The following is a 111,766-nucleotide window of genomic DNA, read 5'->3' as shown; positions in this document are numbered from 1 at the left end:
AAGATCCGCTACGGCAAGCTGATCGCCGCGACCGGTGCCAGCCAGTCGTACTTCGGCCGGGATGACTTCGCGGACAAGACCTTCTCGCTCAAGACCATCGACGATGCGTGCCGCCTGCGCGCCCAGATCGAGCGGGTTTTCGAGCAGGCCAAGACCGCGGATCCCGAAACCCGGCGCCGGCTGCTGAGTTTCGTCGTGGTCGGCGCGGGCGCCACCGGGGTCGAGGTCGCGGGTCAGCTCAAGGAGCTCGCCAAGCGCCACTTCCACATGGAGGATTCGGTCACCCTGGTCGAGGGCGCGCCCGTGGTGCTGCCCCCGTTCGGCGGCGGGCTGTCGGAGTACGCGCGGAAGTCGTTGACGGGCAATGGCGTCGAGGTGTTGGTTGACACCTTCGTGACGGATATCGAGCCCGGCAAGGTGACCGTCAAGAGCAAGGACGGTGTGGAGCGCGGTATCGCCGCCGAGACCGTGGTGTGGTCGGCGGGTGTGGCGGCGGGCGGTTTCGCCAAACTGCTGGCCGACGCGACCGGCTGCGAAACCGACCGTGCCGGAAGGCTTCTCATCAATGATGACTGCACTGTCGGCGGGCACGCGGACATCTTCGCCATCGGTGATATGACCTCCCTCAAGGGCTACCCCGGCCAGTCGCCGGTGGCCATGCAGGAGGGCCGCCACGTCGCGGACATCATTCGCGGCAAGAAGCAGGCGGCCACCCCGTTCGAGTACTGGGACAAGGGCAGCATGGCGGTGATCAGCACCTTCAGCGCCGTCACCAAGCTGAACGACAAGATCAAGTTCACCGGTCTGCTCGCCTGGTTCACCTGGCTGGCGGTGCACGTGTTCTACATGGTCGGCTTCCGTAACCGTTTCGCCGCGGTGGCGTCGTGGCTGGTCGCCTTCATCGGCACCGGCCGCCCCGGCTTCAAGGAAGTCCAAAAGGACGCCGCGCCAAAGACTCTGCAGCAACCACGCGCCGCGGCCTGAATTCGGCCCGATTACGAGCCGCCCGGTTCTCAACCGGGCGGCTCGTTCGCGTTAGCCTGCGAAGATGGCTGTTCCTACTACTCGATTGCTGGTGCTGGCGGTTGTCCGCATGATGCAGCCGGTGCACGGTTATGACGTGTTGCGTGAGCTGCGGAGTTGGCAGGCGGACGAATGGGCCGGCATCAAGCCCGGGTCCGTCTACGGTTCGTTGAAGACGATGCAGCGGGACGGGCTCATCGAGTTGGAGGGGGTGGGGCAGGACGGGGCGCGGCCGGAACGCACCACGTACCGGCTGACCGCCGAGGGGGAGAAGGAGTACGGCGACATGATCCGTACCGCCTTGTACTCCGCCGATCTGCCGAGGTCCCCGTATTTCGCATCGGTCGCGCTGTTTCCGACCGTGCCGCGCGATGAGGTGATCTCGGCCCTGCGGGCCCGGATCCTGAAGTTCGAGGCGGAGCTCATGCGGTTGGATCGCGAGATCGCCCGGGTGCTGGCCGGGAGTGGGAATCCGCTGGAGGCGGTGCCCTATCACGCCGCCGATGGGATGCAGCTGGGCGCGGACTACTTGCGGGCGGATCTGGAGTGGACGCGCCGGACCCTGGCCCGGATCGAGAGCGGGGAACTGGATGTGTGGACGGTCCAGTGGGGTGGTCCGCCACCCGTGAAGTAATCAAGTTTTAATAGTCAAGCTTGACTATTCGAGTGGTCGTTCCTACCGTAGGACAGGTGGAAACGACTACCCCCGTCCGCACCCAGCCCACCGATCCGGTGATCCGGGTTCGCGGGCTGGCGCGTACCTTCAAAACCAAAACCGGTGTCGTGCAAGCGGTTTCCGGTATCGACTTCGATGTGCGAGCCGGCGAGATCATGGGCCTGCTCGGCCCGAACGGCGCCGGTAAGACCACCACCCTGCGCATGATCTCCACCCTGCTCGCCCCCACCGCCGGCGAGGCCACCGTGGTCGGCGCGGATCCGCGCACCGCGCCCCGTACCGTGCGTTCCCGCATCGGCTATGTGCCGCAGGGCGGCTCCACCAATGAAGCCGAACTGGTCGGCGACGAATTGGTCTTGCAGGCCAGGCTTTTCGGGCTGTCGAAGGCCGAGGCGCAGCAGAACGCCGCCGACCTGGCCAAGGCCCTGGAATTCGACGGCCTGGAACGCCGCAAGTGCGGGCAGCTCTCCGGCGGGCAGCGACGCCGCGTGGATATCGCACTCGGCATGGTGCATCGGCCCACCCTCATCTATCTCGACGAACCCACCACTGGACTGGATCCGCAGAGCCGGGCCAACCTGTGGGACCACATCCGCCGGCTGCGTGATGAAGGCACCACCGTCGTGCTCACCACCCACTACCTGGAGGAGGCGGACGCGCTCTGTGACCGCATCCTGGTGATGGACAATGGCGTCATCGTGGCCGAGGGCACCCCGGACGAGCTCAAGCGGCGCATCTCGGGTGACGTGATCAGTCTCGAAATCGATTCCGGCAGCGCCGATCTCGCCATGGACATCGCGGGGGAGGTGCTCGAACTGCGCAGCCGCCTGCGCACCGAGGGACTCGAGAACGGCCATGCCGGAAAGAGTCTCGTGCATCTCACCGTCGAACACGGTGATGCCGCGGTGGTTCCGCTGCTGCACGCGCTCGGGGATCGGGGCATCACGCCCGGCTCGCTCACCGTCAAACGTCCCAGCCTCGACGATGTGTTCCTCACGCTCACCGGGCGTTCGCTCCGGGAAGGAGACCGGTCATGACATTCCTGCGCGATACCGGATTGATCTTCTGGTCCCAGCTGCGTTCCAATCTGCGCAACCCATTGTGGGTGATCATCGGCGTGATGCAGCCGATCATCTATCTGGTGCTGTTCGGCCCACTGGTGAAGGGCATCGCGGGGTCGCTCGGCCCGGGCGCCGACCCGTGGAAGATTCTCACTCCCGCACTGGTCATCCAGATCGGGTTGTTCGGCGCCCTGTTCGTGGGTTTCGGCATCGTGGCGGAATTGCGGGCCGGCGTGATCGAGCGGCAGCGGGTCACGCCCGCCGCGCGTGGCGCACTACTGCTCGGGCGCGTGCTCAAGGATATGACCGTGCTGGTCGTGCAGGCGCTGGTGCTGGTGGCGGTGGCTGCCGCGGCTTTCGGGTTGCGACCCGATCCGCTGGGCTTGGTGTTGTCGCTGCTGCTCATCGCGGTGATGGGGGCGGGGCTGGCCGCCGCGTCCTATGCGCTGGGGCTGTGGGCGCGTTCCGAGGACACGCTCGCCTCACTGCTGAACTCGGTGTCGGTGCCGGTCATGCTGCTGTCGGGCATCCTGTTGCCGATGACGGTCGGGCCGAAGTGGTTGCAGGACATCGCCGAGATCAATCCGTATTCGCACACCGTGAATGCCGCGCGGGCGTTGTTCCGCGGCGATTTCGGCACCCACGACGTCTACGTCGGTACCGTTGTGACCGTGGTGTTCTCCCTGATCCTGATGGCCATCGGCGCTCGCGGCTTCGCCCGCGAGAACGCCTGACCGGTTCCTGTCTTCGCTGCGGGCGAAAGACATTGACCTGAACAGAGGTTCAGGTTTAACCATGGTTATATGGAAGAAACCACGAAAACAGCCCTGGTCACCGGGGCGTCGGCCGGCTTCGGGCGGGCGGTAGCGCTCGCCCTGGCCGGCCGCGGCTGGCAGTTGATCCTCACCGCGCGCGGCGAGGATCGGCTCGGGAAGATCCGCGCGGACACCGGCGCGGTGGCGGTGGCGGGCGATATCGCCGACCCCGCGCACCGCGCCGAACTCGCTCGTATCGTCGGCGGGCGGCCGCTGGATCTGGTGCTCAACAATGCCAGCGCCCTCGGCCCCAGCCCGCTACCGGCATTGGAGCACTATCCGCTCGCCGAGCTGGCGGCGGTGCTCGACACCAATGTCCTTGCGCCCCTGGCGATCGCGCAACTGACCCTGCCGTCATTGCGTGCCGCGAACGGTGTGCTGATCGATGTCAGCTCGGATGCGGCGATCGGCGGCTACGAGGGCTGGGGCGGCTACGGCGCCTCGAAGGCGGCCCTGGATCAGTTGACGAATGTGCTCGCGGCCGAGAACCCCGCGCTGCGGATCTACAGTTTCGATCCGGGCGATATGCGCACCGAGATGCATCAGGCCGCCTTCCCCGGCGAGGACATCTCGGATCGCCCGCTCCCCGAAACCGTGGTCCCCGCACTCCTGCACCTCCTGGACACCCGTCCGGCGAGCGGCCGATACATCGCATCGGAACTGCCGGTGGCGTCATGACATTGAGCATGGACGCCATCGAGTTCACCCTCCCGGACGAGCTGTCCGCGACCAGCCCGCCGGAAGCGCGCGGACTGGCTCGTGATGAGGTCAGGCTGCTGGTGAGCGACGAATCCACCCTCACCCACGCGCGGTTCCGCGAACTACCGGACTTCCTCTACCCGGGCGATCTGGTGGTGGTCAACAACTCGGCCGTCCTCGACGCGGCCGTGGACGTCCAGTATCGGGACGAGACGGCGGTATTACACTTCTCGACCTGGCTCGACGACGGTGGCTGGGTGGTGGAATTACGGGACCCGAGGGGTGTCCCGTGGCACGGCCGAGCGCTGGAACCCGGTGCGCCCGTGTGGCTTCCGGACGGACAGACGCTCACCTTGCGCACCCCCTGGCTGCCCGGCTCCGCCCGCCTCTGGATCGCCGACCCGGCTCCGGAGGGGGACGGCGTGCGGCAATTGCTGGCGCGGTACGGCCGCCCGATCACGTATTCGTATGTGCCGGAACGCTGGTCGTCGTCCTATTACCGGACGGTGTTCGGGCGTGAGCCTGGCAGTGCCGAAATGCCCAGTGCGGGACGGCCGTTCACGGAGACGCTGGTGACCGATCTGGTGGTCGCCGGTATCGGTTCGGCGCCGATCACGCTGCATACGGGGGTCTCTTCACCGGAGACGGGGGAGCCGCCGAGTCCGGAGCGTTTCCGGGTGCCGGCCTCGACGGCCCGCCTGGTGCAGGCCACCCATGCGGCGGGCGGTCGCGTGATCGCGGTGGGCACCACCGTGACCCGTGCGCTGGAATCGGCGGTCGGCGCCGATGGTTCGGTGCATGCGGCCTCCGGCTGGACGGATCTCGTGCTGGACGGTTCGCGGCCGGCGCGGGCGGTGGACGGGATCGTCACCGGCTGGCACGCGCCCGGCGCCTCGCATCTGCAACTGCTGGAGTCGGTGGCCGGCGCGAGTGTGGTGCGTGCGGCTTACCGGGCCGCGCTGCAGAGCGGCTATCTGTGGCACGAATTCGGGGATTCGGCGCTGTTGTTCCGGGACTGACCGCTGTTTCGGTCAGTGAAAACCGTTCTACGACAGCCGAGTTACCGGTGTTAGAACGGTGGCCATGAGCACGGTGGAGTCAGAATTTCAGGAAGTACGCCGGATCGAGGCCGCTCCGGCCCCGGCACGATTCGCCCGCGGCTGGCACTGCCTGGGCCTGGTCAGCGATTTCGGGGACGGGCAACCGCATCCCGTACAGGCCTTCGGCACCAAACTCGTCGTGTTCCGCGGCGCGGGCGGCGCGTTGCACGTGCTGGATGCCTTCTGCCGGCACATGGGCGGGGATCTGTCGCAAGGCGAGGTGAAGGGTGACGAGATCGCCTGCCCTTTCCACGATTGGCGCTGGGGCGGAAACGGGCGCTGCAAGCAGATCCCGTATGCCCGGCGGGTGCCGCCGCTGGCTCGCACGCGCGCGTGGACCACGCTGGAGCAGGACGGGATGCTGTTCGTCTGGAACGATCCGGAGGGCAATCCGCCGCCGCCGGACGTGACGATCCCGCGCATCGAGGGCGCCGGCAGCGCCGAATGGACCGATTGGCACTGGTACAGCACGGTGGTGCACACCAATTGCCGGGAGATCGTCGACAATGTCGTCGACATGGCGCACTTCTATTACGTGCACGGTTCGCTGCCCACCTTCTTCAAGAACGTCTTCGAAGGGCATACGGCGACGCAGTATTTCGAGAGCGGTGCGCGCGAGGACCTGCCCGGCCCGGTCGGTCAGCCGCGGCTGCTGGGCAACAGCTCGGTCGCGTCCTATCACGGCCCGTCGTTCATGATCGACGACCTGACCTACCACTACGAGCACGGTGACCATCGCACCGTCCTGCTGAACTGCCACTATCCGATCGACGCGAATTCCTTCGTGTTGCAGTACGGCATCATCGTCGAGAAGGTGGCCGGGTTGCCCGCGGCGGCGGCCGAGCAGACGGCGATCGCGCTCGGCGACTGGGTCAAGCTCGGATTCGAGCAGGATGTGACCATCTGGAAGTCCAAGGCGCGCATCGACAATCCGCTGCTGTGCGAGGAGGACGGCCCGGTCTATCAGCTGCGGCGCTGGTACGAGCAGTTCTATGTGGACGTCGCCGATATCCGGCCGGAGATGGTGGACCGCTTCGAATACGAGCTCGACACCACTCGTGCGCTGGAGACCTGGCGCGGCGAGATTCGCGCCACCGTCGAACGTCGTGCCGCGGAAGCGGCCTCGTCCTGACGGTGGCGTTCCACTCACCGGAACCCGTGCCCGCCAGAGGGATCCGAATCCTTCCGCAGCGGCAAGCCGGTTGCTAGCGTCGAAACTGTAATCAATTTCAGTTTTGAAGGTGAGTGGCATGACCTCAGCGTTGAGTGGGCACGCCCGGTCCGTTTCCGGGCAGTCCCCGCTGCCGCCGTCGATGATCGAACGGGTCACCCTGATCATGGATCTGTTCGAGAACCCCCGCACCCGGCGCACCTTGGAGCAGATCGCCCGCAGCACGAGGCTGCCCCGGTCGACGGCCTACCGCATCATCGAGCAACTGGTGCGCCTGCAATGGCTGGACCGCGGCCCGAACGGATACCGGCTCGGGCCGCGGGCACTGGGACTGGGCGGCCGCGAGTTCGAGCATTCGGCGCTGCGCGCGGCGGCGGCGCCGGTGCTGCACGAGCTGGCGGTACGCACCGGACTGGTCATCCATCTGGCCGTACTGGACGGCGCCGAGGTGTATTACCTGGACAAGATGGGCGGCCCGGCCGCGGTCGAGGTGCCGTCCCGGGTGGGCGGCCGGGCGCCGGCGCACTGCACCGCGCTGGGCAAGGCCATGCTGGCCTGGTTGCCGCCCGAGGAGGTCGACGCGCTCTACCGGGACGGGCTGCCGCGCCGGACCCCGCGCAGCATCGGTGACGTCGCCGTCCTGCATCGCCAGCTGGTACATATTCGATCGGTCAGCGGACTGACCTTCGAGCGGGGTGAATGCGTGCCGCACATCGGTTGCGCGGGTGTCGCATTGCGCACGCCCGACGGGCCGGTGGGCGCCATCTCGGCGGTCTGCGATGTGCGCACACCGATGCGGCGCATCGCACCCGTGCTGGCCGCCGCCGCACGCACCGTCCTCCGTGAGCTGGCCGACGGTCCGCCCGGCGCGCGCTGCGGGCGGACTCCTTTCTGTCCGGACACCGAAGTCACAGTGCGGGAGGGGGAGAACGGTGCCGCGCATCGCTGAAGCGCGGCGTCCGGCCGCAGCCATCTCCGAGCGGCAGGTGGCACGGCGTGAGCGGATCCTCGACGCCGCAGCCGAACTCGGCGCGGACGCCGCCTACGAGCAGGTGCAGATGCTGGATGTGGCCCGGCGCGCGGATGTCGCCATCGCCACGCTCTATCGCTACTTTCCGTCCAAAACGCATTTGTTCGCAGCGGTATTCGAGGCGCGCATCGACCGCTTCGTCACGCGCTACTGGACCGGGTCGACCGGGGACCCCGTCGAGGACCTCGGTGAGCGGCTGGTGGCCTTGAGCCGGGATCTGCTGAGCACGCCGAAGTTGTGCGCGACCCTGATGCACGCTGCCGCCGCCTCGTATGTGGCCGGGCCGCCCGATGACGACGGCATGCCGGATCTGATGATCGTGCGCGCGATCCTGGACACCCTCGGTGATCGGGTGCCGGATCGCGCGGATCTCGCCGCCATACGGCTGCTCATCTACAGCTGGTGGGGTGTGCTGGTTTCCGGGCTCAACCACAAGCTCCCCGCGGAGCTCGCGGAATCGGACCTGCGCCTGGCCACCCGGCTCATCCTCGCGCCCTTCCGCTGAACCCGTGCCACAGCGGAACTCGCGCCGCAGCGGGTTTCGATGAGCGGAAACGGGACTCGCCCCGCGCAGGGAGAGCGCCTACCGTCGTCGGCACCCACCCGCCCCGGTGGTTGTCTCACACAGTGATTCGGAGGTGCGTGATGTCGCACGAAGTAGTGCGCCGTGTAACGGAGCTCGGCGATCGGCTGGCCGCGCACGCGGCCGAGACCGAGCGGCTCGGCCGATTGTCCGATCAGAGCGTCGCGCTGGTGCGCGAGGCGGGCGTCATGCGCATGTTGCAGCCCACCGAGTTCGGCGGATACGCCGCCCACCCACGCGATTTCGCCGAAGCGGTGATGGCGGTGTCGCAATACTGCGGTTCCACCGGCTGGGTGTGCGGCGTCGGTGGCGTGCATCCGTGGGAGATGGCGCTCATGGATCGCGAACTGCAGGACGAGGTCTGGGGCGCCGACCCGGATACCTGGATCGCGTCGCCGTACGCCGCGCAGGGCATCGCTACCCCGGTCGAGGGTGGTTACCGGCTCCGCGGCCATTGGAATTTCTCCTCCGGCACGGATCACTGCGATTGGATTTTCCTCGGCGCGCTGGTGGCCGGTCCCGATGGTGCGCCCGCGCAGCCGCCCAAGGTGCTGCACGTGGTGCTGCCGCGCGCGGATTACACGATCGTCGAGGATTCCTGGGATGTCATCGGCCTGTGCGGTACGGGCAGCAAGGATGTGATCGTCGACGACGCGTTCATTCCCGAGTACCGCACCATCGACTCCGGTGAGGTGGCCGAGGGGGAGAGCGCGGCGGCCCGCGCGGGCCGCACCGGCACCGTGTACCGGCTGCCGTTCTGGGCCATGTTCCCGCTGGGTATCACCGCGGCGGTGATCGGCATCGCGGAGGGCGCGATGGCAGCACATCTGGACTATCAGCGCGAGCGGGTCACGGCCATGCACACCCGGATCAAGGACGATCCCTATGTCCTGTACGCCATTTCGGAGGCGGCGGCGGAGATCGCGGCGTCCCGCACCCAGTTGCTGGACGGCATCAGCCGTCTTTACGACCTGGTCGAGGCCGGCGAGACGGTGAGTTTCGCGGACCGTTCGATGGTGCGCCGCAATCAGACTCGCTGCGCCTGGCGCGCCGTGACCGCGGTCGACGAGATCTTCGCCCGCTCCGGCGGCAATGCGGCGCGCAGGACCGGTGTGCTGCAACGCTTCTGGCGTGACGCGCATGTGGGGCTGCAACATGCCATCCACACGCCCGGTTCGATCTATCACTCCTCCGCGCTGACCGCGATGGGTGTCGAGGTCCCCGAAGGGCCTTTGCGCGCGCTCATCTGAGGAGGTGAAGCCCGGGTGTTCGCGCGCCCGGGGGCGGCCCGGACCGGTGCCGGATCGGCCGCCGCGGCGCATCCCGACCCCGTCGCGCGGACCGCTGTGAGCAGGCGTAGTGTTGCGTCTTCTACGCGTCGCGGCAGGCTCGATCCGGGCCGCGCGGCCCGCTGATCCAGTGTCCGATTCCCGGCTCACCGGCTATCGGATCCGGCCCGGTACCCAGCCAGAATACGAGCGTTTGTCCTGGTAGGGAACTTTCGGAGGCGGTCCGATGAACGCCGGGTGTGGTCTGCGTCGCGTTCACCCGACTGGCATCGGCAGGTCATCTGGCGGTAGCGCCAAGGCAGTCTGGGACTGGCTTGATCAAGCGTATGACCACCATGGCAGCGTCGAGCGCCAGCCTCGCCCCCGCGTCATATGTCAAGCCGGAACCGCCCCGCACGACGGGCCGGTCCCAGTACTCCTTGGTCGTCTCCTCCGACGCCGAGCATCGGGAGGCCGCCCAGCGCCTGCGCTACCAGGTATTCGCCAACGAGCCGGGTTTCACCATTCCGGACCACGGCACCGGTCTGGATTCCGACCGCTTCGATGATCACTGCGACCACCTCCTGGTGCGGGACGAGCTGACCGATCAGTTCGTCGGCTGCTACCGCATGCTGCCGCCGGACAAGGTGTCCGCGGCCGGTGGTTACTACACCGCCACCGAATTCGATTTGACCGCACTGGATCCCACCGGTCACCGGATCGTGGAGATGGGCCGCGCCTGCGTGGTGCCCGATCACCGCAACGGTTCGGTGCTCACCCTCATGTGGGCGGGCATCCTGCACTACATCCAGCTCACCGGTTACGAGTGGGTCATGGGTTGCGTCTCCGTCCCCATGCGGATGACGCCGGAGGATCAGCCGGGCGTGAACGTGCGCGGGGTTCGCGACATGCTCATGAAGAAGCACGCGCTGGACGCGGAACGCCATGTGCGCCCGTACAATCCGGTCGTGGTGGACGGCCGCGGCCTCGACGAGCTGGAGGCGCCGGCGCGCCCCAAGCTGCCGCCGCTGCTGAACGGCTACCTGCGCCTGGGCGCCGAGATCTGCGGCGAGCCCGCCCACGATCCCGAGTTCGCCGTCGCCGATTTCGTTGCCCTGCTGGGCCTGTCGACCATCAACACCCGTTATCTGGAGCGCCTGCAAGGCGCTGCCAACAGTCTCTAGGCCGGTGACGCACCCATGATGCCCGCCCTCCTCGCTCCGGACACCGCGGCCCTGTCGTGTCCTCCCGCTCAGCCGGTGCACGCCTGGATGCCCGCCAGCCCGTGCGGCCCGACCTGCGTCGACGCAGCCGCCGAGGCGGGCGCCCTGCGCGTCGCGGCGCGCGTCCTCGGCATTGTCGGCACCCTGGTCAGCTTCCCGCTCGCGCACTACGCCACCCCGCGCAGGCACCGTCCGGCCGTGCAGCGCCGCTATGCGCGAATGCTGCTGGGCTCCTGTGGAATTCGAGTTCGCATCATCGACAATCGCGGCCCGGACGACCGGTCCGGTGGCGTGCTGGTCGCGGCCCGCCACATCGGCTGGACCGATATCGTCGCCCTGACCGCCGTCGAGCCCATGGCCTTCGTGGCTCGCGCCGACATGGTCGAGTGGCCCATGCTCGGCGATATTGCCAAGCGCGTCCGGGTGATCCCCATCGAACGCGAGAAGCTGCGCACCCTGCCGGCGGTCATCGAGAGCATGGCCCGCCGCCTCACCGCCGGCGAGCACATCACCTTCTTCCCCGAGGGCACCACCTGGTGCGGTCGCGCCCACGGCCGGCTGCGGCCCGCCCTCTTCCAAGCCGCGGTCGACGCCGAAACCCCGGTCCAGCCGATCCGTTTGCGCTATGTGGACCGGCACGGCGAACTCTCCACCGTCCCCGGCTTCGTGGGCGTCGACTCCCTCGGCGACTCCATCCGCCGAGTCCTCCACGCCCGCGGCGTAACCGCCGAGATCACCCTCCAGCCCCTGGAAGCCCCCGGCACCGACCGCCACGACCTGGCCCGGCGCTGCGAAGCCGCCATGGCCGACAACGAGGCCGTGACCCGCGCCTTCACCGACGTCATCCACGGCACCGAGAATGTCGAGGCCATCGGCACCGGCGCGGTCCGCCGCGCCACCACCACTCCGCAGGCTGCCGCCACCGAGAACGCACACGCCCTCGCCTGAGGCCGGACCGTTCGATCAGGGCTGGAATGCGTTGCGTTCCAGCGTCGCCGCAGTCCGTGCGGCAACCAGGGCGGCGATGCCGTGGGGCTGTTGCGGGTCGTGGCCGGTGAGTTCGGCGATGCGGGTCAGGCGGTAGTGGACCGTGTTGCGGTGCACGTGCAGCGCCCTGGCGACGGCGCTGGTATTGAGCTGATTGTCGATCAGTGCGTCCAGGGTTTCATTCAGGAGCGGGTGTTCGGTGAGTGGAATCAGCAGGGCGGTAAGGCTTTTGCGGGCAGGGCCGGAGGCGGCTATCGCGTATTCGAGGACCATGTCCCGGTGGCGGCAGACGATTTCGGGGCGGCGCAGGCAGCGGGCGGCGTCGGCGACGATTCTGGCTTCGCTGTAGGCCTGGGGGATGGCGTCGTGCGAGGCGGCGGGGGCTATGCCTATCCATAGTTGTGGATGTGGTTCCGCCGCTGTGGTTTTCGGATGGGCCAGGCTCTGCAGCGGGTCGGGCAGGCGCTCGCCGCGCAGGGGGAGGAGGGCGGTCCAGCCGGCGCTGTCGCGATGCAGGAGGGTGCCGGGTTCGGCGGCCAGGGCCCGGCGCACGGCGGTCAGGGCGCCCGGTGCGGCGGCGCCCATCCGGATGGCGGTCACCAGATACGCGTCGGCGAGCGGGGTTTCGGGATCGCCGACCCAGCCGCCCAGTGAGCGGCCGGTCAGCAGGGCGTCGGCGATCTCGTGCTGATGTTCCAATAGTTCCCAATGTGGTTGCCGCACATCCGCGACGAGCGCCTCGGCGATGCGCGCGGTGATCAGGCCCAGGTAGCCGGTCAGCCGGGAGCCCAGTTCCTGGAGCATGGCGGGTTCCTGCTCCTCGACCAGCGGTACCAGCTGCGCCCAGAAGAAGCGGGCGCCCTCCCGATAGTTTCCCAGCGCCTCGGACACCGACATGCCGTCGCGGATCAGTTCGGTCGCGCGGTCGACCAGCGGCCGGGTCGCGGCCTCCGACGGTTCGATGCCCTCGGCGAGGTAGCGGAAGAACAGCTCGATATTGAGGTGTGCGCTGTGCACGAAGTCCGCGTCGAGGATCGACTGCGGGAGTGCGTTGAATGACAGGGTCTCCGCGGTGAAGTCCCGGATGAGGTTGTTGGCCTGCTGTTGCAGTATGTCCACGGTGGAGCTTTCCGGGCCGCTGCCGTTCGCGCCGTGCGGGGGTCGGGTCTGTTCCACGATGGCCCCTCCGGCTTCGGGTCGAACGGTCGCTAGGTCCCTTGGATCATGAAGTCGGCGATGTAGGAGCTGGCGGGCTCCGGCATGCCGTTGTTCTGCTTCTCCGCGGCCGTCACCACGTCGTAGTGGCGGTAACCCGGAATGTACTTCGCGTTGTAGGGCAGCAGTCCGGCGAGGCCCGCATTCTGCACCGGTGAATCACCGCTGAGCAAGGTCAGATTGCGTTTTCCGGCCGGCGTGCTCTGCCAGCGGTCGCCGTGCAGCAGGAAGTTCAGGATGCCGCCGGACCGGTAGGTGAGCTTGCCCAGATCCCCGTCCCGGCCCACGCCGAGTGCGAACACGGTGTCGGTGACGAGCCGCAGCGGCGTGTACTCCTCGAAGTAGCCGACCGGCTGCCAGCCCGGATTCATGGCGTGCGCGAACTGCCGGATATCGGTCACCTCGTGGTCCTGATCGGTGGCCGGGCCGTGCCCGAGCACCGGCCCGTCGATGCTCGACGGCGGCACCTGGTCGTAGTTCTTCCAGCCGCACAGCCGGGAGTGATCGGCGGGCACGTAGTTCTGCCCGTAGCCGACCCGCAGCGGAATCACGAACAATGTCGGCCCGAGAATCGGCACCGAGGCCAGCCCGTTGGGAATCGGATAGGTCTTGCCTTCCACCGGGCAGTCGTAGAACCCGAGTCCGGCCTGCAGCACGTACTCGGCCGAGTTCTGGTCGAAGTACATGCCCAGTCGCGCGGTATTGGTGACCCGGAAATCGTCCGGCAGATTCGCGCCCGTGAACAGGTCCAGGTAGTCCTTGCCGTAGAACAGCCGCATCCACGGTTCGGTCTTCAGGTCCCGCGGGACCAGGTTCCTCATATCGCTTTCGTCATCGGGCCGCTGGTCGGCCGCCATGGCGGCGAGGTAGTAGGTGTTCATCACCTCCGACGCCGAAATGACCGGCAGCTGAGCGACTCCCAGCCCGTTCTGCAGCAGCGAGTTCACGGCGTTCTTGACGACCCCGCCCGCCGCGGACAGCACCTGGTCGACCACCCCGGTACCGGAGAACCCGGCCGGATCGGTCATGGCGAAGCCGTCCTCGGGGATGATGCCGCCACCGCACAGGTTGAATCCGGCGTAATCCATGTTCGAGGCATCGCCGGCGAAGTTCCACGCCATCATCGGCCCGGTCAGGAACGCGCCCAGCGAATGCCCGCCGCAGAAGCTCTTGGTGCGCTGCGCCGGATCCGGCAGCAGATGCTCGATGACGGCCCGCCAATCGTCGAGCGTCAGCGAAAGACCGTATTCGCCTATATAATTCAGGTTCTCCGGCGTCTGATACTGATAGGTGCGCCCGTCGATCTGCGCGCCGTGGAAGTAGTAGTCGGCGGCGAGGTGATAGTCGTTCGCACGCTGCGCGGCTTCCCAGCCGGTCCGATCCTCGGCGCAGGTGGAGCGCCGCTGCAGGGAGATGTATTCGACGTGCTTGCCCTTCTCGGCCGCCTTTCGTACCACCTGCGGGCCTTGGATATCGAGATTCCCTGCACCGGAATAGGTTCCGGGTTGCACGGTGAGCACCGCATCCGCGTCGGCGCTCTCGCCGGGGCCCTGCTTCGAGCGGTACCGCACATAGCTGATCCAGTCGCACGCTTCCGGATGCGCCATGGTGGAGTACGGGCTCGGATAGTGCAGTCGCACATAGGTGGCCTCGACATCGTCACCCAATCCGGGATCGCCGGTGATGGGCGTGACGACCTCACGATCGGGCACCCCGAGCCGCACCGGATCCGCATGCGCCGCGAGCGGCAGCGCGGTACCGGCCAGAACCGTTGCGGTGCAGCAGATCACGGCTGCGAAGGCCGGGCGGATCATCCGAGCGTCCGGATGAATCGGGCGAGGGTTTCGCCGCTGTAGTCGGGGTTTCCGTCATTCTGCACGGCGGCGGCTCCAATGGTGTCGACATGGTTGTATCCGGGCAGGGTCACCACCGTCGCCGAGGCGGGCGCGGGGAAGAAGGTGCCCGCCGTGCCCTGCACGGCGCTGTCGCCGGCCCAGGCGACATAGTTCGGTTTGGTGCGGCTCATGCCGTGATAGCGGAGCCCGGCCATCTCACCGCTGCGCGCACCGCCGTATCCGGCGCCGATATCCACGACCGCGCGCAGCGGAAAGTAGGTCTCCCAGTACGCATACGGCGATCCCATGGCGAGCTGCCGGGCGGCGTCCCGGATATCGGCGACCTCGTGCGCGGGCGTGGTGAAGGGGACGCCGGCGGTGTCGTTGTAGTTGCGCCACGTGTACAGGACGCTGCGATCGGCCGGTGCGACGCGCTCCTGGGTACCGGCGCTGATCTTCAGGAAACCGCCGAAAAGCGGGAGCTGCGTGAGGGATCCGGGATTGGGGAAGGTCTTCTCCTGCACCGGCCCGCCGCTCAAGGCGCCCACACCCTGTTGGAACAACGTGAAATTCGTGGAGTTGTTGTCGATCAGCTCACCCAGCAGCGCGGTATTGGTGAACCGATAGTCGCGGATGGTGCCGGTGCCGTCCGCGCCATTGGTGGCGAACGCGCTCCAGGTCGGCGCGAACAGGTAGTTCAGGCTGGTGTCGATTTCCAGGTCGTGGGGGAGGTGTGCGAGCAGGGCGCTCTCGCCGTCCGGATCCAGGTGGGCGGCCAGGCCGGCCAGGCGCAGCAGCATGAAGGTCTTGGTGCCCAGCACCGGCATCGGGCCGAAGATGCGCGGCAGCACACCGGCGCGGAAGCCCGCCTGTACGACCGAATCCGTAGGTCCGAGGATCGCATCGGTGAGATCGTGCAGGAAGGGCGTGTTCTGGATGGCGACCGGGTCGGAGGAGATCATCGAATCCTGGGCGGCGAAGGCCGCGCACTGGTCGGCGCCCGGATGCCCGTCGAAATCCCAGTCGGAGAAGAAGCCGGTCACCAAGCCGCCCAGTGAGATTCCGGTGCAGACGAATTCCCGCTGCCGCTGTGCCTGGCCGGGCACCTCGTGCAACATGACCTCGTACTGGTCGCGGACGATGCGCTCGAGCCCCATATCGTCGAGCACCGCCAGGTCGGCCGAGGTCTCGAAACCGGGAAACACCTTGCCGTCCAGTGGTTTCCCGTTGAAGTAGTAGTCCACAGCGTCGAGGTAGTTGCCGCTCTTCAACGCGTAGTCGAAGCCCTCGGTCTCGTCCAGGCAGGCGCTGCGCCGGGCCAGCGCCCAGAACTCGATGTGCTGCCCCATCGCCCGCGCGGAGTGCACGGTGTCGAAGGCGACACTGTCCGAGTTCTCGGCTCCGCCACCGAGTCCCTGCTCCTGGACGACGATGTGGTCGGCGTCCGCGGACGCCGCCGGCCCGTCCACCGGCCGGTACCGCAGGAACCCGACGCGATCGCAGCTCGCCGGATGCGGCGGCGCATCGGCGGGCAAGGGCAGCGCCAGACTGACATACGAGGTGACGATCCCGTCGTGGGTCGACAAGACCTGTTCCCGACGGTCGCTCGCCGCGCTCACCGGTTCGGGATCGGCGGCGGCGATGCCTGGATGAGACAGTGCCGTCGTGAGCACTGCGGAGGCCATCAGGGCGACACAGCCGCGTCTGCGCACCGTCGATCGAACAACACTGTTCATGCAGTGGAGCCTTCCAGCGCTGTGACCCGGCAATCCATTCGCAGAACGCCGATATTCGGCGGGTCCGTTTGGGCAAATGCCGAGACGGTTCCGCGACGGGCCGAGACTGTCTGATACGGAGGTGCGGCCGTCCCGGGCCGCGACGGCGGTAGCGTGGGCGCAGTGGAGCGACTGGTGGTGATCGGCGCGGATGCGGCCGGCATGTCGGCGGCGTCGCAGGCGCGGCGGCAGCGCGCGGCGAGCGAACTCGAGATCGTGGTCTTCGAACGCGGAGGGTTCACTTCCTATTCGGCGTGCGGGATTCCGTACTGGGTGGGTGGCGACGTGCGCGAGCGCGACGCCCTCATCGCCCGGACGCCCGAGGAACATCGGGCCCGCGATATCGACCTGCGCATGCGCACCGAGGTGATCGAGATCGATGTGCCGGGTAACCGCGTCCGATCGCGCAACCTCGACACCGGTGTCGAATCATGGACCGGCTACGGCAAACTCGTCATCGCCACCGGCGCGGAACCGATCCGGCCGCCGCTACCGGGCATCGACGCGCCGGGCGTGCACGGCGTGCAGACCCTGGATGACGGTCAGGCGCTGATCGATTCGCTCGAGCAGACCACCGGCCGGCGCGCGGTGGTGGTGGGCGCGGGCTATATCGGCGTCGAAATGGCCGAGGCCCTGATCAATCGAGGCTTCCGGGTCACGCTGGTCAACCGTGGAGCCCAGCCGATGTCGACCCTGGACCCCGATATGGGTGCGCTGGTGGGCAAGGCGATGCGCGGGCTGGGCATCGAACTGATCGACGACGCCGAGGTGACGGAGATCCGCACCGGGCCGGACGGCCGGGCCGCCGCCGTGGTCACCGAGGACGCCGAATACCCCGCCGATGTGGTGGTGCTCGGGATCGGCGTCACGCCCGCCACCCGGTTGGCGCGGGCGGCCGGACTGCCGCTCGGCGAGTTCGGCGGCTTGCTCACCGACCCGGGGATGCGGGTGCTCGGGCACGAGAACATCTGGGCCGGTGGGGATTGCGTGGAGGTACTGGACCTGGTGTCCGGCCGCCGCCGGTACGTCCCGCTGGGCACGCACGCCAATAAGCAGGGGCAGGTGATCGGGTCCCGGGTGGGCGGCGGTCATGCCAGTTTTCCGGGCGTGGTGGGCACCGCGATCAGCAAGGTCTGCGATCTCGAGGTGGCGCGCACCGGCCTGCGCGAGCGGGATGCGCACGCCGTGGGACTGCGTTTCGTGACGGTCACCATCGAATCCACCAGCCGCGCAGGCTACTACCCCGACGCCGCGCCGATGACGGTGAAGATGCTCGCCGAATGCGAGACGGGCCGTCTGCTCGGTGTGCAGATCGTCGGACGGGAGGGCGCGGCCAAACGGGTCGATATCGCCGCCGTCGCACTCACCGCCGACTTCACGGTCGAGCAGGTCGCGCAACTGGATCTCGGCTACGCGCCGCCGTTCTCGCCGGTCTGGGATCCCATCCAGGTGGCCGCGCGCAAGGCCGTCATCGCGGTCGCCGGTACACCCTGACTCGTTCGGGCACACTGGGCGGGGTGCGATACGTGATGCGGCATCGGGTGCTGAGCCTCGGCGACGACTACTGGGTGAACGACGAAGCCGGGAACCGGGCCTTCCTGGTGGCCGGCAAGATTCTGACGTTCCGGCGATCCTTCCAGCTGCGGGGACCGGGCGGCGAGGTTTACGCCACCGCCCACAAGCGACTGATCGCCTTGCGCGACACCAGAGTTATCGAATCGGGCGGCCGGCACGCCGCCACCGTCCGCAAGAAGCTCTTCAGCCCGCTCCGGCACAGCTTCACCATCACCCTCGCCGACGGCGAACACTGGACTGCGCGCGGCGATCTGATCGAAAAGAACTACACCCTCGAAGGTCCTCGGGGCGTGGTAGCCCAAACCTCGCGCAAGTGGTTCCGCATCCGCGATACCTACGGCGTGGACATCTTCCATCCCGACGTCCCGCTGACCTTGGCGATCGTGGTCTGCATCGACGAATTCATCGCCGCCGACCGCGGCGAACGCTGACGGATACGCCCGACCCTCAACGGGATCGAGGTCGTATCCCGTCGAGGATGATCCCGCCGATGCGCGCCGCCCGCGCCGGATCGGCGTGCGCATCGGCATGCCGGATCGCCGCGAAGGCGCCGGCCACCAGTGCCATCACTTCATCGGCGGTGACGTCGTCGCGCACCAGACCGGCTGTCCGTGCGCGATCGAGCAACTCGGTGACATAGCCGGTGAGATCGGTCGCCACCTCCGGTGCGGCGGTGCGCAAGTCGAACTCGGCGGCGGTGAGTGCGCTCTTGACCGTGGAGTTCTCGGCCCCGTCGGCCATCATGCGCGACAACAGCGTGAACACGGCCGCGGGATCGCCGCCGGCCGCGAGTGCCGCCGCCTCGGCCACCAGACGCTCGAGCTGATCGATCGAAACCGCGAGGTACAGCGCTTCTTTGGACGGGAAGTGCCGATGTACCGTCCCGGGCCCGACACCGGCCCGCCGCGCGATCTCATCGAGCGAGACGCCCAGCCCCTCCTGGGCGAACAGCTGCTGAGCGGTCCGGAGGACCCGTTCACGATTGCGGCGCGCATCGGCCCGCAGCGCCCGGGCGGTGCCGTGGGCCGCGGGCGATTCGGCGGGAATGGGTTCGGGGAGTTGGTGAGACATCTCGGCCCTAGCATAACCGGGTCGCCGCCCCGTATGCTGCCTCGGTAACCGGGGCGGCGCACCGCTTAGCGGATCGCGCCGCTCACGGGATCTGAACGACCATCTCAGGAGGACACAGTCATGGCCACGGTCGACGCCGGAACCCTCGTGCGGCAACTCCAGAACTGCTTCAACACCCGGCAATTCGATGCAGCCGACGACCTGCACACCCCGGACTGCTTCAGCCATCCCCTCGGCAGCACCGGATTCGAGGCAGGCAAGAGCGCCTGGCGCAGCCTCGTCACCCAATTCCCCGATATTCGCGTGATCGCCCAGGATGTTCTGGTCGACGGCGACCGGGTGGCCGTCCGCTCGACCATCGAAGGAATCCCCATCGCGGACGACGGCCCGGAACCGACGATGATCGAGATCTTCCGCCTCGACAACGGCCGCATCGCCGAGAACTGGGGGATCGGCCAAGGGCTGCCCTACAGTGCGGAAACCCTCGCCGCCGAGGGCGCGGAAAGGGTTGCGGAGTAAGGCGATTCGCGGTCCGCCGGATCGGTCAGGCCGTGCGGAGGGTTCGGCGGGCCGCGGCCACGAAGGACGTGACCAGGGGACGATGGTCCTGTTCGTTCCAGGCCAGGACGAGATGGCTCGGGGGCGCGTCGATTACCGGGAGGCAGACCAGCCCGGGCGGAGCCGGGTCGACCAGGGAGCGGGGGAGTACTCCGATCATGCGGCCCACCGCGATCATGTGGAGTAACTGGACCACGTCGGCTACCTCGGGGCCGGTGCCATCGCCGGCGCCGGCGGGGATTCCCTTCCAGCGCGGGAGGGTTTCGCCCGCCAGTTCGGACATTCGCACTCCCTCCTGTGCGGCCAAGTGGTGGGTGGCCGGGAGGATGGCCACGCGGTCTTCGGTGTGCAGGATTTCGCAGGCCAAGCCGTCGAGGTTGTCGAAGGGGGCGTAGAGCAGGCCGACATCGGCGCGGCCGTCGCGCAGGAAGTCGGTGCGGTCCGCGGGGCCGCTGAAGAGGATGTCCACGCGCCGGGCGGCGGGCTGCTGGGAGTACTCGGCCAGGATGCCGGACAGCAGGCCGGCGTCGCCGCCGGGCTTGAGTACCAGTCGCAAATGAGGATCGAGGTCGCCGGCACGGCGGGCATTGCGGACGGCTGCGCCGACCGCGTTGAGGGCATGGCGGCCGTGCTCCCGCAACGCTTCCCCCGCCGGGGTGAGTTCGACATGCCGGCTCGAGCGGACGAAAAGCGGGACGCCGAGTCGTGTTTCGATGCGCTGGATCGCCTTCGAGAGCGCCGGCTGCGCGATCGAGAGCCGGGTGGCGGCCCGGCCGAAATGCAGCTCGTCGGCTACCGCGATGAAGTACTCGAGCTCGCGGGTCTCCAGTTCAACCATGCCTACAGGTTATCGCTGAATATCGAACGGATCTTGGACACTGCCGCGCTGTCGCATCGAGAATTGCTGCATGATCCAGCACACGATGATCGTTTCCTTCAATGAACCCCTCCCCGACGGCGAGCTGGACCGATATCTGACGGATATCGAACAGGTCATGCTCGGCAGCGGTCTGGTGCAGTCGTTCGAGGCTCGCCGGCACCTCGGCGTTCCCGGCGAGGAGGCCATTCCGGCATTGATCGGGACCGCGATCGTGCAGCTCGCCGTGTCCGACATCGACACGCTCGCAAAGGCGTTCGGCGCACCCGGCATGCACGAGGTGATCGACCGCTGGCAGTCGCGGCACCCGTACCGCGTCGCCTGGGCGAACCACGAGCCGCTGGCATGAGCGGCGAAACCCGCCGGGCGGGACTGGTCACCGGCGCCGGGAGCGGAATCGGCCGCGCGGCCGCGCTCGCGTTCGCCCGGAGCGGCGCGGCGGTCGCCGTGCTCGATATCGATGGGCGCGCGGCGGCCGAAACCACCGAGCTGATCGAGAAGGAGGGCGGCGAAGCACTGACCGTCACCGTCGACATCGGCGATGAGGACTCGGTGCGGACCGCCGTCGAGCGCACGGTCGAGGCGTTCGGTGGCCTCGATTTCGCCGTGAACAATGCCGGAATGGCCTCGCACCACAAGCAACTCGACCGGATGACCCTGGACGAGTTCGAGCGCGTGGTCCACGTCAACCTGGCCGGAACCTTCCTGTGCATGAAGTACGAGCTGCCTTTGCTCGAGGGCGGCGGCGCGATCGTCAATATCGCCTCGAACGGTGGCCTGTACGCGATCCCGAACGCTCCGGCGTACGTGGCCGCCAAGCACGGGATCGTCGGTCTCACCAAGGTCGCCGCGATCGACTACGCGCCGAAGAGCATTCGGGTCAACGCCGTCTGCCCCGGCCCGACCCTGACCCCCGGGTTCGAGAGCGTCGCGGTCGGCACCGACATGCTCGAGCGGCAGGCCGCGATCACGCCCCTCGGCCGACTCGGCCTGCCGGAAGAGGCTGCGGCAGCGGCGGTGTGGCTCTGTTCCGATGCCGCTTCTTACATCACCGGCATCGCGCTGTCGGTCGACGGCGGGCGGCGGGCATGAAAGTCATTGCGGTAGAGGAGCATATGGCCACCGAGGCGTTCCTGATCGCCGCGCACGGCCTGGATGTCGTGCCCGGTGACGAGACCGAGATGGGTCTCATGCGCACGGTCGAGGGCACTCCCGAGCTGCGTGGCAGGCTTGTGGATCTCGATGCCCGGCTGCGGGAGATGGATGCGCTCGGGCAGGACATGGCGGTGCTCAGCCTGAATCCGCCCGGTGTGCAGCCTTATTCGGCGGCCGACGCGGTGCCGCTGGCCCGGGAGTTCAATGACGCGCTGGCCGCCATCGTGCGGCGGCATCCGGACCGGTTCGGCGGATTGGCCACGGTCGCACCGCAAGATCCGATCGCCGCCGCCGCCGAGATCGAACGGGCCATGGGACCACTCGGCCTCAACGGCATCATGATCAACTCACACACCGGCGGCCGGTATCTGGACGAGCCGGAGTTCGCGCCACTGCTGGCCGCCGCCGAAGCGAACCACGCGCCGATCTATCTGCACCCGCGAGTGCCGAGCATGCTCGCCCCCTACCGCGACTACGGAATGCCCGCCGCGATCTGGGGCTACCACGCCGAGGCCGGGCTGCACGCCATGCGGCTCATTCTCGGCGGCGCCCTGGACCGCTACCCGGGGCTGACCATCGTGCTCGGCCACCTCGGCGAGGGAATCCCGTACTGGCTGCGGCGAATCGACAACCGGCACGCCTTCGCGACGCGGACGGCCGGGGCCGCCACGGACATGCCGCGCTTGTCGCTCACGCCGAGTGAGTACTTCCGCCGCAACTTCGTGATCACCACGAGCGGCATCGACGATCCGGATGTGCTCGGGCTGGCCCTGCGCGCAGTCGGCACGGACGCGATCATGTTCGCGATCGACTATCCGTACGAAGACCCGACGGCGGCAATGACATTCCTGCGGGACATACCCCTGGCCGACGATCAGCGGACGGCGATCGCCCACCGCACCGCCGAGCGTGTCTTCGGAATCGGCCGGGCCCCAACGGCTCTCGCGATCACAGCGACTTCACCCGCGCCGGAGCCGACCCCGGCATCCATCGAGTAGTAGCCGAAGGGTGAGGCGCGCGTCGTAATCCGGATCGACTCGTTCGGCGCCCGCGCAGATGTCGCCGATCGCGCGCATCAGTTGGTAGGCGCTGAAGTCGGCGGTGATCTCGCCCGCGTCGCGGCCGGCGGTGAGGAGGTCGTCGAGTACCGGCAGCAAGCGATCGAGAAACAGGGTGTGCAGGGCCGTGAAGCCGGCCGGATCGTCGCGCATGGCGGCGGCGAGGCCGTGTTTGGTGGTCAGGAAGTCGGCGAACAGGTTCACCCATTGCTGGAGTGCGGCGAACGGTGAACCGGTGGTCGCGAGCAGGGTGGGCCCGGCTTCGGCGCAGGCGTCGATCTGATGGCGGTAGACGGCGGCGACCAGGTCCGCGCGGGTGGGGAAGTGGCGGTAGATCGTGCCCATGCCGACGGAGGCTTCCGCGGCGATCCGGCGTACGGGGGCGTTCACTCCGTCGGTGACGAAAACCGCTGCGGCGGCATCGAGCAGGGCCTTCTCGTTCCTGCGTGCGTCGGCGCGTTTGGCCGGATTCGCGGTGGTCGGCTCGTCGCCTGTAGTCACGCGGCGTTCCTTTCTGACGGGTGCCCTTGTCAAGCGGAACACTGCTCCGTATATTCGGAACAGCGCTCCGTTTCAAGAGTCTATCCGGTGGCCCAGCCCATCGGAATCCGCGCCCGTCACGTTCGAAGGGAAGCTACCCATGCCCGCACCGCTCACGCTCGCCCCGAGTGCCGTCCCCGCTCTGACCACGCCGATCATCAGCGTGAAACCAGTTGTCCTGCCTGCGCCGGAGCGCGGCGCCGACCTGCAACTGCGGGTGTCGGCGCCCGCGTCCGGCACTGATCTCCCGGTGCTCGTGTTCGCGCACGGCTTCGGCCAATCGATGTCCTCCTATGACCCGCTGGTCGACTTCTGGGCCGGCAACGGCTTCGTCGTCATCCAGCCCACGTTCCTGGATTCGCAGACGCTCGGTATCACGCCCGCCGATCCTCGATACCCGGACATCTGGCGCATTCGAGTCCGGGATGTCGGGCGCGTACTCGACGAGCTCGACCATGTCGTGGCCGCCGTCCCCGGGCTCGATGCTCGCATCGATCGCGACCGTATCGCCGTCGCCGGACACTCCTGGGGCGCGCAGACCGTCGGCATGCTGCTCGGCGCGCGCGTGCTCGGCGCGGACGGGCAACCCGGCCCCGACCTGACCGATGCCCGGGTGAAAGCCGGTGTGCTGCTTGCCAATACGGGTCTCGGCGGTGACAACCTGTCGGCATTCGCCGCGGAGAACTTCTCCTTCATGAGCCCCGACTTCGACGGCCTGGCCACGCCGACCCTCGTGGTCGCGGGCGATCACGACCAATCCCTGCTCACCACCCGCGGCCCCGACTGGTTCACCGACGTGTACGCCCACGCCCCCGGTGCGCAGAGCCTGCTCACCGTGTTCGGCGCCGAGCACTCGCTCGGCGGCATCCACGGCTACAACGCGAAGGACACCACCGACGAGAGCCCCGAACGGGTCGCCCTCATCCGGCAGACCGCGTGGGCCTACCTCCGCAGCGCCCTCGGAATCGACGGCACCGCATGGAAACAACTGAAATCGGACCTCGAACAGGCTCCTGATCCGATCGCCCGCATCGACACCGAATAGGCGGAATCCCCTCGGCCACAGCGTATTCCGGTCTACAACCAGCCGAAGCGTTCGGCTTCGCGGACGGCCGCGGCGCGGGTGGTGGTGGAGGTCTTGCCGATGGCCGCGGAAAGATGGTTGCGGACCGCGCCTTCGGACAGGTGCAATCGTTCGGCGATGGCGGCGGTGCTGCCGCCGGCAGCGGCGGCGCTGAGGACTTCGCGTTCGCGGGCCGTGAACGGCGAGGCGCCGTGAGTGCGGGATTCGGCGGCCAGCGCGGGGTCGATGAGACGCAGGCCGAGGTGAACGCGCCGGACAGCGTCGGCGAGTTTGCGGGCGGGAGTGTCCTTGACGATGAAACCCGCCGCACCGGCGTCCATGGCGCGGCGCAGGTAGCCGGGGCGGCCGAAGGTGGTGACCATGAGGATGCGCACCTCGGGCCGGGTCCGATGCAGCTCGGCGGCGACGGCGATACCGTCGAGCCCGGGCATGTCGATGTCGAGCAGGACCACATCGGGCCCGGTCCGTTCGACCACGGCGAGCACCTCGTCGCCGCGGCCCGCCTCACCGACGACGGTCAAGTCGGACTCGATGTCGAGCAGCGCGGCCAGGGCGCCGCGCACCAGGGCCTGGTCGTCGGCGAGCACGAGGCGGATCGGGTCGGCCATGATCAGTCCTCTTCCGTTGTTGCGGGGTAAGGGAATTCGGCGGTCAGCCGGAAGCCGCGGCCCCGCATCGTGCCCAGGCGCAGTGTTCCGCCGAAGGCGGCCACCCGTTCGTGTAATCCGTCCAGACCCGAGCCGGCGGACACGGCCGGGTCGAGTCCCTTGCCGTCATCGAGAATGTCGATGCTCGCCGGGGCGACGGTGACGGTGCAGCGCTGCGCGCCGCTGTGGCGCACGACGTTGGTCACGGCTTCGCGCAGCACCCAGCCGCATATCTGCCGGAGATGCCGCGACACGACCGTGCCGTCGGCGGGCAGCCGCGCTTCGATGCCCGCGGCCGACAACGCGGTGCGGGCGTTGGCCAGCTCACCGTCCAGAGTGATCTCCCGGAGCCCGCCGACGGTGTCACGGACACCGGCGAGCGCCTCGCGGGCGAGTAGCTCGATATCGGTGAGCTCGGCCTGCAAGCGGTCCAGGTCGATATCGATCAGCCGTTGGGCCAGTTCGGTTTTGATGGTGATGACGGTCAGCGAGTGCCCGAGGATATCGTGCACATCGCGGGCCACCCGGTTGCGTTCCTCGGCGACCACGAGTTCGGCGCGCTGCTTGCGGAACTCGCGGTCGAGCCGGTGATTGGCCACGCCGACATGCCTGGCGACGGCGAAAACCCCTATCACCATCGCGAAGATCAGTCCCGTCACCTGCGTCATACCCATGCGGGGCACCAGTGGCGGCACCACCGCGAAGAAGACGATGCCGGTGATCGCGATCCCGAGGGCAGCGCGGTCGGGCAGGATGTAGGCCCCGATCATCACGAGATACGCCACCATGTTCAGCGCCACAAGACCTTCCACGGGCACCGACGCGGCGACGAGAACCGCCATCACGGCAAACCACAGGTAGGCCGACAGTCCGGTCACGGCCGGCCGCATTCGGCCGAACCCGTGGAACAGGAAGGGCGCGGACCCGCACAGGCAGATGAAGGCGATCGTGATGACGATGATCAGCACCGTTTCGCCGAGATTCCCCCGTCTCCAGACCTCGACGACAGGTCCGAGCAGAAAGACGGTCGAGAGACCGGTGAGCACCGCCGCGAGCCACTGCTCGCGGCGGTATATGGCCGGATGCTGGTCCGCGGGCTCGGCAGCCTGCGGACCGCGTAGCCATCGGTACCGCGCGGTCATACGCGCGCGGTGTCCCGACGGAACAGCACCATCGCGCCGATGATGAAGAAAGCCCCCCACACCACGATGTTCGCCGCTCCCGCGGCAATCTCCCCTCCGCTTTCCACGCCCAGTGGCATCCGTGCCATGCTCGCAATCCCGTAGGTCGGAACGAATTTCGACGCGACGCCGACCCAGCCGGTCATCGTGAAGAACAATCCGCCCGCGAAATCCAGGAACGCCAGCAACAATCCGAGCAGCGGCATCACACTCTCCGACGGTAGCAGGTACCCCAGAAACAGGCCGAAGGCCGCGAACACCAGCGAGCACGCCCACGCCAGCAAGCAGGAGCCGACCCAGGCCGCCGCCGTCAGCCGCGCGCCCGTCAACGCCCCGAGGAGCGAGACCGACAGCATCACCGCGAGCGGCATCACCATGGCGACAATGGTTTTGATGGCGATATAGGCGGCCGGCCGCAGCGGCGTCAGCCGCAACTGCCGACTCCAGCCGAGTCCGCGTTCCACCGCCACCAACGCCCCACCGTTGGCGGCGTTGAACAAACTGTTGAAGATGATCGCGGTCACCATGGCGTAACCTCTTGTGTTGCCGTACGACTCGGTGTGGTTGCTGCCTTGCAGAGCGATGACGAGGTAGAACACAGGCGGCAGGATCAGCGCGAACGACACTATGCGCCGATTGCGCAATAGCCGACGCAGTTCGAGGGCAAGGAATTCGGTGCTGAACCCGCCGAGCGCGGGGCGCGGCCGAGTGGCGTCGAGAGTTGTCATGAGTGAGCTCCGGTCGTGGCGAGTTCGCCGGTGTCGGTGGTGAGAGCGAGGAAGGCGTCCTCGAGGTTGTGCGAGGTGATCTCGAGATCGACTGCGTCGGTGTGTGTCAGCAGGTAACGGGCCACCGCGTCGGAGTCGCCCGCCTTGATCAGCACCCGATCGCCGCGCAACTCCACCTCGCGCACCCCCTCCACACCGAGCAGCCGGGCACGGTCGGCCGAGTGCAGCGTGGCCGAAACCAGCCGGCCCGAGGCCAGGCTCTTGATCCGCGCCGCGCTGCCGTCCGCGACCACCCGGCCCTTGCTGACCAGCACTATCCGGTCGGCGTAGGCGTCGGCCTCGTCGAGGTAGTGGGTAGCGAACAGTACGGTTCGCCCCCGCGCGGAGTCCTCGCGCATGGCGTTCCAGAAGTCCCGGCGGCCTTCCACATCCATGCCGGTGGTCGGCTCGTCGAGCACGATGAGGTCCGGGTCCGGTAGCAGCGCCAGCGCGAACCGCAGCCGCTGCTGCTGGCCGCCGGAGCACTTGCCGACCTGCCGATCGGCGATGCCGGTGATCCCCGCCCGCTCGAGCACCTCCGCCACTGGACGCGTGGCGCCGAATACGGCGGCGATCATCTCCACGGTCTCCTCGACGGTGACGTCCTCGAGCAGGCCGCCGCTCTGCAGCACGGCCGAGACCCGTCCTCCGGCGATGGCGTCGGACGGTGTACTCCCGAACAATCTCACCGACCCTTCGTCGGGCACGACCAGTCCGAGCAACATATCGATGGTGGTGGACTTGCCCGCTCCGTTGGGGCCGAGGAACGCGACGATCTCCCCGGGCTCGACAACGAGGCTCAACCCGTTGACCGCGTGCACCGGATCACCGCCCGGCCCGCGAAATCGCTTGTGCAGGTTGGTCATACTGACCGCCGGAGGGACGGTCGATGTCTGCTGGTTCATGGTGTCCACGATCCCGGCGAGGCCGGCGCGGCTCCCTCCTCGATCGTCATGCTCGGGACATGACGACTGTCATTGCTCCCCGGCGACATCGGATGATGGAGCGCTGCCACGGCTATGCTCCGACTCCCCGAATCCGCCCGAGATGACGCCCTCTTCTGAAGTCGCTGCAGCTCCCGGGGATCGTGCGCGGTATGCCCGCCGCGCGGAACCATCAGGATCTCGGTGTAGCGCGCACCACACCGGGTGATTGTCGCGGCAGCGCTGTATCCGGATGTGCGGTGCGGAGATCATCCTGGACGCAGTGTTTCGTCACGCGGTGTTTCGGATCGCTGTGCTCGAGGCCGATGACGCTCTCGAAGAACAATGCCGGCCCCCGCAATGGCGCGGGGGACCGGCACACTGCTATTCGGGCATGGGGTGATTTCATGATCACGGCGATAATTCTCATCTCCACCGATCCGGATCTCGTCATCGAGGCGGCGCAACAGGTAGCCGATATCGAGGGTGTCTCCGAGCTGTATTCCTGCGGCGGGGAGGTGGATTTGATTGCGATCGTGCGTGTCCCGCGCATGGAGCAGGTCCGCCAACTCGTCGTCGAGCGCATCGCCGAGGTCCGCGGCATTTCCCGGACCTCCACCCATATCGCGTTCCGTTCGTATTCGACCGAATTCGCGAGCGGCGCCTTCTCCATCGGATTCGCACAACAACCGATGGAGGCAGTGACGGGCTGACACGAAATGGGGTGCGCCTCACCCGTATCCAGCGCGGCACCATGCCAACGGTGCTGCGCTGGATACGTTTCCACGACCACCCTCGTCCTACGGCGATCGAGAACGAACGCATCCGAGCGCGGGACTGCCGCCTCATCTACGGCAGGAGCCCGGCGCCGAAATCGGCGCACTGCAACCGGAAAGGACTGAGGGACATGCATATTCCCGTCATGGACAGGCGCCGGCCTGACAACGCTGTACGAGCGAGGGTGCGGACGTCATGATCGTGCTGGACCTGGCTACCGAGACCGAGGCCGAGGCGCATGCCGCGTCCACCACCTTGACCGCGGAACTGGTCGAGGCCCTGCGCCGATTTCCCGGCGGGACGGTGTCCGACGACGACAGCACGCTGAGTTTCGCGGCACTGCACGAGGCGGCACTGCGGCGCAGCGGTGTACTGCGCGGCATGTTCTCGCACGGCGATCCGGCGCTGCTGCGGTCACGCAATTCGATCGATTTCGTGATCGACCTGCTCGCGTACCTGTTGACCGGGCTACAACCGGTATTGACAGTCGGCGCCACGGTGAGTTCCGCCGAGCTACACCGGATACGCGCCTGCGCCACCACGGATTCCGATGACGACCGGTCGGCGGTGGCGCTGTATCTGACCCCCGGTGTATCCACCGGCGATCCGGAATCGATCCCGCGCACACATGCCGACTGCGTGCTGACGCTCTGGCTGGCCGCCCGCAATGCCGAGCTGACCCCCTACGATTGCTACCTGGCCTCGACCCCGGTCGCGCACCACCATGTGCTCGGCTGCCCCGGCATCCTGGGCGCACTGTTGTCCGGGGCGCGGGTGGTGCTGACTCAGGCCACCGACTACGCCGGGATCGTCGCCGCGATCGCCCGCCACCGGGTGACGGTGCTACCGCTGACGCTGGCACAGGCCCGGCGCTGGTACGGCCGTGTGGCACAGGCGGACTCGCCGGTGCGCCTGGTGCAGATCGGCGGCCCGGCACCCCATTCCGCGGACGTGGATGCGCTCCGCCGGCTGTTCGGCGCCACCGTGCAGATCCTCACCCCCGACGGCCGGCTGCGCACCGCGGAACCGGCGACGGCGGTGGATGAGCGCCGCTTCGCCATGCATCCGGCAGACGGCGACATGATCAACCGCGGCGGTGAATCGGTTGCCCCGGCGGACGTGGAACACGTTGTCGCCCAGTGTCCCCTGGTCATCGAGGTGCTGGCAGTCGGCGCACCGCACACGATATTCGGCGAGATGGTCCTCGCATACGTGACCACGACAGAACCGGTACCGGGCTCCGTCGTGCTGGGCTGGCTGCTGAGGCATTGCCGGGACATCTCGGTCGTGCCGGATCGCGTGGTGACCGTGGAAAGGATCCCCCGGCCCGAGACCGCTCGATGATCGTGTGAAGTGCATCGCTCCCTGCCGTATCCGGATTCCGCCCGTCCGCCTCTTGACATCGACGGCAAATCTACGGCCAGGAGGTCTGGAACGTGATGAGCGACAACGTACTCGCGGCACGCACCGGCGTGCGGTCCGAAGCGGCGGTGGCGGTGATCGGGCTGGCGTACTGGCTGCCCGATGCCACGGACCCGGAGACCTTCTGGGATGTGCTGTGCGATGTGGCCGGGGCATTCCCGCCATTGCAGCACGGCTCGTGGCATGTGCCGCGGGATCAGCAGATCCGGGACGAATGGCTCGACGGCCCGGATGAATTCGACGCAGCGCTGTTCGGCCTCTCCACGGCCGAACTCGCCACGCTGGACCCCCATCGGCGGCTGATCCTCGAATTGAGCTGCGCCGCACTGGAAGACGCCGGGGCATCGCCGGAGATACTCCGCGCCGCCGAGGCCGCGGTATTCCTCGGCGGCGGCCGGCCGGCGGACCTGGCGTATCGGAGTCTGTGCTCCGGTGCGGCCCGGCTCGCGCTGGTCGAGGCCGCGCACCTGCCCCCGGCACTGGAGCGCACGATCGGATTCGCGTCCGGCAGTACCGGTGTGGCCGTGCTCAAACGCCTGACCGACGCCGTCCTCGACGGCGACATCGTGTACTACGTGCTGGTCGGCGGCGCGACCGGGCCCGACGGCCCGGCGCCCACGGTGCCCGACATCGAAACCCAGCAGGCATTGCTGCACGCGGCCTACTCCGATCCGCGCGTGCTGTATCCGGCCGGCCGCCACGCGCTCTTATAAGTCAGACACCGCAACGCTCCTCGGAAAAGGAAATGAACAATGACAAACACCGAAGTCGGGAATACTCACCTCGAGACCCTGCGCGAGATTGTTGCCGACATTCTCGAAATCGACCCGGCCGAGCTGACCGACACCGGTCTTTTCGTCGAGGAATACGAAGCCGATTCCCTGCGCGCCATCGAAATCCTGTCCCGCATCGACAAAGAATTCGACGTCGAGGTGCCGCAGGAGGAACTGCCGCGGATGGACAACCTGCAGCACGTCTACGACGTCGTCGCGGAGTACGCGAAATGGGCGTGAGTCATAAGGTTCTGGTGACCGGTCTCGGACCGGTCTCCAGCATCGGCATCGGCCGCGACGCTTACGACACCGCGCTTTTCGCGGGTCAGGTGGGCACCTCCACCATACGATCGTTCGACACCTCCGGATTCCGCACCGATCAGGCCGGCGAAGTACACGACTTCGTTGCCGAAGAGATCTGCAAGAACGTCGGCGCCGAACGATACGGCCGCAGCAGCCTGCTCGCCGCAGCGGCCGCACGGCTGGCCGTGGAGGACGCGGCGCTCGGGCAGACCGACCTGGACACCGCGCGCATCGCGATATGTATGGGCACGACCAGTGGTGAATCACAGGAGATGGAGCGGGCCACCGCCGAATACCTGGTGAGCACACCGGGCGTGATCTCCGCGGATGTCGCGAGCAAGCTGCCGGCACAGCGAATCGGCGAGGCTGTCGCCGACGAGCTCGGCGCGAGCCACTCCGACGACTACACCTTCTCCACCGCGTGCTCGGCCAGCAATTACAGCATCGCGTTCGGCTCGCTGCTGATCGCCTCCGGCAAGGCCGATATCGCGATCGTCGGCGGCGCCGATGCGGTATGCCGCTGGGCCCATGCCGGTTTCTACCGGCTGGGGGCCATGTCTCCCGATGTCTGCCGGCCTTTCGACGCCGACCGCGAGGGCATGCTCACCGCCGAGGGCGGAGTCGCGCTGGTACTGGAATCCGAGTCGCATGCACGGGCACGCGGCGCGACCTCCCTGGCCACCGTGCTCGGCGCCGGCATCAACTGCGACGCCGACCACATGGTGGCGCCGAACCGCGATTCGGTCGCCCGCTGTATCCGGCTGGCCCACGAACGTGCCGCCGTCACACCGGATCAGGTCGACTACATCTGCGCACACGGCACCGGCACCAAAGCCAACGACACCACCGAAAGCTCCGCGATCGCGGACGTTTTCGGCGCCGCCCCGCCGCCGGTGAGCTCGATCAAGTCGATGCTCGGCCATTCCATGGGTGCGGCCAGCGGCTTCGGTGCGGTGGCCTGCGTGCTCGGGCTCCTACGGCAGATGTGCCCGCCGACAGCGAACTTCCGGCAGCTGGGTTCGGACGTGCCGCTGACCGACGTGGTACCGAACGTGGGCCGGCCCGCGCGGCTCGACGTCGTGCAGAACCACGGATTCGCCTTCGGCGGCAATAACGCCATCGTCCTGTTCGGAAGGGTCTGAGCGAATGTGGTTCTCCTGCTCCGCAATCGGCGCAGTAACCCGATTCGGTATCGGCTACGCCGCCCAGCGTGAACCGTCCGCGTACGGCTCACCCGACCAGCTCGCGGTGCCCGAGTTCGATGTGATCACCGAACTCGGGCGCAAGGGATCGAGCACCCTCGACCGGCTCAGCGCCCTCGCGCTGCTGTCCGCGCGTGACTGTCTCGACCAGGCGCCCGCGATTCCCGCGGGCACCGGCGTCACCGTGTCCACCACCGTCGGCAGCATGCGGTCCACCCTGGACTACTCCGGCATCACCATCACGGATCCCAAACCGTGGAACGTGCCGCCGTCGCTGTTCCCGAACACCGTCATGAACGCGGCCGCCGGACTCGTCGCCATCCGCCACGGCCTGACCGGGCCGAACACCACCCTCGCCGGTGGCAAGGCGGGCGGCATCAAGGCCATGTCCTACATCGAGATGATGACCGAGACAGCGCTGCTGTCCGCATGTCTCCTCGTCTGTGCCGAGGAGCTCACCGCTCCCCGGTCGGCATGGGCCGCCGCGGCCGGAGACGGGCCGATCGGTGAGGCCGCCGTCGCATTGCTGCTGACGCCGGACGAGGTGGCCGATCGCAAGTTCCGCATCCGCGTGCGGGAGGGCGAGCGGACCACCGATCCCGCCGACGCCCTGATCGTCGCGGGCGCCTGGGGCCTCGCGGATTCCGGCGGCAGCGCCGCGGACGGCCACGTCGTGGACGCGGAGGAGATGTTCGGCGTAGTGGATGCGGCAACCTTCGGCTGCCAGATCCTGATGGCACTGCACCTGTTGCACGCCGGACAGCATGCCCGCGTGATTATCCCGTTCCCGGCCGCACGCAAACGCACCTGGGCGGAGGTCGAGCTGTGATCCACCTCTACGCCCCCGCCATGAGCAGCTGCTTCGGCGACTTCGACGAGACGCTGCGCGCCCTGCACCAAGGCCGCCGCGGGACCCGGGACCTCGTCGACATCGCCGGATTCGAGATCCCGGGAGTCGCGGTCGTCTACGCCGATCCGACCATCGACGTGCCATATGTGCAGCGCGCCGCCGAACACCTGCGGCGCGCCCTGCGCCGGACCGCGGCCGAACTACCCGCGTCCGCACCGCATCGGACAGCCGCTGTCGTCTGCACCGGACTGGGTGTCACACCCGGCGACGAAGCCGGCCCGGACGTGTCCTGGTCGGCCGCCGAGGATGTGGTCCGGGCGGAACTCGGCCCGGACGTCGATCTCTACTCGATCACCAACGCCTGCTCGGCGAGCGGCATGGGACTGGCACTCGGCGCGGACCTACTGCGGACGGGAGCCTACGACCGGGTCGTACTGGCCGCGGCCGACAGCATGACCCGCGCCATGCTGACGATGATCGGCAAGGTGGCGGCCGAACCGGCCCGGCACTGCGCACCCTTCGAGGAGAAGCACACCGGCGCCGTGCTCGGCGAAGGCGCGGCGACCTGCCTGCTCTCCCTCGACGACGCGCTGCCCGGCCTCGAGCGATTCGGCACGGTCAGCGCCATCGAATGCTCCAGCGACGCCAACCACCCGACCGCACCGGATCAGCACACCATCGAGCAGACCGTGCGCCGCGCGATCGCGCGAGCCGGCCTCACGGCAGGCGACCTCGACTTCGTCGTACCGCACGGCACCGGCACCACACTCAACGACGAGTGCGAGACCGCGGTGTACTCCGCGCTGCCCGAGCTGGTCAGCCGCGCGGTGTTCCTGCCGCTCAAGGGCGGCCTCGGCCATACCTCGGGCGCATCCTTCCTGATGTCGCTGCTGACGGCCACAGCGGTGTCGCGTGGCGCACCGCCGCCCGGATACGTCCCGGGCACCACCATCGAGGGCGCCGCCGCACTGCGGTGGCAGCCCGGCGAATCCTGGCGGCCCGCACGAGGACTGGTGTGCGCGTACGGATTCGGAGGAGCCAATGCGGTAGGGGTGATCGCGGCATGACCATGTACGTTTCCGAACCGATCGAAATCGGACCCGGGCTGGTGCCGGGCGCACAACGGGTGCCGAATACCAAGCCGGACATCGTCGCCGCGATAGGCCGCAAGGGCCTGCTGGGCCATCGCGGGCAGTCGCTGGTGGCGATCGCCGCCGCGGATCTGGCCCGCACCAACGTATTCGGTGAAGCGGCCGAGGTGGCCTCCGCGGGCGTCGTCGTGGTGGCGCCGCGAGCGTCCCGCGAGGCCGTGCACGAGGTCGACGGGCTCGCCCGGCAGGGCCGCTTCCGCATTGTGTCGATCCTGGACGCGCCCAACGTATCTCCCAATGTGGTGTCCTCGTCGGTGAGCATCCGACTCGGCGCCAAAGGACCGGCGTTCACGATCGACACCCGCGGCGGCGGCCCGAGCGCCGCGTGGCGGCTGACGACGGCCATGCTGTCGGCGGGCCGCTGCTCGCGAGTCCTGCTCGTCGTGATCCTCGACGAGCCGTCGCCGGCCGCGCAGCAGCTCCCGGTGGCGGTCGCCGTCGTCGTCTCCGCGGAACGGTCCCCGTCCACTCCGCACCCGGTCGCCGATCTCCACGACGTCCTGGGCGACTCCGTCCGGGAGACGGCGGCGTCGCAGCCGATACCGGCCGCTGCCGGGGCGGCGTCATGAAGGCGCTGTTCATCCACGGCATCGAGGATCAGGGCGCGTCCTGGCGCGAGACCTGCGCCGCGCTGGACGCGGACTTCGACTGTGCGGCACCGGATTTCCCGTGGCAGCGCGGCACCCGTTTCACGTGGTTGTGCACCCGGTCGCCGCACGACGCGGTGGTGGCCGAACTCGAGCGCGTGCATCCGGAGATCTGTGTCGCCCACTCCTTCGGTGCGCTCGCACTCATCGAGGCGCTGCTGCTCGGCCCGGAAGAGCTGCGGCCCCGCGCGATCGTGCTGATCGCACCGTTCTACCTGAACACGGCCGAACGCCTGGACTGGCGGCTGCTCGACCGCACCCGGATCGAGTTCGCCAATCTGATGCGGGACTCCATCGTGGCGCGGGCCAGGCGCGTCGGCCGGACGGTCTCCGAGGAGACGATCGACCTGATGGTCGGCAAGCTGATCAGCGGGATCAACCCGCTGGCCTTCACCGAACTGTTCGGCCACTTCGCACTGATGCAGCACCGGCCGCTCGAAGACCTCGCCATCCCCGGACGGCTACTCGGCTCGGCGGACGACCCCGGATTCGCCGGTGACCGGGCCCGCGAGCTCGGCTCCCGGCTCGGTCTGGAGACGACCCTGCTTCCCGGCCGCGACCACTTCCTGCACTACACGGCGCCGCAGACGGTCGCCGACACCATTCAGTCCATCGTCCCGAAGGTGAGCCGAGCATGATTTTCGCCTACGACACCGTCGCGTCCGGAGAGGGCGCGAACATCCGAACCTGGATCGGGTTCAAGCATTTCGAGTACGTCGTCTCCGATGCCATCCGCGAATACCTCACCGCGTCCGGAGTGGATGCGCGCCAACTGATCATCGACGGCGGCGCGTTCGAGGTCGTCGCATCCCGGGTGGCGCTCACCAGCGTGATCGAGCTCGGCGATCGGCTGACCGTCCGCATCGTCGAGCTGATCCGGGTCGCGGCCGATCGGCTCAGCGCCATCGTGGAGATCGACAACCTGCGCAGTGCCCAGCGCGCCCTCAAGGGCCGCTACCAGATCCTGCTGACCGCACCGGCCGATGACGCCGGGCGTTTCGCACCGGTCCTGGAGACCCTCGCCGAGGGACCGCTCGCGGTCGCGGCCAAACCCCGCGGCGGTACCCTGTCCGGCCCCGAGACCCCTGCCGCCGCAGATGTTTTCGCCCACGAGTGGGTCGTTCCCTACTACTACTGCGAACGCTCCGAAGTGCTGTCCTACCGGGGCTATGTACGCACGGTCGAGACCGTCGTCGACGAATACCTGGCCCATGTCGGGCTCGCCATCCCCGGCCTGCTGGCCGAGCGTGCGTGGATTCCGGTCGTGGCGAAGTACTCCTTCGAGATCCTGGCCCCCGCACCGATGGGCGTCCGCGTGCGGACCTTCTTCAAGATCGAGGATGTCGTCGGTGACGCGGTCTTCAATGCGAGCTGGGCGACCTTCGCCGAGCAGCCGGCGGGCTGGGTGTGCACCGCGCGCGGTGAGATCCAGCACGGCTACGCCATCAGCCGCGGCGCCGCCGCGGGTTCGCTGGCCCGGCTCGACGAGGCCACGATCAAGGCACTCACCCGTGGAGAGCCGCGATGACCCGCCCGCCCGCTACGCCGCGGATCTACTTCTCGCTGCGCAGCCCGTTCAGCTGGATCAGCCTGCGACTGATCGAGGCGACGCGGCCCGAGGTCTTGGCGACCAGCACCCTGCTGCCTTACTGGGATCCGGCCCCGGAAACGCTCGAGGCACTGCGGGCGCGGCGCGGCGACTACCACTACACCCAGATGAGCCGGGCCAAACACCTGTACATCCTGCAGGACACCAAGCGGCTCACCCGTCGCCTCGGCCTCACCATGGTGTGGCCGGTCGACCGGTCACCGCGCTGGGAGATCCCGCATCTCGCCTGGCTGGCGGCATCCCCCGAGAATCGGCCGGCCGTGTACCGCACCCTCATGGAGGCCCGCTGGGGGCGCGGCGAGGACATCTGCGACGAGGACCATGTCGCCGGCCTCTTCGCCGCCGCCGGGCTCGATGCCCGGCTGGCCCAGGCTCACAAGGACCCGGACACCTCGGCCCAGGGCGTCGAGGTGCTGTTGCGCGCCTACACCGATGACGTCTTCGGCATCCCCTACTTCAAGGCCGGCAGCCAGCGCTTCTGGGGCATGGAACGGGTCGGCTGGTTTCTGGCCTGCTACGACAACTGGTGCGAGACAGGCAAATTCAGCCAACCCGACGAGCCGGTCGCCGTGCCCGCGATCGACACCCTGACCGAGTCGTTCGACGCCGATACACCGGGAGGCTGCGGATGAGCCGCACACTGTCGTCACCTGTCACCGATCGGATCCATACCTCGAAGGCGGCGATCGCGGCCTCCGTGCTGGGCGTGTTCATCTGCCTGCTGGACACCAATATCGTCAATGTCGCGCTGCCGGACATCCAGCGGGCGCTCGGCGGCGGGCTCAGCCAATCCCAGTGGATCGTCAGCCTGTACGTCCTGGCCCTCGCCGCCCTGATCGTGCCCGCCGGGATCCTCGGCGACCTGCGTGACATCCGGGTGCTGTACGGCGCCGGCGGTGTGGTGTTCGGCCTCGGGTCGCTCGCCTGCGCCCTCGCCGACTCCGGCGGTGGTCATGGCGCGGCGGTGATCTTCACCGGCCGGGTCGTGCAGGGCGTCGGCGCGGCGCTGATCCTGCCGCTGTCCCTGGCGATGATCTTCGTGTTCGCCGAGCCGGCCGCGCGGACCAAACTGATCGCGCTGTGGAGCGCCGTCAGCGGCCTGTCGACCGCCGTCGGCCCGCTGGTGGGCGGGCTCATCGTCCAGCACATCGGCTGGACCTGGATCTTCCTGCTGAACCTGCCGGTGGTCGTTGTGCTGGTGGTCTTGCTGCTGCGCACGCCGGCACCGACCGGGCGGCGCCGCGAGGCACTGCCGAATCCGCTCTCCGTCGCCGCGTTCGCCCTCGCGACCTTCGCCCTGACCCTCGCGCTCATCCAGGGCCCGAGCTGGGGCTGGGCGGATGCGCGCGTGCTGGCGATGTTCGGCCTCGCGGTGGCCGGGAGCGCGTTCTTCCTGATCCGGGAAGCCAGGTCGCCACGACCGCTGGTTCCGGTGACGCTGCGGCGGGAGAAGGAGTTCCGCAGTAGCCTGCTCACCGGTTTCGTCACCGGCTTCGCCGCCTTCTCCCTGTTCTTCTTCCTGTCGTACTACCTGCAGTACGGCGCCGGCCTCGGCCCGACCGCCACCGGCCTGCGCTACCTGCCGATGAGCCTGATGCTCGTCGTGTTCGCCGGCGCCGGGCGCAAGGTCGCCGAGCGTATCGGTCAGGCCGGCACCATCGGCGCCGGGATGCTGATCTGCGGCGCCGGTCTGGCGCTGCTGTGGGTCATGCTGGCCGGTTCCCGGCCGGGCGCGCTCGCGACGATCGTGCCGACGATGGTGCTCGGCATCGGCATCGGCCTGGCCTTTCCGGCCACCTCGGCGCAGGCGTTCACGCACACGTCCGGGGACGACTACGGCACCGCGGCCAGCGTGCTGACGATGACTCGCCAGCTCGGCAACTCGGTCGGCATCGGCGTCCTCGGCCTGATCATGACCCACCACGTCGGCGCACATCTCACCGCGGACGGAGTGCGCGAGGGCCTGCGCTGGATCGGGCTGGCCGGCGCCGCGGTCGCGGTGCTGATCGGCGCGGTCAATCTGCGGGCCGCCACCGGAAGGAACCCGTCCAAACTCGAAAGTGAGCTCAGATGACCACCATTCAGCGCAGGCCGGCCGAACCGCTGTTCTTCTCGGCCTTCCTGCAGAACACCGTCTCCCATCTGCAGCACGGGGCCTGGACCCTGCCGGAGGCGGAGCAGACCCGCATGAACGAACTCGACCTATGGGTCGATCTCGCGCGCACCCTCGAGGCCGGCGGGTTCGACATGATGTTCTTCGCCGATATGACCGGTCTGGTGCACGACTTCGCCGGTGGCATAGAGAAATTCGTCACCGCGGGCCTGCACATCCCGTGCAACGACCCGATGGTGATCGTGTCGGCGATGGCCGCGGCCACTCAGCGGCTGGGACTGGCCTTCACGAGTTCGATCCTGCAGCTGCACCCGTTCGAATTCGCGCGCAAGATCTCGACCCTCGACCATGCGACGCGCGGCCGCATCGGGTGGAACGTAGTTACGGGCATGTCGGACAACGCCTCCCGCAATTTCGGCCTCGACGAGCTCATCGCTCACGACGAGCGCTACGAATGGGCCGAGGAGTACATGGAGGTCGTCTACAAGCTGTGGCAGGCGTCCTGGGACGACGAGGCGCTACTGCTGGACAAGAGTGCCGGTGTCGTCGCGGACGCCGCTCACGTGCACCGCATCGACCACAAGGGGCCGCGCTACTCGGTGCAGGGTCCGCACTTGGTGTCGCCGAGCCCGCAGCGGGTGCCGTTCCTGTTCCAGGCCGGCGCGTCGGCACGCGGGCGGGATTTCGCGGCCAAACACGCCGAGGTGGTGTTCCTGCTCGCGCCGACGCCCGCCGTCGCCGCCCGCGACGCCGCGGACGTCCGCCGCCGTGCGGAGGCCTGCGGCCGCGATCCGCGCGATATCAAGATCCTGCAGGGCCTGACCTTCGTCGTCGGCGAGACGCACGAGGCTGCCGAAGCCGAGGCCGCGCGGCTGGACGCCACCCTCGACGACGCTGCCTACGTGGCCTTCGCCGGCGGCATCATGGGTGTCGACCTCGGCTTCGCCGATCTGGACCAGCCGATAAGCGACTTGCGCCAGGCCGGAACCGAATCCGTCGTCGCCTGGCTGCAGCAGGCGATCCCCGACGGCAAGCCGACCGTGCGCGATATCGCGCGGATCCACCGCAGTGCCGGGCGGATCGTCGGCACCCCCGAGGAGATCGCGGATGCGGTCCAGGTGTGGGCCGACGCCGGAATCGACGGCATCAACATCATCAATTACACGATCCCCGGCTCCTATCAGCAGGTCATCGAGTCGGTCATGCCCGAGTTGCGGCGCCGCGGGCTCGCCCGCGACCTCGACGACGAGCCGCCGGTGACCTTCCGTGCCCGCTTCACCGGCTCCGACCGGCCCGACGAGCGGCACCCGGCGCACGCGTACCTGCGTTCGCTCGGCGCCGCCCAGGAGGAACAACGATGAGCAAGGACAGAGAGCAGGCTCGGACCGCGCTGGTATCCGGCGCGTCGCGCGGCATCGGCGCCGCGATCGCCCTGCGGCTGGCGGAGAACGGGATGCGGGTCATCGGGATTCACCGCTCGCGCAGTGACAGCGCGGACCAGGTCGGTAAGACCCTCGACGCCGTCTCGCCCGGCAGCGGGCTGCGCCTCTGTGACACCGCCGACCGCGACGCCGTGGCCGCGCTGTTCGCGGCGATCAAGGCCGACGGGCGCGTCGTCACCGACCTGGTCAACTGCGCGGGCATCACCGACGACCGCGCGGTCGCGACGATGCCCGACGATGTCTGGGATCGGGTGGTGGAGACCAACCTCACCGGGACGTTCAATCTCACCAGGGCCTTCACGCTGCCCGCGATGCGGGCCCAGTTCGGTGTGATCACGAACATCTCCAGCATCGCCGGCGTGTACGGCAACCCCGGCCAGGTCAACTACTCGGCCACCAAAGGCGGCATCGACGCGATGACCCGGACCCTGTCCAGGGAGCTGGGCCGTTCCGGTATCCGGGTCAATTCGGTGGCGCCGGGCTTCATCGAATCGGATATGACGGCCGCGTTCACGCCCGACCAGGTCAAGGCGCTGGTCAAAAAGGTGTCGCTGCGCCGGATCGGGCGACCCGAGGATGTCGCGGGGCTGGTCGGCTATCTGCACGGTGACGATGCGAGCTACATCACCGGGCAGACGATCGTGATCGACGGGGGGACCACGCTGTGAGCCACCCTCGGGCGTCGACCACCACCGCGCTGGATGTCGTCGAAATCGGTCCTGCCGGAGCAACCGCGATCAAGACCATCGGCCCGGCCGAGCCGTATCTTTCCGGGCATTACCCGGGTAATCCGGTGTATCCCGGGGTGTTTCTGCTCGACCTGTGCGAAAAGCTGGTCAGCGCATGCCCGGCCGTCGAGCGGCCGTTCGATCACCTGAATTCCCTGCGCTTCTCCGCGCCGACCCTGCCGGGTGACCGCATCCGCATCGAATTGACGCTGCGCCGGTCGCCGGCGGGACAGGTCGTCGGCGCCACGTTCCTGGGCCGCTCGGACACACCGGACGCGGAGAAGAAGTTCACAGCGAGGATGTCCTACTCATGACCGCATCGACGACCTACGACACGGCAGCGCTGCTGAATCTGCTGCCGCACCGACCGCCGATCCTGATGATCGACCGGCTCGACGTGGCCGAGGACGGCGAAACCGCCCGCGGATACAAGTCGATCGACGCCGGCGAGCCCTGCTTCCAGCAGACCGAGGCGACCGGTTCGCGGGCCTACCCCCGCGCATTGATCGTCGAATCCCTCGGTCAAGCAGCCGCCGCGCTGTGGCTGCATCGCGAGGCCGAGTCGGCGGAATCGGCCGGAACCCTCTACTTCGCCAAGGCGGAGGGCGTGACCTTCCTGCGCGATGTCTTCCCCGGTGACGACCTCGTCCATGAGATCCGATTCGACCGCAGCATCCGGGGGACGGCGTTCATGTCGGGCCGGACGCTGTTGAATGGCGAACAGATCGCGGTCGTGGAATCCATCATTGCGGCCGCTCGCTGACCGGAGGATCACTCATGACCACCAGCCCCCTCGGCCGCACCGACTACGCCGACAAGTACACCGTTGCCCTCCCGGAACCGATGGACGCACCCCGGTTCTGTGCACTGGTACTGGAGTCGGCGCCTGCCTGGCTCGAGCTGGTGCTGTCCCTGCGCGATCGGGTTGCCGGTCCGCTCGGATTCAATACCCAGGAGCGCAATTACGGTCAGCCGGTCGAGCTGGAGGTGGGCCGGAAGTTCGGGCCGCTGGTCGTCGAATCGGTCGCGCCCGAACTGGTCGTGTGTGGCAACACCGATAAGCATTTCGTGTTCCGATCGATGTTCGAGGTCGATCAGGTGCGGCTGCGCGGCAGCTTCAGCACCGAGGTCCAGTTCTCGGACCGGATCGGGCGCGCGTATTTCGCGGTGGTCAAACCCTTCCACCAGCGGATAATCCCGGCTCTCGTCTCCGCGCCGTTTCATTCCAAGGCGCGCGCCGAGTCGCCGTAGACCTCGAATCAACCAGACCGAGAGCACGATATGACTCTGACATCCGACCTGCTCACCATTTCCGAATTATCCTGTGGCACAGCCCGAACGGCCGTCCTGGCACCGGGACAGGGTGCGCAGAAACCTGGCATGCTCCTACCTTGGCTGTCCCCGGACGTCGAACGCCGGCTCGACCGCTGGTCGCGAATCTGCGGCATCGATCTGATACGGCTCGGAACCACCGCCGAAGCAGGCGAACTCGTCGATACGGCGATTACGCAACCTCTGGTGGTGGCCACCGCGCTGGTGGTCTCCGAGTCGTTGGAGGCCACCGGGATGCTGTCCGCCGATACCCTGGTCGCGGGGCATTCGGTCGGTGAACTGGCCGCGGCGGCCGTGGCAGGCGTGCTCTCCGCCGAGGATGCGATCGCCGTCGCCGCGGTCCGCGGTAAGGCCATGGCCGCGGCCTGCGAACTGGAATCGACCGGAATGTCCGCGATTGTCGGCGGCGATCCGGTCGAAGTCTGCGACCGGATCGCCCGACTCGGGCTGGTCCCGGCCAACCGCAACGGGGCCGGGCAGATCGTCGCCGCCGGCAGATCCGCTGCACTGCAAGAACTTTCGGCCGCACCGCCGGCCGGTGCGAAGGTCGTCAAGCTGCCTGTCGCGGGTGCGTTCCACACGCATTTCATGGAGCCCGCCCGGGAGGCGCTGGCGGCGGCCGCGGCGACTGTCGCGGTGGCTGATCCGATCCGCCCCTTGTTGTCCAATTCCGATGGGCGGCAGGTGCGTTCGGGCTCCGAGGCCTTGGCCAAGATCGTCGCGCAACTCACCGCGCCGGTGCGATGGGATCTGTGCATGGCGGCGATCGCCGCGGCGGAGGCGTCCGTCGTGATCGAGCTCGCTCCGGCGGGCACGCTCACCGGAATGGTGCGACGCGAACTTCCCGACGTCGCGCGGCATGCGCTGAAGACTCCGGAGAACCTCGCCGCCATGGCCGAGGCGTACGGCGGGACGGGCCGTTGACCGCGCTCGGCTCGGTTGCCGCGGCAACTCCGGTCGCCGAGGTGATTCCGGACTTCCGGGACCTGATGAAGTTGTGGCCTACCGGTGTTTCGGTGGTGACGACGCGGGTGGACGGAGTTCGGTACGGGTTCACCGCGAATTCCTTCGCCTCGGTGTCGATGGATCCGCCGATGATCTCGGTTTGTGTGGATCGCGCGGCGCGGTGCGCGGCGGCGTTCACGGCCGCGGACCGGCTCTCGGTGAACATCCTTGCCGCGCACCAGGATCGGCTGGCGAGCCGGTTCGCCTCGAAACTGGACGACAAGTTCGACGGGCTTACCGTGATCGACGGGTTCGGCGAGGCGCCGGTGCTGCCCGAGGCCCTCGGTGTGCTCGGATGCCGGCTGGATCGCGTCATTCCCGCCGGTGATCACCTGATCCTGTTGGCGCGGGTCCATGAGGTCGGCCGACCGGGTGCGGCCGAGCCGCTGGTCTATCACCGCAGCAGGTTCGCGGACGTCCGTCCCCGCGAGCAGGTGCGGTGATGGGTGTCGAGCGGGCGCTGGCCGAGCTGGCGGACGGCCGCTGTGTGCTGGTCGTCGACGACGAGGATCAGGCCAACGGCGGTGATCTGCTGGCGGCGGCGAGTCTGGTGACGGCCGGTGTCATGGCGTTCCTGGTGCGGCATACCTCGGGATTGATCGGCGTCGCACTGCCCGCCGGCGAGTGTGATCGGCTCATGTTGCCGCCGATGGTGTTTCGCAACGAGCATCCGCGGCGGACCTCCTACGCCGTCACCGTCGATGCGGCGGAAGGGATTTCCACCGGCATCTCGGCCGCCGATCGTGCGCGCACCGCACGGGTGCTCGCCGCCGCGAGCACCGAACCCGACGAGCTCTGCCGCCCCGGGCACGTGCTCCCGATCCGGGCACGATCCGGCGGGGTGCTCGAGCGCCGCGGTCACACCGAGGCAGCGGTGGATCTGACCCGCCTCGCGGGCCTGGCGCCCGCCGGGGTGATCGGGCAGCTGGTCTCGCCGGTGCGGACGGCCGCGATGGCGGATCGAAACGATCTCCGGATCTTCGCCGGGGTACACGATATCGCAATGGTGACCATCGGTGAGGTCGCCGAATTTCTCGGCTGCGCGAACAACCCGTTGCCTGCGGTAGCGCGCGCGTAATTCGTTCTCCGGAACCGCATGATCCGTCTCCGGAGCATTGTCATTCGCCGAAATACATTGTCATTCTCCGGAATACCTTCATGAGGAATCACGCGTATGTTCACTAGGATTGCCATCGTCAATCGTGGCGAGCCCGCCCGCCGGCTGATCCACGCGGTCCGCGAATTGAACGCGGGGCGGCTGCCCGGCAGGGCGCGGATCCGCACCATTGCCCTGTATACCGACGGGGAGCAGCTGGCCACCTTCGTGCGGGAGGCCGACGAGGCGTACTGCCTCGGTCCGGCATCGGCCCGGCCCTATCTGGACCTGGAGGTGCTGGCCCGGGCGCTGAGTGAGACCCGGGCGGACGCCGCGTGGGTGGGCTGGGGTTTCGTGGCCGAGGACCCGGCCTTCGCCGAGCTGTGCGCCCGGATCGGGGTCACCTTCGTGGGCCCGGACGCGGAGGCGATGCGCAAGCTGGGGGACAAGATCGGCGCCAAGCTGCTCGCCGAGGAGGTCGGCGTGCCGGTGGCGCCGTGGAGCCGGGGCCCGGTCTCGTCGGTGGAGGAGGCGGTCGCGGCGGCGGAGCGCATCGGATATCCGCTGATGCTGAAGGCCACCGCGGGTGGTGGCGGGCGCGGCATCCGGCTCGTGGAGTCCGAGGCGGAGCTGCGTGCGGCGTACGAGCGCACCGCAGCGGAGGCGTTGCGTGCCTTCGGCAGCGGCGTGATGTTCCTGGAGAAGCTGGTCACCGGCGCCCGGCATGTGGAGGTACAGGTGATCGCCGACGGCCAGGGTACGGCGTGGGCGCTGGGCGTGCGCGACTGCTCGATCCAGCGGCGCAATCAGAAGATCATCGAGGAGTCCGCCTCGCCGGTGCTGGATGCCGCGCAGACGCGGGAACTGAAACAGTCCGCGGAGCGGCTGGCGGTGTCGGTCGGCTACCGCGGCGCCTGCACGGTGGAGTTCCTGTACCACCCGGGGGAGCGGTTCTTCGCCTTCCTCGAGGTGAATACCCGTCTGCAGGTGGAACATCCGATCACCGAGGTGACCACCGGCACCGATCTGGTCAAGCTGCAACTGTCGGTGGCGTCGGGCGAAAAGCTCTCCGGCGCCAAGCCGATCGAGCGCGGCCACGCCGTGGAGGCCCGGCTCAATGCCGAGGATCCCGACCGTGATTTCGCGCCCGCCCCCGGCCGCATCAGGCTGCTGCGTTTCCCGTCTGGCCCCGGCATCCGCGTCGATACCGGTGTCGCCGAGGGAGATTCGATTCCCGCTGATTTCGATTCGATGATCGCGAAGATCATTGCGGTCGGTGCGGACCGGGACGAGGCCCTGGCTCGGCTGCGGCGCGCTGTCGCCGACACGACTGTGGTCATCGACAACGGCGCCACCAACAAGAGTTTCGTGCTCACCCTGCTCGATGCCGCCGAGGTGATCGACGGATCGGCCGATACCCGCTGGGTCGATCGCGTCCGTGATGCCGGTGGCCTGCGGGGCGTCCGGCATACCGCGCTGGCGCTGGCAGTGGCCGCGATCGACGGGTACGCGGAATCCGAAGCCGCCGAACAGTGCCGGTTGTGGGAGTCCGGCCGGGGCGGCCGGCCGCATGTGCATCATGAGGTGGGGCGCGGTATCGAATGGAAGCTGGATGAGCGCCGGTACCGGGTCGCCGCCGCCCGCATCGGATCCACCGGTTACCGGGTCCGTATTCACGACCGGGACGAACTGCTCGAGTTCGAGGTCGGAGTGCAGCGGGCCGACGCGCACCACAGCCGGATCACGGTGGCCGGCAGCACCGCTCGCGTCGTGTCCGCGAACTGCGGCCCCGTCCATCTGGTCGAGATCGATGGCGTCGCACACCGGGTGAGCCGCGACGAAGGTGGCGTGCTCCGCGCGCATGCCCCGGGCTTGGTGGTGGCCACCCCGTACGCCGAGGGCGACGAGATCGAGGCCGGTGCGCCGGTCCTCGTCGTCGAGAGCATGAAGATGGAATCGGTGCTGCGCGCGCCGTTTCCGGCGCGGCTGCGGGAGCTGTCGGTCGCGGTCGGCAGTCAGATCGAGGCGGGCGCCGCGCTGGCCCGCCTGGAACCGCGCGCGGACGCGCCCGCGGGCGGAGCCGATCCGGACGCCGATTCCGACGATGCGGTACTGATGCCTCCGGTGGCCGCCACCGTGGAGACCGAGGCGGACGATCTGCCCGGCATCGACGAAATCCGCGGGCTGCTCCTGGGTTTCGATACCTTCGACACCGACGAGGCGACGGCGCTGTCCCGCTACCTGACGCGCCGTGACGCGGTGCTGGCATATCGTCCCGCGGCCCGCGAGGCCGAGATCGCGGTCGTGAGCCTGGCCGCCGATCTGCTCGAATTGTGCCTGCCCGCCGCGTCGTCGGAGGCGCGCAGCCTACGCGAGCAGTTCCATATCTACCTGCGGTCGCTCGACGCCGACCGGGATGGGCTCTCCGCGTTGTTCCGCCGGGTGCTGGCCCGGCTGCTTGTCCATTACGACGTAGCCGGCACCGAGCGCGGCCCGGCGCTCGAAGCGGCGGTTTTCCGGCTGTTCCTGGCCGTCGGCCGTCGGCGCCGGGCGGTGGACACGGTGACCGCGCTGTTGAAGCTGTGGCTGGCCGAGTCCGGCCCGATCGCCCCGGGCGAGCAGGCCCGCGAGGTGCTCGATCGGCTGATCGTGGTCTGCCAGATCGTCGCTCCGACCGTCGCGGACCTGGCCCGCAGTGTGCTGTTCCGCTGGTATGTACGGCCGCAGGCCACGCTCGCTCGTACTCGCCTGCTCGACGATGCCGCCGCCGAGTTGCGCGGCCTCGAGCGACGGCCGGCGGCGGCGGACCGCGCCGCGCGGTTGCGGCGGATCGCCGGTATCCCGGAATCCCTCGACGATCTGCTCGCGGCCCGGATTCCGGTCGCGGGTCCGGACGAGCCGATGCTGGAGGTGACCGCGTATCGGCACTACGGCCGCCAGGCCGGGCATTCGGTGCGCACCTCGGGCCGCGGCGGCCGTCCGGTCGTGGTCTGCGATTATCAGCTGGCGTTGCGTCCCGGATCGGCCATCGCCACCACGGCCGTCGTCACGGTGGGCCGCTATGACGAACTGTCGCAACCGAGTTCGCTGATCAGCAGGCTGGTCACCGAGTTGGGAGCCGTTCCGCACGGGCACGTCGCCGTCGTCGACCTCTACCTGAACTGGCCGGACGCACCGGAATCGGCGGGCGAGCGCGCCGGCGTGCTCGCCGGGCAGTTGGCCGCGTCCGGTCTGCACCGTCACGCCCGGCGCATCTCGGTCGGAATCACCACCGGCGCAGGCGATCTGCAGTACCTCACGTTCCGTCACGACGCGAGCGGCGGCCTCCTCGAGGATCCGGTGATCCGCGGTGTACACCCGCTGACCGGCGGTCACCTGTCGCTGTGGCGGCTGAGCAACTTCCACATCACTCGCATCCCCACCCGGGAACCGCTGCTGCTGTATCACTGTGTAGGCAAGAAGGACGCCGGCGATCGGCGGCTGGTGGCGCTGGCGCAGGTCTGGCATCCGGACATCACCTATGATTCGACGGGCCGCATCACCGAGATCGCCGGTGCGGACACGGTTCTCGGCAACTGCCTGGAGGCGATCGGCCGCGCCCGGTACGAGCTGGATCCCACGGGCCGGACGCTCGACACGAACCATGTATGGCTGGATATTCGCCCGGTCGTGAACATTTCGGCGGATGCGCTGGCCGAATGGCAGCGCACCACCGCCCCGCGGGTGGCGCAGGCCGGGGTGGAGGAGATCCTGTGGCAGGGCCCGGTCGTCGATGGTGACGGTGTCCGGCGCGACGTGGTGACCCGGATGACCTACGAGCCGGGCGGCGGGGTGCTGGTCGCGGTCGAGGAGCCCACCGCCGAGCCGCTGGCGCCACTGGACGACTACAGCCGTCAGGTGCTGCGGGCCCGCCGGCGGAACACCGTGTACCCGTACGAGATCCTGCGGTTGTCCACCGGCCGAGACGGCAGCTTCGTCGAATACGATCTCGCCGATGTCGTCACGGGGTTCGCTGCGCGAGCGGCGATTCCGGCGCTGTCGCCGGTGCAGCGGCCGTGGGGCCACAACACCTGCGGGATCGTGGCCGGCGTGCTCTCCACCCCGACCGGCCTGCACCCCGAGGGAATACGGCGGGTGGTGCTGCTGGGCGATCCGACGAAGTCACTGGGCGCGTTGTCCGAGCCCGAATGCGCCCGGATCACCGCGGCACTGGACCTGGCCGAGCGGGAAGGCCTGCCGGTGGAATGGTTCGCGCTGTCGTCGGGAGCCAGGATCTCGATGGATTCCGGGACCGAGAACATGGACTGGGTCGCGCGCACCCTGCGCCGGATCGTGGGCTTCACCCAGGCGGGCGGGGAGATCAACATCGTGGTCTCGGGCATCAATGTCGGTGCGCAGCCGTATTGGAACGCCGAAGCCACGATGCTCATGCACACCAAGGGCATTCTGATCATGACGCCCGCCTCGGCGATGGTGCTGACCGGCAAGCAGTCCCTCGATTTCTCCGGCGGGGTGTCGGCGGAGGACAACTTCGGCATCGGTGGTTACGCCCGGGTGATGGGACCGAACGGGCAGGCCCAGTACTGGGCGCCCACGCTGGCCGGCGCCCACGAGATCCTGATGACCCACTACGACTACACCTACGTCGCCGGCGGCGAGCGCGGTCCACGGCGCGCCTTGACGGCGGACCCGGTGCACCGGGATGTGACGGCGTCGCCGCACTCCCATCCGGACAGCGAGTTCACCACGGTGGGTGAGATCTTCTCGCCGGTGCGGAACCCGGATCGCAAGAAGGCCTTCGATATTCGTGCCGTGCTGGGCGCGGTGGCCGATCAGGATCATCCGCTGCTGGAACGGTGGCCCGATATGGCCGATGCGGGCACCGCGGTCACCGTCGACGCCCGCATCGACGGGTATGCGGTGACCTTGATCGGCATCGAGTCGCGCCCGGTGCCCCGGCACGGCTTCCCGCCCGCCGACGGGCCCGACGTCTACACCGCGGGCACCTTGTTCCCGCGCTCGTCGAAGAAGGTGGCTCGCGCCATCAATGCCGCCTCCGGCAACCGCCCGGTCGTGGTCCTGGCCAATCTGTCCGGGTTCGACGGTTCGCCGGACTCCATGCGCAACATCCAATTGGAGTACGGCGCCGAAATCGGGCGCGCCATAGTGAATTTCGACGGCCCGATCGTGTTCGTGGTGATCTCCAGGTATCACGGCGGCGCATTCGTGGTGTTCTCCAAGGCATTGAACGAGAACTTGACGGTGCTTGCCGTCGAGGGCTCGTTCGCTTCGGTCATCGGTGGCGCCCCCGCCGCGGCGGTGGTGTTCGCCCGCACCGTGGATGCCCGGGTGGCCGAAGATCCCCGCGTGCAGGATCTGGACCGCCGCCTCGGCGCGGCGAGTGACAGCGAGGAACTGAAGCTGCGCACGGAATTGCTCGAAATCCAGTCCGCGGTCCGCGCCGAACAGGTGGCCGCCCTGGCCGCCGAATTCGACCGGATCCACAGTATCGAGCGCGCGGTCCGGGTCGGCTCGGTGGATGCGGTGATATCGGCCGCGGAACTCCGGCCCCGCATTGCCGCGGAATTGTCGAAGAACGACTGAGTCGCACGGAGATCCGCGCCTGGAGAGTCGCGCCGGAATACGAACGCAGGAATACGAAGAGGGTCTGCCCGGAGACCGGGCAGACCCTCTTCGACGTTTCGCGGACTTTCGCGGGACTACGGCATCGCATTCCGTTTCGGCCGGGCCGTGTTCAGGCGACCCAGATCAGGGCCGAATCGGGCAGCAATCCGCGCAGCCGGGCCAGGGCGCGCCCGCGCAACGGCCCGATGGAACCGCGCGGCAGTCCGAGCAGGACGCTGACCGAGTCGTAGTTGGGCGCCTTGTCGGATACCAGCAGTCCGAGCAGGCGCTGGTCCCGGTCGGGCAGGCGGCGGAACGCCTCACGCACCTCTTCGCCCGCGACTCGGCGGAACACCTGGTGGACCGTGGCCTCGCTCTCATGATCGGGCGTCTCCATCGTGGCGCTGTCGCCGACCGGGATGTCTCGTGAGCTGCGTTTGATCTGCTTGAGGCATTCCCGGCGCGCGGTCGTCGCCAGCCAGGCCGTCAGCCGTTCGGGCGACTGCAGATCGTCGAGGTGCGTGATCACGTTCGCCCAGGTCGACTGGTAGGCGTCCTCGCGATCGTGGGCCGTCATCCGGAAGGTGCGGGTGATGGACCAGACCAGCGGCGAGTATTCGTCGATCAACATCCGCCAGGCCGCGGGGCTGCCGTGTACGCAGGCCGTCACCAATTTCTGTATGCGGAGCACCGCTGCCGCATCGGTGCGTGGTGTATTCGCTTCGCGTGAATTGACGGGTTTCGTGATCGGTGCTGTGCGAATTTCGGTGAGACTCATGGTTTCAACCTCTTTGATAGCGGTATACGACAAAGCGTCGGGAAATTCGCGAAGACCGTCAACGAGTTGCCTTTCGGCCGGGCCGGACCGAGCAAGGATTCACTGCCGGACGCAACCGATGTCGATGAATACCGCAAAGAATGTGGATTGCCGATCAGCTATTCAGCGCTGGTCGAGTCGCAGTCACCGATCGGCTCGCGCGGGTGAAAAAGAATTGTAAAAGCATTGCAGACCTGTACGGACCCGGTCGCGCCTCACCGGCGTCGTCCGGCCGCGGGGCCGCGTCGTACCGCCCCTGACCAGCAGCGTGGCCGGCGCGGTCGCACCTGCGAATGTTGCTGCAACGCGCCTGCAGCGGCCGTGCAGCGGGCGGGGGTTGTACTCGATGAATGGACACAGCTACCCCCACGACGGTGCTGATCAGCGACCATCCGCAGCAGAGCGCCCGGGTTGCCCGGGTGCTGACCTGGCTGCGCAGCACCACCCATGAGATCGGGATCGGGCGCGAGGAAAGGTATGTGGCGGCCGGCGGGGCCACCGCGCCCGGCGGCGCCACCGTGCCGGTGTCGGCGCTCCGCACCGCGGTCGGCGGCGCGCAATCGGTCGTACTGGTGGCGGAGGTACGCAACAGCACCTGCTCGAACGCCATCAACAATGCGCTCGACGGGCTGGGCCGAGGTTGCCTGTCCCGCAAGCCGGTCGGGATCGTGGTGATCGACGAGTCTCGTGGCACCCGCGCCATCGACCATCTGCGCCTGGTGATGGCCGGCCTCGATGCCGTGGTCATCCCGTACTCGCCGGCCTTCGCGGACGAGGATCTGCACGACGGCCTGCCGCCGGACCCGGTGCGGCGGTTCACCGACGAGTTGTGCTGGTTCGGTGAACGTCTGGACAGCGCGACCGCCGAGCCGCACCGGGCCGAAGGGGAGGACCGCGGCCTCGTCCCGGTGCAGATAGAGCAATCGATCAAATACATCCGGAACAACTACACCCGTTGTACGTTGTCGCTGGACGACGCCGCCCGCGCCGCGCACATGAGCCGGTTCCATTTCTCGCGGACGTTCAAGAAGCACACGGGCACCCGCTACATCGATTACGTGACGGGGCTGCGTATCACGAAGGCGCAGTCGCTGTTGCGTGACACGACCATCCCGATCCATGAGGTCGGCGCCATGGTCGGCTATCAGGACAGCAGCCATTTCCTGCGCGTCTTCAAGACTTTCTGCGAGAGCACCCCCTCGGCGTTTCGAAATGGCATGTACCGGACCGTGCTGGCGAACGGTGCGTGATCCGGTGCGAGCACTCGTCTACGACGCCATCTATGCCGGGCGCAGCCCGATCGGGGCGCGGGCGCCCTGGGACATCGGCCGCGCTCAGCCGGTTTTCACCGACCTCGCGGCGAGGCACCGGATCACCGGCGATGTTCTCGACGCGGGCTGCGGCACAGGGGAATTGGCGCTGCTGCTGGCCAGGCACGGCCATGCGGTCACCGGTGTCGACCTCTCCGCGGTCGCGATCGAGCAGGCCCGCGCCAAAGCCACCGAGGATGGGCTCCCGATCGAGTTCGTGGTCGGCGACGCGTTGACGCTGCCGGGCTATCGGGACCGCTTCGACACCGTCGTCGACTGCGGACTGTTCGATGTCTGCCCGCGACCGGCACAGGCCGCCTATGCCGCCGCGGTACATCGCGCCTGCCGGACCGGAGCCACCGTCTTCATGCTCGAACTCAGCGCCGCCGCAACGGGATCGGTGCTGGCCGGATTCGCGCAGCTGGGAGTCCCGCCGCGGGCGTTCGAGCAGCTGCCGCAGCTGGTGCCCGCCGATCTGGCCGCCGCCTTCGCGGACGGATGGCAGACGCTGACCCTGACGGAGTCGGCGATGACGGTGCGTCTCCCCGGCGCGGCCGAGGAGACGACCGTCCCCGCGATCTACGGCGAATTCCGCAAGAAATGACGACACTCAGCAGCTACGCTGCCGCGCGCTGGTGGCCAGCGGCCGGTCGCCCGGTGCCCGGCAAGGGGTCCGCCACCGGAGCCATCACGCCCGGCGTTGTCCTCGCCGCGGCTCTGGATCATGCCGGTGCGATGGGTGTGCCCGCCTTACGGGACACCGGATTCCATGATCGGGCCGCGGTGCTCAAGGAACTGGCCCGGGTGGTACGGGGACATACGGCGGAGTTCGCCGCGGAGGCGGTATCGCTGGGGGTACGCCCGGTCGACACCGCACTGGAGGTCCGTGCCGCGGCGGCCCTGCTCCGTCGTTACGGCGATCTGGGGCTGCGAGAGCTGCCGGCCGGGAACCGGATATCGCTGGGTGCGGCGGAATTCCCGGGCCGGACCGCTACGACGGCGGTCCGGCGGATGGCGGTGCCCGGAGCCGGTGCGGCCGTGCACCCACTCGATGATCAGCTGCCCATTCTGGCCTACCTGGACCGGTTCGCGGCCGCATTCCTGGCCGGCCGGCCGTGCCTGATCCTGCCACCGCCGCTGACCGCGCCACTGCTGACGCTGGTGACCGAGCGCGTGATCACCGCCGAGCTGCCGCCGGGTGCACTGCAATTCGTCTGCGGCGCAGACGATCTCGATGCCGTGCCGGCGCCGCACGAGGTAATCGCGCCGGCCGGCGTCCGGTCCGGCGCCGTCGCGGTGCTCGGTTCCGGCGCCGAACCGGGCACTCCCGCCTTCGAGCTGTTCGCCGACCATGTCGTGGACTCGATGACCCGATGGACCGGCCGCCCCGCGCACGCGGTGCGGCAGATCCTCGTACCGGCCGCGTTCGTGCCGCAGGTCGGTGCGGCGCTCACCGACCGGCTGGCCGCGGTCGTCGCCGGTGATCCCCGCGATCCGGATGTGACCATGGGCCCGCTGCCGGGCCCGGCGCACCGTGCCCTGGTGACGGCCCAGCTGACCGAATTGCTGCGCGACGCTCGGATCAGGTTCGCGGCGCCCGCCCTGGACACCGGCGACCATCTGCTCCCGGTACTGGCCGAAGCCGATCCGAACCGGCCTGCGCCGTGCGAGCTCGGCATCCGCGGTCCGGTGGCGGTGTTACTCGGCTACGGTTCGGCGGCGGAGCTGGCTGCCGCGCTGGCCCGGGGTCCCCGCCGCACCCGCTGCGCGATCGTCGCCCCGGATCCGGCGGCGGCACGTCGGCTGGCGGCGGCGGCCGCACCGTACGCGGAGGTCGTCGTCTTCCCGGACTCGGTCATCGCGTCCTTGGATCACAGCGATGCCGAATGCTTGGACCAGGTGCACAACCATATGCGTGTCACCACATTTCGCGCCGCGCCGTCGACCCTGGCGGGGGCGACCGGCACCTGGGTGCGTGGCGCTCCCCGCATCCCGTCGGAGCGGCACCCACTGCACATGTGGGCGGATGAATTGCGGCCCGGCGATTCGCTGTCGGCCGGGCCGCGCACGGTTACCCGGGCCGATATCGCGGAATTCGCCGAACTGACCGGGGACCACTATTACCTGCACACCGACGAGGACGCCGCCCGCCGGAATCCGATGTTCCGCGGCATCATTGCGCACGGCTATCTCGTATTGTCGCTGGCGGCAGGTCTTTTCACCACGACCGAGCCGGGACCGGTGCTGGCCAATTACGGTTTGGAGAATCTGCGTTTCCTCGGGCCGGTGCGGCCCGGGGACGAGCTGACCGTGCATCTGACCGCCATCCGGGTCACGCCCCGGCCGAATACCACCCACAGCGAGGTCCGCTGGGATGTGGAGGTGGAGAACCAGGAGCGGGTGACTGTGGCGCGCTACGACGTGCTGACCCTGATGGCACGGAAGCCCTGAGGTCGCCGGGTCACTGCAGGCCGAGCAGCTCCGGTCGCGTGGCGCGGGACCGCCACTGCTCGGCCGGATCGGCGACCAGGCGGCGCTGCTCGAGCTGTAGCAGGCCGCTGACGTGCACCACCTCGGCCGCCAGAGTGCCGTCGGGCAGCCGGAATTCGTGGATCACCCGATAGGTCTTGCCGGTGCCCCACTCCCATGCGCACGACACGTCGACCTGATCCCCGCCGACCAGTTCATGGTGGTAGCGGATGGTGGTCTCCAAGTTGACCGGTCCCAGCCCACCGCCCAGTAGTTCGTCCACCGAGACGCCGGCCGCGCGGACGCACGCGAACCGGGAGTGGTCCGAGAACTGCTGGTAGACCGAGCTGTTGAGATGCAATTGATGATCGGTCTCGTAGCTGCGGACCTCGAACCGGATGGTGAACGGCTCGGCGGTGGATTCCGTGCTCACCGGTTCGGTAACGGTGTTCTCGGCCATCTGACGCCTCCTGACGAATGGGTTGCGCGCGTAGCGGACAAGCGGAGTCCACCCTGGTCTCCAGCTATTCACTCAAGAATTCCGCGGGTGGGCCAGTGCATCCGTTGCTGAGTCGATCGGCATCGGTTGCGGTGCGGCGGGAACGATTGCGCAGTCCCGCCCGTCCCCGGGGCAAGCCGTTGACGCGAATTGCGAATTTTCGGAACCTGATCGCACTGGTTGACGGAAGGAGGCCGAGCACATGGTCGACGAGATGGCTGTGCTCGACAAGGTCCGGGAAATACTGATTCTGGTTCTGGACGTGGATGACACCGAGGTCGGATCGCATACCTCGTTCCAGGACGATCTGGAAATGAATTCACTGCAGAAAATCGAATTCATCGCCCGCGCGGAACGTTCGTTCGGCCGGACGCTGGAGCTGGGCGAGGTGGCCGGCGCTGACACCCTCGCCGATCTGATCCCACTGTTACGGAGAGCTGTATGAGCGGCGCCGCCAATCCGATCGAACTACTGATATCACGGCATGTCCGAGCCGGGCACGGCGATCGCATCGCGTGTGTCGACCACGAGCACGGGCCGGTGACGTACGCCGAATTGGAGAGCGCCGCGGCCGGTTACGCGACCGCGCTCGCGGCGGCCGGCGTCGCCCCGGGCAGCCGGGTGCTGGTCGTCTCCGACGATTCGGCGGCCATGGTCGCCACGATCCTGGGTCTGTGGTGGCACGGCTGTGTCCCGGTCCCGGTCAATCCGATTCTGCGCGACCGCGAGATCGCCGAGATCGCCTGCGGCGCCGGGGTGGTGGCGGCCCGGCTCGCGGTGGGCGCCGACCGCGCGCGCTCTCTCGCACAACTGGGCATACCCGAAGTACCCGCCCTCGACCTGCGGGACTCGCGGGCTCCGGCGACGGACCGCCCGGCGGAATTCGCTCCCGACGCGGAGCTGCTCGTGCAGTTCACCTCAGGCAGCACCGGTCACCCTCGCGGGGTGCGGCATGCGCTGTCCGGTATCCGCGCGGTACTCGACGGCTTCGGTAGTGTGCTGCGGCTGACCGCCGACGATGTGGTGATGTCCACGGCGAAGCTGTCTTTCGGGTACGGCTTCGGCAATTCGCTGCTGTTCCCCCTGGCGGCCGGCGCCACCTCGGTGCTGATGTCCGGCCTGCCGGACCCGTACACGGTGGCGGCGGCGCTGGACCGGTATCGGCCCACCGTGTTCTGTGCGGTGCCCCGCGCCTATGCGAGCCTGCTCGAACTCGCCACCGCCGGTAAGCCGGTGAACCTGTCCTCGGTCCGGCTGGCGGTGTCGGCGGGTGAGCATCACCCGGTCGATCTGGCGTGCCGATTGACCGAGACGTTCGGTCTCGCACTGATCAACGGCCTGGGTACGACCGAACTCCTGCACATCGTGGTCGCCACCGATCCAGCGGCAGCACCGAACGGTTCGCTGGGCCGGTCGGTGCCCGGTGCCCGGATCACCGTCCGCGACGATTCGGGTGCGGTCCTGCCCGACGGTATGCAGGGCAGACTGCATGTCGCCGGCGATTCGGTGGCGCTCGGCTATCTGGACCAGCGGCCCGCTGTCAGACCGACTTTCGCCGATGGCGGGGTGTACACCGGCGATGTCGGATACCGGGATGCCGCCGGTGAACTGCATTACCTGTGCCGCTCGGACGATCTGCTCAATTTGGGGGGCTTCAAGGTGTCGCCGCAGGAGATCGAAGCGGTCGTCCGCGCCGTACCGGGGGTCGCGGACTGCGCCGTGGTGGCCCGCACCGACGCCCACGGCCTGGAACAGGCTGTCGCGCACGTCGTCGCGGCGCCGGGGTGGCGGCCCGAGGCACTGAACAAGGCCATCCGGGTGATGTTCAAGCAGAGCCTGGCCCCGTACAAGCGCCCCTTCCGGATCGAGGTGCACGATGCCCTGCCGACGACCTCGGTCGGCAAACTGGCCCGTTTCCGGCTCCGCGGGGGCGGCGGTGCGAGGCCGGAAGACCCGGTGCTGCAGGGTGATTCGCCGGAGGGGCGGAAGGAATCGGCGTGAGCTGGGATATCGCCGCCATGAGCGCGGTCGGCGGCTTGGGTTCGACACCGTCCGAGATATATCGCGCGCTGTGCGCGGGTCGCACGGGCCTCGCACCGCTGCGGGCCTTCGAGGCAGCGAACTATCGGATGCGCCACGCTTACGAGATCGACGACCGTGCCGAACCCGGTCGTGACGAGCCGTTTCGCGCCACCCGATGGCTGGTGCGGGTGGTCGGCGACGCGTTGCGCGAGGCCGGTCTGCAGGACCGGGCCGCCGACATCCCGGTCCTTGTCGGAACGACATTGCGGGAGTTGCGATCCGGGGAGCTGTGGTGGCGCGACGGTGCTCCACTCACCCCCGCCGACCTGCACTTCGCGCGGGCGCTGCGGGAGCAGCTGGGAGTGCGCCGCACCGAGACGGTCGCGAGTGCCTGTGCGGCCGCCCTGTACACGCTCGGCCTGGCCACCGACCTGATCGAGTCGGGGATCACCGACACCGTCGTCGTGGCCGGCACCGACGCCATCGCCGAGAGTTCTTTCGGCGCACTCGATCGGGTGCAGTTCCCATCCCCTCGGGAGATCCGGCCGTTCGATGCGGACCGCCGCGGCATGGTGATGGGGGAGGGTGCGGTCGCGGTGGTCCTGCGCAAGCGCGGCGTGCACGCCGGCCGGGTGCACGGTGTCGTGCGCGGAGTCGAGATGAACTGTGACGCTTCGCATCCCACGGTGCCGGACCCGGTGTCGGTGGCCCGTGCGATCCGGCATGCGCACCGGCGCAGCGGGATACACGCGGCAGAGGTGGATTTCGTGATCGTGCACGGCAGCGGCACCCACCACAACGATCTCGCCGAAGCACGAGCCTTGCACGATGTGTTCGGCGGGGTGGCACCGGGACCGTGGATCACTTCGATCAAAGGCGGTACGGGCCATACTTGCGGCGGGTCCGGACTACTGAGCCTGATCACGGCCGTGCTGGCACTACAGTGCGGCGCGGTGCCGCCGATCCACGCGCTGACCCGGCCCATGCCGGAGGCGGCGGGGCTGCGGCTGGTCGGTGGCGCACCGGCGACCGGCACGCTGCGCACCGCGCAGATCAATGCCATCGGGCTCGGCGGCATCAATGCCGTCGCGGTCGTGGAGGCGGCATGACCACCGCGGTGATCACCGGAACAGGCTGGGCCGTCACAGGACTCGCCGGAGTCACCGATCTGCTGAGGCCGGGCTCGGAGGCCGGTCCGGTGTTCGACCTGGAGCGGGATGTCACCGGGCGTGGGTTACGGCACAAGGATCGGGCCTCGCGCCTGGCGCTGGGCGCCGCCGAGCGGGCACTGCGGGCGGCGGGCCTGCTCGGCGCCGATCTGGGCGCCGCCGCGGTCGTGGTGAGCAGCAATTTCGGCAATCTGGATACGGTCTGCGACTTCGTGGACACCATTGCCGCGGAAACGGTCACCGAGATCAGCCCGATCCGGGTGCCGCACATGTCGAGCAATGTCACCGCCTGCTGGGTGGCTCTCGAGCACGGTCTCAGCGGCCCCAATCTCACGCTCTGCAGCGGCATTCCGAGCGGCCTCGACGCGCTCGCCTGGGCCCGCACCCTCATTGTCGCGGGGCGCGCGGACGTGGCGCTGGTCATCGGGGTCGAACCCGATACCGCGCCGGTGGCACGGCTGCACCGCGAGACCGGTGCCGACAGGTGGCTCGACGGGGCGGTGGCACTGGTGGTCGAGGCCGGCGATCATGCCCGCGCCCGGGGCGCGACCGCGCATGCCGAGATCCGCGGGTACGGTCGCACGCTCGATCCGGAATCGGCGGAGCGGGCCGCGCTGCTCGAGTCGAGCGCCGAGCCGAATGCCGAGTCCCGCACCGGGATCGGTCTGTGGCTCGGCGCCGGACCGGCTGCCGGGTATCCGCGGACGCTGGATCTCAGCGCGCGACTGGGTCGTTGCTCCGGTGCACTCGGCGTGCTGCAGTGCGCGGTGGGGGCCGAATATCTCGCCGGACAACCGGCGGGCGACCCCGGTGTGCTCGCGGTCGCCGGCGGCCCCGACACCGAAGGCGAGGGCGGCGCCGCCGCCGCGATGGTGCTGGAGAAGCCATGTGAAGGAAAGGATTCCGGCCATGACCCGGATTGCTGAAACGAACCGGGTGGTGGTGACCGGACTCGGCTCGATCTCCTGCCTCGGCGGTGGGCAGGCCGAATACTGGCGGGGGCTGGTCGCCGGCGGCGGGGCGCCCCGCGAGGTGCCGCTGCCACATCTGAACATGCGGACCACCCGGATGTACCTGACGCCGGACGCCGCCGTGCCGGCCGGGCCGCACCGGCTGGGGACGGTGCCGCTGGGCCGTGGACCGCGCATGGCCGTCGCCGCGGCTCGCGAGGCGCTGGCCGACGCCGGCATCGCGGCCGCAGAGTGCGCGGATCTGCCGGTGATCATGGGCGTCGAGATGGGCAATGCCGATGTCCACGAGGCCACCCGGGGCCCGGGCGGTGCCGGTGGAATCGGCTGGAGCGCACTGACTCTCACGTCCTCCGCGGTCGGAGCGGCGATCGGGTCGCGCGCGGAGAACGTCAGTGTCGGCAATGCCTGCTCGGCCGGCGGCTACGCACTCACCATCGCGCTGGACATGATTCGCGGTGGGGAGACCGAGCGGGTCCTGGTCGGTGGTGGCGAGGGCGTCACCCGGGTCGGTATGGCGGGCTTCGATCGCCTGGGTGCGGCGGATCCGTTGCGCTGCAGGCCCTTCGACAAGCAGCGGGCGGGCACCATGTTCGGCGACGGTGCGGCGGTGGTGGTGCTGGAGTCGGCCGCCTCCGCTCGCCGCCGCGGCGTACGCCCGTACGCCGAATTGGCCGGGGCGGCATGGAGTTGCGACGCCTACCATCCGACCGCGCCCGATCCGGAGGGCCGGCAGGCGGTACGGGCGATGACCGAGGCGCTGTCGGCGGCCGGGCTGGCCGCCGACGAGATCGCCTGCGTCATCCCGCACGGCACCGGCACACCCGTGAACGACGTGGTGGAGAGCCGGGCGCTGCGCCGAGTGTTCGGTGCGCGCACCGACCGCCTGCCGCTGCTCTCGCTGAAGGCGATGATCGGCCACACCGCGGGGGCGGCCGGCGTATTCGGTTGTCTCACAGCGGCTCTGATCCTGCGGAACGCCACCGTACCCGCCAATGTGCCCGTCGACCAGGACCCGGACTGCGAGGTCTGGCTGCCGAGCGCGGGCCCGGTGCCCCTGACCGGCGACTCGATACTGGTGAACACGTATGCCTTCGGTGGCAACAACACCTCGTTCGTACTTCGCGAGGCGGGACGGCGATGACCACCGCGCACCCCACCGCCGCAACGCTCGCCGTGACCGCGCTGGGCATCGTCGCCCCCGGCGTGGACGGCCCGGCCGCCGCGCTGCGGCCCGAAAGCACGGCCGAGGACTGGTTCGATCTCGCCACTGCCCTCCCGGGCCGGGGTTACAAGAAAGTGCCCGCGGCCGGCCAGTATCTGCTGGCCGCCGCGCGGGCCGCCCTCGCCGCCGATGACACGGCGGTGACCACCGCCGGTCCCGAACGCACCGGAGTCGTGGTCGGCACCAACAATGCGGGCGCCGGCGTGCTGGAATCCATGGACCGCACCATCATCGACGCCGGCGCGGAGGAGTTGTCCCCGGCGCGCGCACCGTTCATGGCGATGAGCCTGTTCGCCAGCCGGTTGTCGACGGAACACCGGATCAACGGATTCAACCTGACCACGAACTCACCGGCCACCGCCGGCCTCGACGCGCTCGGCGTCGCGGCGCGGGCGCTGGTCACCGGCCGGGCGTCGGTGCTCCTGGTCGGCGCTGTCGAGGCGCCACCGCCGCAGGATCGGTTCACCGGCCCGGCCGATCGCGGTGCGGCCGTGCTGATCTGCGAGTCCAGCACCTCGGCCGCGGCCCGCGGCGCACGAGTGTACGGCTACTGCGCGGCCCGCTCGGCCTTCCTCGACCCGGTCGCGCCCGACGCCGCACCGGCGCTCGAACGGTTGCTGTGTGACGCCTCGGCAGTGGCCGGGCCGGATGCCCGTCCGGACGTCGCCGAGTGGGGTGATGCGGTGGTGGACGCGGTCCTCGACAACTCCCCGGTCGGGATGGCGGTCGCGGAATGGCTGGCCGCGCATGTGCCGCCCGGCCTGCTGACCGTCACCCGCACCGTCCCCGACGCCGGCTGCCTCACCCCGATCCGGCTGCTCGTGGGCCACCTCGCGACCACTTCTCGACCCGATACCGCGGCCGAGTCACGATCCGCGATGACTGTCGCGCCCCGGCGGCTGATCCTCACCGCCTCCCCGCACGGCAACCTCGCCGCGGTCACGCTCACCGGCGGATCCGGCTCGCACGATGGGAATTGACGAATGCTGATACCGCTCGAGGGATCGTGGGCGCTGATCTTCGGCGTCTCCAGCGGAATGGGCCGCGCGGCAGCACGCGCACTCGCCGCCGCGGGCTGCCACATCGTGGGTGTGCATTTCGATCTGGCCGCGGGCCAGGAGCAGGCCGACGAACTGGCCGTCGAGTTGCGCACCGCCGGGGTACAGGCGCATCTGTTCAACCGCAATCTCACCGATCCGCAAGCGCGCGCGGATATTCCGGCCTTGCTGCGGGATCTGACCGGGTCGGCGGGGGTGCGCGTGGTGCTGCATTCGGTCGCTTTCGGCAGCTTGCTGCCGTTCGTGCCGGCTGTCGGCGATGCGGGCCGCGGCAAGGCGATCACGCTGACGCAGCAGGCCATGACCTCCGAGGTGATGGCGCACAGCCTCGTGTACTGGACGCAGGATCTGCTCGCGGCGGGCCTGCTCGGAACCGGTTCGAAAATCTACGCGATGACGAGTTCCGGTGGTACGCGGGTGCTGGCGAACTACGGCGCCGTCTCGGCCGCGAAGGCGGCCCTGGAGGCGCATTGCCGGCAACTGGCGGCGGAGCTGGCGCCACGCGGTATCGCGGTCAACGCGATTCGGGCGGGAATCACCGATACCCCTGCCCTGCGCAAGATTCCGGGCAGTGATCAGGTGCTGCGACGGTGCGCCGGGATCAACCCGCACGGCCGGCTGACCACGGCCGAGGACGTCGCGGAGGCGATTGTCGCACTGTCGCTGTCGAATTCGTCGTGGATCACCGGCAATGTGATCGGCGTCGACGGCGGTGAGGCGCTCGTCGCCTGATCCGAAAACCCTTGTCCAGAAATAATTGTCGAAAGGAATACCGATCATGTCGAACAGTGGAACCGCCGTGCTGGACCGTGAGGAGCTGCGGGCCCTCGTCGCCGATGAACTCGAGCTGGACGTCGAGGAGGTCACCGATACCGCCGAATTCGCCGCCGATCTCGGCGTCGATTCGCTCTCGGCGATGGAGGTGATCGTGGTGCTGCAGAAGAAGTACCGGGTGAAGTTCAGCGAGGACGAACTGCCCGAGGTGACCAGTCTCGGCGCCCTTTACGAGCTGATCTCCGGGAAACTGCGCGCGGTGTTGCGATGACCGCGCCGAGCATCGATACCGGTGTGCGGCCGGTGGCGGTGGTCAGCGGCGGCTCGCGGGGTATCGGCCGCGCGACTGTCGAGCGCCTCGCCGCCGACGGATTCGATATCGCCTTCTGCTACCGCGATCGGCCCGACGCCGCCGCGGAGGCGGTCGCCGCCGCGGAACGAGCGGGGGCCCGGGTGCTGGCACACAAGGCCGATATCGCGGAGCCGGGCGAAGCGCGCGGCCTGATCGAGGCCGCCGAGGCCGAGCTCGGGGAGGTGGCCGCCGTGGTCGCCTGCGCGGGCATCGTGCGCGACCGGCCGCTGGCCCGCATGACGGACACGGAGTGGACGGACGTGCTGCACACCAATCTGGACGGCACCTATCAGCTGTGCCGGGCGGCGGCCATGTCGCTCATGCGGCACGGCGAGGCCGCGATCGTCACCATGTCCTCGGTCGCCGGAATCCACGGCAACGCGACACAGGCCAACTATGCCGCCTCCAAGGCCGGCATCATCGGCCTCACGCTGTCGCTGGCCCGGGAACTGGGCCGTTTCGGGGTCCGTGCGAACGTGGTGGCTCCCGGTTTGATCAGCACCGATATGAGTGCGGCAGTGACCGGGAAGGCGCGCGCGGGGCTGCTGGAACGCATCACCCTGCGCCGCGCCGGCGAGCCGGGGGAGGTCGCGGATCTGGTGTCGTTCCTGGTGTCGGACCGCGCCCGCTACATCACCGGACAGGTGATCGGTATCGATGGGGGGCTGGTGCTCTGATGGTCGGCGTATTTTCCTCCACCACGGCCAGGTCGGCCGTCACCGCGATCGCCGGGACGGCCCTGGCGCCGTTGGCCGGTGTCCGGATGTCGTATCTGGTCTGTCATCCGCCCCGGCTGGGCCGGCCGGCCCGGTTGTCGGAGCTGCCGGAGCCTGTCGATCTGACGATCAGCGTGCCCGGACAGTCGGGCACGTTGCACGGCTGGTTGTTTCCCGGTGATCCGCATCGCGTTGTCGCCATCGGGCATTCGATCGGCGCCGACAAGTCGTTCAGCGTTTCGTATGCGCGGTATCTGGTCGAGGCCGGCTACACGGTGCTGCTGTTCGACTTCCGCAATCACGGTCGCAGTTTCGACGATCGGAGCGTGACCGGATTCAGCCGCCGCTTCGCCGATGATCTGATTGCGGCCGTCGCGCACGTGCGCGCCATGCCGGCGTACGCCGACAGCCGATGGGCGTTGTACGGACTGTCGATGTCGTCGTTCGCGGCGGTGCACGCGCTGTCGGGCCTGTCGCGAGTCGAGGCAGTGGTATGCGACAGTGGACCTGCCGCCGACCCGGGAGCAGCGGTCCGGAATCTGTTGCGGCAGGGCATGTTTCCGCTGCCCGACCTGTTGCGTGGGCGGCCGGCCGCCGATGTGTTCGCCGCGGTCTTCGGACCGCTGACCGCGATCGGCATGAGCCGGCCGCGACCGTGGCCCCCCGCGCCGGACGGTCCGGTGGCGGCGACGCCGATGCTGTTCCTCGTGGGCGAGGACGACGAGGTCGTCGCTCCCGACGAGGTCGCGGCGCTGGCCGCGCCCTTCCCGCGGGCCCAGGTGGCGCGGATCCCGGGGGCGGGTCACTTGAAGGCCATGAAGGTGGACCCGGCCGGATACCAGGCGCGGGTGCTGGGATTCCTGGCGGACACTCTCGGTGTCCCGGAAACGGTGAGCTAGTGCGCCTGGGATTGAATCTGCGCTATCTCGGTGGTCGTGGCCGCCCGGATCACGAGCGCCGCGCGGCGCTGGGCCGGGCGGCCGAACAGTTCGGCTACGCGGTGCTGTGGACTGCCGAGCAGACCGGTTCGGATGCGGCGACCCTGCTGGCCTGGCTGGCCGCGCAGACCAGCACGATCGAGCTGGGCACTGCGGCCTTGCAGATGCCGGCCCGCACTCCGGCGATGACCGCGATGACGGCGGCCACATTGGATGCGCTGTCGGGCGGTCGTTTCCGGCTCGGGCTGGGTCTGTCGGGTCCGCAGGTCGCCGAGGGCTGGCACGGGCAGTCCTTCGCGGATCCGCTGCTCCGCACCCGCGAGTACGTGGCGGTGGTTCGTGCGGCGCTGCGTTCGAGCGGCACCCCGTTGTCGTACGAGGGGAAGTATCACCGGCTGCCGATTCCGGGCGGTTCGGGGAAACCGTTGACGCTGGGTATGCGGCCGGTACGTGCGCAGGTGCCGATCTATCTGGCCGCCGTCGGCCCGCGCAATCTGGAGTTGGCAGGGGAGATCGCGGACGGCTGGCTGGGGGTGCTGTTCGAACCGGAATCGGCGGCGCCGGCCCTGGCTCGGCTGCGCGCCGGGCGCGGCGGTGATCTGACCGGGTTCGACGTGGCGGTGAGCCTGCCCGTCGTGACGGGCGACGATCCGGCCGCATGCCGTGATGCGGCGCGCGTCTACACAGCGCAGCTGGTGGGCGGTATGGGCAGCCGCACCCATAACTTCTACAACCGGCTGGCCGTGCGCATGGGTTACGGCCCGGCCGTGGCCGAGGTGCAGGAGCACTATCTCGCCGGGCGGTTGCGCTCGGCGGTGGCCGCGGTTCCGGACCGGCTGGTGGATCGCACGGCGCTGCTGGGCGGAACGGACCGGATCGCCGATCGGTTGCCCGCCTTCGCCGAGGCGGGGGTGACGACGTTGTCGGTGATCCCGCTCGGGCGTCACGTCGACGCCGGGCTCGCGGCCCTGCGGGCGGTGGCCGACGCTCTGGACAAGTCCGGTCTGGGCGGGCGCGGGAGCGTGGCATGTACGACGTGATCGTGGCGGGCGCTCGGTGTGCGGGTGCGCCGGCGGCAATGTTGTTCGCGCGCCTGGGTTTTCGGGTGCTGTTGCTCGAGCGCGGGCGGCTCTCCTCCGATACGTTGTCGACCCTCTACATTCATCAACCGGGTGTGGCGTTGCTCGATCGGTGGGGTCTGCGGGAGCGGCTGGCCGCGACCGGCTGCCCGCCGATCACCTCCGCGGTGCACCAGGTCGGCGAGGTCCGGCTGGCGGGCTGGGGCGCACCGGTGGCGGGCGTGGGCGTCGCCTACGCACCGCGCCGGACCGTGCTCGACCCGCTGCTGGCCGCCGCCGCGGTGGCGGCCGGCGCCGAGTACCGCCAGGGCTGTGCGGTAACCGGTTTGCTCACCGAGAACGGACGGGTCACGGGAGTGCGGTTCGGGCCGGACGGAACGGTGGCGCGGGCGCGCCTGGTGATCGGCGCGGACGGCATGCGCTCGACGACCGCGACGCTGGCCGGTGCGCCGATCACGCTGGAACGGCCGCGAATGACCTGTGTCTACTACGGATTCTGGCGCGGGGTCCCGGCGGCCGGTTTCGAGGCCTACGGGGCGCCGCGGCGGTGGGTGGGCTGTGCGCCGACCCATGCCGGGCACACCCTGATCGGCGCTTACTTTCCCCAGGAGGAATTTCCGCTCATCCGTGGCCGGGCGGGGCAGGCGTATCTGGAAGCGATCGCCGCCACCGCACCCGGGCTGCATCGCCGGATGGCCTCCGGCCGGCTCGAGGGCCGGCTCTACGGCCATGGCGCACAACGTAATTTCTTCCGGCAGCCGGGCGGACCCGGCTGGGTCCTGCTGGGCGACGCTGCCCACCACAAGGATTCGATCAGCGCCGACGGCATCACCGACGCCTTCCGCCAGGCGCAGCTGCTGGCCGACATCCTCGGCCCCCTGGGCCCGGACGGGCTCGCGGATCCGGCGTCGCTGGACGCCGCGGTGCACACCTATGCGGCCGCGCAGCAGGCGCTGTTGTTGCCGCGTTTTCGTGTGACCATGACCAATGCCGGACTCGCGCCGCAACGTCGCCTCGGCGCGCTGGCCATGATTGCCGGCGATCCCGTGCTCACCGAGCGTTTCTTCACCGGTGTCTCCGGTGCCGACCGCCCTCTCGGAATCGCCGCCGATCCCCGACGTCCCCGCGACAACGACGTCCTCGCGACAACAGGGAAGGAAGTGTCCTCGTGACCGCCCTCGATTTCGGCATAGTGTTTCCGGGCCAGGGAACCAAACATGAGCTGATGGAACAGGCACTGCTGCTACATCGCGCTCACCCGCTGGTACAACAGTTGTTCGCGACCTTCGGCGCGCTGGAGGTGGATGATCTGGACCTGCACGACACCGCGGTGTCGCAGCCGGTGACCTATGTCCTCGGTATTGCGGCCGTGGAGTCGAAGCTGGGTTCGGAGGTGCGGCTGCCGCTGGTGTTCGGGCACAGCCTGGGCGAGCTGACGGCGGCCGTCTGCGCCGGAATCATCGATGTGCACAGTGGCTTTCAGCTCGCGCTCAAACGCGGGCGACTGTGCCGTGACCGTGGCGTGCACACGCCGGGCGCGATGGTGGCGGTGGCGGCGGCAGGACTCGACGAGATCGAGTGGGTGCGCCGGCGCGCGCTGGCCAGCACGCCCGGGGTGCTCGAGATCGCCGGCATCAACAGCGGGCGTCAGGCCGTGCTGTCCGGTGATGCGGCGGTGGTGGCCAAGGCGGTGGAGCTGGCCGAGGAGGAGTGCCTGCGTACGGAACTGCTGCCGATCAGTGGCGCCTTCCACAGTCCGCGCATGATCGCGGTGCTGCCGATGTGGCGGCGCGCGGTGGCGGCGGTGGAGTTCCGGGCCGGGCATTCACCGTTCCTGTCCACGATCGACGCCCGCTCCCACACCGATCCGGAGGAGGTCCGGGAACTGCTGATCCGCGCGCTGCTGATGCCGGTGCGCTGGCGCGAAACCTTGCAGGCGGCACGCGAATTCGAGTTCACCGCCCTACTGGATGCCGGGCCCGGCCAGACGCTGGTCAAGCTGGCCCGGCGGGATCCAATCGTGCCGATCGAGGCGCTGGAGGACTATCGTCCGGCCGGCTGAACGATCCGGTCGGGTGCACGATCACGAACGGGACCAGGTCTGCCAGCGGCATGGAGAATCCCTGGTCGAATTCCGCGCGGTATACCGGTTCGGGTAGTTCGCGGCGGCACGCCGTTTCGGCGTGGTCGTGGATGGCCTGCCAGTCCCGGGAACCGCCGAACCAGGAGGTGCCCATGGCATCCCAGCATCGGCGGGCGGCGCCCAGCGCACGGGCGGCGTCGTGGTGATCACCGAGGTCCACCAGTGACCGGGCCAATTGTTCGAAGGCGGCCGCCAGGCCGACCATATCGCGGAACCGATGTTTGATGAGCAGTGTGTCGAGGGCGAGTGACAGTGCCTGGTCCAGATTCCCCAATTCGTAGGTGGCACAGGACAGGGCGTAGAGCCCGTAGGAACGAATCCACTCGTCGTCGGCGGCGGCGCACAGTTGCAGCGCCTGTCGCAGGTATTCGATCGCGGTGTGCGGATCGCCGGACAGGGTGTGCGCCATCGCCAATTGAATGCCGCACAGGGTCGACATACTCGGGTCGCCGCCGTATTCGCGGTAGCGGTCGAAGGCCCGCTTCAGAATGGTTCTGCCGCTGTCGACTTCGTTGCCGATGAGGTCTCCGGACCCGCCGACGTGCATGGCATGGGTCAGGGTGCGCTCGTCGCCGAGCCGGGTGGCGAGCCGTCGGACCTCGTCCAGTTTCGTGCGTGCCTGGGTGCCGTCACCCTTGAGGAAATCGATTCGCGCACTGACCCATAGCGCCGCGGCGCGGGCGGGGGTCTGCTCCTCGGGCGCGCTCAGCGCGATGTTCAGCCAGTGCTGTCCTTCGGCCGCGTAGTCACAGCCGGCCCACAGCAGATGGAGCCCGGCGGCCAGCTGCTGCATGGCTTCGGTCTGGCCCGGGTTGCCGGTGCAGTGATCGAAAGCGGCGCGGAGGTTGGCCAATTCCACCCGGAACCTGTTCAGCCGATCGAGCTGGCCCGGACCGAACCAGGCCCGTTGGCCGGCTTCGACGAGTTGCAGGTAGTAATCGCGGTGCCGGTCCAGTATCCGCATATCGTCGCCGTACCTGCGCAGGTGTTCGCGGCCGTACTCGCTGACGCTCTCCAGCATGCGGAAGCGGACCCCGACCGGGTGGGTTTCCCGGGCGAAAACGGATTTCTCCACGAGATTGGCCATGAGCACGGTGAAATCGGTGGAGTCCAGAGTGTCGTCGCGACAGACGTACTCCGCCGCGGTGAGGTCGAAGGTACCGCGGAACACCGAGAGCCGTGCCCACAGGATCTGCTCGGCGGGCGAGCACAACTCGAAACTCCAGTCGATGGTGGCGCGCAGCGTGTGGTGCCGTTTGGGTGCGCTGCGATGTCCGGAGGCCAGGGCTTGGAAGCGGTCGTTGAGCCGTTGCAGGAGATCGTCGAGGGACAGCACCCGCAGTTGGACCGCGGCCAACTCGATGGCGAGTGGAATACCTTCCAGCCGCCGGCAGATCTGGACGGCGAGTTCGCGGTCGCGCAGTCCCGGGCTTTCCAGTCCACTCACCGTGGATGCGGCGCGATCCCAGAAGAGGTCGACCGCGGGATTGTCCTCGATATCGGGTGGGCAGGCGAGCGGCGCTACCGCGAGTATGTGCTCGCCCTGCAGAGTCAGCGCCTGGCGGCTGGTCACGAGAATTCGAAGTTGCGGGAGACTGCGCAGCAGATTGTCGACCAGATCGGCGCAGGCGTCGACCATTTTCTCGCAATTATCGAGGATGAGCAGCGCATCCGCGCCGGCGAGCCGGCCCAGGAGTTGTCCCATCAAGGTCGGCGCGGTTCGATCGCGGATGTCGAGTATTTCCAGGAGTTGATGGAGGAGCAGATCCGGCTGGTCCAGCAGGGACAGGTCCAGATACCAGATTCCGCCCGGGAACATTCCCGGGATCCTGCGGGCGGCCTCGATGGCCAGGCGGCTCTTCCCGGCGCCGCCGACTCCGGTGAGCGTCACCAGCCGGAAGGATTCCAGGAGCGCGGCCAGGGTCGACAGTTCGGACTGCCGCCCGATGAAACTCGTCGGGGGTGCGGGCACGATATTGCCGGGCTGTCCGGGTTGCGGGGCCGGCCCGTTCACCGCGAGTGGCATGGACTCTTCGGTCCGGATCGCCGGCAGCATGTCGTCGGGCCCGACGAAGTCACCGTTGAGGATCGAGGTCTGCAGGCGTTGCAGATCGTGGCCGGGTTCGATACCCAGTTCTTCGCTCAGTATCGATCGTGCGCGCTGATAGGCGGAGAGTGCTTCGGCGCGGCGTCCGGAGGCAGCCAGTGTGGTGATCAGCAGACCCCAGAAGCGTTCCTGGAAAGGGAAGTCCGCGACGAATTGCTCCAATTCGCTTGCCAGGGCCTCGTGTTCGCCGAGTAGTATCTTGGCCTGGAATTTCGTTTCCAGCATTCCGGTTCGAATTTCTGTCAGGCGAGCGGATTCGGCCCGAGACCATTCGCTGGGCCGGCAGTCGGCCAGGGGATCGCCTCGCCACATTTCCAATCCGCCGGCGATCGCGGTGATGGCGGCCGCGGGGTCTCCCATCGTGAGGATGTCCCGCGCAGATCGGGCGGTGTCCTCGAATATGCGGATATCGGAGTCGATGTCGTCGGGTAGTGCGTACCAGATTCCGTCGGTGGTCACGAGTCCGCCGAATCCTGCTGCAGTCAGTTGTGCGCGTAGCCGGGTCAGGTGGCTGCGCAGGGTGTTCGCCGCGGTGCGGGGTGGGCTGTCGTCCCAGAGCGCGCGGATCATCGCCTGCCGAGTGATCGGCTCGCCGGGGTGAATTCCCAAGCGCGCCAACAATGTTCGAGGCACGGTACCCTGCAGGCCGATCGGTCCGTGTGGACCGTCGATCTGGACGGAACCGAGCAATCTGATGACGCGACGTCTCCCGGCCCCATTTTTCGAAGCATCGTCACTCACTTGTCCCACCCCGGTCTGCCCCCCCTGGAGCTATGCGCAGCTTCGGATCTCGGACTCATATTGGCCCATGATAGGAACTGTACCGGTTCGGGCAAGCCCACGCTTTTGGGGATTGTGGGGCCCGGGATGGCGTAATTATTTCTGCGGAACGCGCTTCATTGCAACGATCAGCGCTTCATTGCCGCACTCCAAAGAAGTGACTGATGCGCTTTGGGTATCACCGATTCGGCCAGTATTGTCCGGAAAGTCGGCGGAATTGTGTCGACTGTGCAGACTATTGGTCTTTGACACAAGCGACTATTAGGTTTGTATTATTACATCGGGTCTCGGCGAGCACGGTCCTGCCGCCCGTCGCCGGGTAGCGCAGGACCTGCGGTTCGCAGGTCTCCGAGCACCGTTGAGCCGGGTGAGCCGCGCCACCCGGGGGGACGGGGAATATCGCCGCGACGGGGGCGGCTATCCTTTACTGGTCATGAAGTCGGCTTTCCCGGGTCCGGTCGGTGCCCAGACGGTCTACCTCGATCACGCGGCCACGACACCCATGTTCCCGGTCGCCGTCGAGGCGATGTGTGCTGGCCTGGGGCAGGCGGGGAATGCGTCGTCACTGCACGGGTCGGGGCGGGCGGCGCGGCGGTTGCTCGAGGAGGCTCGGGAGTCGATCGCGGCGGGGCTGGGGGCGCGGCCTTCGGAGGTTATTTTCACCTCCGGGGGGACCGAGAGCGACAATCTGGCCGTCAAAGGCATTTTCTGGGCGCGGCGGGATGCCGATCCGCGGCGCGATCGGATTCTGGTGAGCGCGGTCGAGCATCATGCGGTGCTGGACACCGTGGAATGGCTGGAGCGGCACGAGGGCGCGCAGGTCACCTGGCTGGAAGTCGATGCCGACGGCCTGGTCTCGCCGCGCACGCTGCGTGAGGCGCTGGCCGCGCACGCCGCGGACACCGCGCTGGTGAGTGTCATGTGGGCCAATAACGAGGTCGGCACGATTCAGCCGATAGCGGAATTGGCGGCCGTGGCGCAGGAATTCGAGGTGCCTATGCACTCCGATGCGGTGCAGGCGGCGGCGCAGTTGCCTATCGATTTCGCCCGGAGTGGTTTGGCCGCCGCGAGTTTCGCCGGCCACAAGGTGGGCGGACCGCACGGTGTCGGCGTGCTGTTGCTGGGCCGGCAGGTGGGTGCGGTGCCGCTGCTGCACGGCGGCGGGCACGAGCGGGATCTGCGTTCGGGTACCTCGGATGTGCCCGCGGCGGTCGGCCTGGCCGCGGCGGTGCGCGAGACGGTGGCCGGATTGGATTCGCGCACACTGGAATTGGAGAAACTGCGGGACCGTCTCATCGACGGTGTGCGGGCCGCGGTGCCCGACGCGATTCTCAACGGCGCGTTCGGTGAGCGGCGGCTGCCGGGCAATGCGCATTTCACCTTCCCCGGCTGTGAGGGCGATTCGCTGCTCATGCTGCTGGATGCCGCCGGAATCGAATGCTCGACCGGATCGGCGTGCAATGCCGGTGTCGCCGGACCCTCCCATGTGCTGCTGGCCATGGGTGTGGAACCGGCGCTGGCGCGCGGGTCGCTCCGATTCTCATTGGGACACACCTCGACCGACGCCGATATCGATGCCCTGCTGGCCGTGCTGCCGCAGGTGGTGGAGCGGGCGAAGGCGGCCGGACTGGCCGGCGCGAAAGGAGGCTTCTAGATGCGTGTACTTGCTGCGATGAGTGGTGGCGTGGATTCTGCGGTGGCGGCCGCCCGCGCCGTGGACGCCGGACACGAGGTGGTCGGCGTGCACTTGGCGCTGTCCGCCTCGCCGGGCACCCTGCGCACCGGATCGCGCGGTTGTTGTTCGAAGGAGGACGCCGGTGATGCCCGGCGGGCCGCCGACGTGCTCGGGATCCCGTTCTATGTGTGGGATTTCGCCGACCGCTTCAAGGAAGACGTGATCGACGACTTCGTCGCCGCCTATGCGGCGGGGGAGACGCCGAACCCGTGCCTGCGCTGCAACGAGAAGATCAAGTTCTCGGCGCTGGCGGATCGCGCCGTCGCCCTGGGGTTCGACGCGGTGGTCACCGGCCATTACGCGCGGCTCGAGGACGGCGTGCTGCGCCGCGCGGTGGACGCCGACAAGGATCAGTCCTATGTGCTCGCGGTGCTGACGCCGGAGCAGTTGCGGCGGGCCATGTTCCCGGTCGGTGACACGCCGAAGCCGCAGATCCGCGAGGAGGCCGCCGAGCGTGGCCTGGCGGTGGCGAACAAGCCGGACAGTCACGACATCTGCTTCATTCCCTCCGGTGATACCCAGGCGTTCCTGGGCGCGAAGATCGGTATCCGCCCGGGCGCGGTGCTCGATGCGGACGGCAGCAAGCTCGGCGATCACACCGGCGTGCACGGTTTCACCATCGGTCAGCGCAAGGGGCTGGGCCTGCCGGGTCCGGCCGCCGACGGCAAGCCGCGCTATGTCACCGATATCGATCCCGAATCCGGTGTCGTACGCGTGGGTTCCGCCAAGGATCTCGAGGTGTGGACGGTGCTCGCCGATCGCGCCATCTGGACTTCCGGCGTGGTTCCGGACGGTCCGGTCGAATGCATCGCGCAGGTGCGCGCGCACGGCGGCACCGCGGCCGCGGTCGCGGAGGCCGTCGGTGACGGACTGGTGGTGCGGCTACGGGAACCGCTCAGCGGTGTGGCCCGCGGTCAGGCCGTGGTGCTGTACCGCCCGGACGAGGCGGGTGACGAGGTTCTCGGCAGCGGCACTATTTCCGGGACCGAACGCGAAACTCACTCGTACGCGAACGAATCGGTGGAATCCGCCCGGTGAGCATCCGCCGGCCGCCACGCGACAACGGTCGCCGCTACACGACGCCGACCACCTGGAATCGACCCGGACAGATCCTCCCCACCGTGGTGCGGAGGCGGCCCGGCGCCGCTCCACGCCGCGGCATCGGATCGTATCGGTCGTGCGGTAGCGAAGCCGCGTCGATTGCCGCTGCGGCGCAGGAGAATCGGGAGATCGCCTCGACCTTCGGGTCGCTGCGCGGGACCGGTGTCCTGGCGCGCGTGGTCGCCCGCCGGGTCGCGCGGGCCGAAGAACTGGTGCGCGAGTTGGGGATTCGCGTGCTGCGCAGCGTCGGGATCGGCGGCGGTGCGGCGGAACCCGCGCCCGCGAACGAACCTCGGCCGTCCCTGCCCCGGCCGCCGCACGCCTGCCGGCCGGTGGAGCCGGTGCGGGGACCGGTGGGGGACCGGGGAATCCGCAGTGTCGAATGAATTCGGTATCGAGTGAATGCGTGGTGGCGCGGTGAGTGACGGCGAGTCGGGCATACTGCGCGGTGGCATCGCGACCGGCGTGGGCTCGTGGCCCGGCGCCGACGCGCGCGAGGCCGCGGCGACCGTCGTCGGTGAACTGGGCGACCTGCCGCATCTGGTGGAACTGCCCGGGCGCGGCGTCGGAGCCGACATGATCGGGCGGGTGTCCGCGCTGCTCGTGGACATGCGATTCGACAGCACCACGCGCGGCTACCGCCTGGCGGCGCGCCCGGGTGGGGTGGCGCGGCGGGCGCGCGATCTGCTGCGCACCGATCTGGATGCGCTCGAAGAGGCTTGGGAGACGGCCGGTCTGGCCGGTTCCGGGCATGCGGTGAAGCTGCAGGTGACCGGGCCGCTCACGCTGGCGGCGGAGGTGGAACTGCCCGGCGGGCATCGGATTCTCACCGATTCCGGTGCGCTGCGCGATCTTTCGGAATCGCTGGCCGAGGGGCTGGTGAATCATGTGGCCGAGGTGGGTAAGCGGCTCGGCGCCGAGGTGCTGGTGCAGCTCGACGAACCGCTGCTGACGTCGGTGCTGAAAGGCACCCTGCGCGCGGTGAGCATGCTGAACGAGGTGCGCGCCAAACCCGAGCCCGAGGCGCTGCACATCCTGGACACGGTGATCGCCGCCCAGGCCGGACCGGTGCTGGTGCACAGTTGCGCGGAATCCCCCGCACTGGGATTCCTGGCCAAGAGCGCCGCCGCCGCGGTCGGTTTCGACGTGGCCACCATCGGCACCGCCGATCTCGATCGGGTTGGTGAGCTCCTCGACGGCGGTAAGCATCTGGTGCTCGGACTGGTGCCGACGAGCGCGCCGGCCAAGCCGATCACCTGGCGCGAGGTGGCGGAACCCGGTGTGCGGCTGATCGATCGCCTCGGCTTCCGGCGCCGGCTGCTGGCCGAGCAGGTCCTGGTAGCACCGGCGTGCGGACTGTCGGGCGCGCCGCTCGCCTGGGCGCGTCAGGCCCTGAGCCTGGCGGCCGAGACCGCGCGAGCCTATTCCGAAGAGCCGGAATCGCTCTCGTTCGAGTGAACTAGGCCCGGATGCGATCGACGATATCCGTGGCGATCCGCGTGGCGGCCGCGTAGCTTTCCTCGTCACTCAATTCGAGGTCGTTCATCATGGTCAGGCTCCAGCTGATGGCCAGCAGCGCCTGCCGCGCATGGAAAATCGCGATCGGCGTGGTGTCCGGCGCGACCATCAGATCGGCCAGCACCCGGAATTGATAACGCAAACTGGTGCCGAACCCGAGATCCCGGAACGCGGGCTGGTTTTCGGCCCAGAACCGAATCATGTCCTTCCCGAGACTGTGCAGCAACGCCCCGTACCGCACCACGATCTCCTGCGCCCGCTCCTTCCCCACGGGCGCGGATTCGGCCCACTCCACAATCTCGTCGATCCCCCGCCGCAGATCCTCGGAAAGACTCACCACAATGTCTTCCTTGGTCCGGAAGTGGTAATACAAAGCAGCTTTTGTAACCCCCAACCGCTCCGCGATCTCCCGCAACGACGTCTTCTCATACCCCCGTTCCGAGAACAACTCCATAGCCACGGCCCGAATCCGCTCCCGCGTATCGCTCCGCCGCCCATCCACCCGCTCGTCCATCGAATCCTTCCGACGCGCTCCGCCGCCCGGCGGTTTTGCTCGATGCCCGGCAAGCCGCAGCCTATCGGACACGCCGCCAGGCTCCACCCGTGATTGCTGATGGATTGCTAGCTTGCATGCCATGACTGACGTCCGGCGCCGGGCAGGGGTTCTGGCCGCGGCATTCGCGCTGATCATGGCGGGTTCGGCAGGGTTGGCGGCGGCCGAGCCCGATGGGCCGGACCCGGAGCCCGGATTCTGTTCGGGCCCCGAGCGGGACGTGTCGCTGCTGCTCGATCAGCAGCGGCTGCTGGACCGGCTCGGGCATCTGACGACGCTGAACGATATGGGGGATGTGGCGGCGCTGGCGGCGGCCGGGTGGATGTTGCCGACTCACCTGCACGTCAATTTCGAGAATCTGGGCCTGGCCATCGCGCGCCCGGAGGCGATCATGGAGAAGGAGGCCCGCGTCGGGAATCCGGGCATGGTGGTGTACCGCTCACTGGCGCAGACCCCGGTCGAGGAGCACATCGATCCGTACGCCCCGAACTTCCCCTACGTCTTGATCGGCTGGGCGCACGGTCTCATGTACACGCCCGGCGTGTATCCGACGTCGCCCGATTTCTGTATCAGCAAGGACGACTGGTTCGTTCACGAGCAGGGTATTCACACCTTCCCCGAATGGGGTTTCATCGCCGAACCCCCGGCCGAGGACTACCTCGGGCAGAGCGCCGGCGACCTTTTCCCCTTGCCCACCAAGGGTTTCGGCGCCACCCATGGCCGATTCTGGGATGTGCACCTATGGCTGGATCCGAACGGCGGTGTCCCGGGCACGGGCATCGAGCGCCCCTTCGACCGCATCCCCGGCGCCCCCATGCCCGACGACGCCTTCTTCTTCCCGGATAACCGCGCCTACGAGCACGATTCAACCCCGGGACACCACCCGCAGCATCACCATCATTGATCCCGCCGTCGCCCTGTATCGGTCCATGCCCGATCTTTGTTGCGTTTGTGTCGTTCAGGGCGCATCCTCAGCGGTAAGGATGGTATGAGAGGAGGCATGTGATGACGGTGTGTCGCGTGGAACCTGATGTCCCGCAGTCGATGCGGAACGAGATTCGAGACGCATTGGAATCGCTGCCTCCGGCCACACAGGACCAGTCGACCATCACGATCGACGACGTCTCCATGCGGGTTTCCGGTGGCGTGCGAGCCGCAGTGATTGCGCTCCTGGAGCACCTCATCGAGGGTCGCGGAGTTGCGATTACACCGGTGGACGCCTTGGTGACCACTTCGGTGGCGGCGGATCTGCTCGGATTGTCGCGGACATACATATGCCGGCTCGTCGATTCGGGGGAGTTGGCAGTCGAGTACCGGGGCACGCACCGCCGAATCCCGCTGCAGGCTGTCCTCGACTATCGCGAGCGCCACCGTCGCGACCGCGGCGAGGCACTGGACGAGGTTGCGCGTATCTCGAAGGAATCGGGTCTGTACGACGACGACGACGACTTCTGAGGGGGTCCCGTGCCCCCTCGCGCCTTTCTGGATGCCGGATTCGATGTCGGATCCCGCCAGGAGATCGTTGTTCGCCGCGATGGCCCGGGCCTTTCCGGATGCCCTTGTCCGGTGGCCGGACGGCTTGCGAATCGACGTGCCGGAACTGGTCAATGCCAAGGATCGGCATGTTGTTGCTGCGGCAATGTACTCGAATGCCGAAGTGCTGGTGACGAACGATCGCGCCTTGTGCGGGCATTTCGACAGCTCGGCGGCGCGGTTGCCGATCTGGTTTCGAGGAAGGAGTTTCTCGGGGGCGGGTAGCGCCGTCTCAGAACTGGTCCTTCGGGCGCTTCGAGCCGAAGTAGGGGCGGGCGCCGGGGTGGGACATTTGCCAGTTGTCGGGTTTGCCGGTGGGGTAGGCGACGGGGATCCGGTCGCCTATGGCGGGCCATTGGTCGGTGTCCCAGGCGAAGCGGCCGTAGACCTCGTGGGCTACCAGTGTGGGGCCGGAGATGCTGCCGCTGATGGTGACGTATTGCTCGCCGGGGGCGTCGGGGCGGGGGCTTACGCCGGTGATGTAGAGGGTGCCTGTTTCGGGGGCGGCCGTGGCACCGCCGAAGCCGCCGGCGCGGCCGCTGCCGCGGCGGTAGTACATGAGGGCCGCTGCCAGCGCGCCGCCGATGATCAGGACGAACGTGAGCTGCATGAGCATGCCCCCATGCTAGGCGCGCCGGGGGACGAGTAGTGGATTCGGTTGGCTGAGGGGTTGCTAGGCGGTGAGTTCGGCGGGGGATTGGGCGGTCAGTTCGGAGGTGCCCTTCAGGGTGCGGCGGAGTTGCCAGACCGTGGTGCGTTTGGCTTGGGAGCGGCCGTTGCCGCGGTCGATGAGGGTGCGGTCGGCGGTGGTGAAGATGAGCTGGGCGCCTTGGATATTGGTTTCGGGGTTCTGGAACAGCTGGATCAGGCTGTCGGCGGTTTCGGGGGTGAGGTAGGAGTCGATATCGTCGACGGCCAGGACGCCGCCGGTGTCGAGGGCGTCCAGCATGGGCGGGAGCAGGCGCAGCATGGCGAGGGTGGCGCTGGATTCGTCGGCGATGTCGAAGGCCGTCTCGATGCCGTCGTGCACCAGGCCCAGGCCGACGCCGCGGCGCGCGACCATGCGCGAGTAGAGGGCGTCGCGGGCGGCGTAGAGGTTGGCGAGTTCGCGCTGCAGCAGGGTGGTGGTGATGCCGTGTTCGAGGAAGAGCTCCTCGGCGTAGCCCGCCGAGGTGGTGCAGGTCTCGATTTCCTTTGTGGTGGAGGCGATATCGGTGTCGAGGTCGCGCAGGTAGTCGGCGTACATGGCGTCGTCGCCGGGTAGCAGCAGATCGGTGATGCCGAGGTCGGCGGCGCGCAGCATGGTCAGCAGGCGCACGGCGTGATCGGTGGAGCGGGAGATGTGACTGCCCACCCGGTGCGCGATCTCCTGCGGATCCGGTTGCCCGCATTGCACTTCCAGCAGCGACTGGAACCAGCGGTAGGCGGGCACCAGGGGTTCGGCGTACAGCTGCCCGGACAGGCTGAGCAGCAGGGCGTTCGGGCGCACCAGCGGCACCACCGCGCCGAGCCCGTAGCGGGCGGCCTCGAACATCGGCCCGATGCGGATGTCGTCGCCGGCGCGTTCGAAGACCACGCGTTTCCGGTTGTGCGGGTGCGAGTGCAGCCATTCCGCGGACACATCGGCATTGTCGAGCTTGAACCCGTAGGTGTACGGGCAGCCCTCCGCGACGAAGTGCGCCACGAATTCCGTTGGCCGGTCCGCGAATCCGAGGTGCGGGGTGCGCACGGGCCCGGAGTAGGGGTCCCAGCCGGTGACCGAGTTCAGCACGGCGTCGCGCATGCGGTCGAGTGCGTCCATCATGCCGGTCTTGCCGGTGGCGGCGGCGCCGTACAGGGCGGTCACCGGCGTGGGCACGGCGCTGCTGCCCCGGGTGAGCCGCAGTTCCTGCGGCTCGGCGAGGGAGCGGTGATTAGTCACTTGGAAGGTGCGCAACACCCTGGTCATCCTGCCGGTCGGAGGGCGGAAATGCGACTCTCTCTTATCGGGCGGTTGACATGCAACCGTGAGGTTGCCTATTCTCGGTTATGCAACCAAGAGGTTGCATGTCACAGGTGAGGTATTCGGTGGACGAAGTATTCAAAGCCCTGGCCGACCCGAGCCGCCGCCGGCTGCTCGACAGCTTGAACGAGCGCACCGGCCAGACCCTCACCGAACTGTGCGCCGACCTCGACATGAGCAGGCAGGCGGTCAGCAAGCATCTGGCGGTACTGGAGGCGGCCAACCTCGTGACCACGCTCCGGCGCGGCCGCGAGAAACTGCACTTCCTCAATGCCGAACCCGTCAATGCGATCGCCGACCGCTGGATCAACCGCTACGACCGCGCGCGGGTGCATGCGCTCGCCGATCTCAAAACAGCATTGGAGAGTCCCACCATGAGCGACGAATTCGTCTACACCACCTACATCAAGACCACCCCCGAACAGCTCTGGCAGGCCCTGACCGAACCGGCCTTCACCCAGCGTTACTGGGGCGCCACCTTCGACACCGACTGGCGCAAGGGCTCGCGAATGGTCTGGCACCAAGGGGATTGGTCCAGCGACGACGGCGGCCAGGTCATCGAATCCGACCCGTACACGCGGCTGTCCTACACCTGGCACACCTTCGACCCCTCCTTCGGCGAGAAGATGGGAATGCCCGCCGGCAAGGTCGCCGAATGGGCCGCCGAACCGCGCTCCAAGGTCACCTTCGAACTGCTCGATCTGGGTGAGATCGTGAAACTGACTGTCGTGCACGACGGTTTCGGACCCGGCAGCGGCGTGCTGCCCGTCATCACCGATGGCTGGTCCGCCATCCTGTCCAACCTCAAGTCCCTGCTGGAGACCGGCGAGACCCTGCCCGACCCGAATTTCACGGCAGCGTCCTGAGCTGCACGGACGCTGTGCCGCATACCGATCGCCTGCTGCATCTCGCGGGATTCGGAAACGGCCAATAGGCTGTCGCGGTGATTTCCGGGCGGCATGTGGTGGACGGGCGATTCGAGCTGCTCGGACCGCTCGGCAGTGGTGGCATGGGAACGGTGTGGCGGGCCTACGACCTCGCCCTGCACCGCGAGGTGGCGCTGAAGGAGGTACGCCCGCCGGAAGGCGACGGCGCCGCCGAGGTGACCGGCCTGCAGCGCGAACGCGTGCTGCGCGAGGCGCGGGCGCTGGCCCGCATCGGGCACCCGAATGTGGTTGCCATCCACCACATCGTGGACGCCCCCGGCGCCCCGCCCTGGATCGTCATGGAGCTGGTGCGTGGCGGCAGCCTGGCCGATCTGCTCGCCGAAGGCCCGCTGCCGCCCGCCCAGGCCGCCCACCTCGGCCGCGGCATCCTGGCCGCCCTGCGCGCCGCGCATGCCGTCGGGGTCCTGCACCGCGATATCAAACCCGCGAATGTCCTGCTCCGCCAGGATGGTTCGCCGGTCCTCACCGATTTCGGCATCGCCGCGATCGAGGGCATGAGCGGCCTCACCTCCACCGGCAGCGTGGTCGGGTCCCTGGATTATGTTGCGCCGGAACGCCTCTCCGGTCAGGAGGGCCACCCGGCCTCCGACCTGTGGGCGCTGGGCCTGGTCCTCTATGTGGCCGTCGAAGGCCACCACCCCCTGCGCCGCGATACCTCGGTGGCCACGCTGGCCGCCGTCCTGAAGGGCGAGGTTCCGCCCCCGCAGCACGCCGGCCCCCTCACCGCCGCCCTGCAAGCCGTCCTCGTCCCCGACCCGGACCAGCGGCCCACCACGGATCAACTGGACCGCATGCTCGCCGAGGCGACCGGTCTCTCCGCGGTAGGTCTCCCGCCACTGTCCCCGGCGGTCTACACCGCCCCGTCCCCGCCGGGATCGACTCCGCGGCCCTATGCCACCACCCAGGATTCGCACCCGAGTTCCGGTCCGTCGCAACCTGATTCCGCGACCTATCGGGCCGGAAACACGTCACCGGGCTATCCGCCGCACGGGCCGACGCAGCCCTCGATGCCGCAGCCGCGGAGCGACGCGCCGTCGCCGGGATTCGCCTACGGGCCGGCGGCGTACGACGCGGCGAAATCGCCGCTGCGGTACGGCGCGGCCGACGGCGTCGGTGGCCCGCGCCAGGACAACTTCACGCCGGGTCCGCAAGGCGGCGCAGCGCAAGCGTGGCCGCACGAGGTGGTGCGGGCGGGACTCGGGCACGGACAGTCGCACGGTCCCGGCGGACAGCCGCACGGTCTCGGCGGTGCGGTCCCGGCGTCCGTGCCGCGCGGCCGGAATGGATCGCGTGGCCGGAACGGGATACTGGTGGCGCTCGGCGCACTGCTCGTCGTGGGTGTGGTAGTGGTGATCGCCGTGTTGATGCTGCCGAAATCGACCGGGCAGCAGAATGTTTCGGCGAAGAACCCGCCGGGCATCACGATGCCGGGTTCGGTGCCGGGCCTACCCGCTCCGGCGCCCACGACGACCGCCGATGCGCAGACGGTGGACCTGCTGACGCCCGACGGCATGCGCCAGGTGGTCGCCGCCCTCGAAAAGGCTTCGGGCGGCAAGGAATTCACGCAAACAGTGGTCTACCCGACCTATGCCAGCGCCGGTGTCCTGCTCGCCGACGGTTCGAAGCGCTACGACAGCTACTACTACCGCGACGGTGCGGCCACCCGGCAGGGCCCCGGCGGCACTCTCACCGGGGACGCCAAGTCCGTGCAACTGGACTCGATCAACTGGGACGTACTGCCCGCCCTGCTCAGCGCCGCCAATGACAAACTGGGCGTACCGAATCCGACCTCACGCTATGTGATCGTCGACCCCGGCTGGACCTTCAACGACGGCAAGCCCACGATCATGGTCTACCTCAGCGACGACTACGGCGGCAGCGCCTACCTCGCCGCCGACGTCGACGGAACCATCGTCAAGGTCTACCCGCGCGAGAAGTGAGTCACCGCACCAGCCCATAGACATGATCGGGGCCGATACGCACGACCACGCGACGGTCGGCAACCATCGCCCGCCGATAATCATCCCAATCCGGGTGCTCACCGCTGAGCGCCCGGTAGTACTCGACCAGCTCGTCCACGGTCGCATCCTGCGGGTCGGCCGCGACAGGCGTGACCTCCGCCGGCCCTTCCAGCACCGCATACGACCAGAAGTCATCACTGCTCACATGCAACGCCGCCCACGGCTCACGCTTCAGATTGAAGTACTTCGCGCGATCCGCCGTGATGGAGATCCGCGCAATGCCGTCCTCGGGAATCCAGTGCAGCACATTGGACTGTTGCGGCCGCCCATCCTTCCGGATCGTGGTCAGGATCGACTGGCGATGGGCACGGGCGAACTCGATACCTTTGGCGAGGTCCATACGACCTGAAACCGGCCCACCGTCCCCCGTGTTCCCGGTCACTCGGCCGGTGCGCAATAGATGGCGCGACGTGCGCGAATGTGGCGGGGAGGTGTCGGTCGGCTCGGGTAGGTTTTGTGCTGTGAGTGAATCGGGCATCGAGATCAGCCCCGCGAGCGGGGACGAGCGCGTCGAGTGGCAGCAGCTGGCGGAGGAAGTGCGCGACCACCAGTTCCGGTATTACGTGCGGGACGCGCCGATCATCACGGACGGGGAGTTCGACGAGCTGTTCAATCGGCTGGTCGCGCTCGAGGAGGCGCATCCGGATCTGCGGACGCCCGATTCGCCGACCCAGGTGGTGGGTGGGGGGTTCACCACCGAGTTCGCGCCGGTGGATCATCTGGAGCGGATGTACTCGCTGGACAATGTGTTCAACGAGGAGGAGATGCGGCAGTGGATCGCCCGCGTCGAGGCGGACACCGGGCCGGACATCCACTACGTGTGCGAGGTCAAGATCGACGGTGTGGCGCTGAACCTCGTCTATGAGGACGGTCGGCTGGTGCGCGGCGCGACACGCGGCGACGGGCGCACGGGTGAGGACGTCACCCTCAATGCGCGCACCATCGAGGACATTCCGCATCAGCTCACGGCAAGCGCCGAATTCCCGATCCCGAAGCTGCTGGAAGTGCGCGGCGAGGCGTTCATGACGCTCGCCGATTTCGAGGCGCTCAATGCCTCGATCGTCGCGGAAGGCAAAGCGCCGTACGCGAATCCGCGCAATACCGCGGCGGGATCGCTGCGTCAGAAGGATCCGGCGGTGACGGCGCGGCGCCGGCTGCGCATGATCTGTCACGGCTTCGGCCGCCTGGAGGGTTTCGCGCCGGAATCGCAGTACGAGGCGTATCGCGCGCTGGCGTCGTGGGGTCTGCCGGTGTCCGCGCACACCGTTCGGGTGCAGGGCGCGGACGCGGTCGTCGAGCGCGTCGCCTATTGGGGCGAGCACCGCCACGATATCGAGCACGAGATCGACGGCCAGGTGGTGAAGGTCGACGAGTTCTCGCTGCAACGCCGGCTGGGCGCGACCTCGCGCGCGCCGCGCTGGGCCATCGCCTACAAGTACCCGCCGGAGGAGGCCACCACCAAGCTCCTCGATATTCAGGTGAATGTGGGCCGCACCGGCCGGGTTACGCCGTTCGCGGTCATGCGGCCGGTCACCGTGGCGGGTTCCACGGTGGCCATGGCGACCCTGCACAACGCCTCGGAGGTGCAGCGCAAGGGCGTGCTCATCGGCGATACCGTCACCATCCGCAAGGCCGGTGACGTGATTCCCGAGGTGCTGGGTCCCGTGGTGGATGCCCGCACCGGCGCGGAACGCGAGTTCGTCATGCCCACCCACTGCCCCGAATGCGGCACCGAACTCGCGCCCGCCAAGGAAGGCGACGCGGATATCCGCTGCCCCAACCAGCAGTACTGCCCGGCGCAGCTGCGGGAGCGCGTGTTCCATGTGGCGGGCCGCGGCGCGTTCGATATCGAGGCGCTCGGCTACGAGGCCGCGATCGATCTGCTGAAGTCCGATGCCATCGGCGACGAGGGCGACCTGTTCGCGCTCGATGAGGAGAAGCTGCTCACCACAACGCTTTTCACCAACAAGAACGGCACCCTCTCGGCGAACGGCAAACGCCTGCTGCAGAACCTGGACGCCGCCAAGGACCGCCCGCTGTGGCGAGTGCTGGTCGCCCTGTCCATTCGCCACGTCGGCCCGACCGCCGCGCGGGCCCTCGCCTCGGCCTTCGGCAGTATGGACAGCATTCGCGAGGCGTCGGCCGAGGAACTGGCCGCCGTCGACGGCGTCGGCTCGACCATCGCGGACGCGGTGGTCGAATGGTTCACCGTGCCCTGGCATCTCGATATCGTCGACAAGTGGGCGGCCTCGGGCGTGCGCATGGCGGACGAGCGCGACGAGTCCATCGAACGCAATCTCGAGGGCCTGTCCATCGTGGTCACGGGCTCGCTGCAAGGTTTCACCCGCGACGGCGCCAAGGAGGCCATCCTGATTCGCGGCGGCAAGGCCGCGGCATCGGTCTCCAAGAAGACGGCGTTCGTGGTGATCGGCGATGCGCCGGGGTCGAAGGCCGCCAAGGCCGAGGAACTCGGCGTTCAGATCCTCGATGAGCAGGGCTTCGTGAAACTCCTCGAGGGCGGCCCCGACGCTGTGTCTCAGGGATCGGGCGATACCGACGCCGAAGAGTGAGAGTTGTTCAATTGTATTGGGGGACAGGTGATGAGGATGGAGTGGTGATGGGTTCGGGTGTGGAGATCAGGGCGGCGAAGCCGGAGGAATTCGCCGCCGTGGGTGACCTGACGGTGGATGTCTATGTAGGCGAGGGGCACGTCAAGGCCGAAAGTCCTTACGTCGCAGAGCTGGCCGACACCGCCACCCGGGCGGCCTCGGCCGAGATCCTGGTGGCGGTGCGGGACGGTGCGGTCATCGGCTCGCTAACCTTGGCTCGGCCCGGAACGGAGTTCGCCGATATCGCCCGGCCCGGTGAACTCGAATTCCGCATGCTGGCGGTATCAAAGCGGGCGCGTGGACTCGGTGTCGGTTCGGGCCTGCTCCAGCGGGTGATCGAGATCGGCCGCGCCGAGGGTTTCGAGGCGGTGGTGCTCACCACCATGCCGACCATGCAGGACGCGCGCCGTATCTACGATCGCGCGGGTTTCGTCCATGTGCCGGAACGGGATTGGAAGACCATGGCGGGCCGCCCGCTCACGGTCATGCGCCTTCCGTTGTCCTGAGTCTCAGGTGAGGTTGCCGTCGTAGCACATGCTCACGGTGCGCCAGGTGGGTTCGGGCCGCTCGCCGTCGAAGGTCCACTCCGTCACCGGGGTAGCGGCCTTCCAGATCAGGCTGCCGTCCGCGACCCGGACCACCTGGTACACGTCGTCGGTGCCGGGGATGAGCTGATTGCCGACGCAGTAGTCGGTGTAGCTGGTCCCGGGTTGCCGGGCGCCCGAGCTGAATTGACCCACGGGGTCGGCTCGCGCGCCCGGGTTCCGGACCGTATCGCCGCTCGCGGTCCGGGCGCCTTGATTCCAGTGCGGCCGGCCGCCCTGGGTGCCGCAGCTGTACTCGGTGCCGCCCGCGACGACCGTGGCGCCCGCCGGGTAGGATGCGCCGGCCCACAGGCAGCCGGCGGCGGCCCGGCCCCTGCGTTCCTCGGTTTCGGCGTCGGCGGTGGCGGCCAGTGGCAGACCGGCGGCGGTCAGTGCCGCGACGGCCATAGGAGCAACGGCTGCGCGCCGAAATCGTTGGGCGCGTGGGGAAATAGTGGTGTGGGTCCGCGTCGTTGCGGCACTGGGGGTCATCGATTTCTCCTCGCGTCGGGACCGGGTCAGCAGTGGCTGGCCTGGACCGGGCAGACGGTGTAGCCGGGGCCGTCGGCGCGGGTTACGGGTTCCCAGGTGGCGGCGCCGTTGCCGTTGGTGGCCGGTCCGGTCGGGTCGGCGCGGGGCTGGGCGTGGAAGTCGCGCAGGGCGTCCTGGTGTTCGAGCTGGCGTAGCGGGTTGGCGTCGCGGTGCATGTATCCGAAGGGGTCGCCCTGGTGGATGCCCGTGGTGTCGCCGGGGGTGACGTGGCGGCCGGTGTTGTGGTCGCCGGTATTGCTGGTCGCGGTGTGCTGCCCGGCGGAATTGCTTCCGCGAGAAAGGGATTCGGCGGCCGCGGGGCCGGCGGCGAGGACCGCGAGGGCGGCTGCGCCGATCGCGAGGCCGAATACTGTTGCTCCACTGCGGATTCGGGTGGTCCGGACGGGGGTGCGGGTCGTCTGCATGGCGGGTTCGCCTCTCCGTTCGACGGTGAACGGTCACGGTAGTGACTCTCATCTACGTAGTTAAATAGTAGATGACCTACGTAGTTGAATAGTAGGTAAACCCCTAGAAACAGCTGAGAGAAGCGTCTCGGCCAGGCCCATCACCATATGAAAAAGGACGGCACAGCCCACCGGCCGTGCCGTCCCCGCAAACTCGTCAGCGTGCGTCGGCCGCGTCGTCCCCGCGCGCCGCGGCGATCAGATCCTCGCGCGCCCGCGCCACGCGCGAGCGGATGGTTCCGGTCGGGCAGCCGCACACCTCGGCGGCTTCCTGATACGACAGCCCCAGCACCTGGGTCAGGATCAGCGCCTCGCGCCGCTCATCGGGCAAGGCCGCGAGCATGATCTTCACTTCGGCGAATTCGAGCACCGCGGCATCGGCCCCGGTGCGACGGCGGTCCGCCGCCTCTTCCCAGTCGGCACTCCAGGACACGCGCGGCCGGGCCATGGCGGTACGGATCTCGTCCACGCACACCCGGCGGGCGATGGACAGCAGCCAGGCGCGGGCCGTGGACCGTCCTTCGAAACGCCGCAGGCTGCCGAGCGCCCGCAGGTAGGTCTCCTGGGTCAGGTCGTCGGCGCGGCCTGCGTCGGTACGGTGGGCGATGAATCGCCACACATCTGTTTGGGTTGCGCGGATGAACTGCTCGGTGGCGCGCCTGTCTCCCTGAGCGGCGGCCATGGCGAGCACATCGATCCGGGCATCGCTCGACGCCGAGTGCACCGACCTACCATAGCCAGATCGCACGGCCGACGGGCAAATCCGATGGTCGCCGACAATGTCACACCGATTCCCGGGAACTTCCGGCCCCGAATCGACGACACCTATCGACGTGAAGTGCGAAGTGTGCCAGGAAGCGCTGTCCGCGCGCATCGACGGAGAGGCGGAGCCGGTACCGGCCGAGCAGGTCGACAGGCATCTCGAAGAGTGCCCGGCCTGCACCGATTGGTATGCGGCGGCGGTCGCCGTGACGCGCGGGCTGCGTATGCGGCCCGTGACGCCCACCCCGGATCTCGCGGCGTCGATCGTCGAGCGCGCGGTGGCCGAGGGTGCGGTGCCCGGATTCCGGGACGGCCGGGTGGAGGTGCTGCGCCTGCTGCTCGGGGTGATCGGCGCGGTGCAGTGTGCGCTGGGTATCGCGCAGCTGGCCGGGTTCGGGGTCGGCGTGCACACCGATCACATGATGCAGTCCGGCAGCGGGCATCTGTTCAACGAGAGCACCGCGTGGAATCTCGCGCTTGGTGTCGGCATGGTCTATTGCGCGCTGCGTACGAAGGCCGCGGCCGGTCTGGTTCCGGTGCTCGGCGGGTTCACCGCCGTAGTCTCGCTGTTCGTGGTCCTGGATCTGAGTCACCACGAGATGACGGTGTCCCGCGCGACCTCGCACCTGGTGGTGGTGGCCGGTCTGGTGGTGGCGGTGCTGCTGCAACGACGGCTGCGCGGCGGCCCGGAGGAACGCGGCACCGAGTACGAACCGGTGCCGGTACCCGAGGGTGCGCGCGGCGGCCGGCGCATCCGGCATCTGTCCCGCCATGATCCGGCGGCCTGACACCTTCGTTTCCGACTGAACCTCCGACGAGAGAGCCGACGAGAGTGGAATCTTCGACCTTGACCGCCCCGGAACAAGAACGGGTCCGGGTGCGGTTGGCGGTGACCGGTATGAGCTGCGCGAGCTGCTCGGCGCGTGTCGAACGCGCGCTCAACCGGATGGACGGCGTGACCGCCGCGGTCAATGTGGCGACCGGTGTGGCCACCGTCGACGCACCGGACGGCACCGGCGCGAACGATCTGTGCGACACCGTGATCGCGGCCGGCTACGGCGCGACCGAGATCACCGGCCGAGGCCCGATGGTCGACACCGGCCCCGAGGATCGGGCGTCCGCGGACCTGTTCCGCCGCCTGATGGTGGCGCTGCTCCTCTTCTTCCCGCTCGCCGATCTGTCGATCATGTTCGCGGTGGAGCCGAGCACCCGCATCACCGGCTGGCAGTGGATTCTGCTCGGCCTCGCCCTGCCCATCGTGGTATGGGCGGCGGCCCCGCTGCACAAGCGTGCGCTGGCCGGCTTGCGTACCGGGGCAACCAGTATGGACACCCTGGTGTCCATCGGCATCACCTCGGCCACACTGTGGTCGATCGTCACGCTGTTCCTCCGGGATCGCGATCCCGAACCGGTGCACGGGGTGTGGAATGCGATCCTGCACGCGGACTCCATCTATCTGGAGGTCGCGGGCGGTGTGACCGTATTCGTGCTGGCCGGAAGGTATTTCGAGGCCAAGGCGAAGCGCCGGGCAGGTGGCGCGCTGCGAGCGCTGGCCGCGCTGGGCGCCAAGGACGTCACCGTGCTCACCCGGGACGGCAGCGAAATCACCATCCCCATCGACGAACTCACCGAGGGCACCCGCTTCCTGGTGCGCCCGGGTGAGACGATCGCCACGGACGGCCTGGTGGTGGAGGGACATTCGAGCGTCGACGCCTCGGCCATGACCGGCGAGTCGATTCCGGTCGAGGCCGTTCCGGGTACCGCGGTCACCGGCGGCACGATCTCCCTGACCGGTCGCCTGGTGGTCGAGGCCGCCGCGGTCGGTGCGGACACCCGCCTGGCGGGCATGATCCGCCTGGTCGAGGAGGCGCAGGCGGGTAAGGCCGCACTGCAGCGGCTGGCCGACCGGATCTCCGGCGTATTCGTGCCGGTCGTCCTGGCCTTGGCCACACTGACTTTCACCGGCTGGATGATCAGCGGCGCGGGCCTCGACGCCGCCATCGGCGCGGGCCTGGCCGTATTGGTGATCGCCTGCCCGTGCGCCCTCGGCCTGGCGACTCCGACCGCGCTCATGGTGGCTTCCGGCCGCGGCGCGCAACTCGGCATCTTCATCAAGGGCCACGATGCCCTCGAAGCCAGTCGCACCGTGGACACCGTGGTCTTCGACAAGACCGGCACCGTCACCGAGGGCGCCATGACAGTCGCCGCGGTCCATATTCTCGAGGGCGAGGACCGCACCGAAATCATCCGCCTGGCAGCCGGTTTGGAGTCCGCCTCCGAGCATGCGGTGGCCGCGGCGATTACCGCGTACGGTCGCACCGCCGGGGCGCGGCAGCCCCTGGTCGACAGCTCGGTCGCGTCCGGTGACGGTGCGGAATCGTCGATCGACGTGCTGACCGCGGTCGATGCGGGTAGCCGAGAGCTGCCGAAAGTCGGGGACTTCACGGCGCTGCCCGGCCTGGGTGCGCGGGGTACCGTCGCCGGGCGCACCGCGTTGATCGGCCGTCCCACCCTGCTTTCCGATGCGGGCGTAAGCGTCTCGTCCGGGTTGCAGCGAATGCTGGAGCGGGAGCAGAAGTTCGGCCGGACCGCCGTGTATTTCGCGGTGGACGGCCGGGCGGTGGCGGTCATCGCGGTGGCCGATACGGCGCGGCCCAGTGCTGCGGCCGCGATCGAGCGGTTGCACGGTCTGGGTCTGCGGACGCTGCTGGTGACCGGTGACAATGCCTTTGCCGCGCAGGCGATCGCGGATGAGATCGGTATTTCCGAGGTGATCGCCGAGGTGCTGCCGGAGGGCAAGGTCGAGGTGTTGCGGAGTCTGCGCGAGCAGGGCCGCCGGGTCGCCATGGTGGGTGACGGCATCAATGACGGTCCCGCCCTGGCCACGGCGGATCTGGGGCTGGCCATCGGCCGCGGCACCGATGTGGCGATCGGCGCCGCGGACATGATCCTGGTCCGTGACGATCTGGCCGCGGTCCCGGATGCCATCGAGCTCGCCCAGGCCACGCTCCGCACGATTCGCGGGAACATGGTGTGGGCGTTCGGCTACAACGTGGCCGCGATTCCGGTGGCGATGGCCGGGCTGCTGAATCCGCTGCTGGCGGGTGCGGCCATGGCGTTCTCGTCGCTGTTCGTGGTGTGGAACAGTCTGCGGCTGCGCGGTTTCCGGGGCGGCGTCTAGCGGCGTCGTTCGCTGAGCTGGGTGAGCATGGCGTTGTAGGCGGTGAGTTCGTCGTCCTCCGGATATTCGTCCTGGTGCCGGTCGATGCGCGCGGCGTCGCGGCGCTCCTGTTTCGCCCACTGCGACAGCAGGGCGCCGACCACGAGCAGCACCGGCACCTCACCGGAGATCCAGGCGAGGGTGCCGCCGAGATGCTGATCGGACATGAGGTCGTGCATCCAGCCCAGCATCAGCTGCGGGTAGAAGTCCTTGCCGATGAGGTTGTCCATGGACATGACGGCCACACCGAAGAACGCGTGGAACGGCATGATGGCGAACAGCATGCCGAGCCGGCCGAGATGCGGCAGCCGTTTGGGCCCGGGATCGATGCCGATGATGGCCCAGTAGTAGAGGTATCCGGTGATCAGGAAGTGGATGTTCATCAGCAGGTGACCCCAGTGGAAGCGGATCAGCTGATCGAACAGCGGTGAGAAGTACAGGCCGTACAGCGAGACCACGAAGATGATCAGCGCGATGATCGGATTGCTCAGCAGCCGCGTGAACCGCGAATGCATCAGCGACAGCACCCATTCGCGCGGTCCCGGTTGCGCGCCGCGCCCGGCGGTCGGCACCGCGCGCAGCAGCAGTGTCACGGGCGCGCCGAGCACCAGCAGTACGGGGATGAACATGTTGAGCGCCATATGCGTCATCATGTGCACGCTGAACATGGCGTAGCCGTACGCGCCGATGCCGGACGAGGTGACCAGCAGCAGGCCGATGCACCCCACGACCCAGGACAGGCTGCGCCAGCGCGGCCAGGTGTCCCCGCGATGCCGTAGCCGCCACGTACCGGCGAGATAGGAGACGGCGAGCAGGATTGCGGCCGTACCGAGTACGACATCGAACCGCCACACGGTGGCCAGCCGCAACAGGTTCGGCGGATGCGGCAGATCGAATCCGAGGAACACCTGCAAGGCGGTGAAGGATCGGTTCGCGAACGCCGGCGCGGGCTGGATCGCCATGCTCACCGAAATCCCCAGCCACAGCACCCCGGCCGCGGCCGCACCGGCCAGCACCGTTGGCAGGGAACGAGAATCGGCGGTTCCGGCGCGCAGCCATCCGATGAGCGCGACATGTCCGGCCAGCAGTACCGCGGCCGCGACGCCCAGCCAGCCGTACACGCCGCCGAAAGTGCTGGGCGGGGTGAGAATCCAGGTCAGGATGACGGCTGTGGGCACCATGACGGTCACACACGCGATGACGATGATCCGATACCGCCGCAACGCAACCCCGAAGCGCGCCATGCCTTCAGCACTGGTCGCTCGCCGCCGCTGCCCGAGCACACACCAGGTCAACCCCGCGAGCATGGACAGCGCGATGGTGAACGGAATGACCGCTCCCGTGGCGTAATCATGATTGGGCCCCTCCCCGGCATTACCGACCACCGCGGGCGAGATCACCGCCACCGCACTCATCCCCGCGAGCCCGAACATGCTGTTCCACGACAGCGAAAGCCGCAGCAACACCGCGACGGCAACCACGAGCACGGTCACCACGATCCACGCCTTCGGCTTCTCCGCCGCCCCGATCAACGGCGACAGCGCATGCAACCGCACCGCCTTCGACAACGACATCCCCGCCGCGTCCGCCGCCGTCACCGGCACCAGCGCCACGGCCGACAACGCCCATACCAGCGCCGCCCGCTCCGCGATCCGCACCGCCGCGAACCCATCCACATCCATCCGCCCCCGCGAGGTGGGCGCCGCACAGAACAACGCATAAACGAGCGGCCCCAACGTGAACCCACCCGCCAGACACGCGATCAACCGCAGCACCGCATAGGTGACCGCCGCCCCGCCTCCGGGAAACGGAATGCCCTGGTCGGTATAGGCCCGATGGCCCACCGCGAGGGTCACGGCGACCACGAGCACGGCTGCCGCGATCCCCGCGAGTGCCAGCGCCGAGCCCGCCGCCCGACCACGCCTCGGCGAAACGGCGGCGGAGAGTTCCGAAACCGCCCCCGCGCCGCCGGCAGCCGCGGTCGTGCGGTCCGGAGCGGTGACCGTGCCGGCTGCCACCACGACATTCGTGTCCGCGGTCGTACCGTCCGGATCGGCTGGTGGGCCGGCCGCGTCCGGCGCACCAGCCTGCGGCCGGGTCGTCGTGGTGACTCCCGGCGACAGCGATGTGGCCGAGCCGGGATGGGCGGGGTCGCTGCCCGGTGTGGCGGGGTTGGTGCCGGTCATCCGAGTTGATCCCTTTCTGCTGATGAGCGGTCGGGTGGGGCGGTGACCAGGTGTGGCCGGCCGGTGAGCGGGTGGGGGACTATCGCGCTGCGGACGCCGAAGACAGTCTCGACCCGGTGCGGGGTGAGGGTTTCGGCGGGTGGGCCACTGGCCACGACGGTGCCGTTGGCGAGCAGGACCAGGTGGTCACAGTAGGCGAGGGCGTGATCCAGGTCGTGGAGGGCGGCGACGGTGGTGAGGCCGAGGTCCTTGACCAGTTCGAGGAGTTCGAGCTGGGCGCCGAGGTCGAGATGATTGGTGAGCTCGTCGAGGAGCAGGACGGGTGTCTGCTGGGTGAGGGCGCGGGCGAGCAGGGCGCGCTGGCGTTCTCCGCCGGAGAGGGAGGCGAAGACGCGGTTGCCGGCCCAGGCCAGCCCGACCCGTTCCAGCGCCGCTCGCACCACGTCCCGGTCGGCGGCATTGTCGCGGGCGAAGGCGCCCTGATGCGGAATGCGGCCCATGGCAACCATTTCCAGCACCGAATAGCCGTGCTCCAGCCCGTGCTCCTGGGCCACCACGGCGGTGCGGCGGCCCGCCTGCTTGGCGCCGGTCCGCCACACATCGTCCGAACCGATGCGCACCACACCGGAACTCGGCCGCAGCGCGCGATACAGGCAGCGCAGCAGGGTGGACTTGCCCGACCCATTGGGCCCGGCCAGCCCGGTGAACGATCCGGGCGCGATATCCAGGTGCACATCGTCGAGGATCGGCGCGGTATCGATGGCGACGCCGAGCGCGCTGACGGAAATCTTCATGCCACACCGATCTTCCTGCGCCGCAACAGAATCAGGAACGCGGGCGCGCCGAGCACGGCGGTGATGATGCCGATGGGAATCTCATTGGGCCGGTCCACGGTGCGCGCGGCCAGGTCCACCAGCACCAGGAATATCGCGCCCAGCAATAGCGAAACCGGCAGCGCGCGACGGTGATCCGGCCCGACCAGCAGCCGCGCCGCATTCGGCACGATGAGCCCGACGAACCCGATACCGCCCGCCGCGGCCACCACGGTGGCGGTCAGCAGCGACGAGATCAGTAACAGCCACAGCCGCAACAGATTCGGATTCACACCCAGCCCGGCGGCGGTATCGTCACCGAGCGCGAGTGCGTTCATCCCGCGCGCCAGGGTCGGCAGTACGGCGAGGCCCGCCACCACCGCGAGCGTGGGTGCGAGCAGACTCGACCAGCTCGCCCCCGTCAGCGATCCGAGCAGCCAGAACATCACTCCGCGCAGTTCCGCGGGTTTGGCGCGCAGTTGCAGATAGCTGGTGATCGCGGTGCCCAGATACGACACCGCGACCGCGGCGAGCAGCAGATCCGAGCCGATCAATCGCCCGCTGCGCTGCGCCAGCACGAACACCAGCGTCAGGCTCAGCAGCGCCCCCGTGAACGCGCTGCCGGTGACGCCGAATCCGGTGGCCGCCAACGCTCCCGTGGTCATGGCGATCACCGCGCCCAGCGACGCGCCCGAGGTGACGCCGAACAGATACGGGTCGGCCAGCGGATTGCGCACCAGGTTCTGCAGGCACAATCCGGCCAGGCCGAGTCCCGCCCCGGCGACGGCGGCCAGCAGTACTCGCGGCGCCCGGAACTGCCACACGATCTGATCGGTGAGCGGATCACCTCCGGCCCGCCCGCCGAGGTGAGCCCACAGCACCCGCACCGTATCCGCGGGTGCGATGCTCACCGTCCCGAATCCGATGGCCAGCACGACGGCCACCGCCAGCCCGGCGCACAGCGCGCCGAGCAGCGGTCCGAAAGCCTTGCCGGACACCGCATGCGGGCCGGTCCGGCGATCAGTTGCCGGGATGGATGGCATCGGCGATCTTCTGCACGGCAATGGCGTTGAGCGGTCCGATCAACGGGCTGTCGGACAGCGTGACGAACTTCTTGTTCTTCGAGGCCGCCCACTGCGGGAACTTGGTGAAGAGTGCGTCCGCTTCCTTCGCCGCGTCCTCACTGGCCTGGTAGCGCCCGATCACCACCAGGTCCACGGGTGTGGAGGCCAGCGCCTCGGCATTGATATCGGCGAGTTCGTCGGAGGTCTTGCCGCTGAACGGGTTTCGCCCGCCGGCCCGGTTGATCACGTCGTCGTAGATGCCGCCGGCGAAGACGGCGGGCAGTCCGTTGGAGTTCATGGCCGCCATGCCGGGGTAGACCAGCAGCACGTTCGGTCGCGGCTTGCCGTCCACCCGCTGCTGCACGGCGGCGATCCGATCACGTTGCTGCTTGACGTAATCCACGGCCCGCTGCTGCACATCGAAGATGCGGCCGAGGGTGAGCAGCAGGTCGAAGGAGGCGTCGATGGTCTGGTTCTGGGCGCGTGCCTTCTCGTCGGCGGTGGCGTTCGGGTTACCGACGGTGCAGTTGGCCGGATCGACGAAGGCTTGGATTCCGCTGGTGGACAGGGCGTCCCGGCTGATGGACCCGATCTTGTCGTCGAATTCGCCGTACCAGGTGGACACCACCAGATCCGGTTTCGCGGCCAGGATCTGCTCGCGCGGGACCGCGCTGTTCTGATTGAGGGTGAGCCCGCCGGTCGGTACGGCCGCCACCTTCTCGGCCATGCCGGGTTCGTCGGAGAGTCCGTACGACTGGCTATTGGCGATGATCTTGTCCTGAAGGCCGAGCGCGATGAAGCTTTCCACCTCGGCGACGGAGGCGCCGCTGGTCACCAGTACGCGGCTGGGGGCCTTGTCGAAGGTCAGCTGTTTGCCGCAGTTGTCGAGGGTGAGCGGGTAGGTGGTGGCGGCCGCGGTGAGCGGCGTCTGCGAGAGGTCGGCGGGCGCCGGGTCCTTCTTCGCCGTTCCGCAGCCCGCGGCGAGCAGGGCCGCCGTGAGCAGGGCGGCGGTGGCCGCGTGGCGGGAACGAGGTCGGGAACGGAGGCGCGGTGTCGCGCGGATTGCGGAGAACACATGACAGCCGTCGGATATGAGCGCCGTGTGGTTCCCGGGTGTCGAACAAGTCACAAAGGTCCGGTTCCTGGGAACTTGCCGGTACGGGCCCGCGACCCCTTCCTTTGGCCGTACCCGAGATCGGAGGAACCCCCGTGAGAATGACACCGCAGCCCGGTATGGGTGTCGTGGTCGAGAACTTCGACGCGGACAGCACCGAGGACGTTCAGCTGCTGAAGAAGACGGTGTACCGGGACAAGATCGTGCTGCTGCGGGGGCAGGACCTGGATGTTCCCGGATTCCTCGCGCTCGGCCGGCGGCTCGGCACGCCGGAGGCCTACTACGAGCCCGCCTACCACCACCCCGAACATCACGAGGTGTTCGTGTCCGCGAACGTGGAGGAGAACGGGCAGCGCATCGGCGTCCCGAAGACCGGGCGGTTCTGGCACTCCGATTACCAGTTCATGCCGCGGCCCTTCGACATCACACTGACCAGTCCGCGGGTGGTGCCCAGCAAGAATCGCGGCACCCTCTTCATCGATATGGCGAAGGCGTACGAGGGGCTTTCGCACGAGCTGAAGCAGGCGGTCGAGGGCGCGAGCGCGACCCACACCGTGCGGCGCTACTTCAAGATCCGGCCCGGCGACGTGTACCGGCCCATCTGCGAACTGGTGGCGGAGGTCGACGCCAAGACCCCGCCCGTGACCGCGCCGGCCGTGTACCGGCACCCACACACCGGTGAACAGGTCCTCTACCTCAGCGAGGGCTTCACCGAATCGATCACCGACGCCGACGGACAGCAGCAGCCCGAGCTGCTGCGCGAATTGCTCGCCGCCACCGGGCAACTCGACGACCTACCGAGCGATGTCCCCGTGCACCTGCAGACCTTCGAAGCCGGCGACGTGCTGATCTGGGACAACCGCACGCTTGTCCATCGCGCGGTGCACACCGATACCCCCGAGCCCGCGGTCTCCTGGCGGGTCACCGTGCACGATCCGGCGGGTGCGTGAAATGTCCGTCGCACCGGTACTTCTCGACAATGACGCGGCCCTGCTGGACGAGGTGCTGCGCTGCTACAAACCGCACTGCCGCTACCTGAAGTCGCTGACCGTCGCCGTCACCGGCGACCGGGTGATCGGCACGGGGACCTTCTCGATTCCCGAACCCTGCTACATCGACGACACCGGGCACCTCAATGCCGTCGAGGTCGGCATCTGCTACAACCAGTTGCTCTACCAGACCATGGCCACCATGGTCCGGCACTCGACCGGGCCGGTGCTGGCGGACTGGACCATGGACGAATTCCTGCGCCGGTATCTGCCCGATGTGCTGATCGCGAGCTCCCGCAATGTGTTCCGGCGGGCCATCGACTCGCAGAGTTTCACCGGTGAATTCGTGATCGAGCGGGCGACCCGCTACCAGCCGCGGGCGGACCTGCCCGAGCGGGTGGCGCTGGAAACCTCGTACCGGTTCCGGGACGAGGCGGGCGGTGAATGCGACGGGGAGATCCGCGTCGTGGTGGTGGATACCGGGGCGGCATCGTGAACCCGCGGACCGTCGCCGAGCTGGCACGCGTACACCCCGATCCGGCGGTCACCGCGGTGATCTGCGGTGACCGCACACTGACCTACGGCGAACTGGAGCAGGCGGGCAATCGAATTGCCGCCGCCTTCCGGGCCGCGGGGCTGGAACCCGGTGCGCGCGTGGCCTATCTGGGGCTCGAATCCGTCGACTACTACGCGGCGCTGCTCGGCTGCGCCAAGAGCGGGACCGTGCTGGTGCCCGTCAACTTCCGGCTCACCGCGACCGAAATCGCTTACATCCTCGACGATTCCGATACGGCCTTGCTGGTGGTCGACGAGTCGTTGCGGTCTTCGCTCGGTGCGCTGGACATCCCCGTGGTGACCGCCGAGGAGTTCCCGCGGTGGTACGGCCGCCATACCGGCGACGATGCGGCGCACGAGATCTCCGCCGACGACGCCGTGGTGCAGCTGTACACCAGCGGCACCACCGGACTGCCCAAGGGCGTGGTCCTCGCCCATCGCAGCTTCTTCGCGGTCCGTACGGCGCTGGCCGAGGCCGGCGCGGACTGGATCGACTGGCGGACCGGCGATATCGGAATGATCGGCATCCCGGGCTTCCATGTGGGTGGACTCTGGTGGGCCACACAGGGTTTCGCCTCCGGTGCGACCATGGTGGCGCTGCCGCGCTTCGACAGCGGCACGGCCGTGCGGCTCATTCGCGAGCTCGGCGTGAGCACGGTGTGCGTGGTGCCGTCCATGCTGCGGTTGATGCTCGACGATCCGGGCGCGGATCCGGCGTCCATGGCCACGGTGCGCAAGGTGGTGTACGGCGGTTCGCCCATCTCGGAGTCCTTGCTGCAGAAGGCGATCGAGCAGCTGGGTTGTGAGTTCGCGCAGATCTACGGGCTCACCGAGACCGGGAATACCGCCATCTGCCTGCCACCCGAAGCGCATGTGCCGGGCAGCGGACTGCTGCGTGCGGCCGGGCGGTCGTACCCGGGTTTCGGGGTGAAGATCATCGGATCGGACGGCGCGAGCCGGCGGATCGGTGAGGTCGGGGAGATCTGCCTGCGCACGCCGGGCCACATGCTGGAGTACTGGCGTCGCCCCGAGGCCACCGCGGAAACGCTGGTGGACGGCTGGATTCACACCGGAGACGCGGGCTACCTCGACGCCGACGGCTACCTGTACCTGTGCGATCGGATCAAGGACATGATCATCGTGGCGGGGGAGAACATCTACCCCGCCGAGATCGAGAACGTCCTCGCCAAATACCCGGCCGTCGCCGATGTGGCGGTCATCGGCACACCCGACGAGCGGTTCGGCGAGCAGGTGCACGCCTTCATCGCACTGCGGCCCGAAGCCGCCGCCACACCCCGGGACCTGTTCCTGTTCTGCCGGGACGAGCTGGCCGCCTTCAAGATTCCCGCCCGCTTCGAATTCGTCGACCGCATTCCGCGCAATCCCAGCGGCAAGATCCTGCGCCGCGAACTGCGCGACCGATACTGGCCCGCCGCCGGTCGGCGCATCAACTGAGAGGTCGAATCCACTGTGTCCCCAGCCATCACCTTCGATACCGTGCGCGCGGATATCGCGGGCGAGCTGTTTCTCACCCCCGCGGAGCTCGACCCGGAGGCGGATCTCTTCGCCGCGGGCCTGGATTCGGTGCGCGTGCTGTCCCTGGTGGAACGCTGGCGCGCCGCCGGCCACGAGGTCGGCTTCGTCGACCTGCTCGAACAGCCGACCCTGCAGGCCTGGTGGCAGCTGCTGACCCGCGCGCAGGAGCACTGAATTGCGGCTCACCGCTGCCCAATACGAGATCTGGCAGCAGCAACAGCAGCTCGCGTCCACCGCGATGCTCAACATCGCCGAATACGTCGAGATCGACGGCGACATCCACCCCGGCCTGCTGACGGCCGCCATCGAGGCCACCGTCACCGAGGTCGAAGCGCTGCACATGCGTTTCACCGACACCGCGGACGGCCCCCGCCAGCACCCCGAGCCGGTGGACTGCCGGGTCCACCTCGCCGACCTGCGTGACCACCCGAATCCTCGTGCCGCAGCCGAGGATTGGATGGCCGCCGACGTCGGCGCCGACCTGTGCGTCTACAACGACCGCCTGTTCACCCACGCGATCTTCCGGCTCGACGACCGGACGACCCTCTGGTACCACCGCGTCCACCACATCCTGCTGGACGGCTACGGCCTGGTGCTCTTCGCGCGGCGAGTCGCGCAGGTGTACACGGCCCTGGTCAACGGCGGCACCCCGCCCACGGTGAACTTCGGCTCCTTGGCCGCGGTAGCGGACCACGACCGTGCCGACCAGGAGTCCGAAAACTACAGTCGCGCAGAAGAATTCTGGCTCGCCTACGAACGCGACCGCCCGGCCCCCGTGGGCCCGGCCGGTCGCACCGCCCCGCTGTCTCCTCGAATGACCCGGGTCATCCACGACCTCCCCCGTGATCTGGTCACCGCACTACGTGGTTTCGAGGCCACGACCTCCGCCGAGGCAATCATCGCCGGAGTAGCCGCCTACCTGCACCGCCTGTCAGGCGCGCCGCAGGTGAGTCTCGCGCTGCCGGTAATGATGCGAATCGGCACCCCCGCCTTGCGCGTCCCCACCATGACGGTGAACGCCATCCACTGCTGGACCGACTTCACCCCGTCCACCACCTTCACGGCGGCCACCGCCCAGGTCTCCACTCACCTCCGCACCAGCCGCCCCCACCACCGCTACCGCTACGGCGACCTCCTCCGGAAACTGGTCAACACCACCGGCGACCGCCGCATCTCCGGCCCCTCCGTCAATGTCATGCCCTTCGACTTCGGCCTCCGCTTCGCCGACTCCCCGGGCACGGTCCGCAACGTGGCCGCCGGCGTCGAAGAAGACATCGCCTTCCGCCTTTACGACTACGGCGACCAAGGCATCCGCCTCGTCATCGACGCCAACCCCAACCTCTACGCCCCCTCCGACCTCGAGTCCCACGCCCGCCGCCTCTCCAACTTCCTCAACCGGCTCCTGGCCGATCCGCACAACCTCATCGCAGATATTCCGTTGCTCGACGCCACGGACCTGTCCGTGCTGAGCGCCTGGCGGACTGCCGAGACCGCTGCGGTCACTCACGCGGTCACGGCAGGGCCGCCCCTGTGCGCAGCGCCGCAGGAGGACACCGTCCTCAGCATGTTTCGGGCGCAGGCGCGGCGAACGCCGGAGCGCATCGCGGTGGTCGACGCCACCGGCGCGATCGGATTCGGCGAGCTGGCGGAGCGGGTGGATCGGCTTGCGATGCGGCTGCGCGAGTATGGGGTCGGGACGGGATCCGTTGTGCTGCTGGTACTTCCGCGCACGGCGGAGGCCGTGGTCGCCGTGTTCGCTGTGGCGGCGGCCGGGGCGGCCTATGTGGCGGCGGATCCGAATCATCCTGCGGGGCACCTCGAGTTTCTGTTCGAGGACAGTGGCGCGGATGCGGTGCTGTCGGTGCGTGAATCGGCGCAGGGTCTGCCCGGCAGTCTGTTGCCCGGCCTGGTGCTGGTCGATCAGCTGACGGATCACCATCCCTCGGCGGCGCTTCCGGAGATCAGGGCCGATTACCCTGCCTGCCTCACTTACACGTCCGGATCGACGGGAAAACCCAAGGGCGCGTTGATCACTCATCGTGGCCTCGCGAATCTCGCTCGGCATCATCAGCGGGCGCTGATCGCTTCGGCCGAAGAACCCAGGCGGGCCGCGCTCACGGCGTCGTTGTGCTTCGACACTTCCTGGGAGGGTCTGTTCTGGCTGTTGAGTGGCCACGAGCTGCATATCGTTTCGGAGCAGGTGCGGGCGCAGCCGGAGGAGCTGCTGGCGTATGTGGATCGGCATCGGATCGACTTCCTGGATCTGACGCCTACGCAGGCCGAGCAGCTCGTCGCGGCGGGATTACTGGCTTCGGGGGCGCATAGGCCGGCGGTGCTCGCCCTCGGCGGGGAGGCTGCGGGACAGGCGCTCTGGGCCGCGCTGCGGAGTGTGCCGGAGATCGCCGCGTACAACCTTTACGGTCCGAGCGAGGCGACCGTCGACGCGACCTGGGCGCGGTTGGCCGACAGCTCGGAACCCGTTATCGGTAACGCAGTTTCGGGCGTGCGCTGCGAGGTGCTCGATGCCCGCCTGCACCCGGTGCCGCCGGGCATACCGGGGGAGCTGTACCTGGCGGGCACCTCGCTCGCGCTGGGATATCACCGCAGGCCGGGGCTGACCGCCGGGCGGTTCGTGGCGGATTCCGACGGTCCGCCCGGATCGGTCCGGTACCGCACCGGTGACCGGGTACGCCGATTGCCGGACGGCACACTCGAATACCTCGGGCGCACCGACGATCAGGTGAATCTGGCCGGTGTGCGGATCGAGCCCGCCGGTATCGACGCGGCGCTGGCCACGCACCCACAGGTGACGTCCGCCGCGTGCGCGGTGATCGACGAGCGCCTCGTCGGGTATGTGGTCACCACCGAGCCGCATCCCCGGCCGGCGGATCTCCGGCGGCACCTGCTGGACCGGATTCCGCGGTATCTGGTGCCGTCATTGTTCGTCACCCTCGATCGGATGCCGATCACAGTGACCGGCAAGCTGGATCGCGCCGCTCTGCCTCGGCCCTTCGCGACCGGCGCCGCGTCGCGGCCGCCGCGGGACGATCGTGAACGCCTCCTGTGCGACCTGTTCGCCGAGGTCCTGGGCGTCCCCTCCATCGGCATCGACGACGACTTCTTCGCGCTCGGCGGCGATTCCGCCATGGCCACTCGCCTGGCCGCACGCATCCGTGCCGAGCTGTCCGTCGACGCCGACGTGCGCACGATCTTCGAGACCGCCACGGTGGCCGAACTCGCCGCCGAGCTGGATGCCGATCAGGTTCGCGTGCAACTGATCCCGGACCTCGAGGCCGATGCGCGACTCGACCCGGACTTCCGGATAGCGGACGCCGCACCGCGCACGCCGCGACACGTATTGCTCACGGGAGCGACAGGATTCCTCGGCGCCTTCCTGCTGAGCGAGCTGCTGAAGCGCCCCGGCGTCCGGGTGACCTGCCTGGTCCGTGCGCCCCGCAACGCCCTCGAAGGGCAGGGTTCCGCGGCCTCGGACGCGGCGACCCTGCGTTTGCAGGAAAGCCTGCGGCACTACGGAGTTCAGGTTCCCTGGGATCACGTGACGGTAGTTGCGGGGGATCTCGCACTACCCGGTCTCGGCCTCGATCCGGCCGATCACCGCGCCCTGGCGGAGTCGGTGGATGTGATCGTGCACAATGGCGCCCCGGTGCATCACCTCACGCCGTATGCGCGGCTGCGGCCGGGCATCGTGGACGGCACCCGCGAGGTATTGCGGCTCGCCGCGGCCCACCATCCCAAGCCGGTGCACTACATCTCCGCCTGCGACACCGCGGTGGCGACGGAGGGGAATCCCGAGCTCATTCTCGAGCGCCGCCGCGCACCGGCCGCGAAAGTGCTTGCCAATGGCTATATCCAGGCCAAATGGGTGGCCGAGGGCCTGGTGCTCGCGGCGGGGGAGCGCGGTCTCCCGGTCGCGGTGTACCGTCCCGGCCGGATCTGCGGTCACTCGGTGACCGGCGCCGGCAACAATCGCGATGCCTTCTGGACCATGGTCCGCAGCATGGTCCGGCTTGGCGTCGCACCGGATCGGCCGGAACTGGTGAACCTGGTCCCGGTGGACCACGTGGCGGGCGCCGTCGCACACCTGGTGTCCACCGCCGGCGTCGGCGTGTACCACCTCACCGCCCCCGAATCGACTTCCCTCGCAACTGTTCTCGCGAGGCTCCGCGCGCTCGGTTACCGGCTGACCCCGGTCCCCGAGCGCACCTGGACGGATCGCCTGCCGCGGCTCGGCGGGGACGGCGAACAATGCCGCGCCCTGCTCGACGCTCGGCCCCCCACACCCCGGGAGGCATTCCGTTTCGACCGCACCAACACGGAACGCGGTCTGCGCGACGCCGACATCGTCGCGCCGCACATCGACTCCCGGACAGTCGATGCCGGTATCCGGTACTTCATGCGCACCGGATTCCTCCCCGCGCCGGACGCCCGATCCGTCGCCTGAGCCCCCGCTTCGCCCGAAAACGAAGTTTCTTTTGCACCACCAGATGAGGAGTGTGTCCTTTGCGTACCCTGAACGCAGCCGTAGTCGCCGCCCTGTCCGTCGCCGCCCTGTCCGTCGCCGCCCTGTCGGTCACCGCCGTCACCGCGAATGCCGAACCGGCGCAACCGGATCCGGCCCTCCGGCCCTCCGGCCTGCATTTCACCGCCCAGGTCGTGGACCACGCCGTCGAGGTGAGCACCGACGGCGGCACCCTCACCGCCACCGATGGCCGCTTCGAGGTCCACGATGCGGACGGCCGTGTCCTGGACGGCATCCCGCTCACCTATCAGCGTGACGGCAAGAGCTGGCCGATCGCCGCCGAAATCCACGGCACCACAGCCACCCTCACCCCCGGCACCGATCCGGCGCAGGCCGTCCCGATCACCGACCACGCCACCCCCGCCACCCCCGCCATCCCCGCCATCCCCACCGCCCTCACCGACGCCGCCTTGCACGACATCGCCATCGACTGGCAGTCCACCGACTTCAACACCGCCGTCATGAACTTCTCCACCATGGCCGGCCTGGGCGTCACCCTCGGCACGCTCGTCGGCACCGTGATCGGCGCGACCATCGGCTGCGTCGCCGGCGGCATCGTGGTCGGCGCCGCCGCGGGCACGATAACCATTGGCGCCCTTGCCATCCCGGGCTTCCTCGGCGGCTGCCTGGTGACCGGCGCCGCCCTCGGCGCCATCGGCGCGGTCATCGGCAACATCTTCATCGCGGGCCCGCTGGGCGGCGTCGGCGCCCTCCAGTTCCTGGACGCCCTGAACAGGCAGGCGAACAAGTAAGCGCGTTTGCGCAAAATGGCCATCGCGTTCGATCGTCTCTATGTTTGACCGATGGCATCGATCAAACAGATCCAGGTCACCTTCGACTGCTCGGAACCCGAGCGCGTCGCTCGTTTCTGGTGCGAGGTATTGGGATACGAGCACCAGGGCACGGCAGGCGTCGATCCCGCAGGCGTGGGCCCGCGCCTGTACTTCCAGCGCGTTCCCGAAGCGAAGGTCGTCAAGAATCGGGTACATATCGACGTGCGGGTCGGCACCGGCCTCGTGGGTGAAGAGCGCGTCACCGCACTCGAATCCGAATGCGCACGACTGGTCGCCCTCGGCGCGGTACGCGTGGAACTACTGCGCGCCGACGGCGTCAACGAATCGTGCCTCGTAATGCAGGACATCGAGGGCAACGAGTTCTGCCTCGACTGACCGGATCAGGGAGATTCGTGATGTTCTCGGTCCCACTCGGCGCCGACGGCGCACGCCTGTGCCCGCTCGAACCGTGGCACGCCGAGGAGTTCCTGGCCCACCTCGATCGGGGCAGGGAGTTCATCGGCCGGTACATCGGCTTCGCCGACCGCGCAACGGATCTGGACTCCAGCCGGGCACTGCTGCGCGCGTACGCGGACAAAACGGCCACCGACACCGGCCGGATCTACGGCATCTGGACCGGTGACACCCTCGTGGGCGGTGTGCTGTTCCGCCGGATGGATTTCGAGCACGGAGTCGTCGAGGTGGGCTGCTGGCTCGAGCCGGCGGGCACCGGGCAGGGACTCGCCACCCGGGCCGCCCGCCTGATCATCGATTGGGCGGTGCGGACCCGGGGCGCGCACCGGGTGGAGTGGCAGGTCAAGGCGGACAACCAGGCGAGCATCGCGGTGGCCCGCCGACTGGGCATGACCCGCGACGGCGTCCTCCGCGAGGCCGTGCTGCACCGCGGAAAACGCTTCGACCTCGAGATATGGTCGGTGCTCGCACCGCAATGGCGCGCCCAGCAGCTGTGACGTCTGCCCCTCGACTTCTGTTGGGCGGCAACGGGTATTACTGAGGAGTCGAATCGAGTAGATTCCCTCATTCGCGTCGGAGCGGCGGCGATGACACTCGGTGCATGACGATTTCTGCACGACGCCGGAGTGTCCGGGTCTGGCTACTCGCCGCCGCTGCGACGGTCATCTGGGTTCGTTACGTCGGCGCGGTCCTGCTGTTCATCGGCGCTGCGGCGGTATCGGACCCGCGATGTGAAAAGGACGCCTACGCGCATCCGCAGTTGAACCCGAGTGGAATTCCATTACTGATCGGCGCCGCCCTGTTGTGGGCGGCGCCTTTCATCGGTGTCGCCGTGGCGCGTCCGTCCGCAGCGACGATCACCCTGGCCGGAGCGGCGGGGGTCGTTTCCGCCTGCGCGGTCTCGTACGTGCTTACGCACCCAAGTCCGCTGTTCTGCATATGATCTTCACGCTTCCGGTCATGGGGACCTTCGAGGTCAGGGACGGCAGGATCAGCGCCTGGCGGGACTACTTCGACGTGAACCAGTTCACCAGCCGGATGGGATGACTAACGTCCGGCGAGCTCGGCGACGATCGGAGCGAACCGGTCGGCGAAGTCGGCACCGAAGATGAAGTAGGAGAAGCCCATCTCCTCGCGTCGCCGCTGGATTTCCTCGGCGGCGGCCACCGGATCATCCGGCAGCACGGTCATCGCGTCCGCCACATGAAGCGCAGCGGTGTCGGTATCGGGGCGCGCCATATGCGGCGCGACGGCCTTACCGATAACTGGCACGGCGAGCGCGAGTTCGGCATCGCTGCGGGTGCGGAATTCGCCTGCCAGCCGCGCGACTTCGCCCCGAGGCTGATCCCCCAGCACGAAGGTGACCGTGTCCGCGACCTCCGCCGCCAACGCCCGCGCCTTCGGACCGATAACAGCCATCGCGACGGGCGTGTGACGATCAGGACCGTCGAGATCGCGCAGCCGCTCGATGGTCTCCCGTACCTGGGCCAGTCGCTCGGACGGCGGCGGTACGGCAGGCATTCCCTTGTCGCGCAGCTCATCCTCGATCCCCGGCCTGCCGGTGCCGATGCCCATCTCGAACCGCCCCTCGGTCAGCAGCGACAACGAATGCGCCTCCCACGCCGCCAGCCAAGCCGGACGCAGCGGAGAGGCATACACCCACGTGCCCACCCGCAAATCGGTCAGCGCCGCGGCGGTAGCCAGCATCGGCCCGGGCGCCGGCTGCAGCTGCGGGAAGTCCGGCACCAACAGCGTCGAATAGCCGCTGTCGGCGATCCGCCGCACGCGATCCCGCCACGTCGCCACATCCGACCTGAGCGGAGCGACAACCCCGAATCGAAACGCCCTCGTCATATCTGAACTCCTGTCATCCGGTCCACCCAGAGGAACCGACGACACCTGCACCCGGAATTCATCGGTGCGGTCGATCTTCCGATGAACGCCAGCTGCGGCGGGAGGTCGACAGGGAGTGGGTGCCCAGTTCGGGTGAGGTTTTCCAGATGCGGCGGATTCGTTCGGCGGGGTCGAACCGTGGCCAGCCGGGGTCGCCGGTGGTGGCGAAGGCGGCGAAGGCATCGCGCATGGCGGTCGACAGGTCAGTGAAGTCGGGCGGAACCTGCCGGCCGATGAGGTCGGCGGCGAGGGGGCCGTGCGGGGTGTCGAAGGTGAAGGGGACATCGAGGCCGTGGCAGGCGCCCAGCGCACCATCGCGCGCTGGGCTGGGCCACGCGAATTCGTAAAGGTAGGTGCCGGTTCCCGTTTCGGCAGCGGCTTCGGCGCACCACAGGGCGGGCATCCGGAACAGGGCATCGGAGAGGATCAAGGCGTGCAGGTCGTCGTCGGTGATGCCCGGATTCCCGGTGCGGTAATCGCGGACCGCGCTCGCGTCCAGACCGCAGGCGCGGGCGGTATCGATGGGATCGATCGCCGACAGATCCGCGTCGACGGTGAACATGCGGGCCTCGTCGGTGGTGTACCCGCAGATCACTTCCCGGCGCGTTCCGGTTGCGCACCAGCCGATCCACGGTGGGGCGTCGAACAGGTCGTTGTCGATGACGAGCGAGTACGGCGCGTGCGGAAGGGTCCACCGGGCCGGTTCGGCCGACATCACGGTCACCGGGGTCATCTGCACCGCGTGGATCGCCTCGGACGGTATCGCGGCCAGCGCGTCGGCCGTCGGGCGGACGCCGAGTTGCGCGGTGATCATCGCCGACACGGCACGGGCCTCGTCGGCGGGGACGAAGATCTTTCCCGGGCTCTGCGCGATCCCGCGCCGGAACAGCCCCGGCGCGCGATTCCCGGCCAGCAGGCCCACGATCGACGAGGCGCCGGCCGACTGGCCGAGCAGCGTCACCGCGTCCGGGTCGCCACCGAAGGCGGCGATATTGTCACGCACCCATCGCAGTGCGGCGATCTGATCGAGCACACCGCGGTTGCACGGCATGTCCTCGACCCAGCCGAAACCCTCGTACCCCACCCGGTAATTCACTGTCACCAGCACGATTCCCGCGGCAGCGAAAGCCACGCCGTCGAAATCGGTGGTGGCGGCGGTACCGCCCATACACGCGCCGCCGTGCAGCCACACCACGACCGGCATCCCCGAAGAGGTGATATCAGGGGTCCACACATTGACGGTGAGGCATTCCGGATCGTCACCGGGATGCCAGAGAATGGGCTGCGGAACCGCGGACCCGAACGCCCGCGCATCGCGCACCCCCTCCCATTCCCGCGCCGGCTCCGGCGCCAGGAAACGGCGGGCGCCGTCCAGCGGCGCGGCATACGGAATGCCCCGGAAGGCCGAATACCCCTGCCCCGACTCACCTTGTACGGCACCACATTCGGTGCGGACGACGACATCCATAGGGTGACCCCCTCGGTCTTCGCGCTTACCGAACTCTAATACGCCGAATCGACCGCGCGCCGTGTTGTGTAACAGTTTTGCGTCAGGTGAAGACGTCTGTTCGATGAGGATTTCCGTACTACGTGGCGTTGCCGTCTTCCGAAACAGTGCTGCGGCGATATCGGCTCTGGTTCTTACACTCGGCCTTTCGAGTGGGTATGCCGACGCCGACAGCGGCGGCTACAACCTCGAATTCGGGCCGCCACCGCTGACCCGCACAGCTGATCCGGGCCAACCGTCACCGGTGCCGGCGGACATCGCGGCGCAGCGTCTGGAGTGGAAGCCGTGTGCCGCAACAGGTCTCCAGGACTTGCTGGACGGGCAGGTGCCCGCTGCGGCGCGTACGGCGCTGCTCGACGGGCTGGAATGTGCGAGCGTGCGGACGCCGCTGGATTGGTCGGATCCCGCGGGGCCGTCCGCGAGTTTCGAGATTTCGCGGCTGCCGGGGCGGGGCGCTAGGCGTCCGCTGCTGACCACTACGGGCGGTCCCGGGGCGGGCACGATGCTGAACCCGATCCAGTGGGCCACCGCGCTTCCGGAGCTGCGTGACTCCTATGACCTCATCGGATTCGACGCGCGTGGCACCAGGCTGTCGAGTACCGCGGCCGACTGTGACGAGAACAGTTCCGGCGATCCGCAGCTGCTGGCGACCGGCCGCAATGACGGCGCCGATATCCTCGATTTCTCGCCGGTGTCGGTGCAGCGGCAGCTGTCGCAGGCGAAAGCGTGGATTCAGTCGTGCGTGGACAGGTCGGCGCGGACCCCTTCCGGCGGAAGCACTCTCGGCGCCGTCGACTACTGGCAGACGGTGCGGGACCTGGATCTGGTGCGATCGCTGCTGAACGCGCCGACGTGGAGCTACCTCGGCGCCTCGCAAGGCACCGAGCTCGGGTTGGAGTTGGCGCGCACGTTCCCGGGACAGGTCGACCGGATGGTGCTCGACTCGATCAGCGATCCGGCCCCCTCCCTCGCTGACGGCCTGCGAGACCGAGTCCTGCAGCAGCAGCGGGCAATCGAGGGCGACTTCGCGCCCTGGCTCGCCACCCGCGCCACGCCCTTCGGGGACAGTCGTGACGCCGTCCTCGCCGCGCTGACCCGGATGCGCGCCGACCTGACGGCCCACCCGCTCGCGCTGCCCCTCGATCGGACATTCAGCGGAAACGACTTGAACACAGTCCTTTTCGGCGTCGACAACGGGCCGTATGAGGCCTTGGAGCAGAAGCTGCTCACCCTGCGCGCCGCGATGGATCACCCCACTCTCGGCGCATTGTTGAACGTGGCCATGACCTTTCGTGTGTCGCCACTCATCGATGTGTTCGGTGAGCACCTTCTGGAAGCCGGCTCCCGTGTCGGCTGGTGGACGGCACGCAACTGTAACGAGGCCGGCTGGAGCCATGATCTCGACGAGATCGTCACCGCCGCACAACAACTCGCGACCCAAGCGCCGCTGACTTACCTCGGGATGGGTTTCACCGCGGCCTGCGCCTTCTGGCCGGAACCACACCGCGATCCGAACCCGGTTCCGCTCGATCGCATCGCGTCCGCCCTCCTGATCGGCAATGAGAAGGATCCGGTGACACCGATCTCCGGAGCCCGAGCGGTGCACGCCGCGATCCCCGATTCCCGGCTCATCACGGTCTCCGGCGTACAACGCCATCTCGTGCTGCCGGAAACCATGCCCAATGGCCTACCCGGTTCGATCCCCGGCATCAGCGCCTGCGCCACCTCCGCGGTCATCGAATGCCTTGCACACGAACAACTCCCGGATACCGACACCACCTGTCAGCCCGACTCTCGATGAGGCTGTGAGAGCCTCGCCAGGGCATCCTTCGTAATGCCCACGGATGGAAGCGGATTCGCTGCGACTCGGCAATTCCGGATCGGGATCACACGGCCAGGGCCGCGCGCAGGAATTCGAGGATCTCGGCCTGGGCGGCGCCGGCCTGCGGTTCCACGCCCGGCAGGGTGAGGAACGCGTGCCGTGCGTCCGGGTACTCGGTGAGCCGCACAGATGTCCTGGCGGCGTGCAGGCGCTCGGCGTAGCGGCGGCCGTGATCGGCCAGTGCGTCCCGGGTCGGCACCAGGATCAGTGCGGGGGCGAGTCCGCTGAGGTCGTCCGCGTAGAGGGGCGAGGATGCGCGGGCGTCGGCTTCCGGCGGGACGGCTAGTCGCTGCAAGAGGCGCAGTACCGGCAGGGCGGGGGTCGGGCTGTAGGCGTATTCGGCGATGGAGGGGTAGTCGTACATCGTGTCGGTCACCTCGACTGCGGGATTGACCAGCACCTGCGCGGCGAGCCGGATGCCCGTCTCACGTGCTCGGATCGCGGTCAGGGCGGTGATCAGCGCGCCGAAGCTCTCGCCGAAAACGACTGTGCGCGATGGGTCGGCGCCCCATTGCGTGGCGTGGCGCAGCATGTGCCCGAGCACGTCCCAGCCGTCGGCGGCGGCGTTCGCGAGCGGGTTGGCCGGGTCGACGAGGCGGTGTTCGACCGAGACGACGAGTGCGGGCAGGTGGGCGGCGAGGTGGCTGTTGGTCCAATCGCATTGCGCCGCCGTACCTACGAAACCGCCGCCGTGTACGTGGATTACGAGTGGTAGGTCCGTTCGGGTGTCGGCCGCCGGCCGGTACACCCGGACGGGAAGGTCGCGGCCCGGCAGTGCCAGCCGCTGCCACTCGATCGTGGCCCCGGGGTCCGGTTCCCCGATGAACGGCCATGCCGCGCTGGATGCCCGCCAGCGATTCTCCGCGTCGCGGTAGGCGATCAGTTCCTCGGTGGTCATCGCCGAGAACTCTGGCTCCGGCGGCCGCGTCACTGCAGTGGTCTCGCTCATGATTTCCGTCCCTTCTCCCGGTCAGGCCTCTCGGCCGACCCATGCACACAGCGTTGCACGCACTGCGTGCAACGGCAAGTGCATAAGTTATGCTGACCGTGACGAGAGGGGCGAAATGGCAGGCCGCAGGCGTTGGTCGACCGAGGAAATCCTGGACACGGCGGCGGAACTGCTGCGTACGAGCGATGCCGAGACGTTCAGCGTGCGCAAGCTTGCCGCGGTGCTCGGGACGGACTCCTCCAGCCTTTACCGGCACTTCCGCAACAAGACCGAACTACTGCGCGCGGTCGCCGACCGGATCCTGGCGGCCGCCATGGACGGTTACCACCCCGAGGGTGACTGGAAGCAGCGCATCACCGTCGCGGCGCTGCGCCTGCGGGAGGCGTTCGGCCGGCACCCCCAGCTCGCCGCGATCTGGGGACGCTACGGTTCCGGCGGCACCGGTTCCCGGCTGGTCATGGAGGAGGTGCTGCAGACCCTGCGGGCCTCGGGCCTGCCCGATGCGGCGATTCCGCGCCACTACCACCGGATCGTGATCCTCATTGCCGCGCTGATCGCCTCCGAAGCCGGCATCGGCACCCTCACCCCCGACGAGTACGAGCAAGGCATGGAACAGTTCCGGGTCGCCGTGCTCGGCGCCGACCCCGGCCGCTTCCCCGCCCTGTCCCACTTCGCTCGCGAGATCCGCCCGCTCGGCGCCGACCGCCGCGCCGCATTCGAGGAGATCCTCGCCGCCCACCTCGCCCGGATCGAAGCCGAAATTCCCTGATACGGAGGCGCGTCGGCGTCGGGGCGAGCGGAAACCGCTGTAAAGCCCCGACTTTCGACGGCAATGGGGAACGCCCTTGTTCGCTAACATCCACGGCGGTTTCGCGGATATATCAGTCGTCGCAGCGGTTGTCGCCGATCGGGTTGCGGCGCAACGGGTTATGGCCAGGATGAGGGAGCGCATCATGAAGCGAAATACCGTGGGCGGGGCAGTGCTGGCCGGAATGCTGGTAGCGGTGACCGCCGGGTGCACCGCGAACGGGAGTGGGACGGTATCGCTTTCGCCGGGTCCGGCCACCGTGTCGGCCTCGGTTCCGGCGGGCGGTCCGACAGGTTCGGGTGGGACGCCGGCGCCTACGAGTGCACCCGCGCAGGATTCCGGGGGTGCGCCGGATTCCGGTGGTGGGCAGCCTTCCGGCGGCGGCGATCCGGCGGGCGGCGGTCCGACCGGGAATCCCGCGCCGACGCCGACGGTCGCGCCCATCGCGGAATGCGCGAACGGTCAGATCCATGTGCGCGCCGAGGACCTGTCAGGGTCGAACAAGAACTACACCGGCACCAATTTGATCTTCGAGACCACCGGCGACACCACGTGCTGGATGGTCGGCTACCCCGGTGTCGACATGTGGGCCCCGGGCGACAAGTGGGTGCATGCCGCGCGCTCCCTCTACAGCGCCGTCTACGGTCAGAACCCCGATCACAGCTTCTCGAACCCGCAGCAGGTGACGATCAAGCCCGGGCAGCCC

The 111,766-nt window shown here is 68.5% G+C and carries 108 protein-coding genes (2 of these 108 running past the window's edge); 81 read left to right on the top strand and 27 right to left on the bottom strand.

Annotation, left to right across the window (positions count from 1 at the left end; all coding sequences use genetic code 11):
- The 12 genes from ACIP5Y_RS04935 to ACIP5Y_RS04880 all read left to right on the top strand — a co-directional run.
- A protein-coding gene (locus ACIP5Y_RS04935; RefSeq protein ID WP_400347653.1) for an NAD(P)/FAD-dependent oxidoreductase crosses the window boundary here: on the top strand, positions 1-984 show its 3' portion. The gene continues 312 nt to the left of window position 1, outside the view; 984 of the gene's 1,296 nt are visible here — the last part of the coding sequence; the start codon falls outside the window, past its left edge; its stop codon occupies positions 982-984.
- A gap of 64 nt (positions 985-1,048) precedes the next feature.
- Positions 1,049-1,657, top strand: a complete 609-nt coding sequence (locus ACIP5Y_RS04930; RefSeq protein ID WP_400347651.1) for a PadR family transcriptional regulator — start codon at positions 1,049-1,051, stop codon at positions 1,655-1,657.
- Positions 1,658-1,713: 56 nt separating this feature from the next.
- A complete protein-coding gene (locus tag ACIP5Y_RS04925) occupies positions 1,714-2,736 on the top strand; it encodes an ATP-binding cassette domain-containing protein (protein ID WP_400347650.1) in 1,023 nt (340 codons plus the stop codon).
- Positions 2,733-3,494: an ABC transporter permease gene (locus tag ACIP5Y_RS04920; protein WP_400347649.1), complete on the top strand. Its 762-nt coding sequence runs from the start codon at positions 2,733-2,735 to the stop codon at positions 3,492-3,494. The genes ACIP5Y_RS04925 and ACIP5Y_RS04920 overlap by 4 nt, the downstream gene beginning before the upstream one ends.
- Positions 3,495-3,563: 69 nt before the next feature.
- The gene (locus tag ACIP5Y_RS04915) at positions 3,564-4,253 is read left to right on the top strand and encodes an SDR family NAD(P)-dependent oxidoreductase (protein WP_400347647.1); all 690 of its coding nucleotides are present in this window, start codon (positions 3,564-3,566) and stop codon (positions 4,251-4,253) included.
- Positions 4,250-5,293, top strand: coding sequence for an S-adenosylmethionine:tRNA ribosyltransferase-isomerase (locus ACIP5Y_RS04910; RefSeq protein WP_400347645.1), 1,044 nt, complete (start codon positions 4,250-4,252; stop codon positions 5,291-5,293). Before ACIP5Y_RS04915 ends, ACIP5Y_RS04910 begins: the two co-directional genes overlap by 4 nt.
- Positions 5,294-5,357: 64 nt before the next feature.
- Positions 5,358-6,506, top strand: a complete 1,149-nt coding sequence (locus tag ACIP5Y_RS04905; protein ID WP_400347644.1) for a Rieske 2Fe-2S domain-containing protein — start codon at positions 5,358-5,360, stop codon at positions 6,504-6,506.
- A gap of 118 nt (positions 6,507-6,624) precedes the next feature.
- The gene (locus ACIP5Y_RS04900) at positions 6,625-7,494 is read left to right on the top strand and encodes an IclR family transcriptional regulator (protein ID WP_400347642.1); all 870 of its coding nucleotides are present in this window, start codon (positions 6,625-6,627) and stop codon (positions 7,492-7,494) included.
- Entirely contained in the window at positions 7,478-8,080 is a 603-nt protein-coding gene (locus ACIP5Y_RS04895; protein ID WP_400347640.1) for a TetR/AcrR family transcriptional regulator, read from the top strand. The genes ACIP5Y_RS04900 and ACIP5Y_RS04895 overlap by 17 nt, the downstream gene beginning before the upstream one ends.
- Positions 8,081-8,220: 140 nt before the next feature.
- Complete coding sequence (locus ACIP5Y_RS04890; protein ID WP_400347638.1) at positions 8,221-9,408, top strand: hydroxylase; 1,188 nt, start codon at positions 8,221-8,223, stop codon at positions 9,406-9,408.
- Between the two features lie 365 nt (positions 9,409-9,773).
- On the top strand, positions 9,774-10,610 hold the full coding sequence (locus tag ACIP5Y_RS04885; RefSeq protein ID WP_400347636.1) for a GNAT family N-acetyltransferase: 837 nt from the start codon (positions 9,774-9,776) through the stop codon (positions 10,608-10,610).
- A 15-nt stretch (positions 10,611-10,625) separates the two neighbouring features.
- Entirely contained in the window at positions 10,626-11,597 is a 972-nt protein-coding gene (locus tag ACIP5Y_RS04880; protein ID WP_400347635.1) for a lysophospholipid acyltransferase family protein, read from the top strand.
- A gap of 15 nt (positions 11,598-11,612) precedes the next feature.
- On the opposite strand, the gene ACIP5Y_RS04875 is transcribed toward ACIP5Y_RS04880, so the two are convergent.
- Genes ACIP5Y_RS04875 through ACIP5Y_RS04865 form a run of 3 tightly spaced genes read right to left on the bottom strand, consistent with a single transcriptional unit; the run spans position 11,613 to position 16,422 of the window.
- Entirely contained in the window at positions 11,613-12,812 is a 1,200-nt protein-coding gene (locus ACIP5Y_RS04875; protein ID WP_400347633.1) for a PucR family transcriptional regulator, read from the bottom strand.
- A gap of 32 nt (positions 12,813-12,844) precedes the next feature.
- Positions 12,845-14,665, bottom strand: coding sequence for a hypothetical protein (locus ACIP5Y_RS04870; protein ID WP_400347632.1), 1,821 nt, complete (start codon positions 14,663-14,665; stop codon positions 12,845-12,847).
- Entirely contained in the window at positions 14,662-16,422 is a 1,761-nt protein-coding gene (locus tag ACIP5Y_RS04865; RefSeq protein WP_400347630.1) for a hypothetical protein, read from the bottom strand. The genes ACIP5Y_RS04870 and ACIP5Y_RS04865 overlap by 4 nt, the downstream gene beginning before the upstream one ends.
- 162 nt (positions 16,423-16,584) lie before the next feature.
- On the opposite strand from ACIP5Y_RS04865, the gene ACIP5Y_RS04860 reads away from it, so the two are divergent.
- Positions 16,585-17,955, top strand: a complete 1,371-nt coding sequence (locus ACIP5Y_RS04860) for an FAD-dependent oxidoreductase (RefSeq protein ID WP_400347628.1) — start codon at positions 16,585-16,587, stop codon at positions 17,953-17,955.
- 23 nt (positions 17,956-17,978) lie between these two features.
- Complete coding sequence (locus ACIP5Y_RS04855; RefSeq protein ID WP_400347626.1) at positions 17,979-18,467, top strand: LURP-one-related/scramblase family protein; 489 nt, start codon at positions 17,979-17,981, stop codon at positions 18,465-18,467.
- Between the two features lie 16 nt (positions 18,468-18,483).
- Here ACIP5Y_RS04855 and ACIP5Y_RS04850 read toward each other — a convergent pair whose 3' ends face one another.
- Positions 18,484-19,107 (bottom strand): TetR/AcrR family transcriptional regulator, encoded by a 624-nt coding sequence (locus ACIP5Y_RS04850; protein ID WP_400347624.1) that lies wholly within the window; start codon positions 19,105-19,107, stop codon positions 18,484-18,486.
- Between the two features lie 120 nt (positions 19,108-19,227).
- On the opposite strand from ACIP5Y_RS04850, the gene ACIP5Y_RS04845 reads away from it, so the two are divergent.
- Positions 19,228-19,626, top strand: a complete 399-nt coding sequence (locus ACIP5Y_RS04845; RefSeq protein ID WP_400347623.1) for an ester cyclase — start codon at positions 19,228-19,230, stop codon at positions 19,624-19,626.
- A 25-nt stretch (positions 19,627-19,651) separates the two neighbouring features.
- Here the strand turns inward: ACIP5Y_RS04845 and ACIP5Y_RS04840 are convergent, their stop codons facing one another.
- Complete coding sequence (locus tag ACIP5Y_RS04840) at positions 19,652-20,503, bottom strand: LysR family transcriptional regulator (RefSeq protein ID WP_400347621.1); 852 nt, start codon at positions 20,501-20,503, stop codon at positions 19,652-19,654.
- Between the two features lie 70 nt (positions 20,504-20,573).
- Between ACIP5Y_RS04840 and ACIP5Y_RS04835 the strand changes: the two genes are divergently transcribed.
- The 3 genes from ACIP5Y_RS04835 to ACIP5Y_RS04825 are packed head-to-tail and all read left to right on the top strand — an operon-like array spanning position 20,574 to position 22,695.
- Positions 20,574-20,891, top strand: a complete 318-nt coding sequence (locus tag ACIP5Y_RS04835) for a hypothetical protein (protein WP_400347619.1) — start codon at positions 20,574-20,576, stop codon at positions 20,889-20,891.
- Entirely contained in the window at positions 20,888-21,634 is a 747-nt protein-coding gene (locus ACIP5Y_RS04830) for an SDR family NAD(P)-dependent oxidoreductase (RefSeq protein ID WP_400347617.1), read from the top strand. Before ACIP5Y_RS04835 ends, ACIP5Y_RS04830 begins: the two co-directional genes overlap by 4 nt.
- Before the next feature lie 23 nt (positions 21,635-21,657).
- Positions 21,658-22,695, top strand: a complete 1,038-nt coding sequence (locus ACIP5Y_RS04825) for an amidohydrolase family protein (RefSeq protein ID WP_400347615.1) — start codon at positions 21,658-21,660, stop codon at positions 22,693-22,695.
- Here the strand turns inward: ACIP5Y_RS04825 and ACIP5Y_RS04820 are convergent.
- Complete coding sequence (locus ACIP5Y_RS04820; RefSeq protein ID WP_400347613.1) at positions 22,657-23,256, bottom strand: TetR/AcrR family transcriptional regulator; 600 nt, start codon at positions 23,254-23,256, stop codon at positions 22,657-22,659. The genes ACIP5Y_RS04825 and ACIP5Y_RS04820 overlap by 39 nt on opposite strands.
- 139 nt (positions 23,257-23,395) lie before the next feature.
- On the opposite strand from ACIP5Y_RS04820, the gene ACIP5Y_RS04815 reads away from it, so the two are divergent.
- Positions 23,396-24,340 (top strand): alpha/beta hydrolase family protein, encoded by a 945-nt coding sequence (locus tag ACIP5Y_RS04815; RefSeq protein WP_400347611.1) that lies wholly within the window; start codon positions 23,396-23,398, stop codon positions 24,338-24,340.
- Between the two features lie 32 nt (positions 24,341-24,372).
- Here the strand turns inward: ACIP5Y_RS04815 and ACIP5Y_RS04810 are convergent, their stop codons facing one another.
- The 4 genes from ACIP5Y_RS04810 to ACIP5Y_RS04795 are packed head-to-tail and all read right to left on the bottom strand — an operon-like array spanning position 24,373 to position 27,879.
- Positions 24,373-24,987, bottom strand: coding sequence for a response regulator (locus ACIP5Y_RS04810; RefSeq protein WP_400347609.1), 615 nt, complete (start codon positions 24,985-24,987; stop codon positions 24,373-24,375).
- Positions 24,988-24,989: 2 nt separating this feature from the next.
- Positions 24,990-26,168, bottom strand: a complete 1,179-nt coding sequence (locus tag ACIP5Y_RS04805) for a sensor histidine kinase (RefSeq protein WP_400347607.1) — start codon at positions 26,166-26,168, stop codon at positions 24,990-24,992.
- A complete protein-coding gene (locus ACIP5Y_RS04800) occupies positions 26,165-26,935 on the bottom strand; it encodes an ABC transporter permease (RefSeq protein WP_400347605.1) in 771 nt (256 codons plus the stop codon). The genes ACIP5Y_RS04805 and ACIP5Y_RS04800 overlap by 4 nt, the downstream gene beginning before the upstream one ends.
- On the bottom strand, positions 26,932-27,879 hold the full coding sequence (locus ACIP5Y_RS04795) for an ABC transporter ATP-binding protein (protein WP_400347603.1): 948 nt from the start codon (positions 27,877-27,879) through the stop codon (positions 26,932-26,934). The genes ACIP5Y_RS04800 and ACIP5Y_RS04795 overlap by 4 nt, the downstream gene beginning before the upstream one ends.
- Before the next feature lie 425 nt (positions 27,880-28,304).
- On the opposite strand from ACIP5Y_RS04795, the gene ACIP5Y_RS04790 reads away from it, so the two are divergent.
- The 21 genes from ACIP5Y_RS04790 (at position 28,305) to ACIP5Y_RS04690 (ending at position 49,951) form a co-directional block, all read left to right on the top strand.
- Positions 28,305-28,610, top strand: a complete 306-nt coding sequence (locus ACIP5Y_RS04790) for an Lrp/AsnC family transcriptional regulator (protein WP_400347601.1) — start codon at positions 28,305-28,307, stop codon at positions 28,608-28,610.
- Between the two features lie 259 nt (positions 28,611-28,869).
- Complete coding sequence (locus tag ACIP5Y_RS04785) at positions 28,870-30,018, top strand: hypothetical protein (RefSeq protein WP_400347600.1); 1,149 nt, start codon at positions 28,870-28,872, stop codon at positions 30,016-30,018.
- Positions 30,019-30,113: 95 nt separating this feature from the next.
- Entirely contained in the window at positions 30,114-30,809 is a 696-nt protein-coding gene (locus ACIP5Y_RS04780) for a beta-ketoacyl synthase N-terminal-like domain-containing protein (protein ID WP_400347599.1), read from the top strand.
- A 39-nt stretch (positions 30,810-30,848) separates the two neighbouring features.
- Positions 30,849-31,109, top strand: coding sequence for an acyl carrier protein (locus tag ACIP5Y_RS04775; RefSeq protein WP_400347598.1), 261 nt, complete (start codon positions 30,849-30,851; stop codon positions 31,107-31,109).
- On the top strand, positions 31,100-32,314 hold the full coding sequence (locus ACIP5Y_RS04770; RefSeq protein WP_400347596.1) for a beta-ketoacyl-[acyl-carrier-protein] synthase family protein: 1,215 nt from the start codon (positions 31,100-31,102) through the stop codon (positions 32,312-32,314). Before ACIP5Y_RS04775 ends, ACIP5Y_RS04770 begins: the two co-directional genes overlap by 10 nt.
- Before the next feature lie 4 nt (positions 32,315-32,318).
- Entirely contained in the window at positions 32,319-33,203 is an 885-nt protein-coding gene (locus ACIP5Y_RS04765) for a beta-ketoacyl synthase N-terminal-like domain-containing protein (protein WP_400347594.1), read from the top strand.
- Complete coding sequence (locus ACIP5Y_RS04760; protein WP_400347592.1) at positions 33,200-34,291, top strand: beta-ketoacyl synthase N-terminal-like domain-containing protein; 1,092 nt, start codon at positions 33,200-33,202, stop codon at positions 34,289-34,291. The genes ACIP5Y_RS04765 and ACIP5Y_RS04760 overlap by 4 nt, the downstream gene beginning before the upstream one ends.
- The gene (locus ACIP5Y_RS04755; RefSeq protein ID WP_400347590.1) at positions 34,288-34,944 is read left to right on the top strand and encodes a hypothetical protein; all 657 of its coding nucleotides are present in this window, start codon (positions 34,288-34,290) and stop codon (positions 34,942-34,944) included. Before ACIP5Y_RS04760 ends, ACIP5Y_RS04755 begins: the two co-directional genes overlap by 4 nt.
- Entirely contained in the window at positions 34,941-35,660 is a 720-nt protein-coding gene (locus ACIP5Y_RS04750; protein WP_400347589.1) for an alpha/beta fold hydrolase, read from the top strand. The genes ACIP5Y_RS04755 and ACIP5Y_RS04750 overlap by 4 nt, the downstream gene beginning before the upstream one ends.
- Positions 35,657-36,550 carry a hypothetical protein gene (locus tag ACIP5Y_RS04745; RefSeq protein WP_400347587.1) on the top strand — a complete coding sequence of 298 codons (894 nt, stop codon included), beginning with the start codon at positions 35,657-35,659 and terminating at the stop codon, positions 36,548-36,550. The genes ACIP5Y_RS04750 and ACIP5Y_RS04745 overlap by 4 nt, the downstream gene beginning before the upstream one ends.
- The gene (locus ACIP5Y_RS04740; protein WP_400347585.1) at positions 36,547-37,263 is read left to right on the top strand and encodes a DsbA family protein; all 717 of its coding nucleotides are present in this window, start codon (positions 36,547-36,549) and stop codon (positions 37,261-37,263) included. The genes ACIP5Y_RS04745 and ACIP5Y_RS04740 overlap by 4 nt, the downstream gene beginning before the upstream one ends.
- Positions 37,260-38,705: an MFS transporter gene (locus ACIP5Y_RS04735; protein ID WP_400347583.1), complete on the top strand. Its 1,446-nt coding sequence runs from the start codon at positions 37,260-37,262 to the stop codon at positions 38,703-38,705. The genes ACIP5Y_RS04740 and ACIP5Y_RS04735 overlap by 4 nt, the downstream gene beginning before the upstream one ends.
- Positions 38,702-40,105: an NtaA/DmoA family FMN-dependent monooxygenase gene (locus ACIP5Y_RS04730; protein ID WP_400347581.1), complete on the top strand. Its 1,404-nt coding sequence runs from the start codon at positions 38,702-38,704 to the stop codon at positions 40,103-40,105. The genes ACIP5Y_RS04735 and ACIP5Y_RS04730 overlap by 4 nt, the downstream gene beginning before the upstream one ends.
- Positions 40,102-40,854: a 3-oxoacyl-ACP reductase FabG gene (fabG, locus tag ACIP5Y_RS04725; protein ID WP_400347579.1), complete on the top strand. Its 753-nt coding sequence runs from the start codon at positions 40,102-40,104 to the stop codon at positions 40,852-40,854. The genes ACIP5Y_RS04730 and fabG (ACIP5Y_RS04725) overlap by 4 nt, the downstream gene beginning before the upstream one ends.
- Entirely contained in the window at positions 40,851-41,228 is a 378-nt protein-coding gene (locus ACIP5Y_RS04720; protein ID WP_400347578.1) for a 3-hydroxyacyl-ACP dehydratase FabZ family protein, read from the top strand. Before fabG (ACIP5Y_RS04725) ends, ACIP5Y_RS04720 begins: the two co-directional genes overlap by 4 nt.
- Positions 41,225-41,677 carry a 3-hydroxyacyl-ACP dehydratase FabZ family protein gene (locus tag ACIP5Y_RS04715; protein WP_400347577.1) on the top strand — a complete coding sequence of 151 codons (453 nt, stop codon included), beginning with the start codon at positions 41,225-41,227 and terminating at the stop codon, positions 41,675-41,677. Before ACIP5Y_RS04720 ends, ACIP5Y_RS04715 begins: the two co-directional genes overlap by 4 nt.
- A gap of 14 nt (positions 41,678-41,691) precedes the next feature.
- Entirely contained in the window at positions 41,692-42,165 is a 474-nt protein-coding gene (locus ACIP5Y_RS04710) for a DUF2867 domain-containing protein (protein ID WP_400347575.1), read from the top strand.
- A 30-nt stretch (positions 42,166-42,195) separates the two neighbouring features.
- Positions 42,196-43,170 carry an ACP S-malonyltransferase gene (locus tag ACIP5Y_RS04705; RefSeq protein ID WP_400347573.1) on the top strand — a complete coding sequence of 325 codons (975 nt, stop codon included), beginning with the start codon at positions 42,196-42,198 and terminating at the stop codon, positions 43,168-43,170.
- On the top strand, positions 43,167-43,694 hold the full coding sequence (locus ACIP5Y_RS04700; protein ID WP_400347571.1) for a flavin reductase family protein: 528 nt from the start codon (positions 43,167-43,169) through the stop codon (positions 43,692-43,694). The genes ACIP5Y_RS04705 and ACIP5Y_RS04700 overlap by 4 nt, the downstream gene beginning before the upstream one ends.
- Positions 43,694-44,329: a 3,4-dihydroxy-2-butanone-4-phosphate synthase gene (ribB, locus tag ACIP5Y_RS04695; RefSeq protein WP_400347569.1), complete on the top strand. Its 636-nt coding sequence runs from the start codon at positions 43,694-43,696 to the stop codon at positions 44,327-44,329. The genes ACIP5Y_RS04700 and ribB overlap by 1 nt, the downstream gene beginning before the upstream one ends.
- A 96-nt stretch (positions 44,330-44,425) precedes the next feature.
- Entirely contained in the window at positions 44,426-49,951 is a 5,526-nt protein-coding gene (locus tag ACIP5Y_RS04690) for a carboxyl transferase domain-containing protein (protein WP_400347568.1), read from the top strand.
- 151 nt (positions 49,952-50,102) lie between these two features.
- Here the strand turns inward: ACIP5Y_RS04690 and ACIP5Y_RS04685 are convergent, their stop codons facing one another.
- On the bottom strand, positions 50,103-50,750 hold the full coding sequence (locus ACIP5Y_RS04685) for an RNA polymerase sigma factor (protein WP_400347567.1): 648 nt from the start codon (positions 50,748-50,750) through the stop codon (positions 50,103-50,105).
- Between the two features lie 389 nt (positions 50,751-51,139).
- Between ACIP5Y_RS04685 and ACIP5Y_RS04680 the strand changes: the two genes are divergently transcribed.
- Genes ACIP5Y_RS04680 through ACIP5Y_RS04670 form a run of 3 tightly spaced genes read left to right on the top strand, consistent with a single transcriptional unit; the run spans position 51,140 to position 54,550 of the window.
- On the top strand, positions 51,140-52,039 hold the full coding sequence (locus ACIP5Y_RS04680; protein ID WP_400347565.1) for a helix-turn-helix domain-containing protein: 900 nt from the start codon (positions 51,140-51,142) through the stop codon (positions 52,037-52,039).
- A 4-nt stretch (positions 52,040-52,043) separates the two neighbouring features.
- Positions 52,044-52,703: a class I SAM-dependent methyltransferase gene (locus tag ACIP5Y_RS04675; protein ID WP_400347563.1), complete on the top strand. Its 660-nt coding sequence runs from the start codon at positions 52,044-52,046 to the stop codon at positions 52,701-52,703.
- Complete coding sequence (locus ACIP5Y_RS04670; protein WP_400347562.1) at positions 52,700-54,550, top strand: aldehyde dehydrogenase family protein; 1,851 nt, start codon at positions 52,700-52,702, stop codon at positions 54,548-54,550. Before ACIP5Y_RS04675 ends, ACIP5Y_RS04670 begins: the two co-directional genes overlap by 4 nt.
- 10 nt (positions 54,551-54,560) lie before the next feature.
- On the opposite strand, the gene ACIP5Y_RS04665 is transcribed toward ACIP5Y_RS04670, so the two are convergent.
- Positions 54,561-55,028 carry an acyl-CoA thioesterase gene (locus ACIP5Y_RS04665; protein ID WP_400347560.1) on the bottom strand — a complete coding sequence of 156 codons (468 nt, stop codon included), beginning with the start codon at positions 55,026-55,028 and terminating at the stop codon, positions 54,561-54,563.
- A 241-nt stretch (positions 55,029-55,269) separates the two neighbouring features.
- Between ACIP5Y_RS04665 and ACIP5Y_RS04660 the strand changes: the two genes are divergently transcribed.
- The 13 genes from ACIP5Y_RS04660 to ACIP5Y_RS04600 are packed head-to-tail and all read left to right on the top strand — an operon-like array spanning position 55,270 to position 67,430.
- Complete coding sequence (locus ACIP5Y_RS04660) at positions 55,270-55,512, top strand: acyl carrier protein (RefSeq protein ID WP_400347558.1); 243 nt, start codon at positions 55,270-55,272, stop codon at positions 55,510-55,512.
- Positions 55,509-57,068 carry an AMP-binding protein gene (locus tag ACIP5Y_RS04655; protein ID WP_400347557.1) on the top strand — a complete coding sequence of 520 codons (1,560 nt, stop codon included), beginning with the start codon at positions 55,509-55,511 and terminating at the stop codon, positions 57,066-57,068. The genes ACIP5Y_RS04660 and ACIP5Y_RS04655 overlap by 4 nt, the downstream gene beginning before the upstream one ends.
- Positions 57,065-58,198, top strand: a complete 1,134-nt coding sequence (locus ACIP5Y_RS04650; RefSeq protein ID WP_400347556.1) for a beta-ketoacyl synthase N-terminal-like domain-containing protein — start codon at positions 57,065-57,067, stop codon at positions 58,196-58,198. The genes ACIP5Y_RS04655 and ACIP5Y_RS04650 overlap by 4 nt, the downstream gene beginning before the upstream one ends.
- Positions 58,195-59,184: a beta-ketoacyl synthase N-terminal-like domain-containing protein gene (locus ACIP5Y_RS04645; RefSeq protein ID WP_400347555.1), complete on the top strand. Its 990-nt coding sequence runs from the start codon at positions 58,195-58,197 to the stop codon at positions 59,182-59,184. The genes ACIP5Y_RS04650 and ACIP5Y_RS04645 overlap by 4 nt, the downstream gene beginning before the upstream one ends.
- Entirely contained in the window at positions 59,168-60,370 is a 1,203-nt protein-coding gene (locus ACIP5Y_RS04640) for a beta-ketoacyl synthase N-terminal-like domain-containing protein (protein ID WP_400347554.1), read from the top strand. The genes ACIP5Y_RS04645 and ACIP5Y_RS04640 overlap by 17 nt, the downstream gene beginning before the upstream one ends.
- Positions 60,367-61,431: a beta-ketoacyl synthase N-terminal-like domain-containing protein gene (locus tag ACIP5Y_RS04635; protein WP_400347552.1), complete on the top strand. Its 1,065-nt coding sequence runs from the start codon at positions 60,367-60,369 to the stop codon at positions 61,429-61,431. Before ACIP5Y_RS04640 ends, ACIP5Y_RS04635 begins: the two co-directional genes overlap by 4 nt.
- Positions 61,432-61,434: 3 nt before the next feature.
- Positions 61,435-62,241 (top strand): SDR family oxidoreductase, encoded by an 807-nt coding sequence (locus ACIP5Y_RS04630; protein WP_400347550.1) that lies wholly within the window; start codon positions 61,435-61,437, stop codon positions 62,239-62,241.
- A 46-nt stretch (positions 62,242-62,287) separates the two neighbouring features.
- Entirely contained in the window at positions 62,288-62,554 is a 267-nt protein-coding gene (locus ACIP5Y_RS04625; RefSeq protein ID WP_400347548.1) for an acyl carrier protein, read from the top strand.
- Positions 62,551-63,312 (top strand): 3-oxoacyl-ACP reductase FabG, encoded by a 762-nt coding sequence (gene fabG / locus ACIP5Y_RS04620; RefSeq protein WP_400347546.1) that lies wholly within the window; start codon positions 62,551-62,553, stop codon positions 63,310-63,312. The genes ACIP5Y_RS04625 and fabG (ACIP5Y_RS04620) overlap by 4 nt, the downstream gene beginning before the upstream one ends.
- Positions 63,312-64,250 (top strand): alpha/beta hydrolase, encoded by a 939-nt coding sequence (locus ACIP5Y_RS04615; RefSeq protein WP_400347544.1) that lies wholly within the window; start codon positions 63,312-63,314, stop codon positions 64,248-64,250. Before fabG (ACIP5Y_RS04620) ends, ACIP5Y_RS04615 begins: the two co-directional genes overlap by 1 nt.
- Positions 64,250-65,329, top strand: coding sequence for an LLM class F420-dependent oxidoreductase (locus tag ACIP5Y_RS04610; RefSeq protein WP_400347542.1), 1,080 nt, complete (start codon positions 64,250-64,252; stop codon positions 65,327-65,329). The genes ACIP5Y_RS04615 and ACIP5Y_RS04610 overlap by 1 nt, the downstream gene beginning before the upstream one ends.
- Entirely contained in the window at positions 65,317-66,540 is a 1,224-nt protein-coding gene (locus ACIP5Y_RS04605) for an FAD-dependent oxidoreductase (RefSeq protein WP_400347540.1), read from the top strand. Before ACIP5Y_RS04610 ends, ACIP5Y_RS04605 begins: the two co-directional genes overlap by 13 nt.
- Entirely contained in the window at positions 66,537-67,430 is an 894-nt protein-coding gene (locus tag ACIP5Y_RS04600; protein WP_400347539.1) for an ACP S-malonyltransferase, read from the top strand. The genes ACIP5Y_RS04605 and ACIP5Y_RS04600 overlap by 4 nt, the downstream gene beginning before the upstream one ends.
- On the opposite strand, the gene ACIP5Y_RS04595 is transcribed toward ACIP5Y_RS04600, so the two are convergent.
- A complete protein-coding gene (locus ACIP5Y_RS04595; RefSeq protein ID WP_400347537.1) occupies positions 67,363-70,251 on the bottom strand; it encodes a BTAD domain-containing putative transcriptional regulator in 2,889 nt (962 codons plus the stop codon). The genes ACIP5Y_RS04600 and ACIP5Y_RS04595 overlap by 68 nt on opposite strands.
- A 580-nt stretch (positions 70,252-70,831) precedes the next feature.
- Here ACIP5Y_RS04595 and ACIP5Y_RS04590 point away from each other — a divergent pair.
- Genes ACIP5Y_RS04590 through ACIP5Y_RS04575 form a run of 4 tightly spaced genes read left to right on the top strand, consistent with a single transcriptional unit; the run spans position 70,832 to position 74,692 of the window.
- On the top strand, positions 70,832-72,052 hold the full coding sequence (locus tag ACIP5Y_RS04590) for a cysteine desulfurase family protein (RefSeq protein WP_400347536.1): 1,221 nt from the start codon (positions 70,832-70,834) through the stop codon (positions 72,050-72,052).
- Positions 72,053-73,171, top strand: a complete 1,119-nt coding sequence (gene mnmA / locus ACIP5Y_RS04585; protein WP_397003003.1) for a tRNA 2-thiouridine(34) synthase MnmA — start codon at positions 72,053-72,055, stop codon at positions 73,169-73,171. It begins immediately after the preceding gene.
- The gene (locus ACIP5Y_RS04580) at positions 73,168-73,620 is read left to right on the top strand and encodes a hypothetical protein (RefSeq protein ID WP_400347534.1); all 453 of its coding nucleotides are present in this window, start codon (positions 73,168-73,170) and stop codon (positions 73,618-73,620) included. Before mnmA ends, ACIP5Y_RS04580 begins: the two co-directional genes overlap by 4 nt.
- A gap of 31 nt (positions 73,621-73,651) precedes the next feature.
- On the top strand, positions 73,652-74,692 hold the full coding sequence (locus tag ACIP5Y_RS04575; RefSeq protein ID WP_400347532.1) for a methionine synthase: 1,041 nt from the start codon (positions 73,652-73,654) through the stop codon (positions 74,690-74,692).
- A 1-nt stretch (position 74,693) separates the two neighbouring features.
- On the opposite strand, the gene ACIP5Y_RS04570 is transcribed toward ACIP5Y_RS04575, so the two are convergent.
- Positions 74,694-75,266 (bottom strand): TetR/AcrR family transcriptional regulator, encoded by a 573-nt coding sequence (locus tag ACIP5Y_RS04570; RefSeq protein WP_400349130.1) that lies wholly within the window; start codon positions 75,264-75,266, stop codon positions 74,694-74,696.
- Between the two features lie 121 nt (positions 75,267-75,387).
- On the opposite strand from ACIP5Y_RS04570, the gene ACIP5Y_RS04565 reads away from it, so the two are divergent.
- Both ACIP5Y_RS04565 and ACIP5Y_RS04560 read left to right on the top strand, forming a co-directional pair.
- The gene (locus ACIP5Y_RS04565; protein WP_400347530.1) at positions 75,388-76,209 is read left to right on the top strand and encodes a hypothetical protein; all 822 of its coding nucleotides are present in this window, start codon (positions 75,388-75,390) and stop codon (positions 76,207-76,209) included.
- A 101-nt stretch (positions 76,210-76,310) separates the two neighbouring features.
- Positions 76,311-76,760 carry a helix-turn-helix domain-containing protein gene (locus ACIP5Y_RS04560; protein WP_400347528.1) on the top strand — a complete coding sequence of 150 codons (450 nt, stop codon included), beginning with the start codon at positions 76,311-76,313 and terminating at the stop codon, positions 76,758-76,760.
- A 310-nt stretch (positions 76,761-77,070) separates the two neighbouring features.
- On the opposite strand, the gene ACIP5Y_RS04555 is transcribed toward ACIP5Y_RS04560, so the two are convergent.
- Entirely contained in the window at positions 77,071-77,454 is a 384-nt protein-coding gene (locus ACIP5Y_RS04555; RefSeq protein ID WP_400347526.1) for a hypothetical protein, read from the bottom strand.
- 57 nt (positions 77,455-77,511) lie between these two features.
- Positions 77,512-78,786 (bottom strand): ATP/GTP-binding protein, encoded by a 1,275-nt coding sequence (locus ACIP5Y_RS04550; RefSeq protein WP_400347524.1) that lies wholly within the window; start codon positions 78,784-78,786, stop codon positions 77,512-77,514.
- A 119-nt stretch (positions 78,787-78,905) separates the two neighbouring features.
- On the opposite strand from ACIP5Y_RS04550, the gene ACIP5Y_RS04545 reads away from it, so the two are divergent.
- Both ACIP5Y_RS04545 and ACIP5Y_RS04540 read left to right on the top strand, forming a co-directional pair.
- On the top strand, positions 78,906-79,706 hold the full coding sequence (locus tag ACIP5Y_RS04545) for an ArsR/SmtB family transcription factor (RefSeq protein ID WP_400349128.1): 801 nt from the start codon (positions 78,906-78,908) through the stop codon (positions 79,704-79,706).
- A gap of 77 nt (positions 79,707-79,783) precedes the next feature.
- Entirely contained in the window at positions 79,784-81,727 is a 1,944-nt protein-coding gene (locus tag ACIP5Y_RS04540) for a protein kinase (protein ID WP_400347523.1), read from the top strand.
- 1 nt (position 81,728) lies between these two features.
- On the opposite strand, the gene ACIP5Y_RS04535 is transcribed toward ACIP5Y_RS04540, so the two are convergent.
- Complete coding sequence (locus ACIP5Y_RS04535; protein WP_400347521.1) at positions 81,729-82,148, bottom strand: PPOX class F420-dependent oxidoreductase; 420 nt, start codon at positions 82,146-82,148, stop codon at positions 81,729-81,731.
- A 121-nt stretch (positions 82,149-82,269) separates the two neighbouring features.
- Between ACIP5Y_RS04535 and ligA the strand changes: the two genes are divergently transcribed.
- Both ligA and ACIP5Y_RS04525 read left to right on the top strand, forming a co-directional pair.
- On the top strand, positions 82,270-84,378 hold the full coding sequence (gene ligA, locus ACIP5Y_RS04530; RefSeq protein WP_400347519.1) for an NAD-dependent DNA ligase LigA: 2,109 nt from the start codon (positions 82,270-82,272) through the stop codon (positions 84,376-84,378).
- Positions 84,379-84,425: 47 nt separating this feature from the next.
- On the top strand, positions 84,426-84,923 hold the full coding sequence (locus ACIP5Y_RS04525) for a GNAT family N-acetyltransferase (RefSeq protein ID WP_400347517.1): 498 nt from the start codon (positions 84,426-84,428) through the stop codon (positions 84,921-84,923).
- A 3-nt stretch (positions 84,924-84,926) separates the two neighbouring features.
- On the opposite strand, the gene ACIP5Y_RS04520 is transcribed toward ACIP5Y_RS04525, so the two are convergent.
- The 3 genes from ACIP5Y_RS04520 to ACIP5Y_RS04510 all read right to left on the bottom strand — a co-directional run bounded on the left by ACIP5Y_RS04520 (position 84,927) and on the right by ACIP5Y_RS04510 (position 86,720).
- Complete coding sequence (locus ACIP5Y_RS04520) at positions 84,927-85,409, bottom strand: hypothetical protein (RefSeq protein WP_400347516.1); 483 nt, start codon at positions 85,407-85,409, stop codon at positions 84,927-84,929.
- Between the two features lie 110 nt (positions 85,410-85,519).
- Positions 85,520-85,957: a hypothetical protein gene (locus ACIP5Y_RS04515; protein ID WP_400347514.1), complete on the bottom strand. Its 438-nt coding sequence runs from the start codon at positions 85,955-85,957 to the stop codon at positions 85,520-85,522.
- 196 nt (positions 85,958-86,153) lie between these two features.
- Positions 86,154-86,720: a sigma-70 family RNA polymerase sigma factor gene (locus tag ACIP5Y_RS04510; protein WP_400347512.1), complete on the bottom strand. Its 567-nt coding sequence runs from the start codon at positions 86,718-86,720 to the stop codon at positions 86,154-86,156.
- Positions 86,721-86,829: 109 nt separating this feature from the next.
- Between ACIP5Y_RS04510 and ACIP5Y_RS04505 the strand changes: the two genes are divergently transcribed.
- A complete protein-coding gene (locus ACIP5Y_RS04505) occupies positions 86,830-87,546 on the top strand; it encodes a zf-HC2 domain-containing protein (protein WP_400347510.1) in 717 nt (238 codons plus the stop codon).
- A 44-nt stretch (positions 87,547-87,590) separates the two neighbouring features.
- Positions 87,591-89,939 (top strand): heavy metal translocating P-type ATPase, encoded by a 2,349-nt coding sequence (locus ACIP5Y_RS04500; RefSeq protein WP_400347509.1) that lies wholly within the window; start codon positions 87,591-87,593, stop codon positions 89,937-89,939.
- Here ACIP5Y_RS04500 and ACIP5Y_RS04495 read toward each other — a convergent pair.
- From ACIP5Y_RS04495 to ACIP5Y_RS04480, 4 genes are read right to left on the bottom strand one after another with little or no spacing between them, the layout of a single operon-like run.
- On the bottom strand, positions 89,936-92,164 hold the full coding sequence (locus ACIP5Y_RS04495) for a cytochrome c oxidase assembly protein (RefSeq protein WP_400347508.1): 2,229 nt from the start codon (positions 92,162-92,164) through the stop codon (positions 89,936-89,938). The genes ACIP5Y_RS04500 and ACIP5Y_RS04495 overlap by 4 nt on opposite strands.
- Positions 92,161-92,958, bottom strand: a complete 798-nt coding sequence (locus tag ACIP5Y_RS04490) for an ABC transporter ATP-binding protein (protein WP_400347506.1) — start codon at positions 92,956-92,958, stop codon at positions 92,161-92,163. The genes ACIP5Y_RS04495 and ACIP5Y_RS04490 overlap by 4 nt, the downstream gene beginning before the upstream one ends.
- Positions 92,955-94,019, bottom strand: a complete 1,065-nt coding sequence (locus ACIP5Y_RS04485) for a FecCD family ABC transporter permease (protein ID WP_400347505.1) — start codon at positions 94,017-94,019, stop codon at positions 92,955-92,957. The genes ACIP5Y_RS04490 and ACIP5Y_RS04485 overlap by 4 nt, the downstream gene beginning before the upstream one ends.
- Entirely contained in the window at positions 93,997-95,115 is a 1,119-nt protein-coding gene (locus ACIP5Y_RS04480; protein WP_400347503.1) for an ABC transporter substrate-binding protein, read from the bottom strand. The genes ACIP5Y_RS04485 and ACIP5Y_RS04480 overlap by 23 nt, the downstream gene beginning before the upstream one ends.
- Before the next feature lie 140 nt (positions 95,116-95,255).
- Between ACIP5Y_RS04480 and ACIP5Y_RS04475 the strand changes: the two genes are divergently transcribed.
- The 10 genes from ACIP5Y_RS04475 (at position 95,256) to ACIP5Y_RS04430 (ending at position 105,068) form a co-directional block, all read left to right on the top strand.
- Entirely contained in the window at positions 95,256-96,104 is an 849-nt protein-coding gene (locus tag ACIP5Y_RS04475) for a TauD/TfdA dioxygenase family protein (RefSeq protein ID WP_400349126.1), read from the top strand.
- A 1-nt stretch (position 96,105) separates the two neighbouring features.
- Positions 96,106-96,639 (top strand): FcoT family thioesterase, encoded by a 534-nt coding sequence (locus tag ACIP5Y_RS04470; RefSeq protein ID WP_400349124.1) that lies wholly within the window; start codon positions 96,106-96,108, stop codon positions 96,637-96,639.
- On the top strand, positions 96,636-98,153 hold the full coding sequence (locus ACIP5Y_RS04465; protein ID WP_400347501.1) for a long-chain-fatty-acid--CoA ligase: 1,518 nt from the start codon (positions 96,636-96,638) through the stop codon (positions 98,151-98,153). The genes ACIP5Y_RS04470 and ACIP5Y_RS04465 overlap by 4 nt, the downstream gene beginning before the upstream one ends.
- Before the next feature lie 15 nt (positions 98,154-98,168).
- The gene (locus ACIP5Y_RS04460; protein WP_400347500.1) at positions 98,169-98,408 is read left to right on the top strand and encodes a phosphopantetheine-binding protein; all 240 of its coding nucleotides are present in this window, start codon (positions 98,169-98,171) and stop codon (positions 98,406-98,408) included.
- Between the two features lies 1 nt (position 98,409).
- Positions 98,410-102,696, top strand: a complete 4,287-nt coding sequence (locus ACIP5Y_RS04455; RefSeq protein ID WP_400347499.1) for an amino acid adenylation domain-containing protein — start codon at positions 98,410-98,412, stop codon at positions 102,694-102,696.
- A gap of 59 nt (positions 102,697-102,755) precedes the next feature.
- On the top strand, positions 102,756-103,526 hold the full coding sequence (locus ACIP5Y_RS04450) for a hypothetical protein (RefSeq protein ID WP_400347497.1): 771 nt from the start codon (positions 102,756-102,758) through the stop codon (positions 103,524-103,526).
- A 51-nt stretch (positions 103,527-103,577) separates the two neighbouring features.
- A complete protein-coding gene (locus tag ACIP5Y_RS04445) occupies positions 103,578-103,943 on the top strand; it encodes a VOC family protein (RefSeq protein WP_400347495.1) in 366 nt (121 codons plus the stop codon).
- A gap of 20 nt (positions 103,944-103,963) precedes the next feature.
- A complete protein-coding gene (locus tag ACIP5Y_RS04440) occupies positions 103,964-104,518 on the top strand; it encodes a GNAT family N-acetyltransferase (RefSeq protein ID WP_400347493.1) in 555 nt (184 codons plus the stop codon).
- A gap of 104 nt (positions 104,519-104,622) precedes the next feature.
- Complete coding sequence (locus tag ACIP5Y_RS04435; protein ID WP_400347491.1) at positions 104,623-104,964, top strand: hypothetical protein; 342 nt, start codon at positions 104,623-104,625, stop codon at positions 104,962-104,964.
- The gene (locus ACIP5Y_RS04430) at positions 104,961-105,068 is read left to right on the top strand and encodes a limonene-1,2-epoxide hydrolase family protein (RefSeq protein WP_400347489.1); all 108 of its coding nucleotides are present in this window, start codon (positions 104,961-104,963) and stop codon (positions 105,066-105,068) included. Before ACIP5Y_RS04435 ends, ACIP5Y_RS04430 begins: the two co-directional genes overlap by 4 nt.
- Here the strand turns inward: ACIP5Y_RS04430 and ACIP5Y_RS04425 are convergent, their stop codons facing one another.
- Complete coding sequence (locus ACIP5Y_RS04425) at positions 105,069-105,875, bottom strand: LLM class flavin-dependent oxidoreductase (RefSeq protein ID WP_400349122.1); 807 nt, start codon at positions 105,873-105,875, stop codon at positions 105,069-105,071.
- 58 nt (positions 105,876-105,933) lie between these two features.
- Complete coding sequence (locus tag ACIP5Y_RS04420; protein WP_400347487.1) at positions 105,934-107,382, bottom strand: carboxylesterase/lipase family protein; 1,449 nt, start codon at positions 107,380-107,382, stop codon at positions 105,934-105,936.
- Positions 107,383-107,485: 103 nt separating this feature from the next.
- Here ACIP5Y_RS04420 and ACIP5Y_RS04415 point away from each other — a divergent pair, with 103 nt between their 5' ends.
- Complete coding sequence (locus ACIP5Y_RS04415; RefSeq protein WP_400347486.1) at positions 107,486-109,222, top strand: alpha/beta fold hydrolase; 1,737 nt, start codon at positions 107,486-107,488, stop codon at positions 109,220-109,222.
- 85 nt (positions 109,223-109,307) lie between these two features.
- Here ACIP5Y_RS04415 and ACIP5Y_RS04410 read toward each other — a convergent pair whose 3' ends face one another.
- A complete protein-coding gene (locus tag ACIP5Y_RS04410; protein WP_400347484.1) occupies positions 109,308-110,252 on the bottom strand; it encodes an alpha/beta hydrolase fold domain-containing protein in 945 nt (314 codons plus the stop codon).
- 115 nt (positions 110,253-110,367) lie between these two features.
- Here ACIP5Y_RS04410 and ACIP5Y_RS04405 point away from each other — a divergent pair, with 115 nt between their 5' ends.
- Positions 110,368-111,021 carry a TetR/AcrR family transcriptional regulator gene (locus tag ACIP5Y_RS04405; protein WP_400347482.1) on the top strand — a complete coding sequence of 218 codons (654 nt, stop codon included), beginning with the start codon at positions 110,368-110,370 and terminating at the stop codon, positions 111,019-111,021.
- Between the two features lie 184 nt (positions 111,022-111,205).
- Positions 111,206-111,766, top strand: the 5' portion of a protein-coding gene (locus ACIP5Y_RS04400) for a DUF4232 domain-containing protein (RefSeq protein WP_400347481.1). Its footprint extends 159 nt past the window's final position; only the first 561 of its 720 coding nucleotides appear in the window; it begins with the start codon at positions 111,206-111,208; its stop codon lies off the right edge, out of view.

The sequence above is a fragment of the Nocardia sp. NPDC088792 genome (assembly GCF_044750615.1).
Classification (GTDB): Bacteria; Actinomycetota; Actinomycetes; order Mycobacteriales; family Mycobacteriaceae; genus Nocardia.
Note: the sequence above shows the minus strand (reverse complement) of the source record. Positions and strands in the feature narration are given on the sequence as shown.

What these genes read in the sequence shown, in the direction of transcription:
- ACIP5Y_RS04930 (WP_400347651.1), top strand. Translation starts at nt 1,049, where the DNA reads ATGGCTGTTCCTACTACTCGATTGCTGGTGCTGGCGGTTGTCCGCATG.
- ACIP5Y_RS04920 (WP_400347649.1), top strand. Translation starts at nt 2,733, where the DNA reads ATGACATTCCTGCGCGATACCGGATTGATCTTCTGGTCCCAGCTGCGT.
- ACIP5Y_RS04915 (WP_400347647.1), top strand. Translation starts at nt 3,564, where the DNA reads ATGGAAGAAACCACGAAAACAGCCCTGGTCACCGGGGCGTCGGCCGGC.
- ACIP5Y_RS04910 (WP_400347645.1), top strand. Translation starts at nt 4,250, where the DNA reads ATGACATTGAGCATGGACGCCATCGAGTTCACCCTCCCGGACGAGCTG.
- ACIP5Y_RS04905 (WP_400347644.1), top strand. Translation starts at nt 5,358, where the DNA reads ATGAGCACGGTGGAGTCAGAATTTCAGGAAGTACGCCGGATCGAGGCC.
- ACIP5Y_RS04900 (WP_400347642.1), top strand. Translation starts at nt 6,625, where the DNA reads ATGACCTCAGCGTTGAGTGGGCACGCCCGGTCCGTTTCCGGGCAGTCC.
- ACIP5Y_RS04890 (WP_400347638.1), top strand. Translation starts at nt 8,221, where the DNA reads ATGTCGCACGAAGTAGTGCGCCGTGTAACGGAGCTCGGCGATCGGCTG.
- ACIP5Y_RS04885 (WP_400347636.1), top strand. Translation starts at nt 9,774, where the DNA reads ATGACCACCATGGCAGCGTCGAGCGCCAGCCTCGCCCCCGCGTCATAT.
- ACIP5Y_RS04880 (WP_400347635.1), top strand. Translation starts at nt 10,626, where the DNA reads ATGATGCCCGCCCTCCTCGCTCCGGACACCGCGGCCCTGTCGTGTCCT.
- ACIP5Y_RS04870 (WP_400347632.1), bottom strand. Translation starts at nt 14,665, where the DNA reads ATGATCCGCCCGGCCTTCGCAGCCGTGATCTGCTGCACCGCAACGGTT.
- ACIP5Y_RS04865 (WP_400347630.1), bottom strand. Translation starts at nt 16,422, where the DNA reads ATGAACAGTGTTGTTCGATCGACGGTGCGCAGACGCGGCTGTGTCGCC.
- ACIP5Y_RS04850 (WP_400347624.1), bottom strand. Translation starts at nt 19,107, where the DNA reads ATGTCTCACCAACTCCCCGAACCCATTCCCGCCGAATCGCCCGCGGCC.
- ACIP5Y_RS04845 (WP_400347623.1), top strand. Translation starts at nt 19,228, where the DNA reads ATGGCCACGGTCGACGCCGGAACCCTCGTGCGGCAACTCCAGAACTGC.
- ACIP5Y_RS04840 (WP_400347621.1), bottom strand. Translation starts at nt 20,503, where the DNA reads ATGGTTGAACTGGAGACCCGCGAGCTCGAGTACTTCATCGCGGTAGCC.
- ACIP5Y_RS04835 (WP_400347619.1), top strand. Translation starts at nt 20,574, where the DNA reads ATGATCCAGCACACGATGATCGTTTCCTTCAATGAACCCCTCCCCGAC.
- ACIP5Y_RS04830 (WP_400347617.1), top strand. Translation starts at nt 20,888, where the DNA reads ATGAGCGGCGAAACCCGCCGGGCGGGACTGGTCACCGGCGCCGGGAGC.
- ACIP5Y_RS04825 (WP_400347615.1), top strand. Translation starts at nt 21,658, where the DNA reads ATGGCCACCGAGGCGTTCCTGATCGCCGCGCACGGCCTGGATGTCGTG.
- ACIP5Y_RS04815 (WP_400347611.1), top strand. Translation starts at nt 23,396, where the DNA reads ATGCCCGCACCGCTCACGCTCGCCCCGAGTGCCGTCCCCGCTCTGACC.
- ACIP5Y_RS04810 (WP_400347609.1), bottom strand. Translation starts at nt 24,987, where the DNA reads ATGGCCGACCCGATCCGCCTCGTGCTCGCCGACGACCAGGCCCTGGTG.
- ACIP5Y_RS04805 (WP_400347607.1), bottom strand. Translation starts at nt 26,168, where the DNA reads ATGACCGCGCGGTACCGATGGCTACGCGGTCCGCAGGCTGCCGAGCCC.
- ACIP5Y_RS04800 (WP_400347605.1), bottom strand. Translation starts at nt 26,935, where the DNA reads ATGACAACTCTCGACGCCACTCGGCCGCGCCCCGCGCTCGGCGGGTTC.
- ACIP5Y_RS04795 (WP_400347603.1), bottom strand. Translation starts at nt 27,879, where the DNA reads ATGAACCAGCAGACATCGACCGTCCCTCCGGCGGTCAGTATGACCAAC.
- ACIP5Y_RS04790 (WP_400347601.1), top strand. Translation starts at nt 28,305, where the DNA reads ATGATCACGGCGATAATTCTCATCTCCACCGATCCGGATCTCGTCATC.
- ACIP5Y_RS04785 (WP_400347600.1), top strand. Translation starts at nt 28,870, where the DNA reads ATGATCGTGCTGGACCTGGCTACCGAGACCGAGGCCGAGGCGCATGCC.
- ACIP5Y_RS04780 (WP_400347599.1), top strand. Translation starts at nt 30,114, where the DNA reads ATGAGCGACAACGTACTCGCGGCACGCACCGGCGTGCGGTCCGAAGCG.
- ACIP5Y_RS04775 (WP_400347598.1), top strand. Translation starts at nt 30,849, where the DNA reads ATGACAAACACCGAAGTCGGGAATACTCACCTCGAGACCCTGCGCGAG.
- ACIP5Y_RS04770 (WP_400347596.1), top strand. Translation starts at nt 31,100, where the DNA reads ATGGGCGTGAGTCATAAGGTTCTGGTGACCGGTCTCGGACCGGTCTCC.
- ACIP5Y_RS04765 (WP_400347594.1), top strand. Translation starts at nt 32,319, where the DNA reads ATGTGGTTCTCCTGCTCCGCAATCGGCGCAGTAACCCGATTCGGTATC.
- ACIP5Y_RS04755 (WP_400347590.1), top strand. Translation starts at nt 34,288, where the DNA reads ATGACCATGTACGTTTCCGAACCGATCGAAATCGGACCCGGGCTGGTG.
- ACIP5Y_RS04750 (WP_400347589.1), top strand. Translation starts at nt 34,941, where the DNA reads ATGAAGGCGCTGTTCATCCACGGCATCGAGGATCAGGGCGCGTCCTGG.
- ACIP5Y_RS04745 (WP_400347587.1), top strand. Translation starts at nt 35,657, where the DNA reads ATGATTTTCGCCTACGACACCGTCGCGTCCGGAGAGGGCGCGAACATC.
- ACIP5Y_RS04740 (WP_400347585.1), top strand. Translation starts at nt 36,547, where the DNA reads ATGACCCGCCCGCCCGCTACGCCGCGGATCTACTTCTCGCTGCGCAGC.
- ACIP5Y_RS04735 (WP_400347583.1), top strand. Translation starts at nt 37,260, where the DNA reads ATGAGCCGCACACTGTCGTCACCTGTCACCGATCGGATCCATACCTCG.
- ACIP5Y_RS04730 (WP_400347581.1), top strand. Translation starts at nt 38,702, where the DNA reads ATGACCACCATTCAGCGCAGGCCGGCCGAACCGCTGTTCTTCTCGGCC.
- fabG (WP_400347579.1), top strand. Translation starts at nt 40,102, where the DNA reads ATGAGCAAGGACAGAGAGCAGGCTCGGACCGCGCTGGTATCCGGCGCG.
- ACIP5Y_RS04715 (WP_400347577.1), top strand. Translation starts at nt 41,225, where the DNA reads ATGACCGCATCGACGACCTACGACACGGCAGCGCTGCTGAATCTGCTG.
- ACIP5Y_RS04710 (WP_400347575.1), top strand. Translation starts at nt 41,692, where the DNA reads ATGACCACCAGCCCCCTCGGCCGCACCGACTACGCCGACAAGTACACC.
- ACIP5Y_RS04705 (WP_400347573.1), top strand. Translation starts at nt 42,196, where the DNA reads ATGACTCTGACATCCGACCTGCTCACCATTTCCGAATTATCCTGTGGC.
- ribB (WP_400347569.1), top strand. Translation starts at nt 43,694, where the DNA reads ATGGGTGTCGAGCGGGCGCTGGCCGAGCTGGCGGACGGCCGCTGTGTG.
- ACIP5Y_RS04690 (WP_400347568.1), top strand. Translation starts at nt 44,426, where the DNA reads ATGTTCACTAGGATTGCCATCGTCAATCGTGGCGAGCCCGCCCGCCGG.
- ACIP5Y_RS04685 (WP_400347567.1), bottom strand. Translation starts at nt 50,750, where the DNA reads ATGAGTCTCACCGAAATTCGCACAGCACCGATCACGAAACCCGTCAAT.
- ACIP5Y_RS04680 (WP_400347565.1), top strand. Translation starts at nt 51,140, where the DNA reads ATGGACACAGCTACCCCCACGACGGTGCTGATCAGCGACCATCCGCAG.
- ACIP5Y_RS04670 (WP_400347562.1), top strand. Translation starts at nt 52,700, where the DNA reads ATGACGACACTCAGCAGCTACGCTGCCGCGCGCTGGTGGCCAGCGGCC.
- ACIP5Y_RS04665 (WP_400347560.1), bottom strand. Translation starts at nt 55,028, where the DNA reads ATGGCCGAGAACACCGTTACCGAACCGGTGAGCACGGAATCCACCGCC.
- ACIP5Y_RS04660 (WP_400347558.1), top strand. Translation starts at nt 55,270, where the DNA reads ATGGTCGACGAGATGGCTGTGCTCGACAAGGTCCGGGAAATACTGATT.
- ACIP5Y_RS04655 (WP_400347557.1), top strand. Translation starts at nt 55,509, where the DNA reads ATGAGCGGCGCCGCCAATCCGATCGAACTACTGATATCACGGCATGTC.
- ACIP5Y_RS04645 (WP_400347555.1), top strand. Translation starts at nt 58,195, where the DNA reads ATGACCACCGCGGTGATCACCGGAACAGGCTGGGCCGTCACAGGACTC.
- ACIP5Y_RS04640 (WP_400347554.1), top strand. Translation starts at nt 59,168, where the DNA reads ATGACCCGGATTGCTGAAACGAACCGGGTGGTGGTGACCGGACTCGGC.
- ACIP5Y_RS04635 (WP_400347552.1), top strand. Translation starts at nt 60,367, where the DNA reads ATGACCACCGCGCACCCCACCGCCGCAACGCTCGCCGTGACCGCGCTG.
- ACIP5Y_RS04630 (WP_400347550.1), top strand. Translation starts at nt 61,435, where the DNA reads ATGCTGATACCGCTCGAGGGATCGTGGGCGCTGATCTTCGGCGTCTCC.
- ACIP5Y_RS04625 (WP_400347548.1), top strand. Translation starts at nt 62,288, where the DNA reads ATGTCGAACAGTGGAACCGCCGTGCTGGACCGTGAGGAGCTGCGGGCC.
- fabG (WP_400347546.1), top strand. Translation starts at nt 62,551, where the DNA reads ATGACCGCGCCGAGCATCGATACCGGTGTGCGGCCGGTGGCGGTGGTC.
- ACIP5Y_RS04615 (WP_400347544.1), top strand. Translation starts at nt 63,312, where the DNA reads ATGGTCGGCGTATTTTCCTCCACCACGGCCAGGTCGGCCGTCACCGCG.
- ACIP5Y_RS04605 (WP_400347540.1), top strand. Translation starts at nt 65,317, where the DNA reads ATGTACGACGTGATCGTGGCGGGCGCTCGGTGTGCGGGTGCGCCGGCG.
- ACIP5Y_RS04590 (WP_400347536.1), top strand. Translation starts at nt 70,832, where the DNA reads ATGAAGTCGGCTTTCCCGGGTCCGGTCGGTGCCCAGACGGTCTACCTC.
- mnmA (WP_397003003.1), top strand. Translation starts at nt 72,053, where the DNA reads ATGCGTGTACTTGCTGCGATGAGTGGTGGCGTGGATTCTGCGGTGGCG.
- ACIP5Y_RS04570 (WP_400349130.1), bottom strand. Translation starts at nt 75,266, where the DNA reads ATGGACGAGCGGGTGGATGGGCGGCGGAGCGATACGCGGGAGCGGATT.
- ACIP5Y_RS04565 (WP_400347530.1), top strand. Translation starts at nt 75,388, where the DNA reads ATGACTGACGTCCGGCGCCGGGCAGGGGTTCTGGCCGCGGCATTCGCG.
- ACIP5Y_RS04560 (WP_400347528.1), top strand. Translation starts at nt 76,311, where the DNA reads ATGACGGTGTGTCGCGTGGAACCTGATGTCCCGCAGTCGATGCGGAAC.
- ACIP5Y_RS04555 (WP_400347526.1), bottom strand. Translation starts at nt 77,454, where the DNA reads ATGCTCATGCAGCTCACGTTCGTCCTGATCATCGGCGGCGCGCTGGCA.
- ACIP5Y_RS04550 (WP_400347524.1), bottom strand. Translation starts at nt 78,786, where the DNA reads ATGACCAGGGTGTTGCGCACCTTCCAAGTGACTAATCACCGCTCCCTC.
- ACIP5Y_RS04535 (WP_400347521.1), bottom strand. Translation starts at nt 82,148, where the DNA reads ATGGACCTCGCCAAAGGTATCGAGTTCGCCCGTGCCCATCGCCAGTCG.
- ACIP5Y_RS04525 (WP_400347517.1), top strand. Translation starts at nt 84,426, where the DNA reads ATGGGTTCGGGTGTGGAGATCAGGGCGGCGAAGCCGGAGGAATTCGCC.
- ACIP5Y_RS04520 (WP_400347516.1), bottom strand. Translation starts at nt 85,409, where the DNA reads ATGGCCGTCGCGGCACTGACCGCCGCCGGTCTGCCACTGGCCGCCACC.
- ACIP5Y_RS04515 (WP_400347514.1), bottom strand. Translation starts at nt 85,957, where the DNA reads ATGCAGACGACCCGCACCCCCGTCCGGACCACCCGAATCCGCAGTGGA.
- ACIP5Y_RS04495 (WP_400347508.1), bottom strand. Translation starts at nt 92,164, where the DNA reads ATGACCGGCACCAACCCCGCCACACCGGGCAGCGACCCCGCCCATCCC.
- ACIP5Y_RS04490 (WP_400347506.1), bottom strand. Translation starts at nt 92,958, where the DNA reads ATGAAGATTTCCGTCAGCGCGCTCGGCGTCGCCATCGATACCGCGCCG.
- ACIP5Y_RS04485 (WP_400347505.1), bottom strand. Translation starts at nt 94,019, where the DNA reads ATGCCATCCATCCCGGCAACTGATCGCCGGACCGGCCCGCATGCGGTG.
- ACIP5Y_RS04475 (WP_400349126.1), top strand. Translation starts at nt 95,256, where the DNA reads ATGACACCGCAGCCCGGTATGGGTGTCGTGGTCGAGAACTTCGACGCG.
- ACIP5Y_RS04470 (WP_400349124.1), top strand. Translation starts at nt 96,106, where the DNA reads ATGTCCGTCGCACCGGTACTTCTCGACAATGACGCGGCCCTGCTGGAC.
- ACIP5Y_RS04445 (WP_400347495.1), top strand. Translation starts at nt 103,578, where the DNA reads ATGGCATCGATCAAACAGATCCAGGTCACCTTCGACTGCTCGGAACCC.
- ACIP5Y_RS04440 (WP_400347493.1), top strand. Translation starts at nt 103,964, where the DNA reads ATGTTCTCGGTCCCACTCGGCGCCGACGGCGCACGCCTGTGCCCGCTC.
- ACIP5Y_RS04435 (WP_400347491.1), top strand. Translation starts at nt 104,623, where the DNA reads ATGACGATTTCTGCACGACGCCGGAGTGTCCGGGTCTGGCTACTCGCC.
- ACIP5Y_RS04430 (WP_400347489.1), top strand. Translation starts at nt 104,961, where the DNA reads ATGATCTTCACGCTTCCGGTCATGGGGACCTTCGAGGTCAGGGACGGC.
- ACIP5Y_RS04425 (WP_400349122.1), bottom strand. Translation starts at nt 105,875, where the DNA reads ATGACGAGGGCGTTTCGATTCGGGGTTGTCGCTCCGCTCAGGTCGGAT.
- ACIP5Y_RS04420 (WP_400347487.1), bottom strand. Translation starts at nt 107,382, where the DNA reads ATGGATGTCGTCGTCCGCACCGAATGTGGTGCCGTACAAGGTGAGTCG.
- ACIP5Y_RS04415 (WP_400347486.1), top strand. Translation starts at nt 107,486, where the DNA reads ATGAGGATTTCCGTACTACGTGGCGTTGCCGTCTTCCGAAACAGTGCT.
- ACIP5Y_RS04410 (WP_400347484.1), bottom strand. Translation starts at nt 110,252, where the DNA reads ATGAGCGAGACCACTGCAGTGACGCGGCCGCCGGAGCCAGAGTTCTCG.
- ACIP5Y_RS04405 (WP_400347482.1), top strand. Translation starts at nt 110,368, where the DNA reads ATGGCAGGCCGCAGGCGTTGGTCGACCGAGGAAATCCTGGACACGGCG.